Here is a 113,755-nt window from a genome sequence, read left to right as displayed (position 1 = left end):
CTTTCACCCAGCGTTCGATTTCTGCCACTTCTTCATCGTTGCCCTGCGCACTGCTTTGCAGAAACACTTCTGGCTCCTGCTGCAGAATGCCCAGCACGTTGGCAATTTCACGTAGCTTTGCCGCCAGCGCATTGGCTGCCGTCATGTCTTCGCCTTTGAGACGGTTCACTTCACGCGCCATGTCGAACAGCACGGAATAGGCTTCCGGAGTGTTAAAATCATCGTCCATCGCCTCGCGGAAACGGGCCTCGAAGGCTTCACCGCCGTCGGCAACCGCGTTGCGATCGGTATGTCGCAGCGCGGTATAAAGACGTTCCAGCGCCGCACGTGCCTGGTTCAGGTTATCTTCGCCATAGTTAAGCTGGCTACGATAGTGGCCGGACATCAGGAAATAGCGCACGGTTTCGGCATCATAATGCTGCAGTACGTCGCGCACGGTGAAAAAGTTATTCAGCGACTTCGACATCTTCTCACGATCGATCATCACCATGCCTGAATGCATCCAGTAGTTCACATAGGGACCATCATGGGCGCAGGTAGACTGGGCGATTTCGTTTTCGTGATGTGGGAACATCAGGTCAGATCCGCCGCCGTGGATGTCGAAATGCGCGCCAAGCTGTTTGCAGTTCATGGCTGAACACTCAATATGCCAGCCCGGGCGCCCCTGGCCCCACGGTGAAGGCCATGAGGGTTCGTCCGCTTTAGACATCTTCCACAGCACGAAATCCATGGGATTACGCTTCACATCCGCCACTTCAACGCGGGCGCCGGCCTGAAGCTGGTCCAGATCCTGACGCGACAGCGCACCGTAATCCACATCGCTCAGCACATCAAACATGACATCGCCGTTTTCCGCCACATAGGCATGACCGCGGGCAATCAGCTTTTCCACCAGCTCGACGATTTCCGGAATATGGCGCGTGGCGCGCGGTTCCCGATCTGGCGGCAAAATGCCCAGCGCATCAAAATCGCTGTGCATCTCGGCAATCATGCGATTGGTCAGGGTTTCGATGCTCTCGCCGTTCTCGTTGGCACGCTTGATAATTTTGTCGTCGATATCGGTAATATTGCGCACGTAATTTACGTCAAAACCGACGTAACGCAGATAGCGCGATACCACATCAAACGCCACAAACGTGCGCCCGTGCCCAATGTGACAGAGGTCATACACCGTGATGCCGCAGACATACATGCCGATTTTGCCAGCATGAATAGGGGTAAATTCCTCTTTTTGTCGACTCAGGGTGTTATAAATCTTCAGCATTGGGGTTTCCGTAGTAAGCGTGCGTAACGCACCGTTTTAAGTATCCTGATATTGTGCCGTATTTTTATCTGTCACGCGATGCAAAGCAAGCCAACTGCGCAGCCTGGCTGACGTATTATCGGAAATTATGATATAAGAACGTTCGAGAAAAAGGCGTGTGCACCCTAACCGCGCACCCTATGCTACTGACGACAACCTTTACAGGACGAAAAAAATGGTAACTTTCCAGACTAACCATGGCGATATCGTGATCAAGACCTTCGATGACAAAGCGCCCGCAACCGTAAAGAACTTCCTGGATTACTGCCGTGAAGGTTTCTACGACAACACCATTTTTCACCGTGTGATTAACGGCTTTATGATTCAGGGTGGCGGTTTTGAACCCGGCATGAAGCAGAAAGCCACCAAAGAAGAGATCCGTAACGAAGCCAACAACGGTCTGAAAAACACCAAAGGTACGCTGGCGATGGCGCGGACTTCTGCCCCGCACTCTGCGACCGCACAGTTTTTCATTAACGTGGCTGACAATGACTTCCTGAACTTTCGTGACGAAAGCCTGCAGGGCTGGGGTTACTGTGTGTTTGCAGAAGTGGTTGAAGGTATGGATGTGGTTGAGAAAATCAAAGCCGTTTCAACCGGCCGCAGCGGTATGCATCAGGACGTGCCGAAAGACGACGTTGTGATCCAGAAAGTGACCGTCAGCGAGTAATGCCGCGCACGCTGTTTATCGCAGATCTTCATCTGTGTCAGGAAGAACCGGCGATCACCGCCGGTTTTATGCATTTTTTACAGCGCGAAGCCCCACACTGCGACGCGCTCTATATTCTCGGCGATCTGTTTGAAGCCTGGATAGGCGATGACGATCCCAATCCCCTGCATCAACAGGTTGCTGATGCCCTGCGATCCGTGCCTGTTCCGGTATACTTTATTCATGGCAATCGCGATTTCTTAATCGGTCAACGTTTCGCCCGCGCCAGCGGCATGACGCTGTTGCCTGAAGCGCGCGTGCTGACGCTTTACGGCCATCGAGTGCTGATTATGCACGGCGATACGCTGTGTACCGACGATGTGGGTTACCTGCAGTTCCGCGCTAAAGTCCACAATCCCTGGATTCAACGTCTGTTCCTGGCGTTACCGCTGTTTATTCGCAAACGCATCGCAGAACGTATGCGCGCCAACAGTAAACAGGCCAATCAGCATAAGTCGCTGGAGATTATGGATGTGAATCAACAGGCCGTGATCGATGCCCTGCTTCAGCATAAGGCGCCACTGCTGATTCATGGGCACACGCACCGTCCCGCGATACACGATCTGTCGCTGAATGGCGTAAACGCTCAGCGTGCCGTATTAGGGGCCTGGCACAGTCGGGGATCCATGATTCAACTCGATGCCAGCGGCATTCAGCTGATCGATTTCGACTTCTGACAGGGCGAATCGCTTAGCTTCTCATCCAGGAAGGGATGGGGATAGTCTGCACCAAATTGTTCACGCCATGTGCGCTCAATTCGTGCTCTGTCCGTCTGGATGATCGCTTCCCGCGCCAGGTATGCCATGGCTTCATGCGCATGACGCAACGCTGCAGCCTGGTACGCATCCGGCCAGGCGACAGACAACATGCCCAGCGCCTTAAGTAACCGTAACTGCACTTCTTTTATCGCCGCGCCGTCTCGCGCGACAGGTGAGAAAAAATCATCGAATAATGCGTCTACTGACAAGGGCGCGACGTGAATGGCGGGATAGATCACCGTTGGCGCCGCACATTCGCGTGCAAAGCAGGAGAGTATTCTGACGGCTCGCCCGATCACATCGATGGCGGTGCCAGGGTCATTAGTCGCAGGCGACAGCGCACGCGAGGCGATTTCTGCCATCACACACAGGCAAAAACGTGGATCCTGGGCGAAAGTGCGAGACGCGGCTATTGTCAGGGCAGACAACATCAGTTTGCGTTGCTCCGCAGACAGGGCGTGGGTGACATACATGACCGAGCGGGCGGGATGAACAAAAAATCCGGGTTGTGCGACCAGGTAAACATGTACAGGACTGTCTGTGATCGCCTTATGTAGCCTGTCCATATCAATATGCTGAACATAGCCAATAGCGTCCGAATAAACAGCAAACGTGCCCGCAGGTTGACGATCGCTTTCCCGCCAGGGCCTGGCGCCGAAACAAGGGGATTGAGCACGCGCGCTAAAAACTTCAAGCGCCATGCGTTCCACACGTGAGGTCGTTTCATCTACGCTGCCAAGCGAGGTGAGATGGTGAATCCAGCGCAGAAGCGTCACCAGAATTAATGCAATGACCACCAGCGTGACCGCAAACAGGATCACTCGCCCCTGTTCACCATAAGCCCCCATATTCAGTGCGATGATGCCGACCAGACTAAACAGGAAAGAGCCAATAAAGGTCGCGAGAACATTTTGTGTTGTACTGTCTTCAACGACCAGTTTCGTGGCGCGCGGCGTAACATGGGTAGTTGCTGAACCAAACGCCGTTACCATCGTACTCAAGGAAAACGTGGTGACCGCCAGCATGCTGGACGCCAGAATATTCAGGATATTGTCCACTGCGTCAGCACCCACCTTTACCGAAACCGAGGGGGGAATTGCAGATTTAAAGACAATGGAGGCCAGGGCGCTGACAACCGCAGCAAGGGCAAATAAAGTTGCCCTGAACCACAGTTTTCTGCCTGCTTGTCTGAAAATCAGTTGCCAGCGTGAAATCATCCTGTTCCTCTTTCTGTCAGTTAACGTCATCCCTTACCAACCGGGTGCAGCGCGGCTCATCATGTCAGTCACCTTGCAACTCTGTTAACTAAAGTTCAGCGTTTCTTGCGCGTCAACGTCAGAGAACAGAATGTCGATAAAACCCTGCCAGCGCGACGTGTAATCCCGACGCAACCGTTTTCCTTGCGCCCTTCTCATGCTATTCTCTTTGCCCTTCAAAACCTGTCCGCCTGGTCAGGTGTGTTTTCATTCACAGGAGTTGACCGCATGTCGTCGAATGCCGCCCCGGCCCGCATCGCTGTTGTTATGGGTTCCAAAAGTGACTGGTCCACCATGCAGTTCGCTGCGGAAATCCTCTCCAGCCTGGACGTGCCCTTCCATGTGGAAGTGGTCTCAGCGCACCGTACCCCGGACAAGCTGTTTAGCTTTGCCGAAACGGCTGCAGATAACGGCTTTCAGGTCATCATTGCCGGTGCCGGTGGCGCGGCGCACCTGCCTGGCATGCTGGCGGCAAAAACCCTGCTGCCGGTGCTGGGCGTGCCTGTGCAGAGCGCAGCGCTGAGCGGCGTTGACAGCCTCTACTCTATTGTGCAAATGCCGCGCGGTATTCCGGTCGGCACGCTGGCAATCGGTAAAGCCGGTGCCGCCAATGCGGCACTGCTGGCCGCGCAGATTCTGGCGATTCACGACAGCGCGCTGTCATCTCGTCTGGCCGCCTGGCGTCAGGCACAGACCGATGAGGTGCTGGATAATCCGGATCCGCGGGAGGACGCATGAAGCCGGTTTGCGTACTGGGTAACGGTCAGCTTGGCCGCATGTTGCGCCAGGCGGGCGAGCCGATGGGCATTGCCGTTCATCCCGTGGGGCTGGATGCCGATCCCGCCGCCCTGCCTATCGCCGAAAGCGTGATTACGGCCGAAATCGAGCGTTGGCCCGAAACCGCTCTGACGCGCGAGCTGGCGAATCATCCGGCCTTTGTGAACCGCGATATTTTTCCGCGTCTGGCCGATCGCCTGACGCAAAAGCAACTGCTGGACGAGCTTAATCTGGCGACTGCGCCCTGGCAGTTGCTGGCGGATAAAAGCGAGTGGCCTGCGGTTTTCTCTCGGCTGGGTGAACTGGCGATTGTTAAACGCCGCACCGGGGGTTACGACGGTCGCGGTCAGTGGCGTTTACGGGCCAGCGAAACGGCCACGTTACCCGACGACTGCTATGGCGAGTGTATCGTCGAACAGGGCATTCACTTTTCAGGTGAAGTGTCGCTGGTCGGCGCGCGCGGCCACGACGGCAGCACCGTGTTTTATCCCCTGACACATAATCTGCACGAAGAAGGCATTCTGCGGACCAGCGTCGCTTTTCCCCAGGCAGATGTGGAACAGCAGCAGCAGGCCGAAGGAATGCTGGGCGCGATCCTTCACGCGCTTGACTACGTTGGCGTGATGGCGATGGAATGTTTTGTGACGCCTCAGGGTCTGTTGATTAATGAGCTGGCGCCGCGGGTGCATAACAGTGGACACTGGACGCAGAACGGCGCCTCGATTAGCCAGTTCGAACTGCATCTGCGCGCGATTTTGGGGCTGGCGTTGCCCCAGCCGGTCGTCATTGCGCCCTCGGTCATGATCAACCTGATTGGCACCGATGTGAATCCAGACTGGCTACAGCAGCCGCTTGTCCATCTGCACTGGTATGACAAAGCGGTTCGGCAAGGTCGCAAGGTGGGCCATCTGAACCTGAACGACAGCGATCAGCCCCGACTCAAAGCTGCACTGCATGCGCTGTTGCCCCTGCTGCCGGCTGAATATGCCAGCGGTATTCGCTGGGCCACAGACAAGCTTTAAGACGGACTGACGCCGTGCGCAGCCTTGCCGCGCACGGCGTTTTTTATGCGCCGTCGAACGTCCTGAACAGCGCTTTGCCCTTGAGCAAACGCACGCCCAGCCAGCCTCCGCACAGCGACAACAACAACGCGCCACACAACGGTAACGCCAGCCACAAGGCCCAATCGGGCTGCCACGGGAAATCGAAGATTTTACGCTGCAGCGCCCAGAGCGCCGCTTCAGCCCCCACTGCGGCCGCAACGCCGGACACCACGCCAATCAGCGCAAACTCGCACCATAAAGTCGTCCGCAGCAGTCGCTTGCCTGCACCCAACGTGCGGTACACCACCAGTTCCTGACGGCGCTGACGCATGCCCACCTGAATCTGGGCCATCAGCAGCAATATGCCACAGGCGGTCACCAACACCACCATAATCTCCAGGGCCTGGCTGACCTGGGTCAGCACCTGTCCGATCTGACGCATGATGCTGCCAATATCCAGCAGGCTCAGGGTCGGGAACTCACGGTTTAGCTGCGCCAGCAGCGTGGGGTTATTGTCCAGCCGAAAGCTGGTGAGCCAGGTCAGCGGCTGGCTGTCGAGCGCACCGGGTGGAAAGATAAAGAAGAAGTTTGGCTTCAGGCTTTCCCAGTCAACCTTGCGCAGACTGGTAATTTTGGCACTGAACTGTTGCGTATCCCCCTCAAACGTTAAGCTGTCTCCCAGCTTCACCCCCAGCCGCTCCGCCAGCTCGGCCTCCATAGACACTTCCCCCACGGCAGGCGGCCAGTTGCCCGCCACCAGCGGATTATGCGCAGGGAGGGCCGCCAGCGAAGTCAGGTTGAGCTCACGGTTAAGGGCATTATCCCGTTCAGGATCGGCGGCTTGGCCGTTCAACTCGCTCAGCCGCATCCGTGCGATGGGATAAAAGGTTTCTGGTTTAATCTGATGCGTCTGCAGGAAATCACGCACCTGCGGCACCTGATCGGCCGTCATGTTAAGCAGGAAAAAGTTCGGGCTGTCGGCGGGTAACTGCTGCTGCCAGCGATCCAGCAGATCGCCCCGCATCACCAGCAGCAGGGCCAGCAACATAAACGACAGTGAGAACGCGGCAAGCTGGCTCAGCGTCATCGCGGGCTGTCGCAGTAGCCGATTAATCGCCAGACGCAGCGCCAGATTTCGCACTGTCAGACGGCGCAGAAGCAGTAACGTGCCCCAGCCAAGCAGCGCCAGTAGCCCCGCCAGCACCACCACGCCCGCCAGCAGCGCCCACAGCATTTTACTGCCGCCCACCAGCGCCGCCAGCAGCCCCACCACCACCACGACCATCGCCGGCAGGTAGATTTTCAGCGGCCAGACGGTGGCGACGGCATCGCGCCGAAATACGCGCAAAGGCTGCGTCGCCAGCAGCAGGCGATAAGGACGCAATCCCACCAGCAGGGAAATGACAAACAGCGACCCTGTGGCCCATAGCCACGGCCACAGGCTCGCATCAGGCAGGGATGCGGGCAGAACGGGTTTAAGCATTCTCATCAACAGGGCTTCGACGCCCAGCCCGACTGCCCCGCCCGCTACGGCCGCCAGCAGCAATACCGCCAGCCACTGTCCAATAATCAGCTTTTGCAGCGCGCCGCGCGTAGCACCCAGCGTTTTCAGCACCGCCACCAGGTCGTAACGACTTCGGCAATAATGGCTCATTGCCACGGCCACGGCAGCGATCGCCAGCATCAGCGTTAACAACGCCGATAACAGCAAAAACTGCTGCGCGCGCTGCATTGAACGGCCCAGCGCATCTTCGCTGTTCTCAATACTGATCCAGCGTTGACCGGTTTTTATTTGCGGCGTTATCCAGCGGTCGTAGTTTTCCAGCTGCTGAGGGGTGCCAGCAAACTTGTAGCGCCAGGTGATGCGACTGCCGGGCTGGATCGCGCCGGTCTTATCGGCATCGGCCAGATTAATCAGTAAACGCGGTGCCATTTCGAACGGATTGAAACCGCCATCCGGCTCCTGTATCACCTCTCCGGCAATACGCAGCGTGGTATCTCCCACATCGAGTTCATCGCCCACGTGGAGGTTAAGCAGCGCCATTAAGCGCGGAGCGGCCAGTGCCGTGCCGGGCTGAGGTTTCAGGCCCGGCGGGCGGGTTTGCAGCTCGCCAAACATCGGGTAGTGGTTATCGACGGCTTTGACCGACGCCAGCTGCGGCATCTGGCCGGCAAAGGTCATGGTCATAAAGCTCAGCTGACGGCTAACCGATAATCCCGCTTGCTGCGCTTTCGCCAGCCAGTCGGGCGGTGCCGCCGTGCTGGTGCGCAGGGTACGATCGCCCGCCATAAAGTCGCGACTCTGCTGACTCAGCCCTTTTTCCATCCGGTCGCTGATTGATCCCAGCGCCAGCACGCAGGCCACCGCCAGAGTGAGTGCCAGCCAGACGATTAACAGTGAGGGCGAACGCCACTCACGCCAGAACCAGCGCCAGATCATTGCTCCTCCCACAGTTTGCCGTCACGCAGACGCAAGCGTCGGTTACAGCGCGCCGCCAGCTGCTCGTCATGGGTAACCAGAATTAACGTCGTGGCAAAATCGCGGTTGAGGGAAAACAGCAGATCGACAATACGCTCGCCCGTTTTACGATCCAGATTCCCCGTTGGCTCATCGGCAAACAGCAGGCCCGGACGACCGCTGAAGGCCCGGGCAAGCGCGACGCGTTGCTGCTCACCACCGGATAACTGCGCGGGCAGATGCAGCAAACGCTCACCCAGGCCTAACTGCGTGAGCAGCTCCCGTGCCTGGTCACGGCTCTGACGGTCGCTCTCACCGCGCAGCAGTGCAGGCAACTGGACATTTTCCAGCGCATTTAACGTTGGCACCAGCATAAAAGACTGGAACACGAATCCTACCTGCTGCGCACGTAAGGCCGCCCGCTGCTCTTCATTCATCTGATGCAAGGGCTGGCCCAGCAGATGCACCTCGCCCTGGCTGCCGTCATCCAGACCGGCCAGAATCCCCAACAGCGTAGATTTGCCCGATCCTGACTCGCCAATCAGGGCGATTGTTTCAGCTGGTTTGACAACTAACTCAACTCCGGTAAGGATGGTTAACTGATGCTCTCCCTGACCCACGGACTTAGTAAGATGATGAACTTCAAGAATGTTTTCCGCTGGCATTATCCTTTCCTGTTATTGTGCTGTCTGTTGGTGTCCCGTCTTGCTGCGGCCGATACGTTGCTGGTGCTGGGCGACAGCCTGAGTGCAGGCTATCAAATGTCGGCCAGTAAAGCCTGGCCCAGCCTGCTCGATAAAAACTGGCAGCAGCAGCCCAGAGTGATTAATGCCAGTATTAGCGGCGATACCGCCGCACAAGGACTGGCGCGCTTACCTGCCCTATTAAAACAGCACCAACCGCAGTGGGTGTTAATCGAATTGGGCGGTAACGACGGCTTACGTGGCTTTCCGCCAAAGGATATTGAGCAAACGTTAAGCACCATCATCGAGCAGGTAAAAACCGCCAGGGCTAAACCGATCCTGATGCAAGTACGTTTACCCGCCAACTACGGCCGCCGTTATACGGATGCGTTCCGCGCGATTTATCCGCAGTTGGCGAAACAGCACGATATTCCTTTACTGCCCTTTTTCATGGAGCAGGTTTATTTAAAACCCGAATGGATGCAGCAGGATGGTATTCATCCCAATCCTGACGCCCAACCCTTTATCGCTGAACTGATGGCGAAAGAACTGGCCCCATTAGTTAAGCAGTAGTTGTGCAAAAAAGGTAACACATGCAAAAAACCATTTTGATCACGGGCTGTTCGAGCGGTATTGGCCTGGTTGCAGCCAATGACCTGCTGGCTCGCGGCTATCACGTTATTGCAGCCTGCCGAAAAGCCGACGACGTGGCGCACATGCAAAGCCTCGGCTTTACGGGGCTGATGCTGGATTTGGACGACGCAGAGAGCGTTGACCGCGCTGCCGATGAGGTGTTGGCGCTGACCGGTAACCGGCTGTTTGCCCTGTTTAATAACGCCGGCTTCGGCACCTATGGTCCGTTAAACACCATCACGCGTCAGCAATTTGAACAGCAATTTTCCAGCAATGTGTTTGGCACCCACCAACTCACTATGCGGCTGCTTCCGGCGTTGAAGGCTTTTGGCAATGCCCGGATCGTGAATACCAGTTCGGTGTTAGGCCTGATTTCCACGCCGGGTCGGGGCGTTTATGCCGCCAGTAAATATGCGCTGGAAGCCTGGAGCGATGCGTTACGCATGGAGCTGCACGCAAGCGGCGTGCGCGTCAGCCTCATTGAACCGGGTCCAATCCAGACCCGATTCACCGATAATGTGACGCAGGGTGAGCAGGATAATCCGGTGCTGAATCCCGGTCTGGCCGCGCGGTTTACGCTGCCGCCTGAGGCCATTTTACCTAAGCTGCGCCATGCGCTCGAAAGCAAACATCCGCGTTTGCGTTATCCGGTGACACTGGTCGCACACGCGATGGGCCTGTTGAAACGCGCGCTGCCAGGCTGGATACTGGATCGCATAATTCGCAGTCAGTAAAGGTATTGCGCGAATACAGCTTGAAGCAGGGCCAGTCGGCCCCATATTCTTTAAACATTTTCTGCAAAGAGACTTAGTCATGTCACCACACGCTTCGATTATCGACATTAACGAATCCAACCTGCAACAGACCCTTGAGCAGTCAATGCAGATACCGGTGCTGTTCTACTTTTGGTCGGATCGCAGCCAACATTGCCAGGAACTGACGCCGTTGCTGGAGCGACTGGCTCAGGAATACGCAGGCCAGTTTATTCTTGCCAAACTGGATTGTGATAAAGAGCAAAGGGTGGCATCGCAATTTGGGTTACGCTCCATTCCCACCGTCTACCTGTTCCAGAACGGCCAGCCTGTTGACGGTTTCCAGGGGCCACAGCCGGAAGACGCCGTGCGCGCCCTGCTGGAAAAAGTGCTGCCGCGTGAGGAAGAGTTAAAAGCCCAGCAGGCGATGGCGCTGATGCAGGAAGGCAAACCGCTGGACGCTTTACCGCTGCTGAAAGAGGCATGGCAGCTCAGTAATAAAGACAGCGAAATTGGTTTTCTGCTGGCGGACGTGCTGATTACCCTGAACCGTAGCGATGAAGCAGAAACGGTACTCAACGCCGTGCCGTTGCAGGATCAGGACACCCGTTATCAAAGCCTGATCGCCCAGATCGATTTACTGAAACAGGCGGCCGATACGCCTGAAATTCAGCAGCTGCAATCACAGCTGGAAAGCGACCCGGATAACGCTGAACTGGCGACCAAACTGTCGCTGCAGCTGCATCAGGTCGGGCGTAATGAAGAAGCGCTGGAACTGCTGTTTAACGTCATTAAACGCGATTTGAACGCCGCTGACGGCCAGGCGCGTAAAATGTTGCAGGAGATCCTGGCGGCATTGGGCACGGGCGATGCGCTTGCCGCACGCTATCGCCGCCAGCTCTATTCCCTGCTTTACTGATGTAAGCAGAAAACGGGCCGAACGATTTGGCCCGTTCATCTGACAACCTGGAGGTTATATGCTCACCGTGATTCCTGTTCTCATCCTGGTCGCCCTGGTCACCGTATGGTCCGGCGTGAAAATCGTTCCGCAAGGCTATCAGTGGACGGTCGAACGCTTTGGCCGCTACACCCGCACGCTTCAGCCCGGCCTGAGTCTGGTTGTTCCCTTTATGGATCGTATCGGTCATAAGATCAATATGATGGAACGGGTGCTGGATATTCCCTCTCAGGAGATCATCTCCAAAGATAACGCCAACGTCACGATTGATGCGGTCTGTTTTGTCCAGGCCATCGATCCGGCGCGGGCCGCCTATGAAGTCAGCAATCTGGAGCTGGCGATTCTTAACCTCACTATGACCAATATGCGCACCGTGTTGGGCAGCATGGAACTGGATGAGATGCTGTCTCAGCGAGACAGCATTAATACCCGCTTACTGCATATCGTTGATGAAGCCACCAATCCCTGGGGCGTAAAAATCACCCGTATTGAAATTCGTGATGTTCGTCCGCCACAGGAGCTGATTGGCGCCATGAACGCCCAGATGAAAGCGGAGCGTACTAAACGAGCCGATATTCTGGCGGCGGAAGGTGTGCGGCAGGCGGAAATTCTGCGGGCCGAAGGGGAAAAACAGGCGCAGATTTTGAAAGCGGAAGGGGAACGAACGTCGGCTTTCCTGCAGGCTGAAGCCCGTGAACGTCAGGCGGAAGCGGAAGCCCGCGCCACGAAAATGGTATCGGAAGCGATAGCCGCCGGCGATATTCAGGCCATAAATTACTTTGTGGCGCAGAAATACACGGATGCGCTGCAAAAAATTGGTGAGTCCAGTAACAGTAAAGTGGTGATGATGCCGCTGGAAGCCAGCAGCTTGTTGGGTGCGATCGGCGGAATTGGTGAGCTGTTAAAAGAAACCCGCAGCGAGTCGAAACGCTGATGGTGAGTGAGATTGTTGCCCATCCGCACTGGTTCTGGCTGACGCTGGGCGGGCTGCTACTGGCGGCTGAGATGCTCGGCACAAATGGCTACCTGCTCTGGAGCGGGCTCGCAGCCATGCTGGTCGGTATCACAGAATGGGCTTTGCCGCTCAGTTGGACCGCCCAGGGCTGTTTGTTTGCCGCATTAACGCTGGCGAGCGTATTTATCTGGCATCGCGTAATGCGCTATCGCGAGCGCAACCAGCAGCCAAATTCCCTTAATCAGCGCGGCAACCAGATGATCGGCCTGCAGTTGACCCTGGACAGTGCGTTGCAAAACGGTATCGGTCACGTCCGCGTTGGCGACAGCAGCTGGCGCGTTCAGGCAGACCAGAATCTCCCTGCCGGTACGTTGGTTGAAGTGGTAGCAGTGGAAGGTATTACTCTGCGCATTCAGTCTCGCGTGCCGCCAACCTGACTGCAGCAGCCTGCCAGGTTATTAATGATCGGGCAGTCCGCGCTGTCATTACCCGGGCAGGCCGCCGCCAGCGCCAACAGGCGTGCGCGCATGGCGTGCAGTTCTTCAATATGCGCAGCAATTTCGTCAGCTTTCTGCAGCGTACGCGCCTTAACGTCCGCGCTGTGGCGTTCAGGGTCGTTAAACAGCCCGACCAGCTCGCGGCACTCATCAAGGGTAAAACCCACCTGCCGTGCCTGGCGTAATAAATTCAGCTCATCAAGATGGTGTGAATTGTAATGCCGGTAGCCGTTATCGCCGCGCAGTGGGGGCGTGACTACGCCCTTTTCTTCATAGAAACGAATAGCCTTACTGGTTAGCCCGGTCTTTTTCGCCACGGTACTAATATTCATAACAGTTTTCCTGATCTTCCCCTATACGGGGCGCTTCTAAAAGGCCCAGCCCGTGAGCTGCCGGGCTAAATCAGTGTTTGATTCTACGTCACTCGTGCCCGACTCTGTCGTTTTGCACCCGAGAACAGGTGGAAAACAAGGCATTTCATGCAGGAAATTATAGATCACCCTGCCTGGTAAAAGGGTTCTCGTCCCGGTATCTAAGTCAACGCGGTCGCTGCAGAGGCCTTCGGCTGACGCTTCCGGTTAACCTGAGTAATGCCAAAACGCGCCTGAGTGCAAAACAAACTGGTTAGCCGGTCAATCTATCATCAATCCTATAAAAAATAAGATGATAACGCTTGTCAACGCAGAAAATTCCGATAAAATCCCGCCAGTTTGTAACAAATCATTATCATCATTAAAGTATAGGGGATTGGATTATGGCTTTAGTCAGCTGTCCAGAATGTCATAAGGAAGTGAGTGATTCAGCATTACGTTGTCCATCATGTGCCAGGCAGCTCAGAAAGCCGCGTCGCTCTTTTTTTGGCAAAATGGTTAAGTGGACTTTCATTCTGTTTAACATTCTTATGGTGTACTGCCTGTTCGCAGGATTAGGTGGAAGTGGCGACGTTATCAATAACGCGGCTTCCGATGCGGAAAAAGCCGGTGCTGCGCTTGGAGCAGGTTTAGGTTTAATGGCGATCGGCACCCTTTGGGTTATTGGCGACATCATTATCGGGACGCTGGTCTTCTTTACCAGACCCAAAGGGTAATTGACTCATCCTGCGCGCCTGCAAAGGGTTTAGCATGCCTGGCGAAAACCGTTGCACAGCAAGGGAACAGCGAAATGTCGATCCCGTTAACGCGGATAGCAGGTAAATCAGTCCCGCTTATCTGGCGAAGCACGGAACTGTGTATATCTTGAGCGACAGGCATGATCGAACAGGATGAAGCCTCGGCAGTAAGCGCAGGGTTGGCCGTCATTTCGTCACCCCTTTTCATCAGCGGGCTTGCACGCCTTTAAGCCGAATGAAAGTCAAAAAAGCCCTGCTTATCTGGACTGCCGCAAAAGTTGGACAGTGCAGGTTACGCGGGGCTTTCTTCTTGTGGCGTCCTGAGTCATGTCAACGCCAGCAAGCCGGGTACACCACCGGTGAATAAACTTCCTTTATCTGGCCATTCAGGATTTGACCTTCCCCTTGAGGGAAGGTTTAACCTGAATGACAGTCACATCTGAACGATCAACCCCGCACATCTGATAAAGGAGTCAACCATGTCAAACACGATTGTTCTGGCGCTGGACGGATTGTCCTGCGGCCACTGCGTAAAACGCGTCAAAGATGCGCTCGAACAGCGCGACGATGTCGAGCAGGCTGAGGTTACTCAACAGGAAGCCCGCGTGTCAGGCCGTGCAGACGCTACCGCGCTGATCGCTACCGTTGAACAAGCGGGCTACCATGCAACATTAAAAGCTGCGGGTTCCAGCCCAAAGCCTGAGCCGTTGACAGCAGCAGAGCCGCCGCCGGAGGCGCTGACAACGGAGTCTTCTCCTCTTCCGGCAACTGAAAATCAGCCCGCTCACGTGCTGTTAATCGACGGGATGAGCTGCGCCAGCTGCGTCAGCCGGGTTGAGAAAGCCCTTGAGCAGGTAAGTGGTGTGCAACAGGCCCGCGTGAATCTGGCCGAACGCAGCGCGCTGGTGATGGGCAATGTGGCACCCCATCTGCTGGTCGCCGCCGTGGATGCGGCCGGCTATGGGGCGGAAGTGGTCGAAGACGAACAGCAACGCCGTGAAAAGCAGCAGCGCAGCGCCCGACGCGCCATGCGACGTTTTAGCTGGCAGGCGGGACTTGCACTGCTGTTTGGCGTGCCGTTAATGATCTGGGGCATGTTGGGCGACAACATGATGCTCACCGAGGACAATCATACCACCTGGCTGGTGTTGGGCACGGTTACGCTGTTGGTGATGGTCGCCACGGGCGGTCACTTCTACCGCAGTGCCTGGCGCAGCCTGCTCAACCGCAGCGCGACAATGGATACCTTAGTCTCGCTGGGCACCGCCGCCGCCTGGATCTACTCCTTTAGCGTGGTGATTTGGCCGGCGTTCTTCCCGCTGCAGGCGCGTCATCTCTACTTCGAAGCCAGCGTAATGATTCTCGGCCTGATCAATCTGGGCCATGCGCTTGAACAACGCGCGCGTCAGCGTTCCTCGCGAGCCCTGGAACACCTGCTCGATCTGACGCCGGAACAGGCAAGAGTCGTAACGGAACAGGGTGAAACCTCAATGCCGGTTAGCGCGGTACAGCCCGGCATGATCCTGCGGCTGGTCGCGGGCGATCGCGTGCCGGTCGATGGCGAAGTCCAGGACGGTGAAGCCTGGTGTGATGAGGCCATGCTGACCGGTGAGGCGGTGCCGCAAAGCAAAACGCAGGGCGATCGTCTGTTTGCCGGCACCCTGGTGCAGGACGGGACAGTACGCTTCATTGCCCGCGCGACCGGTGGCAATACGACGCTGGCGCGCATCATTCAGTTAGTCCGTAAAGCCCAGAGCAGTAAGCCAGATGTGGGTCGTCTGGCCGATCGTATTTCTGCCGTGTTTGTGCCGGTGGTGGTGCTTATCGCCCTGATAAGCGCCGCAGTCTGGTATACCGCCGGTCCGGCGCCTCAGATTGCCTACGCGCTGGTGGTGGCCACCACAGTGCTGATTATTGCCTGCCCCTGCGCGCTGGGCCTGGCCACGCCCATGTCGATTATCGCCGGAACCGGCCGCGCCGCCGAATACGGCGTGCTGGTACGCGATGCCGATGCACTGCAGCGCGCCAGCCGTATCGATACGCTGGTGTTTGATAAAACCGGCACGCTGACAAGGGGCACACCGCAGGTGACCGAGGTGATGAGCTGGAACGGCAGCACGCGCGATTCGGTCCTGTCTTCGGCGGCGGCGCTGGAACAGACATCGGGTCACCCACTGGCGAAAGCGATCCTGGCGGAAGCGGGTACCGCAGCAACGCCCGCGATTGCGCAATTTCGTACAATACGCGGCAAAGGCGTAAGCGGCATACTCAATGGCAGACAGCTGTTACTGGGTAATGTCAGTCTGTTACACGATTACGGCGTGGATTGCCAACCGGCGCGGGCTGAAATTGACAGGCTCACCCGGCAAGGGGCAACCCCGGTATTACTGGCACAGGATAGACAGCTTACCGGTCTGATTGGCTTGCGGGATACGCTGCGCCCTGAAGCGAAAGCAGCACTGCAGCGGCTGCATGCAGCGGGTTACCGACTGGTTATGCTGACCGGGGATCATGAAAATACGGCCCGGGCTGTTGCGCATGAAGTCGGTATTGATGAGGTGATTGCAGGCGTACTGCCCGAAGGTAAAGCCGATGCGATAAGCCAACTACAGCAGCAAGGAAGGCAGGTTGCCATGGTGGGCGATGGTATCAATGATGCTCCGGCACTGGCGCAGGCTGATGTCGGTATTGCGATGGGCGGCGGCAGCGATGTGGCGGTAGAAACCGCAGCGATTACGCTCATGCGGGCCGATCTGCATGGCGTGGTGGATGCCTTAAAGATTGCCTCCGCCACCCTGGGCAATATCCGGCAGAATCTGTTTGGCGCGTTTATTTACAACGTTATCGGTATTCCGCTGGCGGCAGGCGTGCTCTTTCCTTTTACCGGCCTGTTGCTTAGCCCGGTTTTTGCCGGTGCCGCCATGGCGCTGTCGTCAATAACCGTGGTGAGCAATGCTAACCGCCTGTTGCGCTATAAGCCACGCGTTTAGCAATAACTGCCCTGCTCTGTCTTTCGCAACGGGATCCCGCTAGCATGGTGGCTTTCAAACAGTGAAGGACAGGGAATGACAGCGCGCCTTTTGCAACGTTTACGTAACTGGATTAATCCGCTTTTTCCAGCCAGCTATCGTTGGCCCGCCGTGGATATTCAGTCGGGCGAATGCCGGTTTCATCTGGTGGGTAGCATTCATATGGGCACCCGTGACATGCAGCCCCTGCCGGTCCGGCTGCTACAGCAGTTGCAAAAAGCCGATGCGCTGGTGGTTGAAGCGGATATTACCCAGGGAGGATCGCCATTTGAAAACACGGAAGAGCGTCCGCCACTGATCGCCAGAATGGATGATGATGCGCTGGCGAAGCTTGAAACACTGTGCAACGAAACCGGTCTGTCCCTGAGCCGGTTTGATACGTTACCGGCCTGGCAGATTGCGCTGATGCTACAGGCCCAGCAGGCCCAACGGCTGGGGTTACGTCCTGATTTCGGTATTGATTATCAGCTGCTACAGGCCGCGCGGGCGATGGATAAACCCGTGATTGAACTGGAAGGTGCGCAGGCGCAAATCACCCTGCTGAAATCCTTGCCCGACGATGGCATGGCGCTGCTGGCGGATACGCTGACCCACTGGCACACCAACGCACGCATGTTGCAAACGATGGTGAGCTGGTGGCTGGAAAGCCCGCCACGCGATCCCCAGATTGCGTTGCCAGCGACATTCAGTCAGACCCTGAACGACACGCTGATTAGCCAGCGTAACAGCCAGTGGTGTGATCATTTACGTCGCCTGCCTTCGGGTCGATACGTCGTCGCGGTCGGCGCTCTGCATTTATATGGCGAGAATAACCTGCCGGGAATGATGCGCGTCAGATAACTCACGGCAAAAAAAAGAGAGCCGACAGTCATATCGGCTCTTCAAAGAGGAATGTGTTAATGATTTTAGTTGTCGCCAACAACAGGATTGCTGGCGCGTGGCAATTCTCGCCTAAAGCACATTATTTCGCCACATTTATTGTTCATTAATACGTAATAAGATTTTTCTGAATATGAGGCAACAATGACGCCCGCGGTAAAACTACTGGAAAAACAAAAGGTCAGCTTCACACTGCATCCTTATGAGCATGACAGTAACGAAACCAGTTTTGGCGACGAAGCGGTTCGTAAGCTCAACCTGGACGCCCGGCAGGTGTATAAAACCCTGCTGGTGGCGTTGAACGGCGAGGCGAAACACCTTGCCGTGGCCGTTACGCCCGTCGCCACTCAGCTCGACCTCAAGAAAGTGGCAAAAGCGTTCAATGCCAAAAAAGCCGAGATGGCCGATCCCATGCTGGCCCAGCGCATCACCGGTTATCTGGTGGGCGGTATCAGCCCGCTGGGCCAAAAAAAGCGCCTGCCTACGGTGATCGACAGCTCTGCAAATGCCTTTGCGACGCTGTTTATTTCCGGCGGTAAGCGCGGGCTGGATATCGAGTTAAGCCCACAGGATCTGTCACGGCTGCTGGAGGCACCCTTAGCGGATATTGCCCGACGCGACTAAGCCGGTTGCAGTGCGCAGAGTTCATCAATCATCCAGCGCCCGGCAGGACCGGGTGGATTGCGGCGCGACCAGACGACGTCAACCGCGATGCGCTGCGGCCATCCTGGTAAGGGCAACTCCTTTAAAACACCATGTCCAAACTGTTTCACCAGCCAACGGGGTAAAATACTCCAGCCAAAGCCCTGTTCCGCCATCTCCAGCAGCACATAATAGGTTTGAGCAGACCAGGCTCTCCCCTGGAAAGTCGGTGCACGACGATCGGTCCAGGTATTGAGGCGCAGGTGACGAAGAGGTTCGAGCTGACTTTCGCTGATCGTGGTTTCCCACGCCAGGGGATGATCACGATGCAGATAAACTCCTAATTCAGCATCAACCTGCAGGCGCGCGATCGCAATGTCAGCCGGCAGCGTTGGCTGTGCACGAATCACCCCAATATGCGCACGCCCGGTTTGCAACAGCTCAACGACATCATCATCTTCCGCCGCAATGCCTTCCAGCTCGACATCAGGATAATGCTGATCAAATTGCTTAAGCAGTCGCTGATGGTAATGCGTTTGCCAAAAATCTGAGACTGCAACGCTGAGCCGCGGCTCTGTTCCCTCGGACAAGCGCGTCGCCAGCGCATCCAGTCGCTCGCTGGCGGCGAGGATTTGCTGCACCTGAGGCAGCACGCGTCGCCCCTGCTCGGTGAGCTGTGGCTGGCGGCCGCGCCGGTCAAACAGGGCGAAACCGAGATCGGCTTCCAGATTAACCACAGCCACGCTGACGGTAGACTGGCTTTTTTTTAACGCCCGCGCGGCGGCTGAGAACGAGCCGCTGGCAACGGTCTGGACAAAGGCTTCCAGAGATTCCGGTGAGTAACGCATGAGAACCATCGCTTTTATCGATAGATGATCATTTTATCTTAGCATTTTATCGTGGGAGAATGCGCAGCCTGAATAAAGGAGATTGAAATGCAAACCCGTTCGCTCACAGAACGCATCGTCCATGCCACCCTGTTTGAAGGCCTGGCCATCGTGACGATTGCTCCGCTGGCAGCATGGTTTATGAATAAACCCCTGTTTCAGATGGGAGCGCTGGCGATCATGCTGTCTACGGTGGCGATGCTGTGGAATATGATTTACAACAGCGTGTTTGATCGGTTTTATCCGCCAGGGCAGAAACGTCGCGCCCTGCTTCGAGCGCTGCACGCATTGGGTTTTGAGGGCGGTTTTATCCTGATAGGCCTGCCGCTGGCGGCCTGGATGCTGGAGATTTCACTGTGGCAGGCATTTTTAATTGAAGTCGCGTTTTTTCTGTTCTTTCTGCCCTACACCTTCGTCTACAACCTGGTGTGGGACAAACTGCGTCCACACTGGTTCGGTCGCAAATCCTGCCGCGCCTGAAAACAAGCAGGGAGGCGTTCTCCCTGCCTGGACTTAATGCAGCGTTGCACTCTCTCCATTCCAGTGCCGGATCCACGTCAGCACCATTTTAGGATAGCGCCGCAACGGCGTCGCGTCTTTCGCTTCATCCTTTGGTGGTGCTGCCTGCTCAGCCTGATAAATAACCGCCTCACGTGGCTGGTAATCGCTGGCGTTCACCGGAGAATGGGCGCTTAGCCAGTCCCGCAGGACCTGCGCATCCACCTTGCCGCTGTTCACATAACCCGGATGCGTGTCGATGCGCGGATAGCCATCCCCGCCTGCGGCATTAAAACTGTTTGTCGCCATACGATAGGTTTTTTCATCTGCCAGCGGCTGTCCGTTGATCCTGACCTGGCTGACGCTGCTGCCGTTGGCGATCAGGCTGACGTTGGCCAACTGGGCAAAACCGCCTGAATCAGGTTTGATGTTTGCCACAACCGCCAGATAGCGTTTGATCTCTGCGCCGGTCAGCGTGACGGAAACGACCTGATTACCGAAGGGTTGTACCTGTAACAGATCGCGCCAGGCAACCGGGCCGGATGTCAGCGAGGTACGGATCCCGCCCCCGCTCATCACGGCGAAGTCAGCCTGCGTTGCGGCCATCTGCGCACGCAGTATTAACTGCCCAATGGCGCTTTGTTTAAACCGCACGGTTTCTTTTTCGCCGGGGAAATCCCCTTTAATGCTTCCCACGTTGACCCGTAGCTTCGCGTCTGCGCGCTTTTGAAAAGGCGTCAGTAGTTTCATCATTGCGGTGTTAGCCGGGATGGCTTCCTGCCAGGTCAGTGAGGATTCACTGCCATCAAGATTTTTGATTTTGTGTTTGAGGTTGACCGGTATCAGCTGGTAGGCCTCCAGCGTCACCTCTCCATTGCGGTAGGTAAAATCGCCGCGCCCTACGTATTTACCCCATTTTTCCGCCTGCATGATCCAGACGCCGTTCTGCCGATCGGGCTCACAGGGTTGGCCTGGCTGATAGTCTTTACGGCTGACATTCTCTTTTTCCATACATACCGCATCGTGAGAATGCCCCCCGACAATCATATTGAGGGTACCCTTTGGCAGACTGCGGGCCAGCGTCACGTCATCAACACCGTTACTGCCGTGTTGACCGTCGTCATAATGGCCAAGATGGGTTAACGCGACGATAACGTCGGGCTTCTCAGTAGCACGCAGCTCGGCGACGGCCTTTTCGGCCTCGGCAATGGGATCGCGGAATTCGATATCGCTTAACTGCGCAGGATTTGTCAGCCGGGCGGTATCGGGGGTAATCAATCCGAGCACGGCGATTTTTAACCCCATGCGCTGAAATACAGCCCAGGGCTTAAACAGGCGCTTACCACTGCTTTTTTGATAGACGTTGGCGGCCAGGAACGGAAATTTGGCCCATTTTTCCTGCTTACGCAGGACGGCGAGCGGTTTATCGAACTCGTGATTGCCCAGCGTCATGGCGTCGTAGCCAATCAGGTTCATGCCGCGAATGTCGGGTTCCGCGTCCAGCTCATCCGACTCAGGCACGCCGCTGTTAACATCGCCAGCAGACAAGATTAACGCCCCACCGCCTTTGGCCTGAATATCGTAACGCTGCGTATCCATTAGCGTTTTTTGCGCCGCCAGCCCGTATTCACCCTGATCATTAGTCCAAAAATGCCCATGTTGATCGTTGGTATGCAGAATGCTGAAACGGTAACTGCGGTCAGGCACTGCAGCATGAGTAAACAGCGACGATAACATCACGAGCAATGCCAGACCTGCTCCTGTCCCTCGAAATATCAACACAGCCCTTCTCCTTTGATTGTTATCCGTTTCACCCGCCGGCCATCGGCGCCCTTCTGTGTCGCACAGAAATGGCCGTAACTCAAGATGAATACGGCTCCATCTGGCCATTATGGCAGGCCAGGCGACCTGACAGGAAACGCCAACCGTCTGATTTATCCGCTCTCTTTTCTCTGACGCGCTGTTAAAAGGCTAAATGTTGACGGGATATGAAGGCATTGTTCATTAAACCTGCAACATTGTTAACCGCTGCGACATTAACTCGACAAAGTGGGTCTTTGCGCTTTTTCCGACATCACTGCTGTTTTCAGCTCAACCTGACAGCCAGACTTTTTTCATGAGTGCTGTCAGCTTTGCGCTGTAGCTTCGGCACAATAGTCTGTTTTCACGATGTTTTTACCCGACATCCAGCACAGCGATGGTACCGCTGCTTCAATCTGAAAAAACCGCTATTACGCTTGTGAGGCTGACTGGCCTTAGCAAATCTCACGCTGGTTCCGGTTGGTGACGGTTTATAGCGCATTCGCGCATCATTGGCGTCACGTCTGTGTCATTTAACGGGCGTAAACTTATTCCGTTCTGTTCCTGATGAAGCGCTAAACCAGCCGATGATAGGGATAAGTGATAAAAACAGCCTTCCGATTGCATTTTTCTCGTATTTGCATAATTTTTTCTGTTAATCCCACAAATTATTCAGCGATCCTTTCCGATATGCATTAGACTCATTTGTTACAAGCGGACACATTTATACCCATGGAGACTGGCATGCATCACACCACACCGTTGATTACGACTATCGTCGGGGCTCTGGTCCTGGCTTTTCTCCTTGGAATGCTGGCAAATCGGTTACGCATTTCGCCGCTAGTGGGTTATTTAGTCGCGGGCGTACTGGCTGGCCCTTTTACGCCGGGGTTTGTGGCTGATACCAATCTGGCACCGGAACTCGCAGAGCTGGGCGTTATCCTGCTGATGTTCGGCGTCGGTCTGCACTTCTCACTCAAGGATCTGATGTCGGTAAAGCGGATAGCCATTCCCGGCGCTATCGCACAGATCGCTGTGGCGACCTTACTGGGAATGCTGATGTCGTGGGCGATGGGCTGGTCCTGGATGACGGGCTTAGTGTTCGGTTTGTGTCTTTCTACCGCCAGTACCGTGGTGTTGCTGCGCGCATTAGAAGAGCGTCAGCTTATTGAAAGCCAGCGCGGCCAGATTGCTATTGGCTGGTTGATTGTTGAAGATTTGGTCATGGTGCTTACGCTGGTCCTGCTGCCCGCGATTGCCGGCATGATGGAACAGGGTAACGCCAGCGCCAGCCTGGTGATATGGGACCTGCTCTGGACCATCGGTAAAGTCGCCGCCTTTATGGTGTTAATGATGGTCGTCGGTCGCCGTGCCGTGCCCTGGATCCTCGCGAAAAGTGCCGCAACGGGTTCACGTGAGCTGTTTACGCTGGCCGTATTAGCCCTGGCGCTGGGCATTGCGTTTGGCGCCGTCGAGTTCTTTGACGTCTCTTTTGCCCTCGGGGCCTTCTTTGCCGGTATGGTGCTGAACGAGTCCGAGTTAAGCCAGCGCGCCGCGCGCGACACGCTGCCGCTGCGTGATGCCTTTGCGGTGCTGTTCTTTGTGTCTGTCGGGATGCTGTTCGACCCGATGATCCTGGTGAAAGAACCGCTGGCGGTGCTGGGGGCGCTGGTGATCGTCGTGATAGGAAAATCTGCCGCGGCGTGGTTTCTGGTCTCGCTGCTGGGTCATTCACGCCGCACCGCGATGACCATTTCGGTCAGCCTGGCGCAAATCGGCGAGTTTGCCTTTATTCTTGCCGGGCTGGGGATCTCCCTGGGGCTGCTGGATGAAGAGGGCCGTAATCTGGTGCTGGCTGCTGCCATTCTTTCTATCATGCTCAACCCGGTGCTGTTTACCCTGCTGGGGCGCTATCTGTCTAAGAACGAAACGATGGAGCAGCAGACGCTCGAAGAGGCGCTGGAAGAAGAAGAACAACAGATTCCGGTGGATATCTGCCATCACGCGGTAATCGTTGGCTATGGTCGCGTCGGCAACCTGCTGTGTGAGCAACTGATGGCGCTCAATATTCCGGTGGTGGTGGTCGAAAGCTCGATTCCTCGCGTCAAAGCACTACGCGATCAGGGCATTCGGGCCGTGCTGGCCAATGCTGCCCGCGCAAACACGCTGGAGTTAGCCCGTGTGGACTGTGCAGCCTGGCTGCTCATCACCATTCCCAACGGATATGAGGTGGGGGAAATCGTTACCGCCGCCCGCCAGAAAAAAGCGGACATCAACATCATTGTGCATGCCCATTATGATGATGAGGTGGAGTACATTCTGGAACGTGGCGCAAACCATGTCGTGATGGGCGAACGCGAGATTGCCGCCAGCATCATTCAGAAACTGCAGGAAAACCTTGAGCAGGAGCACACCAGGCTCGCCTGTGAAGGCAACAGCTAATGCCCTGCCCTTCAGCAGCGGCAGCGTTGCTGAGGGGCAGTTTGTCTTTCCGGCTTAACGATCCCAGTAGGACTCTTCCAGGCTGTCTTCCCGCTCGGGCAGGCCGCGCGTCAGTCGGGGAGAATGCTGGTTCAGCACCTGATAGCTTACCCGGTTCGCATATTTGCAAACCTGCGCCAGGGACGAATAGGTGAGATAAGCGCGCGCATGCTTACTGGAATTAGGCACGTTGCGGCGATGATAATTGTTTGCCGTAATATCGTGCAGCAATGCGGCCAGTGCGCCGTCCCCTGCCCCGTTGGTATTCATGATCTTTTCCGGGCCGCCCATATAAGGGGCGATGTGAGAAAAAATGCGTAGCGGCTGCTGGCAGTCCTGTTTACGCATCGCCCGGCTAAATTCGTACAGGTTGAACTCCGCAATCGCGCCAGGCAGCAGCGGATGATTCGTTTTGCGCTTGAACGCCTCTTCCGTATAACCCGCCATATACAATCCGGTCGGCCCTGCGGTACACAACACCAGGTCAACCCATTCCAGCGCCATATCCGATGCCAGCAGAGGATCGGCTTCGCCGGTCAGCGCCAGGGCTTCTTCTTCGTTCATGGCCACAATTGAAACGTGATCGCGCAGAAAATCGCGCCAGAACTGCGGGTTGTCGCCGATGACGTGTTTGGTGCCCAGCGTCAGGACCACGGGCACGTTGTGGCGTTTGGCGTATTCAATGGCCTTTAACGTTGCCTCAGGCATGGGCTCGCCCGCCTCGCAGCGGATCAGATAGGAGGTCAGCACCAGCGCAGAGGCGCCCGCAATAACGTCTTCAGGGACGTTTTCCGCCCTGAGCTGATTCATTTGCCCCGGGCTGATAGCAAAGGTGCGGTCGCCCTGGTCGCCAATCAGCGTAAAGCAGCGGCCAATCGCACCGTCAACGCCCTGCAGATAGTTCAGGTCCATTCGGCTGGAGGTATTACACAGATAGCGGTAGGCATAACCGCCAATCTGGATATTGTTGCACATCACGCCCAGCAGTACGGAACGATCGTCCGCCAGCACCGAGAAATTATGCAGCGTATTACCAATTGTGCCGCCCGCAAACTGGTGAGTCACCAGTTCGTTACGCATCAGTTCCGCATACAGCGCTTCCGCAACGGCATCGTCGATAACCAGCGAATGACCAGCGCTCAGGCCGTAGCGAACAAGAAAGGCGTCATCAACTTTGGCTTCGATATCGACCAGCGTCTGATCGATACCAACCACCCAACTGCCGTCTTCACTATCAAATTGGGAGGACTGTAACAGCGGATCGCGGGCGCTAACGGGGAAGTAATGTTTGGATTTACGTTTGCCGGGAAATTTCATGGTAACTGCCGTGAGAAAAAACAGGCAGAGAAGCATATCACATTCTGTGTCGTGACTTTACTGTCGCAAGTGAACCCACTGCATACTCATCTCAGTATGTTCTGCCATTGTATTTAGCACCAGGCGAACCTCAGCCTTCTGTCCAGCAGCATGCAGGAAGAGGAGAGAAACAGACACAGAGGGGGAGTCAACGCGTTGAGGGCAAAAGGGGCCAGCCTGGCCAGCCCCAATCCGCTTAGCCGAGAATCTTAGCCAGCTCTGCGCTCACGTCGGACACGTTGCGCGTACCGTCGATCTTGTGATACGCGGTGTGCCCCGCTTCCGCTTCTTTGCTGTAGTAAGCAATCAGCGGCGCAGTCAGCTGATGGTATTCCACCAGACGTTTGCGCACCGTTTCTTCCTGATCGTCTTTGCGCGTGGTCAGCTCTTCACCGGTCACGTCGTCCTTGCCTTCCACTTTCGGTGGATTGAATTTGACGTGGTAGACGCGGCCTGATGGCGCGTGAACACGGCGGCCTACGATACGCTCAACAATCAGCTCGTCCGGTACGGCGAACTCCAGCACGTAGTCCACTTTAATACCGGCTTCTTTCATTGCGTCAGCCTGAGGAATGGTGCGTGGGAAACCATCAAGCAGGAAACCGTTTTTGCAATCTTCCTGGGTGATGCGCTCTTTAACCAGCGCAATGACCAGCTCATCAGTAACCAACTTACCGGCATCCATAATGGCTTTCGCCTGGTTGCCAAGTTCGGTGCCAGCTTTAACCGCTGCACGCAGCATGTCGCCAGTGGAGATCTGCGGAATGCCGTATTTCTCCATGATGAATTGGGCTTGAGTCCCCTTACCTGCGCCCGGAGCTCCGAGCAGAATAATACGCATTGCGTAAATCCCCTTGCGAATCGCATTGATGAATCTGAGAAGCGGAAGAACATACCATTATGACCCGCCCACCACAAGGAAGCGGCGGGTCAGGAAAGTTTAGTGTACTGGCTTTAGCGCGTGATAGCAGTGCGTCAGGTCAGCGAAAGGGCATTTTCGGACTGGCGGCTTATGCTGAATGCATTTCATGGCGTTTGCGCAACAAAACGGCTCGCTGAAATCAGGCGATGCACTTAAGCAAAAAAAACCGGTGGACCTTGCCACCGGTTTTGATTGGCTTACGCCGTCAGTAACTGATTCATACGGCGGATAAACTGGTTAGGATCGTCCAGCGTGCCGCGCTCGGCCAGCAGCGCCTGATCCAGTAACAGCTCTATCCACTCACCGAAGCGGGTTTCATCCTGGGTATCCGCCACGCGTTTCACCAGTTGGTGATCGGGGTTGATTTCAAAGATGTATTTCACTTCCGGCACATCCTGACCTGCCGCAGCAAACAGTTTGGCCATTTGCGTGGTCATCTCGTTCGCATCCGTGGTCACAATCGCCGGCGTATCGGTCAGGCGGTGCGTCAGACGCACTTCTTTCACGCGCTCACCCAGCAGCGTTTTCACGCGCTCAACAAACGGCTCCAGCGCTTTTTCAGCTTCTTTCTGCTCTTCCGTCTCTTCGTCGGCCAGCTTATCCAGTGCGTCATCGGCTTTGCTGACAGACTGGAAGACTTTACCGTCGAACTCGGTCAGGTAGCTCATCATCCATTCGTCGATGCGATCGGACAACAGCAGCACTTCGATGCCTTTCTTACGGAACAGCTCCAGATGCGGGCTGCTGTTGGCGGCGGCATAGCTGTCGGCCGTGATGTAGTAGATCTTCTCCTGACCTTCTACCATGCGGCTGACGTACTCTTCCAGCGAAACGGTTTGCGCCGCGCCTTCGCTTTGGGTACTGGCAAAGCGCAACAGTTTAGCAATCGCTTCTTTATTCGCGTGATCTTCCGCCGGGCCTTCTTTCAGTACCAGACCGAACTCTTTCCAGAAGGTCTGGTATTTTTCGCTGTCATCTTTTGCCAGTTTATCCAGCATCTGCAGCACACGCTTGGTCAGCGCGCCACGCAGGCTCTGGGTTACCCGGCTGTCCTGCAGGATTTCACGCGATACGTTAAGCGGCAGATCGTTTGAGTCAATCAGGCCGCGCACGAAGCGCAGGTAATTCGGCATGAACTGCTCGGCATCATCCATGATAAACACGCGCTGTACGTACAGTTTCAGGCCATGTTTATGATCGCGGTTCCACATGTCGAACGGCGCACGCGCCGGGATATAAAGCAGGCTGGTGTACTCCTGTTTACCTTCCACACGGTTGTGGCTCCAGATAGCCGGATCGCTGAAATCGTGGGCGATGTGTTTGTAAAACTCGTTGTACTCTTCATCGCTGATGTCAGCTTTGTTGCGCGTCCACAGCGCCTGGGCCTTGTTGATTTTCTCCCAGGTGGTGGTGCCGGTCTCTTCGTCTTTGCTTTCGATTTCTACCGGCAGGGCAATGTGATCGGAGTACTTACTGATAATGTTGCGTACGCGCCAGCTATCAAGGAACTCATCTTCGCCCTCGCGCAGGTGCAGGGTAATTTCGGTACCGCGTTCGGCTTTGCTGATATCCGCGATGGTGTAATCCCCTTCACCCGCGGATTCCCAGAAGACAGCTTCATCTTCTGCCGCGCCCGCTGCACGGGTGCGCACAGAGACCTTGTCGGCCACGATAAACGCCGAATAGAAGCCTACGCCAAACTGACCGATCAGCTGGCTGTCTTTCGCCTGGTCTGAGCCCAGAGACGCCAGGAAAGATTTGGTGCCTGATTTAGCAATGGTGCCCAGGTTTTCAATCACTTCATCACGACGCATGCCGATACCGTTATCGCTCAGCGTAATGGTACGGTTGTCCTTATCCACAGAGAGACGCACGCGCAGGTCGCCATCGCCTTCATACAGGCTGGCATCAGACAGCGCGCGGAAGCGCAGTTTATCTGCCGCATCCGAAGCATTGGAAATCAGCTCACGCAGGAAAATCTCTTTGTTTGAATAGAGAGAATGGATCATCAGGTGCAGAAGTTGTTTTACCTCTGACTGAAAGCCACGAGTCTCTTGTCCTTTCATGGTCATTGCTACCTCAACAGAATCAGATTTAACGAACGTTGAGGAGGATGTGGGGATAAATGAGAGGTTTTCAAGCCGGTGTCTTTCACAACACCGGCAAGCGTTTAAAATTTAATCTTTTGACGACCGGCGAGGGAGTGGGACAGCGTGGTGCCATCGACCATTTCCAGTTCACCGCCCATCGGAACCCCATGCGCAATACGGCTCGCGTCGACGCCATACTGTCCGCACAATTCAGCGATGTAGTTCGCGGTAGCTTCACCTTCAACCGTGGGATTGGTCGCCAGAATCACTTCGTGAAGCGTTTCTTTTTCCAGCCGTTGTTCCAGTCGGTCAAGACCAATATCGGCTGGACCAATGCCGTCCAGCGGCGAAAGATGCCCCATCAACACGAAATAGCGGCCGGCAAATTGCCCGGTTTGCTCAATAGCATGGATGTCTGCCGGGCTCTCAACCACGCAAATTTGACCATTTTGCTGACGCCGGGGATTGGCGCAAATGGTGCAAATTTCCTGCTCGGTGAAGGTGCGGCAATCGGCACAGTGGCCGATTTCCGACATCGCCCGGGTCAGGGCCTGCGCCAGCCGCATTCCGCCACTCCGATCGCGCTGTAGCAGTTGAAACGCCATACGCTGGGCCGATTTAGGCCCAACGCCCGGCAAACAGCGCAGCGACTCCATTAAAGACTCTAGCAGGGGGCTGGTTTGCATCAGAACGGCATCTTGAAGCCTGGTGGCAGCTGCATACCTGAAGAGACAGAGGCCATTTTCTCTTTCTGCACTTCGTCAATGCGACGAGCGGCATCGTTGAATGCGGCGGCAATCAGATCTTCCAGCATGTCTTTGTCGTCCTCAAGCAGGCTCGGATCGACTTCTACCCGGCGGCAGTTGTGAGCACCGTTGATCGTGACCTTGACCATGCCAGCACCTGATTCACCCGTGACTTCCAGGGCGGCAATTTCTTCCTGAACCTGGGCCATTTTGTCTTGCATCTGCTGGGCCTGCTTCATCAGGTTGCCCAATCCGCCTTTACCAAACATAGTTTTCTCTCTCTGCTGAGGCTACAACGCGGTTTATTCAGACCGTTGCAGCGTGTTCAAACGGGTCGAATGCTTTCCTCATCCAAATCGGCATCAAAAAAGCGACGAAGGGTTTGAATGTGGGTGTCACTCAAGATTGACTGACGCGCCTGCGCCAGCTTCTCTTCGTAAATGGCCTGACGCCACTCCAGTGGCGTCAATACCGAAGAATTATCGTCTTCAATAACCGACAGTTCAACCTGATGGCCTGCTGCCTGACTTAACGCGGCGCTCAGGGCCTGCTGCGCCGACGCGGAATTCAGGTGGCGCTGACTGGAACGTAAATGCAGGCAAATGCCGTTATCCGTGGTTTCTTTCCATGCATTCAGGGCCAGTTGCTGAACCAGTTTAGGCAGCGGTAAGCCCGCGACCTCTGCCGCCCATGCATCGCGCTGCTGGGCTTCTTCCGCCAGTCGCGCGGCCAGCTCAGGATTTTTCTCATGCTCCAGCGCAGAACGCAAGGCTTTTGGCGTCGCGACCGGCTCAGCGACCTCTGTCACTGGCGTCTGTGCTTTCCAGCGGTAAGCCTCTTTTTTTACCGGTGCCGCAGGCGTGCTGTCTCGGACTCGCTGCTGGCTGCGTTCGGTAACAGAGGCCAGTCGTTCCAGCGCAGAGTTGGCCGGCCGCGCACCTGGCGCTGCCGGCTCACTCTTTTTTGCTTTGTTTGCTCCCTGGCGCAGCAACTGGGTGCGCGCCTGCAGGAGCTGGCTGGTGGAGCTGGACAGTGACGGATCGGGCGAAGCCGGCGGCACGGCCTGCTGACTGACAGCCGGTTCCGGCGCGGCCATTTGCGGCTGCGCCGCGGGCGCCTTTTCAGCGGGCTGGGCAGCGACATTCTGCACCGGTGCCGGTGCCGACTGCGCCGTCAGCGTTGGCCGCGCGATCGGTTCGGCGATGGCTGCCTTAGGATGGAACGCCAGGGCGCGCAGCAATGTCATTTCAATCCCCATGCGGCGATCGGGCGCAAGCGGTAAATCTTTACGCCCCATGAGCAGGGTTTGGTAGTACAGCTGGAGATCGGCCGGTGGCACCGCGCGCGCCAGCTCACGCAGGCGTAACGCATTGCTCTCTTCATCGTCATTGAGCGACGTGGGCAGGAGTTGCACCATGGCAATCCTGTGCAGCAGGCGCAGCATCTCAACCAGCAGGGCTTCCCACTCAACGCCGCGTGAAGCAGCCTGGGCTAGCAGCGTCATCATCTGTTCGCCATTGCCCTCAACCACGGCTTCGAGCAGACCAAGCGGCTGTTCATCATCAAGCGTTCCGAGCATCGTGCCCACGGTGGCGCTGGTCACGCTGCCCTCGCCCATTGCAATGGCCTGATCGGTAAGGCTTAACGCGTCACGCATGCTGCCATCGGCGGCTCTGGCGAGCAGTTGCAGGGCGCGTGGCTCACGCGCGATCTGCTCCTGCTCTAAAACATGATCCAACTGCTGGCGGATCTGATCGACCTCAAGCGCTTTTAGATGAAACTGCAGGCAGCGCGACAGAATCGTCACCGGCAGTTTTTGCGGATCGGTCGTGGCCAGCAAGAATTTTACATGCGAAGGCGGTTCTTCCAGCGTTTTCAGCAGGGCGTTGAAGCTGTGACGCGACAGCATGTGCACTTCATCGATCAGGTAGACTTTAAACCGGCCGCGCGCGGGCGCGTACTGCACGTTATCGAGCAGATCGCGTGTGTCTTCCACTTTGGTGCGCGAGGCCGCGTCAATCTCAATAAGATCGACAAAGCGCCCCTGCTCAATCTCACGACAGTTGTCGCACTGACCGCAGGGTGTTGCGGTAATACCGGTTTCGCAGTTAAGCCCTTTTGCCAGCAGACGGGCAATCGTAGTTTTCCCTACGCCCCGCGTGCCGGAGAAGAGATAAGCATGATGGATGCGTCCCAGAGACAATCCATTCGCCAGCGCCGTCAGAACATGTTCCTGACCGACAACATCAGCAAACGCCTGTGGACGCCATTTTCGGGCAAGTACCTGATAGCTCATGTGGTTTCGACGAATTTGGATGGAAATGTGAGCGCAGACGCACTGCAACCCCTGTATATGATTGCAGTAGTCTAACAGCTACGCTTTCACCTATCACTCGTTATCTTGAACAGGGAAAGATGTGCGGCCTGGCGGAGCTCGAGGCCGCAAGCGAGGGTTAGTGGCCGGGAAAATTGACCAGGCTGTAGCTGTCAACGCCCAGCGCCTTGAGACGCGCTTCACCTGCCAGATCGAACAGGTTGATAATAAATGCCGCATCCTTAACTTCGCCGCCTGCACGACGAATCAGTTTGATGGTCGCTTCGAGCGTGCCCCCCGTTGCCAGCAGGTCGTCGACCACCAGCACCACATCGCCTGGCTGAATAGCATCTTTGTGCAATTCCAGTCGGTCGGTACCGTATTCCAGCTCGTAAGCTTCGCTGAAGGTTTCACGTGGCAGTTTGCCCGGCTTGCGCACCGGAACAAAGCCCAGCCCCAGTCCGAGGGCGACAGGTGCCCCGAACAGGAAACCCCGCGCTTCCGTGCCCACCACTTTGGTGATGCCTTTATTGCGATAACGCTCTACCAGCAGCGAGATGGACGCGGCATAGGCTTTTGGGTCTTCCAACAGGCTGGTGACGTCACGGAAAAGAATACCCGGCTTCGGGTAATCAGGAATACTTTTGATACTGTTTTTAATCAGTTCAAGCTGCTGCGCAGTGTCGTTCATAATCTTAAGCCTGGTAAAAAAAATTCTGTTCTGTTTTGCGCAGCTTCAATAGCGCCAACACCGGGTTAAAGGCTCAGCGAAGAGGCATGAATAATGGGAAGCTACACACGAAGAGGCCCAAATCTAAGCAAATGGTCGGCTAATTGCAACTTTATCGCGGCGGTAAACGTTCATCCGCTGTTTCTGCCACCACCGGCATGCGCCCGATAAACAGCAGTAGCACAGCCAGCATAATAAGTAACATGACGCGTACCCACCACAGCGGAACCAGCCAGAGAGACACCGCAAAGGTTATTACAATCACGATCATCGCCCGGCTTTTTGCACCGGGGGGCATGCCACGATGCTGCTGCCAGTGGCGGATATAACGGCCAAAAGGCGATCTCCAGAGCAGCCAGTAGTGGAATCGGGGAGAGGAGCGGGCAAAACACCAGGCCGCCAGTAGCATAAATGGCGTGGTGGGTAATAAAGGTAATACAATACCCAGTATGCCAAGCACAATCGCCAGCCAGCCAAGGGTCAATAATACTATGCGTTGCATAACGATCGCTCAGCGCGTTTCCAGTCCCGTAACCTTAGCATACCTGAGTCTCGGGCGATGAGTTACGTCACTGCACACCAACGCCTGCTTAACTGCATGCTTGATTTACGACAGGATATTGCCAGCCATCCTGATGGATACTGCCGTTCCCCCCGCTTTGACAGCCAGCTCTTTACCACCAAAGGCACCCGGCTGGCGGATTATTTGCAGGAGATTGAACACAATTATCAGCGTTTGTGCCAGCCCAACGGTGACGTGGCCCGCAGCCAGTGGCTGGCCAGCCATCTGGTCGATCAGATTGCTGCTCTGCAACGTGAGGCCCGCACCCAACAGTTGCGTAGCCCACAGGAGCGCGCTCAGCCCTCTTCCCGGCAGCGAAAATATCAGGAATACCGCGAGTATGAACGTCGACTGCAGGCTATGATCGACCAGCGTGAACAGCGAATGGCGCTGGCGGAAACGCTGGCCGTGCAGCAGCAGTTGAAGAAAGACCTGGAGGTGCTCGAAGGTCGTATGGCACGCTGTCGACAGGCCATCCGTTCGGTGGAGTGGGCAATGTCGCTGGCAAACAGCGCCTTTAACACTTAATGCGCTATCCGTGCTGGAGGGGATTCCCGGATGGCACGCTTATCTGGCCCATGATACAACTGCTCAGGAGGAAATATGTCCCTGGAAACGGCGCCTGAAGAGGTCAAACTGGCCGTCGATCTCATTCAGCTGCTTGAAGAGAATCAGATCGCGGTAGAAACCGTGCTGTCTGCACTGGCCATCGTTCAGCGCGACTTTGAAAGAAAGCGCGACACGCAGCGTAAAGATTAGGCCTTTTTAGCCAGCGTTGGGCTGAAGCGCAGCATATCGATCAGCGCATCAACCAGCACAGGCGCATCGGTAACCAGATCAAACTTATCGGGTGTAAACAGCCAGCTTTCCATCATGCCGTTCACGTAGCCGCGCATAATCAGCGCGGCCTGACGCGTCTGGAAGGTTTCCGGGAGCTGCCCGGCATCAATGCACTGGCGCAAAACGTCTTCTATTTCATTGTAACGCTCCAGCAACAGGATTTGCTGAATGCTTTTTACCGCCGCCATTTCCCCCACAAACTCGCATTTGTGGAAGATAATTTCCATTAGCGCGCGGCGCTGAGGATCTCTGGCCGTCGCCTGAAAGATATACACCAGCATCGCTCGCAGAATGGAAAGTGGATCACCGGGGTATTTTGTCTGATACTCAAGTTTCACATCATCCAGCCCTGCATCACTGCGAAGCCATATTTCGTTTAACAAATCGGCTTTGTTTTTGAAATGCCAGTAGATTGCCCCCCGTGTTACGCTGGCTGCGGATGCGACATCCGCCAGGGAAGTGGCTGAAACCCCCTCTTTAGAAAAAAGGGCAAGTGCAGCGTCAAGAATTTGATGCCGGGTTTCAAGAGCTTGCGCTTTGGTTTTTCGTGCCATAGGGGACTTTTTTTACAATCGAGTAAGTTTACATACATTTGTGAATGTATGTACCATAGCACGACCTAAACTCTTACGCAGCAATGGGTTCCTGGCTTTGTGATCCATTGATCATTCGATATCGGACTCTAGAGGTTTATTTATGACTAAATTCAGAGGGTTAACGCCTCTGGCGGCCGTCCTGATGCTATCAGGCAGCTTCGTGTTAACAGGATGTGACGGAAATAAATCCGACCAGGCCGCCCAGCAGCAGCAGCCACCTGAGGTGGGTGTTGTTACGGTTAAAAGTGAACCCCTTAAAATTTCGACTGAATTACCCGGCCGCACTTTGGCTTTTCGTATTGCTGAAGTTCGCCCGCAGGTTTCCGGTATCATCCTGAAGCGTAACTTCATTGAAGGCGGAGAGATCAAAGCAGGGGAATCGCTGTATCAGATCGATCCGGCGACCTATCAGGCGTCCTACGACAGTGCTAAAGCCGATTTAGCGAAGGCGGAGGCTAACGCACGCATTGCGCAGCTTACCGTGAATCGCTATAAGCCGCTGCTCGGCACTAAATACATCAGTCAGCAGGATTATGATACGGCTGTGGCCACCGCCGCGCAAAACAATGCCGCGGTTCAGTCAGCCAAAGCCAATGTGGAAACCGCCCGTATTAATCTTGCCTACACCAAAGTCACCTCGCCCATCAGCGGCCGTATCGGTAAGTCTTCCGTAACGGAAGGTGCGCTGGTGCAGAGCGGGCAAACCACGGCGCTGGCAACCGTGCAGCAGCTTGATCCGATGTATGTCGATGTCACCCAGTCGAGTGAAGATTTCCTGCGTTTACGTTCAGAACTCGAATCGGGTCAGCTGAAACAGAACGATGGCAAAGCGAATGTCACCCTGCTGATGCAAAACGGCAAAGACTATGCTCAGCCGGGTACGCTGGAATTTTCCGACGTGACCGTTGACCAGACCACCGGATCCATCACCCTGCGTGCGATCTTCCCGAACCCCGACAAAGCGTTGCTGCCTGGCATGTTTGTCCGTGCTCGTCTGGAGGAAGGCACCAACCCGAATGCCCTTTTAGTGCCACAGCAGGCGGTGAGCCGTACGCCAACCGGCGATGCCTCTGTCATGGTGGTGGGCGCGGATAACAAGGTTGAAGCACGTAAGATTAAAGCGGCCCAGGCTATTGGCGACAAATGGCTGGTGACTGATGGGCTTAAAGCGGGTGAGCGCGTGATCTTTACCGGTCTGCAACGCGCAAAACCGGGTGCGCAGGTTACGCCTAAAGAAGTCACCGATGATGCCAAAGCCGCCAGCGGCGATCCGTCCAAAGCGCAGTCTGCTAAAACATCGTCATAACAGGAGCCGTTGATACATGGCTAAGTTCTTTATCGATCGCCCCATCTTTGCGTGGGTTCTTGCTATTATCGTGATGCTAGCGGGCGCGTTATCGATTCTTAAATTACCGATCGAGCAATATCCCAATGTTGCGCCGCCGGCAATTGAGATTCAGGCCAACTACCCAGGTGCTGACGCCAAAACGCTGCAAGACTCGGTGACTCAGGTCATCGAACAGAACATGAATGGTATTGATGGCCTGATGTATATGTCATCAAGCAGTGACTCATCGGGCGCACTGACGCTGACGATTTCGTTTGAGTCAGGCACCGATGCCGATATCGCCCAGGTTCAGGTGCAGAACAAACTGCAACTGGCCATGCCTTTGCTGCCTCAGGAAGTGCAACAACAGGGGATTCAGGTTAAAAAATCCTCCAGTAGCTTCCTGATGGTCGCCGGTTTTATCAGCGATGACGGCAGTATGAATCAGAACGATATTTCTGACTACGTTGCCTCAAACATCAAAGATCCGATCAGCCGTACGCCTGGCGTCGGTGATACCCAGGTATTCGGGGCGCAGTATGCCATGCGTATCTGGATGGATCCCAGCAAGCTTAATAACTATCAGTTAACCCCTGTTGACGTTATCAACGCGCTGAAAACCCAGAACGCCCAGGTCGCTGCCGGTCAGTTAGGCGGCACGCCACCGGTGCCGGGACAGCAGTTGAACGCCTCTATCATTGCACAAACCCGTCTGACCTCGACCAAAGAGTTCGGCAACATTCTGCTTAAGGTGAATGCTGACGGTTCTCAGGTTCGTCTGCGCGATGTGGCTCAGATTGAGCTGGGTGGGGAAAACTACGAAATCATCGCACGTTATAACGGTAAACCCGCTTCCGGTATTGGTATCAAACTGGCGACCGGGGCTAACGCCCTGAACACGGCGGAGGCGGTGAAGGCAGAGCTGGCTAAACTGCAGCCCACTTTCCCGGCGGGTATGAAGGTCGTTTACCCTTATGACACGACACCTTTCGTAAAAATCTCGATTTTCGAAGTAGTGAAGACACTGATGGAAGCCATTCTGTTGGTGTTCCTGGTGATGTATCTGTTCCTGCAAAACTTCCGTGCCACGCTGATTCCGACCATCGCCGTGCCTGTTGTTCTGCTGGGTACCTTTGCCATTATCAGCGCCTTTGGCTACTCGATAAACACCCTGACGATGTTTGGGATGGTGCTGGCCATCGGCTTGCTGGTCGATGACGCCATCGTAGTGGTCGAGAACGTCGAACGCGTAATGGTGGAAGAAGGGCTGCCGCCCAAAGAGGCCACCAAGCGATCGATGGAACAGATTCAGGGCGCGCTGGTCGGTATTGCCCTGGTGCTGTCGGCAGTATTCATTCCTATGGCCTTCTTCGGCGGATCTACCGGGGTCATTTACCGTCAGTTCTCGATCACCATTGTTTCAGCGATGGCGCTGTCGGTACTGGTTGCGTTAATTCTGACGCCGGCGCTCTGCGCCACCATGCTCAAGCCGGTGAAAAAAGGCGATCATGGCAAAACCACCGGTTTCTTTGGCTGGTTTAATCGCCTGTTCGACAAGAGCACGCATCACTATGTCGACAGCGTGGGCCATATCGTTCGCGGTACCGGTCGCTATCTGCTGCTTTACCTGCTGATTGTGCTGGGCATGGCGTTTCTGTTCCTGCGCCTCCCCTCTTCCTTCCTGCCGGAAGAAGATCAGGGCCTGTTACTGGCTCAGGCACAGTTGCCTGCGGGTGCAACCCAGGAACGCACGCAGAAGGTGCTGGATCAGGTTTCTGACTACTTCCTGACAAAAGAGAAGGACTCGGTTAAGTCGGTCTTTACCGTTGCCGGTTTTGGTTTTGCCGGACGGGGCCAGAACACCGGTATCGCCTTCGTCAGCCTTAAACCCTGGGATGAGCGTACCAGCAGCGATATGAAAGTCCCGGCTATACAGGGACGTGCCATGCAGGCATTGGGGCAAATCAAAGACGGTATGGTCTTTGCGTTTAACCTGCCGGCCATTATTGAATTAGGGAACGCGACAGGCTTTGACTTTGAGCTGATCGATCAGGCAAACCTGGGCCACGACAAGCTAACACAGGCGCGTAACCAGCTGTTTGGCATGATTGCCCAGCATCCGGATACGCTGGTCGGTGTTCGCCCTAATGGCCTGGAAGATACGCCGCAGTTCAAGCTGGATATCGACCAGGAGAAAGCGCAGGCGTTGGGCGTGTCACTCAGTGACATCAACACCACGCTCGCAGCCTCGTGGGGCGGCTCTTACGTCAATGACTTTATTGACCGCGGTCGTGTGAAGAAAGTGTACGTGATGGGTAAAGCCGACGCGCGTATGCTGCCGGACGACATCAATAAGTGGTTTGTCCGTAACAGCAACGGCGAGATGGTGCCCTTCTCTGCCTTCTCTTCGGCACACTGGCAGTATGGTTCGCCGCGTCTGGAACGCTATAACGGTCTGCCTGCCATGGAGATCCTGGGTCAGGCCGGACCGGGCAAGAGTTCCGGTGAAGCCATGAATCTGATGGAAGAACTGGCCTCTAAACTGCCAACCGGCATCGGTTTTGACTGGACGGGAATGTCCTATCAGGAACGTCTGTCAGGCAACCAGGCACCGGCTCTTTATGCCATTTCACTGATTGTGGTGTTCCTGTGTCTTGCTGCCCTGTATGAGAGCTGGTCCATCCCGTTCTCTGTCATGCTGGTCGTTCCGCTCGGTGTGGTCGGTGCATTACTCTTCACCACCTTACGTGGCCTGAGTAACGACGTTTACTTTGTCGTGGGGTTACTGACAACCGTTGGCCTCTCGGCGAAGAACGCCATCCTGATCGTGGAATTTGCGAAGGATCTGATGGAGAAAGAAGGTAAAGGCCTGGTGGAAGCGACGCTTGAAGCCTGTCGTATGCGTCTGCGTCCGATCCTGATGACCTCGCTGGCCTTTATTCTTGGCGTACTGCCTCTGGCCATCAGCACCGGCGCAGGCTCAGGTGCCCAGAATGCGGTCGGTACGGGCGTAATGGGCGGTATGGTGACCGCCACCGCGCTGGCAATCTTCTTTGTACCGGTATTCTTTGTGGTGGTGCGCCGTCGCTTCGGTAAGAAAGCGGACATCGAAAAGGATCATCCTGTCGATAACCACTCGCATTAATCCGTAAACATAAAGGCCGCGTCAGCGGCCTTTTTTTTTGTCCTCATCGTGCCTTCTCATACCTGACTGCTCACATTCTCTGTCTGCCACGCCGATGGGCCCGATGCCCGCTCAACTCTGACTGCACCTCGCCCTCTCCGCTATGGATTTCTTTTCCGCCTGTCTCACGCGCATCGCCACCGGGCAGTATTGTTACTGCCCCTGTTTTTCCCTGCTTTTTGGAGGGTTGCAATCGAATCGGCTGCGGCGCATAATATTGTTATAGTATAACATTACATTAGTGAGAATCATGAAAGCGAATATTCATCCTACCTATCGTGCAGTGGTGTTCCACGACACTTCTGCTGACGTGTATTTCAAAATCGGTTCCACCATCAAGACCGATCGTACCGTTGAGTTTGAAGGCGAAACCCTGCCTTACGTTACGCTCGACGTCTCGTCGGCATCTCATGTGTTTTATACCGGTAAGCAGAAAGACTTTGCTAAAGAAGGCAGCACTGCCCGCTTCAACCAGCGCTTTGGCCGCTTTCTGGGTCGCCGATAAGAGAGGACATGATGCAGGTATTAAGTTCGCTGCGCTCGGCGAAGAATCGCCATCGGGATTGCAAGGTTGTGCGCCGTAAAGGCCGCATCTATATCATCTGTAAAACGAATCCGCGCTTTAAAGCCGTACAGGGAAGAAAGAAAAAACGTTGATGTGTGTCGTGAACCTTAGCCGGAATGTCGCTCACCCGCCATTCCGGCTTTTTTTATGCTCAGCGCATGCTGTTCAGCATCGCCTCTACGTTATGTTTAAAAGCGGCCTCGTAGGTGGGTGCAGGGCCGGAAGCCGTTGACAGCGCTTCAGGATAAAGCTCTCCCCCCGGCTTCGCGCCCGTGGCGCTGGCAATCTGCTTCACCAGACGAGGATCGGTCTGGTTTTCCATAAAGTACGTTTTAATATGCTGCTGCTTAAGCTGCGTGATCAGGCTGGCGACATCGTTGGCGCTGGCTTCCGCTTCCGTTGAGAAACCGACAGGTGCCAGGAACGAGACGCCATAACGTTGCCCAAAATAGCCAAAGGCATCGTGGCTGGTCAGCACTTTGCGTTTTTGCTGCGGGATAGCCGCAAAAGACGTTTTGGCCCAGCTGTCCAGCTTCTGGAGCTGCTGAATATACTTTTCGCCGCGCTTACGGATATCATCGGCATCCTGCGGATCGGCCTTGATTAGCGCATCCATCACGTTTTTGGCATAAATCGTGCCGTTATACATGCTGTTCCAGGCATGAGGATCGGTGATGGTTTTGCCATCTTCTTCCATCGTCCGCGTTTCGATGCCCGTTGACGCCACTACGGGTTGACCTTTATAGCCCGAGGCACTCACCAGACGATTCATCCAGCCTTCCAGCCCCAGCCCGCTGACGAAGACCACATCCGCTTTCGCCAGCGCTTCGCTGTCTTGTGGTGTCGGTTCAAAGGTGTGCGGATCGCCATTTGGCCCGACAAGACTCTTCACGTGGACGTGATCGCCACCAATTTGCTTCACAATATCGGCCAGGACGGTAAAACTCGCTACCGCATCGACCGTTTTTGCCATAGAGAATGGACTGATGACTAACGCACCGACTGCCAGACTAATGGGGAATATCTTCATAGCTACCTCTGATTAATGGCGGCGCAAAATCCCACCGCACGGCCCTGTTAAGATGGAGAGAAAGAACAGCATTGCGGCACTCAACACCACCGCCGGTCCTGCCGGCAGTGAAAAGTGCCAGGAAAGCACCAGCCCGGCAAACGCCGACAGCACGGCCATCAGCATGGCCGAGCCCAGCATGATGACGAGGTGACGACTCCAGAAACGGGCGCTGGCGGCGGGCAACATCATCAGCCCCACCGACATCAAGGTTCCCAGTACCTGAAAACCTGCGACCAGGTTGAGCACCACCAGCGTCAGAAAAATACCGTGCACCAGCGGCGCGCTCCATTTGCCCTGTGCGCGCAGAAAGTCGGAATCGAATGCATCAATGACCAGAGGACGGTAAATGACGGCCAGCATCAGCAGCGTAAACGCGGCGATACCACCGACCACCGCCAGCGCAGGGTTATCCACCGCCAGCAGGGAGCCAAACAGAACGTGCAGCAGATCAACGCTGGATCCGCGAAGTGAGACGAGCGTGACGCCCAGCGCCAGCGAGCCCAGGTAAAAGCCAGCAAAACTGGCATCTTCTTTGAGCGGCGTGTAACGACTCACGGCACCCGACAGCAGTGCCACCGCCAGGCCGGCAATCAGCCCGCCCACGCCCATCGCAACCAGGGACAAGCCGGAGAGTAAATAGCCGATAGCGGCACCGGGCAGTACGGCATGGGATAAGGCATCCCCAATCAGACTCATGCGGCGCAAAGAGAGAAAAACGCCTAGCGGGGTGGCGCTAAATGCAAGCGCGACACAGGCCACCAGCGCCCGTCGCATAAAGCTGAACTCAATAAACGGTTGAATAATTGTCACGGCGCCACGCTCCGTAAGGGCGCGGCATCGATCACACTGCGGCGGTGAGCACCATCATCCATAGACAAGACATCGCTAAAATAACGCTCAACCAGCGGGCGATCGTGGAGCACCACCATGAGCGTGGTGCCAGCCTGCTGCTGCTGCTGCAAGATGGACATCAGTAGCGTTACCGTCTTGCTGTCAATGCCGTTAAAAGGCTCATCAAGCAACCACAGGCGACTACGTTGCAGCATCAGCCGGGCAAACAGCACACGCTGCAGCTGTCCGCCGGATAAGGTGGCAGGTTGAGCATCGGCATAGTCGCTCATCTGCACCGCCTCCAGGGCCTCGCTAATTTCTTTACGCAAGCGCCGGTTGATTCCGCCAAACCAGCCACAGCGCGGCCAGCAACCTATTGAAACCAGCTCGTACACGGTTAAAGGAAAACGTGTTTCCAGCTCGCTTCGCTGAGGCAGCCAGCCAACTTCCCGGCGCGGAAGATGCAGTTCACACTGCCCCTGCACTGGCGGCAATAAGCCAGCGATGGTTTTAATCAGTGTGGATTTTCCGCTTCCGTTCGCACCAATCAGCGCGGTCATGCTGCCCTGGGGCAACTGGGTGGTCAGAACGGGTGAGACAGATTGCCCTTGATAACCCACCTGTAGATTTCTCAACGCTATCACGGCTGCATTCCCCACCACATCGCTGTTGCCAGAACAGCGATTAACAGGAGAGCCACCACTAACCGTCCTCCGAGTGACATTAACAGTCCACTTTGATTCATCACCGCACCAAAAAAAATGTTATAACATAACAACTATGATATCCGATGTTGTCGCGTTATCACCACGGCAATGTGTTTCAAAAAATAAACCAGCGCACGATTTGCCATAAAAAGGGCTATAGAGAAGCAGCAACGAATCAACCACTTGCTTAAATTTGCCCTCAACGAGGCCTTATTATGTGTGGCGGACTACTTGCAAACCGCCAGAAGAACATCAATGATGGGTTTATAAGTTGTTATTCATGAGCAGACTATGTCAGTAAGAATTGAATGCGATGTCGCGCAGGATGAAACGGATTGCGCAAAATTAGCCACAATTATAGAGCGGAATATTCTCAAAATAACAGATTCACTTGTTGGCGATTTACAATGGTATTCAGCCAATGCCATCTTAGTGCCAGGCAGTTTACGCGTTATTGCTGTTGAGATGACAGAGACGAATAGATTTAAGTTACTTTACGATTTTCAGTGGAATTTATTTAATCCGTGTCTGGATTTAAATGAAATCGTTACGCAAGATGAACAAGTCAGCTTCCGTATCTGCCCTGCCGCGCTTGTATTTGAGCCGATTGAGAATCAGCGCCCCTCACCTGGCGATGAATTGTAATATTTAGTAATGGAGGTGAGCAGAACTAATGATTCTACACTATTCTTAACTCAGTCCGTTATTTACAAACCCGATAACCACTTCCTGGCCGCTTCACCTAATCGCGCCGCTTTGCGGTAACTTTGCTCGCTACGGAGGGGAAAAAGATGGACGAATACTCACCGAAACGGCATGATATTGCCCAGCTTAAATACTTGTGTGAGAATCTGTTTGACGACAGCATGGCGACATTAACTGACAGTCATCACGGCTGGGTTAATGACCCCACTGCCGAAAGCAATTTACAGCTAAACGATTTGATTGAGCACATCGCCTCTTTCACCATGAATTACAAAATTAAGCACGTTGAAGACGAAGCACTGATTACCCAAATCGATGAATATCTTGATGATACCTTTATGCTGTTTAGCAACTACAGTGTAAATACTCAGGATCTTCAGCGCTGGCAACGCTCAGCGAAACGTTTATTTAATGTGTTTACTGAAGAGTGCGCTTTTCTTCAACAGCCAAGCCATTCATTATAGTACTGACGTGAGAACGGTTTATTTATGAACAAAACCCTAACTAAAACTGATTATTTGATGCGACTGAGGCGCTGTCGTTCTATTGACACGCTGGAACGCGTGATTGAAAAAAATAAGTACGAATTACCCGATGAAGAATTAGCAGTATTTTACTCAGCAGCCGATCACCGCCTGGCTGAACTGACGATGAACAAGCTCTATGACAAAGTCCCGGTGTCAGTCTGGAAATTTGTACGCTAACCTATTTTGTATTACGTTTGATCTGATTTCACCAGCCCGTTTTTGCACAACTCGCCTGCCGGCAATGGAACGGCCCAGGCGAGATTCGCCTGTTTATCATCTGGGAAGAGGGATGTTTACGAGATGAAATGGTGGAGGCCCCGCCAGCTACATCCCGGCACACACGTCACCTGCTGCGGCTGCTTCCTTCCGGACCTGACCGAGTTCACAAGCTAGCATTGCGGGAGAACCAACAGGGCCCCCATTGACTAGCCCTCATTTCGAGAGCGCAGGCATTATCGGGGATGCCCCCGGCAATTGCAAGCCTGGTCGGGATGACCGTTGGTTTCTTGTACGATCGCCGATAATTAACCCTCAATGTGATAAAATTATCGCCTTTTCTCGGGCAGGTAAGTTTATGGACAGCTCTGACAGCTTCAAACAGCGAATCTGGCAAATCGTTGCCGCAATTCCTCCCGGCCGCGTCACGACCTATGGTGACGTCGCCCTGCTGGCGGGCTCGCCAAGAGCAGCGCGCCAGGTCGGTGGCGTCTTGAGTCGCTTACCTGAGGGCAGTACGCTTCCCTGGCACCGGGTGATTAATCGCCACGGTACTATTTCGCTGCAGGGCGATCGGTTATTTCGTCAGCGAGATGCGCTGGAGGCGGAAGGCGTTGAGGTGAGTGACGCCGGTGAGATTGATTTAGACCAATATCGCTGGCGATTTTAAGGCGTCAGGGCGGCGGCAATGCCGCCCTGGTAAGGTTGCCCTGAGACCTTACATGGTCGTCGGTGCCGGGACAGCGGCTGACGGTGTAACCTGCGTCGGTGACGTTGCCGGTACGCTCGTGGCTGCGCCAGGCTGCGTTGGCATCGCCATAGAGGGGACCGGTACTAACACCAGATCGGTTTTTGTTCCGCCCTGATTGATCACCGGTTTAACCTCTTCGGTAATGAAGGCCATCTTGCCATCAACCGTAATGGCAGCGCTTAACAGGATGCGCGCATTGGGCTGAATGTCGGCCGGGTTGAAAGGCAGCACAAAATGGAATGGCGCCTGCTTCCCTTCCGTGCGCACGACGCGCTGGGACAGCACTTTCGACGGAGCATCCGCAACCGATGCATCTGACAGCGTCACGGTCAGTGCAGCATTCGGCGGCAGCGCAATGCGCTGACGAATATAGACGGATCCACTGACGTTAGGCTGAGCAATCGTTGCTGTTTGTCCTGCAACCGCTGACCCTAAAGTCGGGGTTGGAACCGGTTTGCCTTTGTGTGCACAACCCGCGAGAGCCATCGCCATCGCTACGCCACTTAACACATGCCAGAATTTCATTGATGTCGTCTCCTTTTGATCAAAATGATTTTTAGCAGTGAATCTTCATTACAGCGTTTCACTCGCCGTATGTCTTTAATGTTGGCACAAAATCAAAAGTTTGCCTGGTCGGATGAAAGACCGAAAGTCTGATTGACGGAAACTGGTCGGATCTTTCACACTTAGGCAAATACTTATTATCAGGAAAGCGTCATGAGTCAGGCACTCGAAAATCTGCTTAATTTAATCCATCTGGAAAAAATCGAAGAAGGCCTGTTTCGCGGCCAGAGCGAAGATCTTGGCCTTCGTCAGGTCTTTGGCGGTCAGGTAGTGGGACAGGCACTTTTTGCGGCCAAACAGACCGTGCCGGAAGATCGCGTCATTCACTCATTCCACAGCTATTTTCTCCGGCCCGGCGACAGCCAGAAACCGATTATTTACGACGTGGAAAGCCTGCGTGACGGTAAAAGTTTTAGCGCCCGCCGGGTCAGCGCCATTCAAAATGGTCAGCCTATTTTTTATATGACGGCCTCTTTCCAGTCGCCGGAAAGCGGTTTTGAACATCAGAAACCCATGCCGCAGGTGAAAGGGCCTGATAATCTCCCCAACGAGCAGCAGATGGCGCAAAAAATGGCCCATATGCTGCCAGAAAAGCTGCGCGAGAAATTTATCGCCGAGCGTCCGCTGGAAATCCGCCCGGTACAGATCCACAACCCGTTACGAGGCCACGTTGATAAACCGCAGCGTCAGGTGTGGATACGGGCTAACGGCACGCTGCCCGACGATTTACGCATCCATCAGTATCTACTGGGCTACGCTTCCGACCTTAACTTTTTGCCCGTGGCGCTGCAGCCCCATGGCAAAGGCTTTCTGGAATCCGATATGCAGGTGGCAACGATTGACCACTCTATGTGGTTTCACCGTGAGCTGAATTTTAACGACTGGCTGCTCTACAGCGTGGAGAGCACCTCTGCATCGGGCGCGCGGGGCTTTGTACGCGGTGAGTTTTACAACCGGCAAGGGGAACTTGTGGCGTCAACGGTTCAGGAAGGTGTGATGCGCCAGCGCAGCGAATAGTAAAAAGGGGCGAAATCGCCCCTTTTCTCTTATCGTTACAGATGAATTAATGGTTGTATGCGTTCTCGCCATGGCTGTTGACGTCCAGGCCTTCGCGCTCCTGCTCTTCCGGCACGCGCAGCCCTACAATCATATCCGCCAGTTTAAAGCCAATGAAGGCCACCACGGCAGACCAGACGATAGTCACCCCTACGCTGAACAGCTGAACGGCAACCTGATGCCCCATAGTGACGCCTGGTGCATAGCCCACGCCGCCCAGAGAAGAGGACGCGAACACGCCCGTCAGGATACAGCCGATGATGCCACAGACGCCGTGAACGCCGAATACGTCACAAGGATCGTCAACCCGCAGCCATCTTTTCAGCGTTGTTACGCCCCAGATGCCCGCCAGACCACCGGCTAAACCGATAATTAACGCGCCACCGACGCCGACATAACCACAGGCTGGCGTAATGGCAACCAGACCCGCAATAAAACCAGAACAGGCACCTAACAGAGAAGGTTTACCACGCAGCGCCCACTCGCCGAAGGTCCATGCCAGCACAGCAGCGGCAGTCGCCACAACGGTATTCAGGAAAGCCAGTGCGGCAATTTCGTTAGCTGCCGACGCCGAGCCTGCGTTGAAGCCAAACCAGCCGACATACAGAATGGCGGTACCGGTAAAGACCATTGGCAGGTTGTGAGGTTTAAATGCCTCTTTGCCGAAGCCTGCACGTTTGCCCACCAGGTAAGCACCGACCAGTCCGGCAACCGCCGCGTTAATGTGCACAACCGTGCCGCCAGCAAAGTCCAGCGCGCCATCCTGAGCCAGTAAGCCGCCTGCCCAGACCATATGCGCGATAGGCAGATAAGCCAGCGTCAGCCATACCGCCACGAAAATCAGCACGGCTGAGAAACGAATACGTTCCGCAATGGCACCGACGATCAGCCCCACGGTAATACAGGCAAAGGACGCCTGGAAAGCCACATGGATGTATTGATAAAAGCTACCCATAACCGCTGTCAGCGCAATGTTTTTCAGCATCACCCAGTTGAAGCTGCCAAAGAATGCATTGCCTTCGCTAAAGGCCAGTGAGTAGCCATAAATCACCCACAGCACACATACCAGCGAAAAGGTGACCGCCACCTGAGTGAGCATAGAGAGCACGTTTTTACCGCGGATCAAGCCGCCGTAAAACAGCGCAATCCCGGGAATTGACATAAACAGCACCAGCGCAGTGCAAATCATCATAAAGGCGTTATCGGCTTTGTCTGCAACGGCAGGCGCAGCAGCCATTGCCAGCGACGGTAACAGTGCCAGGCTGGTGAGGCCCAACTTGGTCAGCATTTTATTCATTTTTTTCCATCCCATCACATTACTGAGTCTTGTTTACAGTGCGGCTTCGTCGGTTTCGCCGGTACGTATGCGAATCACGCGCTGCAGTTCAGCAACGAAAATCTTGCCGTCGCCAATTTTTCCGGTGTAAGCCGATTTACTGATTACGTCCACCACTTCGTCCAGTTGGTCGTCTGCAATGGCGATATCAATTTTGACCTTGGGCAGAAAGTTCACGCTGTATTCCGCACCACGGTACAGTTCGGCGTGCCCTTTCTGACGTCCAAAACCTTTCACTTCGGAGACGGTCAGTCCCTGAATACCAATGGAGGATAATGCCTCTCGCACATCTTCCAGCTTGAACGGCTTAATTACGACGGTAACCAGCTTCATAGCCTCTCCTTAAGGAATTGAAATAAGTAAGTCTCATGGACACGCAGAGACTTAAGCAAAGGCTGTGCCAGATGTAAGTATTGTGCGAAATCCGTTATCAGGCCGCGACGGAATAAGGCTCAGGAAATGCTGAATATCGGTCTGGGAAAAACTGAGGGATTAATAAACGAAGCGGATGCACTCCTTTGGTGCTGTTACGCTCAAAGGCGTGCATCCTGACGGAACAATGGAGAAAAAGATGCGCAAAAAAGGTGCAATCACCCTGCGCTGACTAACGGTGCTGCCGATTCCAGTTCATCGCCAACCTGTTGCAACTGATACATTTGCCAGTAGCGCCCTTCCTCTGCCAGCAGCTGCTGGTGCGTGCCCTGCTCGACAACATGACCACGGTGCAGCACCAGTATGTTGTCTGCTTCGGTAATGGTGGAAAGACGGTGGGCGATAACCACCAGCGTCGTATGCTGACGCAGGGCGCGCAGCGTGTGCTGGATGGCCTGCTCTGTACCGGAATCGATATTTGCGGTGGCTTCATCAAGGATGAGAATCTGCGGCAGTTGTACCAGTACGCGTGCCAGCGCCAGTAATTGCTTTTGCCCCACCGACAGGTTATTCCCCTGTTCGCCCAGTCGGGTATGAATACCTGCAGGCAATGCCCGGGCCAGCGGCGCCAGCTGTACCTGCTCCAGCGCCGTCCACACGGCTTCTTCACTGATATCCCGACCCAGCCGCACGTTGGCCAGCAGCGTGTCGGCCAGTACGACCGGATCCTGCTGTACCATCGCGATGCTGCGTCGTAGCGCCTGGTGGGAATATTGCCCCAACGGACGATCGTCCAGACGGACTTCACCGCGCGTCACCGGATAGTAGCCCATTAACAGGTTTGCCAGCGTGCTCTTGCCGCTGCCGGTATGACCGACCAGAGCGACAAAGCCGCGTGAAGGCACATCCAGCGAGATGTTGCTTAGCACGTCACGATCATCGCGATAGGCAAAGCTCAGGTTATCCAGCGTAATGCGTCCGGACGCCATGGGTCGATTGCTGTCACCATAGTGCTGCTGGGGCGCATCCATCAGTTCAAAAATACGCTCGCCCGCGACAACTGCCTGCTGCAACATCGACTGCTGCGTAGTGAGTTCGATTAAGGGCTCGTTAAGCCGGCCCAGATAGGTGATAAACGCGTACAGCACCCCGACTTCGAAAACGCCGGGCATTGAGAAACTGAATAACAGCAGCAGCCCGCACAGCACCAGCGCCGAAAACAGGCTTAAAAGCGGCCGTAACAGGAAGCCATCGAGCCGCAGGGTTTCCATGCGCGCCAGATAGTGAGAGCGGCTGGCTTCCCCCATGCGTTCGCCAAAACGTGCCTGCTGGCGGAACTGCTGAATCACGCTCATCCCGCTAATCACTTCGTTAAAACCGTTGTTGATATCGGCCAGATAGCTGCGAACGCGACGCGCTATCGGTGTACTGAAGCGCTGATAAATCAGCATGACGATGAGCACCATAGGGAAAATCAACATCGCCACCAGCGCCATGCGCCAGTCCAGGCTGAACATGGCCACCATCATTGCGCCCACCAGCGCGGCGCTGCGCAGGACCGTCGCGACAACGGTCACATACAGATCCCGGACGACTTCCGTGTCGTTGGTGACCCGGGAAATCAACTGACCCACCGGCTGGGTATCAAACGCAGCGAGCGGCTGACGCAGCGCCGCGTTCATGGCATCGGTGCGTAAACGCTGCACCACGCCAATCGCAGCCTGGTTAAACAGTAACGCCTGCCCGTAATGCAGAGCGGCGGCCAGCAGCTGCAGCAGAATAAAACTCACGACCAGTCCTGCCACGATGCCCCAGGGCATTTGATGCTTCGCCACCAGATTATCGATGAAATAACTCACCAGAACCGGGCCGGTGACTTCGGCGGCGGCGGCAATCCAGAGCATCAACACGGCCAGCGACAGCGATTTGCGCCACGGTTTACCGTAGCTCAGCAGGCGTTTAAGTGTTGGCCACATACGTTGTGACTTAGCCATGCGGCACTCCTTTTTCCGTTTCATCATCATCCAGCGCGGCTTCCAGTTGCTGATAGCGATACATATCCCGATACCAGCCCGCCGCGTTGGTCAGGGCAGCGTGGTCGCCTCGCTGCGCCACGGTGCCCTGATGCAGCACCAGAATCTCGCTGGCTTCCGTGAGTGCCGACAGGCGGTGGGCGCTGATGATCAACGTGCGCCCTTTGCCCCACAGGCGCAGATTATGCAAAATTTCGTGTTCTGTGCGTCCGTCCACGGCCGACAGCGCATCGTCCAGAACCAGGATCTCCGCATCAAGCAGCAGGGCACGGGCGATTGAAATACGCTGTTTCTGCCCGCCGGACAGCATGACTCCGCGCTCCCCGACTTCGGTTTCGTAGCCTTGCGGCAGGCGTAAGATATCGTCATGGACGCAGGCCATTTTTGCCGCCTGCTCAATATCCTCCTGACTGGCATCCGGCCTGCCCAGCGCAATGTTATTGGCCACGCTGTCGGAAAACAGAAACGGCGTCTGACTGACGACGGCGAGACGGCTGCGCCAGCTGTCCAGCCGCAGCTGTGGCAGCGGGATGGAATGGTAGCGGATATCCCCTTGCTGAATATCGAAGTGACGCTGAATCAAACTCAGCAAGGTCGTTTTACCACTGCCGGTCGGGCCGCACAGGCCCAGCATATCGCCCGGCTTGAGTTGAAATTCAACCTGGCTCAGTATCGCACCTGAACTGGCGGGATAGCTGAATTCGCGAATCGAGACCTGTAACGTTCCGGCCCTGTCAGGCAAGGTTTTATCACCGTCCTCAACGACCGGTGCCTCAGAAAGCAGCGCGCGAATTCGGCTCCAGGCAGCACTGCCACGCTCAACAATGTTAAACATCCATGCCAGCGCCAGCATCGGCCAGATCATCAATCCCAGGTACATGACAAAGCTGGTGAGCTGCCCCAGCGTCATTTGATCATGCCACACCAGCCAGCTTCCGCCGCCAATCGCCAGCAGGTTGGCAAAGCCAATCGCGATATAAATGGTGGGATCAAAACGCGCATCCACTCGCGCAACGCGCAGGTTTTTCTCTCCGGTATCACGTGCAATATCGGCGAACTGCGCCGACTGATGTTGCTCCAGCCCAAATGCCTTAATCATTCGGATGCTGGTAAGGCTCTCTTGCGTCTGATCGTTCAGGCTGGAAAAGGCCGCCTGCGCCAGTTTGAAACGGTTATGCAGCTGCTCGCCATAGCGGTGAATGACCAACGCCATGAATGGCATCGGTATTAGCGATATCAGCGTCAGCTGCCAGCTGATTTGTGTACTCATGGCAATTAACACAACGCATCCCATGACCAGAGAATCCACCAGCGTCAGCACGCCTTCACCGGCAGCAAAAACCACCCGATCGACGTCGTTGGTGGCGCGGGCAATGAGATCGCCGGTTCGGTGACGCAGGTAAAACGCCGGCTGCTGACGACTGAGCTGACGATAAAAATCCTCTCGCAGCTCAACGGCCAGTTGGTAGGATGCGCCAAACAGCAGCACGCGCCAGACATAGCGCAGCAGATAAACCACCACGGCGGTCAGCAGCATAATGCCAATCCACATCAGGATGCGCCGGGCATCCATGTTTTGGTGGGTCACGCCGTCCACAATCACCCCGACAATCCACGGCGGCAGCAACTGCAGAACGGCAATAACGATCAGTAAGGTGACGGCGCCCAGATAACGCCGCCACTCACGGATAAAATACCAACTTAACTGGCTGAATAATCGCACAAGGCTGCTCTCAATCTCAGATACTCAGGGGCCAACAGGCAGGGCTGTCGTGTATTTAATCTCTTCCATCGCGAAGCTGGAGGTCACATCGATCAGGCCTGTTACACCATTAACTAAACGCTTATAAAAGGCATCATAACTTTTCATGTCGGCAACCTGAATACGCAGTAAATAATCGTACTCACCGGCCATACGGTAAAAGCCCATCACTTCCGGCATGCTCTGCACCACCGAGACGAACTCCTGATACCAGGCTTTGCTGTGCTGGGTGGTTTTGACAAACATAAAGGCCGTGAGAGAGAGGCCAAGCTTTTCATTATCCAGCAGAGCGACCCGTCCGCGAATAATGCCGTCTTCTTCCAGCTTTTTAAGGCGCTTCCAACAGGGCGTCGTGGTGAGATTAACCGCATCTGCCAGTACCTGGAGTGAAGTGGTGCAGTCCTGCTGCAGCATAGCCAACAGTTTAAGGTCAATTTTATCTGGCATACGGCCCTCCGGTAGAAATATTTTCTCCATTACCGCCATTTTAACGCAAAACCAGCAAGCTCTTTTTCCTACACGTGCCTTAAAATAATGACTTTCATCCGACCGGAAATGAACGCCATGTCAACATGCTGGGTACGCCACGCGATTAACGAAATTAACGCTGATTTTCAACGCTCAGCGGACACACACTTAATTCGCTTCAGTTTGCCGGATTTTCCGGGCATCAGGTTCTATCTCAAAGATGAAAGCACGCATCCCAGCGGAAGTCTGAAACATCGTCTGGCGCGCTCTCTGTTTCTGTACGCGTTGGCCAACGGTTGGATTAAACAAGATACGCCGGTTATTGAGGCATCTTCGGGCAGTACGGCCGTGTCTGAAGCCTATTTTGCCCGCCTGCTGGGCTTGCCTTTTATTGCCGTCATGCCCGCCAGCACCGCGAAGCGTAAAATTGAGCAGATCACCTTTTACGGCGGTCAGTGTCACTTTGTCAGCGATCCCTGTCAGCTCTATGCAGAATCCGAGCGCCTCGCTCGGGAACTGAACGGCCATTTTATGGATCAGTTTACCTACGCGGAACGGGCCACCGACTGGCGCGGCAACAACAACATTGCTGAAAGCATCTTCCGTCAGATGGCAAACGAACCCTTTCCCGTTCCTCACACCCTGATTATGAGTGCCGGCACTGGCGGTACCTCGGCCACGCTGGGACGCTATATTCGCTATCAGGGATGCGATACGCGATTACTGGTCGTTGATCCGCAGCATTCCGTTTTTTATGACTACTGGCACAACCGTGACGCCACCCTGACCAGCAATCGTGGCAGCATGATTGAAGGCATTGGTCGTCCACGCGTCGAGCCTTCCTTTATGCCCGATGTGATTGACGAAATGCTTCGCGTACCGGATGGCGCATCAATTGCCGCCATGCTGAAGCTGGAAACGCTGCTGGGACGCAAACCGGGCCCGTCTACCGGCACCAACTTCTGGGGCATGATGCAGGTGGCAAAACGCTTACGCGATAACCACGAGCAGGGCTCGCTGGTGACACTGCTGTGCGACAGCGGAGAACGTTATCCTGATACTTACTATCAACCTGAGTGGGTTGCCGAGCACATTGGCGATATTACGCCCTGGCAGCGCGAACTGGGCTAGTGCGCTATCAGACCTTGACTAACGGGGTTAAGAAGCGCCAGATCGGGCCAGTTATTGCCCCTGCAGCTGTTCAGCCGCGCGTTCAGGTATTACCATAAGCACCAATTTTTATTATTGGGACGTGCCATGAAACGCGCCGTTGTCGTATTTAGCGGTGGACAAGACTCCACCACCTGCCTGGTTCAGGCCCTACAGCATTACGATGAAGTGCACTGTGTGACCTTCGACTATGGTCAACGTCATCGTGAAGAGATTGACGTGGCCCGGGACCTTTCCTTAAAACTAGGCGCCCGAGCGCACAAGGTACTCGATGTGACCATGCTGAATGAACTGGCCGTCAGCAGCCTGACGCGAGACAGCATTCCGGTTCCCGCTTATGATCCCAAGGCTAGCGGCCTGCCGAGCACTTTTGTACCGGGCCGCAATATTCTGTTTCTGACCCTGGCCTCGGTTTACGCGTATCAGGTTGAAGCGGAAGCCGTCATCACCGGCGTTTGCGAAACCGACTTCTCCGGTTATCCCGACTGTCGCGACGAGTTCGTCAAAGCGCTTAACCACGCGATCGGCCTTGGCATGGCGCGCGATGTTCGTTTTGAAACCCCGTTGATGTGGCTTAATAAAGCCGAAACCTGGGCGCTGGCCGATTACTGGCAGCAGCTTACGTTGATCCGCGAAGAGACGCTCACCTGTTATAACGGCATCAAAGGTGACGGCTGTGGCGAATGTGCCGCCTGTCATCTGCGCTCAAACGGCCTGAATGCTTATCTGCAGGATCGCCCCGGTATTATGGCAGCCATGAAGGCAAAAACCGGTTTGCCGTAACCTCGGGCGCGGCGGCGACAGATAGCCGCCGCCTTGATGACATGAGTTAAGACATCAGTTAAGACATCAGTTAAGACATCAGTCTTTCCAGTCGCTGCCGCAGTTCGCCTTCCAGCGGGACGGCTTTCTGGGAACGCAGGTCGATGCACACGAAGGTCAGTGCCGCATCTGCAACAACGGTCTCACCACCCGCTAAAAGAACCCGCTGAGAAATGATGCCGCTTTTTCCATTAAGCTGCGTGATGTCGCTGCTGATCTCCAGTACATCGCCCAGCACCGCCGGGCGACGATAATTGATGTTGATGTTTACCACCACAAAGGCCAGTTTCTGCTCAAGCAACCAATTAAAGGCGTCCGCTTCTTCCAGCCATTGCCAGCGCGCTTCTTCTAAAAACTCCAGATAACGAGCATTGTTAACATGCTGATAGACATCCAGATGATAGCCGCGCACTTTTATCGTGGTCTGCATTCCTGTTCTCCTGCTGCTATAGATTAACTGGTTGGACCTGTTCACTTTAGCAGAGTCCGCCCGTAACAGCAGGTTAAGCATCAGAGTTGCGCATCACTTCACAATTTCAGACGCGACAGGTTTCTTTCAACCAGGGCATTACCAAAGCCGGGCACCTCTTTCAGCTGATCGATAGCCGTAAACGGCCCGTACTCTTCACGATAGCTGACGATAGACTGCGCCTTCTTGAGGCCCACCCCGTTCATCGCCTTTGATAGCTGCTCTGCCGTCGCGTCGTTGATGCTGACCAGCTCCTGCTGCGGCATGGAAACCTGCGCGGCCTGGGTTTCACTTGGGGTTTCTGCCGCTGAAAGAGGCATTTGATACAGCGCGCCACACAGGGCGAGGGAAAGATAAAAGGCGTGTAAGTTGGGTTTAGCCATGCTGTGTTTCTCCTTGTGTTAAACAGCAGGCTCAGGTTGTCATGACAATAACCTGCCCTCAAACGGCAAAGGTTAAAAATGGAAAAGGCCGCATAAGCGGCCTTGGGTTGTTTCAGTCATTATCTGAAATTTGCGAGGATCACTGCATCTGCTGGGCAGCGGCACCGTATTTGATTTTGGCCTCTTTACGCAGATTTTGCAGCAATGCTTCAAAGGCAAGCTGCGCGTTGTTCTGCGTGACGCCTTTGACCATTTCATTAATCTGCGCCTGTGGCATCGTACCGGTGCTGACCTTATCCACCGCCACCAGAACCACATTGCCCTGCATATCTTCGCTGACGCCCCAGGAGGGTTTGTTATCCTCAGGCTGTGGCAGGTTAAAGGCAGCCTGTGCCACCGGATCCTGCGTATTTCGATCAACCGTTTTACTGGCGCTCAGGGTCAGGCCTGCCGCTTTAAGCACATCTTGTTTTCCGGCTTTGAGGTCGGCTAACAGTTTATCGGCTTGGGCTTTAGCCTGCTGCGTCGCTTTGTCGTGTTTCAACGTGTCGATAATCTGTGCTTTAACCTTCTCCAGCGGTTCAACCGCTTCAGGTTTGTGCTCACTGATACGCAACACGAAGGCACGATCGCCATCCACACTGATGATGTCAGAGTTATTGCCTGGCGCGCCATTTTGTCCAACAAGCCCGCCGTTGAAAATTGCCTGCTTCACCGCGTCAAAATCGAGATCTTTCGGTACGTCGTCACGGCTAAACCAGCCCGTTTCTGTGGCTTTCATGCCCGACGCCTGCTCCGCGCCCGCAAGAGACTCATTATCATTGCTGGCCGCTTCACTCACCTTCTGCTGCAGCTTATAGAAGGCATCCACTGCTTTTTCCTGCTTGACCTCATCCGCCACCTCACTGCGCACGTCGGCCAGCGGCTTGACCTGCTCAGGGATGATATCGTCGAGGCGCGCGATCAGGAAGCCAACGGAAGACTTGATCACGCCTGACAGCTGGCCTTTCTCTTTCAGTCCGGCATTTTTCAGCTCATCCGGCGTGGTAGAAGGTTCCAGCCAGCCCATATCGCCGCCTTTGCGGGCAGAAATCGGGTCAATGGATTTGGTTTTCGCCAGTTCGGCAAAATCAGCACCGCTTTTCAGCTGAGCCAGAATGGCGTTGGCATCGGCTTCCGTTTTGGTCTGAATGACGCTGTAGCGATCGCGCTGTGGCTGGGTGTAATCCGCTTTATGCTGATCGTACCAGGCCTGAATATCCGCATCGCTGGCGTTTTCCTGCATGCCTGCCGCATCCAGTTTGATATAGCTGACCCGGAACTGTTCAGGCGCCATAAAGCTGTTTTTATGCTGCTGATAATACTGGTTGATCTCGTCATCGTTGACGGTCTGCTTCGCCGCAAGTGCATTCACGTCCAGGGTTGCGGTCTGAATATCGCGCTTCTGCGCCACCAAATCCACCAGCTTGCTGGTTTCATTTTTCAGCATAAAGTCGGTGTTGGCGATGGCGTTGATGAGCTGCTGTGTCGCCAGCTGCTTGCGCAGCGCTTCCGCATACTGGTCGGCAGTAAAGCCCATGTTGCCGATCATCGCGTTATATTTGGCGTTATCAAACTTACCGTTCGTCTGGAAAGCAGCCTGATTGAAAATCGCCTGCTTAACCTGATCGTCACTGATGGCAATGTGCAGATCTTTGATGTAGCTGTCCAGTAAGGCCTGATCGATCAGCTGCGACAGCGCCTGCTGGCGCATCTGCTGCATGTATCCATCGTTACCTGCAAGCTGCGAGAACTGGTCGCCCAGCATCTGCTGCTGGCGGTTACGTTCGCTGTTAAATGCCTGATCTAACTGCGCCCGGCTGATCTCCTGACCGTTCACTTTGGCCGCATAATCATTGTTGCCGCCAATCAGATAGTTGCCAACGCCGGTCAGCACAAAGGAGAGAATGATCAACCCCAAAATAATCTTGAGCACGACATGGTTCGACGCCGCGCGTAAATTGTCCATCATGGTATGACAACACTCCGCTGTAGTGTGAATGTAAAGCCCTGTCGCAATAACGCCCTCTTCCCGGCGCATTACTCAGCTGCAAATCTTGCTGGCAGCAATAATCCTGTTGAGACAAGCCTTGCGACCTTTACTGCCTCTCTGGATATAAAAAAAGGCACATCTTATCGATGTGCCCGTATGTTACATGAGAACGCGTTAACCGTCCTCTAATCCACTCAAGAAAATGTGTTAATGAGTGGTGGCGTTGTCATTAGTTGACAGCGTCTTTCAGTGCTTTACCTGCACGGAAACCCGGTACTTTACCTGCCGGGATAGTGATCTCTTTACCGGTTTGTGGGTTACGGCCTGTGCGCGCTGCGCGCTCACGTACTGAGAAAGTGCCGAATCCCACCAGCGCCACTTCATCTCCGCCTTTCAGCGCATCAGAAACAGAGCCCATAAATGCATCTAACACACGTCCTGCTGCTGCTTTAGAAATGTCGGCATCGGCAGCAATTTTATCGATCAGTTGTGACTTATTCACTCTATTCATCCCCTCTTTATTATTTCACATCGTACCCACGCTTCCTGTCGGGTACGAACGCGCAGCAAGTTATATCAAGCCTTATAAGCTGAAACAACGGTAATCCTCTTATAACGATGGTTCAGCAGCCACCTAAATTAGCGGCACAAAAAAAAGCTGGCAAGCACCAATTGGTGTTGCCAGCTCTGCTTTTTAACGGTTTATGCCATTAATCACTATTTTGCGGTAGCAACCTGCATGCCGTAAGGCGCGTTTTCCAGTGCAAGGTTCAATACTTCTTCGATGCGCTTAACCGGATGGATTTCCAGATCGGCAATCACGTTCTGTGGAATTTCTTCCAGATCGCGCTTGTTCTCGTCCGGAATCAGAACCACTTTAATGCCACCACGGTGCGCTGCCAGCAGCTTCTCTTTCAGTCCACCAATCGGCAGCACCTGACCACGCAGCGTGATCTCGCCGGTCATCGCCACATTTGACCGCACCGGGTTACCCGTCAGACAGGACACCAGCGCCGTACACATCGCAATACCGGCACTCGGGCCATCCTTCGGTGTTGCCCCTTCTGGTACGTGCACGTGGATATCACGTTTTTCGTAAAAGTCACCGTTGATACCCAGTTTCTCTGCACGTGCGCGCACGACGGTCAGGGCGGCCTGAATCGACTCCTGCATCACTTCACCCAGTGAACCGGTATAGGTCAGTTTCCCTTTACCCGGTACACAGGCGGTTTCGATTGTCAGCAAATCCCCGCCCACTTCTGTCCAGGCAAGACCGGTCACCTGGCCTACACGGTTTTCGCTGTCCGCACGACCATAGTCAAAACGCTGAACGCCAAGGAAATCCTTGAGGTTCTCACCATTGATGGTGATGTGCTTTTTGGTTTTATCCATCAGCAGCGTCTTCACGGCTTTACGGCACAGTTTGGACAGTTCACGTTCCAGGCTACGTACGCCGGCTTCACGCGTGTAATAACGAATGATGCCCACAATCGCGCTGTCTTCAACGCTGATCTCAGAGGCTTTCAAGGCATTGCGCTCAATCTGCTTCGGCAGCAAATGCTGTTTCGCGATGTTGAGCTTTTCGTCTTCGGTATACCCCGACAGGCGAATCACCTCCATACGATCCAGCAGCGGTGCCGGAATATTCATGGAGTTTGACGTTGCCACGAACATCACATCGGAGAGATCGTAATCCACTTCCAGATAGTGATCGTTAAACGCGATATTCTGTTCCGGATCCAGCACTTCCAGCAGTGCGGATGCCGGATCGCCGCGCATATCCGAGGACATTTTGTCGATTTCATCCAACAGGAACAGCGGGTTTTTTACCCCCACTTTCGCCATTTTTTGGATCAACTTGCCCGGCATTGAGCCAATATAGGTGCGGCGGTGACCACGGATTTCCGCTTCATCGCGCACGCCGCCCAACGCCATACGAACGTATTTACGGCCAGTCGCTTTTGCGATGGACTGTCCCAGCGAGGTTTTACCCACGCCCGGCGGTCCGACCAGGCAAAGAATCGGCCCTTTGATTTTGCTGACGCGACTTTGCACCGCAAGGTACTCAAGGATACGGTCTTTCACGCGTTCCAGACCATAGTGGTCCGTGTCCAGCGTTTCCTGGGCTTTGCGCAGGTCTTTCTTCACTTTGCTGCGCGCGTTCCACGGAACCTGCACCATCCAGTCGATGTAGCCGCGCACCACTGTTGCCTCTGCAGACATAGGCGACATCATTTTCAGCTTCTGCAGTTCGGCTTCGGCTTTTTCACGCGCTTCCTGCGGCATTTTAGCCGCATCGATTTTGCGTTTTAACGCTTCGTACTCGTCAGGCGTATCATCCATCTCGCCTAACTCTTTCTGAATGGCCTTCATCTGCTCATTCAGGTAGTACTCACGCTGGCTCTTTTCCATCTGCTTTTTCACGCGGTTGCGTATGCGTTTTTCAACCTGCAGCAGATCGATCTCAGACTCCATCATCGCCATCAGATATTCCAGACGCTCGTTAACGTCTGACATCTCCAGCACGGACTGTTTGTCCGCGAGTTTCAATGGCATATGCGCCGCAACCGTATCCGCCAGGCGCGCCGCATCATCAATATTGTTCAGGGAGGTTAAGACCTCAGGCGGGATCTTTTTATTCAGCTTGATGTAACCTTCAAACTGATTGATCGCCGTGCGCACCAGCACTTCCTGCTCACGCTCTTCGATCTCTGGTGAAACCAGATATTCAGCCTGGGCTACAAAGTGATCGCCGTTGTCGGCAAGCGTCGTGATGTTGGCACGCTGCAAGCCTTCAACCAGCACTTTCACCGTACCGTCTGGCAGTTTTAGCATCTGCAAAACGGAGGCGATGGTACCCACTGAAAAAAGATCGTTTATGCCAGGTTCATCCGTTGAAGCCTCTTTCTGTGCGACCAGCATGATCTTTTTATCATGATCCATTGCGGCTTCGAGGCACCGAATTGATTTTTCCCGGCCAACAAACAACGGAATTACCATGTGCGGATAAACTACCACGTCGCGCAAAGGCAAGACGGGGATTTCAATGCGTTCAGAACGCTCAGGATTCATAGAGCTCTCTCTTAGTTTCGTGTCCGCCAGGTGATGGGTACCGCACAGGCAGGTATGCGGTTAAACCCACAGGTGTCTGAGTATATGGGGATGATTGTCAGACATTCAATGTCACAACGGTGAGAAATGCAAAAGGGGAAAGATTTTCCCCTTTATAGATGGCACAATGTGGACGATTTGTTTACTTATTCGCCAGAAGCCTGAGCTTCATGCTTGCCATAAATCAGCATGGGTTCGGACTGCCCCTCAATGACTGACTCATCAATCACGACTTTCTCGACGTCGTCCATAGAAGGCAGATCGTACATCGTTTCCAGCAGTGCACCTTCCACGATAGAACGCAGACCGCGCGCGCCGGTTTTACGTGACATCGCCTTTTTCGCAATCGCCGTCAGGGCTTCATCACGGAATTCCAGATCAACGCCTTCCAGGTTAAACAACGCCTGGTACTGCTTGGTAAGCGCATTTTTTGGCTCGCGCAGAATCTGAATCAGCGCCTCTTCACTCAGCTCATTAAGCGTCGCGACGACAGGAAGACGGCCAATGAATTCCGGGATCAGACCAAACTTGATCAAATCTTCCGGCTCACACTGTGACAGCAGCTCGCCTTCCGTTGCTTTCTGCGATTTGCCTTTCACGGTGGCGCCAAAGCCAATGCCTGACCCGGTTTCAACGCGTTGTGAGATAACCTTATCCAGCCCGGCAAACGCACCGCCACAGATAAACAGAATTTTCGAGGTATCAACCTGCAAAAATTCCTGCTGCGGGTGCTTACGGCCGCCCTGCGGAGGAACCGCAGCCACCGTACCTTCAATCAGTTTCAACAACGCCTGCTGCACACCCTCACCTGAGACGTCACGGGTGATTGATGGGTTGTCTGACTTACGTGAAATTTTGTCAATTTCATCGATGTAGACAATACCACGCTGCGCTTTTTGCACATCGTAGTCACATTTTTGCAGCAGTTTCTGAATGATGTTTTCAACGTCTTCCCCCACATAACCGGCTTCGGTCAGGGTGGTGGCGTCCGCCATGGTGAAAGGCACATCCAGTAAACGGGCAAGGGTTTCTGCCAGCAGCGTTTTACCGCTCCCGGTAGGACCAATGAGCAGGATATTACTTTTACCCAGCTCGATACCGTTGCTGGTATCACCGTTGCGTAAACGTTTGTAGTGGTTGTACACCGCCACGGCCAGCACTTTCTTGGCCCTTTCCTGACCAATAACGTAATCGTCGAGGTGATGGCGGATCTCATGCGGCGTAGGCAGGGCGCTACGTTCGCGATGCGGGGCAACCTCTTTTATCTCTTCGCGAATAATGTCGTTACACAGATCAACGCACTCATCGCAGATATACACTGACGGCCCGGCAATCAGCTTACGCACTTCATGCTGGCTTTTGCCGCAAAAAGAGCAGTACAGCAACTTTCCTGAACCGTCTTTGCGCTTATCTGTCATCAGTTAACCTCTTCTTATTCTCAGGCCGTACCAGAAGTACAGCACTGGCCGTGGGTACACGGCCGATGTTCATTCAACCCATTATCACCTTGTCCTGTTAACTATAGACCAGAGACAAGGCGAAGTTAGGGCTTATTGGCGATGCGTCAGGATGGAATCGACCAATCCATACTCTACCGCTTCGCTGGCGGAGAGGAAACGGTCACGCTCGGTGTCACGCTCAATTTCTTCCAGTGACTTGCCGGTGTGCTCCGCCATCAGTTCGTTCATGCGCTGCTTCACCTTCAGGATTTCGCGCGCGTGGATCTCAATGTCAGTTGCCTGTCCCTGATAGCCACCCAGCGGTTGGTGAATCATCACGCGTGAGTTTGGCAGGCAGAAACGCTTGCCCTTCGTCCCGGCAGTCAACAGGAAAGCCCCCATTGAACAGGCCTGGCCCATACAAATGGTACTGACGTCCGGCTTGATAAACTTCATGGTGTCATAAATTGACATCCCGGCAGTAATCACGCCACCCGGTGAGTTGATATAAAGGTAAATATCTTTTTCCGGATTCTCTGCTTCCAGAAACAGCATCTGGGCCACAATCAGGTTAGCCATGTGATCTTCCACCTGACCGGTAAGGAAGATTACGCGTTCTTTAAGCAGACGGGAATAGATGTCGTATGAACGCTCGCCGCGCGAGGTTTGCTCGACCACCATTGGCACCAACGCATTGTGCGGTGCAGTAAACTCACGATCGCCACTGTATGACATTACCGTCTCCTGGATAAATTTCGTTGGCAACATTCTGTACCGATTTTACGTAAGACGAGCGACAAAAACTATGCTCTGCCTCTTACCGACAACTTCAGGACGGTTAATCAGTCAGCCGAACTGTTTTTGCATACTCCCTGTATCTTGGGATGCTGCTCAGTTGTTTCAAGCATAACAACCTTTTCATCAATCGCTAACCAGGAAAAAGCGATGCGTGAACAATTTGCCTAAAAATTAGCCAAATAGCGACAAACCGACTGGCAGCAAGCGTAATACAGAAAAAAGCCCGCGACTTTTCAGGCGCGGGCTTTAGCACAACCGGTTAAAAAGATGATTAGGCCTGAGCGGTCTGATTCATCAGTTCCTGGAAGTTAGTTTCTTTCTCAGAAACCTTCGCTTTCGCCAGCACGGCTTCAACAGCCTGCTCTTCCAGCGCAACGTTGCGCATATTGTTCATCAGCTCGTTATTCTTGCTGTAGAACTCGATCACTTCCTGCGGATCTTCGTAGGCAGAAGCCATCTCTTCGATCAGCACTTTCACGCGGTCTTCGTCAGCTTTCAGCTCATGGGTGCGGATCACTTCGCCCAGCAGCAGACCGACAACAACGCGACGTTTTGCCTGCTCTTCGAACAGCTCACGTGGCAGTTCCAGCGCCTGCTTCTCGTCACCACCAAAGCGCTGTGCAGCCTGACGACGCAGAACGTCGATTTCGCTGTCGATCAGCGCAGCTGGCACGTCAATTGGGTTTGCGTCAACCAGACCGTCGATAGCCTGGGTTTTCACGCGGTTACGAATAGCGCCTTTCAGCTCACGTTCCATGTTCTTACGCACTTCGGCACGCAGACCGTCAACTGAACCCTCTTCCACGCCGAAACGTTTAATGAATTCTTCAGTCAGTTCTGGCAGTTCACGCGTTTCAACTTTCTTCAACACGATCTCGAACTTCGCGTCTTTCCCTTTCAGGTTTTCCGCATGGTAGTCATCAGGGAATTTCACGTCGATAGTGAAGGTTTCGCCTGCTTTATGACCGATAACGCCCTCTTCAAAACCTGGGATCATGCGGCCCTGGCCCATCGCCAGAACGAAATCAGAGGCTTTGCCGCCTTCGAATTCTTCACCGTCAACAGAACCGGTGAAATCGATAGTCGCGCGGTCTTCTGCGCCGGCTGCTGCATCGGTTTCAATCCAGTTAGCCTGCTGCTTACGCAGGGTTTCCAGCATGGTATCCACATCCGCGTCAGTCACCTGAACCTGTGGCTTCTCGACTTCGATGTTTTCCAGGCCTTTCAGCTCAACTTCTGGATACACTTCGAATTCTACCGCATAGGTAAAGTCCTGACCTTCGGTGTATTCGCCTGGCACGTAGTTCGGTGCGCCAGCCGGATTAATTTTCTCTTTAATGATGGCGTCAACAAAGTTACGCGTCATCAGATCGCCCAGCACGTCCTGGCGCACAGAAGCACCATAGCGCTGTGCCACGATGTTCATTGGCACTTTGCCTTTACGGAAACCATCGATACGGACTTTCTTCGCCACATCCACCAGTTCTTTTTTAACGGCGCTCTCGATGCTGTCAGAAGCGACAGTAATCGTAATGCGACGGCCCAGGCCCTGAGTGGTTTCTACAGAAACTTGCATCTTGTTACCTCAAAAAATCACGTGCTCGGTCAACTTCAGACACCACACATTGGTTAATGCGCCGTATCCAACAACCGGGACGGCTTCCGTGAAGAGAACCTGATCCCTGTTACCAGAAGCGTCCCGAAGACATTCCGGAAAAATAGACGCAGCATTATAGCGGCATCACTGAGATGAGTCGAGGATGCTAAGTCACCACTTTTCAGGGAGTTTGCTGTTTTTTTGAGCCACAGATCGCGTTTAGCCACCCTTAAACGCAAAAAACGGCCCGAAGGCCGTTTAAAACGCGGGCAATCAGGCTAGCGTTCCGGCGCCCCGACAGTGAGGTGAGGCCAGTACCGTATCCTGCAATCCTTCCCACTCTTTCAAGGTATAAGTGTGCAACGCAAGGGCATGAACGCTTCCTGCCAGCTCCGCGCTGAGTTCGCTGTAAATTGCGCGATGGCGCGCCAGGAAACGCTGGCCGGTAAAACGGTCACTGACGATCACGACTTTAAAGTGACTTTCCGAACCGGCAGGCACGTTGTGTCGGTAGCTTTCATCGTGGACCTCCAGATGAGCCGGCTCAAAAGCCAGGCGCAGCTTCTCTTCTATCTGTTCTCGAATCATGGTTTTACCCTCAATGGCGAGCGCTGTGCCCCATCTGTTTAAATATTAGTTGGTTTTCAGCCACTCTACGCGGTGACGGGCGGAATATTATCATTCCGCTGGGCGTATCGCGCGCCTTATCAGCCTGCTGTTTATGCCAGAAAGCGGGGGCGAAAAGCCGCAGCGCTCACTTTACCTCTTGCAGGGGGCTTTAATCACTGCACCGCTTTGCTATGATGGCCGCAGTTTTTGCACACCAACCCATGACACTAACGAGAAAGCGTATGTTGAAAAAACTGTTATTCCCACTGCTGGCTGCCTTTATTCTGGCCGGCTGTGTTTCCAGCAACAACACACTGACAATCCAACCCAAGATTCAGCTGCCGCAGCGCGATCCCAGCCTGATGGGCATCACCGTCAGCATTAACGGCGCAGACCAGCGCCGCGATCAGGCGCTGGCAAAAGTGAACCGTGATGGCCAACTGGTCAGTCTGACCCCTTCACGCGACCTGCGTTTCTTACTGCAGGAAGTGCTGGAAAAACAGATGACCGCACGCGGCTATATGGTAGGGCCTAATGGCGCAGTGGATCTGCAAATCATTGTTAATAATCTGTATGCCGACGTCACCCAGGGCGACGTGCGTTACAGCATTACGACCAAGGCGGACATTTCTATTATTGCTACCGCGAAAAACGGCAATAAGCAGATCAAAAACTACCGTCAGACCTACAGCGTAGAAGGTGCATTCAGCGCAAGTAACCAGAAAATCACCAATGCGGTTAACTCAACGCTGAGTGACGTGATTGCGGATATGGCGCAGGACACCAGCGTCAACGAATTTATCAAGCAGAACGCCCGCTAATTTTGTCCCCTGCCCGGCATGACGCCGGGCCCTTCTCAAGGTCAGTATGAATCACTACTTCCGCGTCTTCCGTCAAAAAAATGCCGCTGTTTTACTCCTGCTGGGATTTGCATCCGGATTGCCACTGGCATTAACGGGTGGAACGTTACAGGCGTGGATGACCGTGGATAATATCGATCTGAAAACCATTGGTTTCTTTTCGCTGGTTGGCCAGGCCTACGTATTTAAGTTTCTCTGGTCACCCATGATGGATCGCTACACGCCACCTTTTCTTGGTCGCCGCAAAGGATGGTTGCTGATCACCCAACTGGCGCTAGTGGCCAGCATCATCACGATGGGGTTCATGCAGCCCAGCCGGGATTTGACCCTGATGGCGGCGCTGGCGGTGTTAATCGCGTTCTGTTCTGCGTCACAGGATATTGTATTTGATGCGTGGAAGACGGACGTGTTGCCGCCGGAAGAGCGCGGAAGCGGCGCGGCCATTACGGTTCTCGGTTATCGGCTGGCCATGCTGATATCGGGAGGTCTGGCGTTATGGCTGGCCGATCGCTACCTCGGCTGGCGAGCCACTTACTGGCTGATGGCGCTGTTACTGGTGCCCTGCATCGTAGCAACGTTTATGGCTGACGAGCCGGATGACCGCCAGTCCGCGCCCCGCTCATTACGTCAGGCGGTGGTTGATCCGCTGCGGGACTTTTTTAACCGCAACAACGCCTGGCTGCTGATTACCCTGATCATTCTTTACAAGCTGGGCGATGCGTTTGCCGCCTCGCTCACCACCACGTTTTTAATCCGTGGCGTGGGCTTCAATCCGGGCGATGTTGGCCTGGTGAATAAGACGCTTGGCCTGCTGGCCACCATTATCGGGGCGCTCTATGGTGGCGTGCTGATGCAGCGCCTGAGCCTGTTTCGCGCCCTGATGATTTTTGGCCTGTTACAGGCGGTGTCCAATTTTGGCTACTGGCTGCTGGCCGTCACCGACAAACATCTGTGGAGCATGGCGAGCGCGGTGTTTATCGAAAACCTGTGTGGCGGGATGGGCACGGCGGCTTTCGTCGCGCTACTGATGACGCTGTGTAATAAATCCTTTTCCGCCACGCAGTTCGCGCTGCTGTCCGCGTTGTCAGCGGTCGGCCGCGTTTACGTCGGCCCTGTGGCGGGTTTTTTAGTGGAATGGTGGGGCTGGCCAACCTTTTATGCCTTTACCATACTGGCTGGCCTACCCGGCCTGGCGCTGTTAGCATTTTGTCGCAGCACGCTGGATTTCACACAAAAAACCGGGCAGTTTTTGCCGCGTACCCGCTTTGCATCGGGCTACCGCTGGACAAACCGCCTGTTTGCCGGCGGCTGTGGATTGCTGGCTTTATGGCTGCTGGCGCTGGCGCTGGACGCCGCGGGCCTGACTCGCCTGTCGGCCGTGCTGATTCCCTTGTTTGAGGCTGGTATGACGCTGGCGCTTTGTGGTGTACTATTCGGTGTGGTGCTGGATTATCGTGCGCTGCAGAAAGCAGAGGACTCCGCCGTTATCCGATAACGGCTCGTGATTTCGCCGCAATTTCGTACAGTCGATTAAGCGCGCCTAATTTGTCTTTGCGTGTCAATTTACAAAAAATTATTTCACTCACCGGGGGGATTACCCCCTGATATTTAAAACCGGTGCGCAATTAATTTGGTTAAAAATAATCGAATAAATGATGCAACATTGTTAAATAATTGGGTGATTAAAGTCAGGGTTATTCCTTTACCACTTTTGTTTAACCCTATATCCATCTCTTTTTGTTATATTGCCGCCAACTGCTTGTCCACGTTAATAATTTGTCACCGAGAACAACATCTGTGACACCCTTAGCAAAAGGTGTCAACATGGTTCTGACACATCCTTAAGCTGGTTTACACTGCATAAACCTTCCCGTAAAATGCGCGCACACTTAAACGACAATAGAGCCCTTTGTCATTGAGGTCGTTAAATGAGACTCAGTAAATACAATAAAAGTTTGGGGATTTTGTCATTAATCGCAGGCACTTTATTAATGAGTGGCTGCGATAATGCATTGTTAAATCCCAAAGGACAGATTGCGCTGGAGCAACGTTCGCTGATCCTGACCGCTTTTGGTCTGATGATGATCGTCGTGATACCTGCAGTCTTGATGGCCATCGTGTTTGCCTGGAAATATCGGGCTTCAAACACGAATGCCAAATACAGCCCTAACTGGTCACACTCTAACAAAGTGGAAGCCGTGGTCTGGACCATTCCGATCCTGATCATTGTTTTCCTTGGTGTGCTGACCTGGAAATCAACCCACGCCCTGGAGCCGAGCAAACCGCTGGTGTCAGACGTGAAACCGGTTGAAATTGATGTGATTGCCCTGGACTGGAAATGGCTGTTCATTTATCCAGAACAAGGTATTGCGACCGTTAACCAGATCGCTTTCCCGGCGAATACACCGGTTAACTTCAAAATCACCTCTAATTCCGTTATGAACTCCTTCTTTATTCCTACGCTCGGTAGCCAGATCTACGCGATGGCAGGCATGCAGACTAAACTGCATCTGATTGCCAACGAGCCAGGAACTTTCGACGGTATTTCCGCCAACTTCAGTGGTCGCGGTTTCTCTGGTATGAAGTTTAAAGCCATTGCCACCAAAGACGACGCGGAGTTCCAGCAGTGGGTTGCCAAAGTTAAAGCGGCACCTAACACGCTGACAACGATGGATGATTTCGAAAAAGTAGCGGTACCAAGCGAAAATCACCCGGTGGAATATTTCTCTTCTGCTAATCCTGAACTGTTCTTGCAGGTCATCAACAAGTTCATGCATAGCCACGGGAAGATGGACATGCCTGAGCATAAAGGCATGGACATGAGTCACACCGCTACCGCGGGAGCCGAGGAATAATACGATGTTCGGAAAATTAACACTGGATGCTATACCGTTCCATGAGCCGATTGTCATGGTCACGGTCGCCGGTATCATCATCGCAGGTCTGGCGCTTGTCGCCGCCATCACTTATTTCGGTAAGTGGAAATATCTGTGGTCAGAATGGTTCACCTCCATCGACCACAAAAAACTGGGTATCATGTATATCATCATGGCCTTCGTCATGCTGCTGCGCGGCTTTGCCGATGCGGTAATGATGCGTACCCAGCAGGTTCTGGCTTCGGCCGGGGAAGCAGGCATACTGCCGCCGCATCACTACGACCAGATCTTCACCGCGCACGGCGTGATCATGATCTTCTTCGTGGCGATGCCGTTCGTTGTGGGCCTGATGAACATCGCAGTACCTTTGCAAATTGGTGCACGTGACGTTGCCTTCCCGTTCCTGAACAACCTGAGCTTCTGGTTTACCGCGATTGGTGTAATCCTGGTTAACCTGTCTCTGGGTGTCGGTGAATTCGCACAAACAGGCTGGCTGGCCTATCCACCGCTGTCGGGGGCAGAGTACAGTCCTGGCGTGGGGGTTGATTACTGGATCTGGAGTCTCCAGCTTTCCGGTATTGGTACCACGCTGACCGGTATTAACTTCTTCGTTACCATTCTGAAGATGCGTGCACCGGGCATGGACCTGTTCAAAATGCCAGTATTTACCTGGGCATCACTGTGCACCAACGTCCTGATCATCGCTGCGTTCCCGGTTCTGACCGTTACGCTGGCACTGTTGACACTTGATCGTTACCTCGGCTTCCATTTCTTTACCAATGATATGGGCGGTAACATGATGATGTACGTCAACCTGATCTGGGTTTGGGGTCATCCAGAGGTGTACATTCTTGTTCTGCCGGTCTTTGGTGTCTTCTCTGAAGTCACTGCGACCTTCTCGAAAAAGCGTCTGTTCGGTTACACCTCGCTGGTATGGGCAACCATCGCCATCACCGTGTTGTCGTTCATCGTTTGGCTGCACCACTTCTTCACCATGGGTGCGGGCGCGAACGTCAACGCCTTCTTCGGTATCATGACGATGATTATCGCCATTCCTACCGGGGTTAAAATCTTTAACTGGCTGTTCACCATGTACCAGGGCCGCATTCAAATGCACTCTGCTATGCTGTGGACCGTAGGCTTCCTGGTCACCTTCTCTGTCGGTGGTATGACCGGTGTTCTGCTGGCGGTGCCAGGTGCGGACTTCGTCCTGCACAACAGTTTGTTCCTGATTGCTCACTTCCATAACGTGATTATCGGTGGTGTGGTGTTCGGTTGTATGGCCGGTGTGACTTACTGGTTCCCGAAAGCGTTCGGCTTTACGCTGAACGAAACCTGGGGCAAGCGCGCCTTCTGGTTCTGGATTATCGGTTTCTTCGTTGCCTTTATGCCGCTGTACGTACTGGGCTTTATGGGCATGACCCGTCGTCTGAGCCAGGACATCGACCCGCAGTTCCACTCGCTGTTAGTGGTAGCGGCAGGCGGTGCGGCACTGATTGCCTGCGGTATCCTTTGCCAGATCATTATGTTCTACGTTTCTGTGCGTGACCGCGACCAGAACCGCGATCTGACCGGTGACCCATGGGGCGCGCGTACGCTGGAGTGGGCAACCTCTTCACCACCGCCGTTCTATAACTTTGCTGTTATCCCGCATGTGCATGAGCGTGACGCTTTCTGGGAAATGAAAGAGAAAGGCGAAGCGTACAAGCAACCGGCTAAATATGAAGAAATTCATATGCCGAAAAACAGCGGTGCTGCGATTGTTATTGCCGCGTTTGCGACCATCTTCGGTTTTGCGATGATCTGGCATATCTGGTGGCTGGCTGGTCTTTCTTTCCTCGGCATGATCGTAAGCTGGATCGTGAAGAGCTTCGACGAAGACGTGGATTACTACGTTCCGGTTGCCGAAGTAGAGAAGATTGAAAAGCAGCACTTTGACGAAATCAGCAAAGCAGGTCTGAAATAATGTCAACTGAAACCGTAAAACACCACCACGACGCCCATGCGGAGCATGGGCATCACGATGCAGGAGCCAATAAAGTCTTTGGCTTCTGGATCTACCTGATGAGTGACTGCATTATCTTCGCAACCCTGTTTGCGACCTATGCAGTTATGGTTAACAGCACCGCCGGTGGTCCGGCAGGCAAAGATATCTTTGAACTGCCGTTCGTGCTGGTTGAAACCGCGCTGCTGTTATTGAGCTCTATCACCTACGGCATGGCCGTTATCGCCATGAACAAGGAAAACAAAGGCGCCGTTATCGGCTGGCTGGCGTTGACCTTCCTGTTTGGTGCTGGATTCATCGGGATGGAAATCTATGAATTCCATCATCTGATTGTTGAGGGCTTCGGTCCTGACCGCAGCGGCTTCCTGTCTGGCTTCTTCACGCTGGTCGGTACTCACGGTCTGCACGTTACCTCTGGTTTAATCTGGATGGCCGTGCTGATGTTCCAGATCGCTAAACGCGGTCTGAACGCCACCAACCGTACGCGTATCATGTGTCTGAGCCTGTTCTGGCACTTCCTGGACGTGGTCTGGATTTGCGTGTTCACCGTAGTTTATCTGATGGGAGCCATGTAATGAGTCATTCTGTTAACGAACATGGTGCATCACACGGTAGCGTGAAGTCTTACATGATCGGCTTCATCCTTTCTATCATCCTGACGGGAATCCCGTTCTGGATGGTAATGGATGGTAGCGCTTCTCATGGAACCATCCTCGGCGTTGTGCTGGTCTGTGCAGTGGTTCAGGTGCTGGTTCACCTGGTTTACTTCCTGCACCTGGACAGCAAGTCTGAAGGTGGCTGGAACATGGTGGCCATTGTCTTCTCAGCAATCATTATCCTGATTGTTGTCGTTGGCTCACTGTGGATCATGTGGAACCTCAACTACAACATGATGCCCCACTAAAGAGTCTGTGTAATGTTTAAGCAATACCTGCAAGTTACAAAGCCAGGAATTATTTTCGGGAATTTAATTTCTGTGATTGGCGGATTTTTGCTGGCCTCTAAGGGCAGCATTGATTACGCCCTGTTTCTCACCTCGCTGGTTGGTGTGTCACTGGTGGTTGCCTCAGGTTGTGTTTTCAACAACGTGATCGACCGCGACATCGATATCAAGATGGAGAGAACCAGGAATCGGGTGCTGGTTAAAGGCCTTATCTCCGCGAAAGTTAGCCTGGTTTACGCCACTGTGCTGGGTATTGCTGGCTTTGCACTGCTGTATTTTGGTGCTAATCCGCTGGCCATGTGGCTGGCGGTGATGGGCTTCGTGGTATACGTTGGCGTTTACAGCCTGTATATGAAGCGTCACTCTGTCTACGGTACGCTGATTGGCAGCCTGTCCGGTGCTGCGCCGCCGGTCATTGGCTACTGCGCCGTGACCAACGAGTTTGATGCCGGTGCCTTAATCCTGCTGGCTATCTTTAGCCTGTGGCAGATGCCGCACTCCTATGCGATTGCCATCTTCCGCTTTAAAGATTACCAGGCAGCCAACATCCCGGTGTTACCGGTGGTGAAAGGTATCTCGGTGGCGAAGAATCATATTACGCTCTATATCCTGGCGTTTATGATTGCCACGCTGATGCTGACGCTGGGTGGCTACGCAGGCTACAAATATCTGGTCGTTGCGTCTGCCGTTAGCGTGTGGTGGCTGGGAATGGCGCTGTCAGGCTACAAAACCTCAAACGATCGGGTTTGGGCGCGTAAGCTGTTCGTTTTCTCGATTGTGGCTATCACGGCCCTGAGCGTCATGATGTCGGTTGACTTTATGACGCCAGCATCGAAAGACCTGCTGACCTACGTGCGCTGATGTGTACTGCAACAGCATGAAACGGGCGCGATTTTCGCGCCCTTTCTTTTTGTTACGACTGCTTAAGAACTATTGTTTTACCCGCCCGCTCTCCCTACCTAAAATAAATGCAGCACATCAACAGAGGTTGGAATGAACGATAACAAAATGACTCCGGTGGAGCTGCGCGCCACATGGGGCCTTGGCACGGTCTTTTCCCTGCGCATGCTGGGAATGTTTATGGTCCTGCCGGTGTTGACCACCTATGGCATGGCACTTCAGGGAGCGAGTGAAACCTTAATCGGCGTGGCAATCGGCATCTACGGTCTGGCTCAGGCTATTTTCCAGATCCCCTTTGGCCTGCTGTCCGATCGCATCGGACGCAAGCCGCTGATCGTCGGCGGCCTGCTGGTCTTCGTCCTTGGCAGCGTCATTGCGGCCAGCACCGATTCAATCTGGGGCATTATTCTGGGGCGTGCGCTGCAGGGCTCCGGTGCAATTGCTGCCGCGGTCATGGCGCTGCTGTCCGATTTAACCCGTGAACAAAACCGCACTAAAGCGATGGCGTTTATCGGTATCAGCTTTGGCGTGACCTTTGCTATCGCAATGGTCTTAGGTCCGATTATCACCCACAAGCTGGGCCTGAACGCGCTGTTCTGGATGATCGCGATGCTTGCGTCACTGGGCATAGCGATTACGTTATGGGTTGTCCCCTCCTCTTCTCATCACGTGCTAAATCGTGAATCAGGGATGGTACGCGGCAGCTTCAGTAAAGTGCTGGCCAATCCCCGATTGATCAAACTGAACCTGGGCATCTTCTTTTTACATATCTTGCTGATGTCGAGCTTTATCGCCCTGCCCGACCAGTTTGAACAGGCTGGCCTGCCGCCGTCAGAACACTGGAAGGTCTATCTGATCACCATGCTGATTGCGTTTGCCGGCGTGGTGCCCTTTATCATCTACGCCGAAGTAAAGCGAAAGATGAAGCGGGTCTTTGTCGGCTGCGTAGGCATGATGGTCATCGCCGAAATCGTCTTATGGGGCGCCCAGGGGCATTTCTGGACGCTGGTTGTCGGCGTTCAGCTGTTCTTCCTGGCCTTTAACCTGATGGAAGCGATTCTGCCATCGCTGGTGAGTAAGGAGTCACCCGCTGGCTATAAAGGCACCGCTATGGGACTTTATTCCACCAGTCAGTTTCTGGGCGTCGCCATTGGGGGGAGCCTGGGCGGCTGGCTGTTTGGTCATTTCGATGCACAAACCGTGTTTATGGTCGGGGCGATTGTGGCCGCAGCCTGGCTGTTTGTCAGCATGACTATGCAGGAACCGCCTTATGTAAGCAGCCTGCGTCTGGTGCTGAGCGATGCCGCGCTGGCCGTGCCCACTTTGGAAAAACGTCTGAAAGCACAACCCGGCGTCTCATCCGTGCTGATTGTGCCGGAAGAGAAAAGCGCCTACATCAAGATAGACAGTAAGGTCACCAGCCGGCCTGAGCTGGAAGCGCTGATCGGCAGCTGCTAGTCGCGAGCGGCGCTTAACTGCGCGCGATCGTGGCGAAAGATTAAGTCAGTTCGTGTCAGACATGTCGCCACAAACCACGTGAAAAAGGTGCCCTGCTTCAGGCACCTTTTTTTCATCCGGCGATTGAGGGTGGTTTACAACGACATATCCACCACAATACGGCCTTCAATCTTGCCTGCATGCATCCGGGCAAAGATATCGTTAATATTGCTGAGCGGTTCAATCGCCACGCTGGCTTTCACTTTATGACGGCTGGCAAAATCCAGCGCCTCCTGTAAATCCTTACGCGTTCCGACGATAGAACCCCGCACCGTAATGCCGTCCAGCACCATATCGAAAATAGACAGATCGAATTTGCCAGGCGGCAAGCCGTTTAGCACCATGGTGCCCCCACGACGTAACGTGCCGATCGCCTGCTCAAAGGCTTTAGGCGACACCGCCGTGACCAGCACGCCGTGCGCGCCGCCAAAGTGCTCATGAAACACCCTGGCCGGATCGACGTTTCTGGCATTCGCCACCACGCTGGCGCCCAGGCGCTGGGCAAAGGCCAGCTTATCGTCATCGATATCGACAGCCGCCACGTTCAGCCCCATCGCGACGGCATACTGTATAGCCATGTGCCCTAACCCACCTATGCCGGAAATCACCACCCAGTCACCGGGTTTAGTGTCGGTCATTTTTAACCCTTTGTAGACCGTCACGCCCGCACAGAGCACCGGTGCCACCTCGTTGAATGCGAGGTTTTCGGGGATGATGCCGACATAGTTGGCGTCCGCCACGCAGTATTCGGCAAAACTGCCGTTAACCGAATAGCCGGTATTTTGCTGGCTGTGGCACAGCGTTTCCCAGTTATCAAGACAGTGCTCGCAGTGACCGCAGGCGGAGTAGAGCCAGGGCACGCCGACCCGATCGCCCACCTTCAGGTGATGTACGTTATCCCCCACCGCGACCACCTGCCCGACGCCCTCATGTCCCGGGATAAAAGGCGGAACCGGCTTCACCGGCCAGTCGCCCTCTGCCGCATGCAGATCGGTGTGACACACGCCGGTTGCCGCGATTTTTACCAGAATCTGCCCCGACCCAGGCTGGGGTACGGGCACCTGCTCAATCACCAAGGGTTCGCCGAACGCTTTAACAACTGCTGCCTTCATCATCGTGTTGATTTTCATCGTCATGATTTACGCTCCAGGGATAGGTTACGGACTCAAAACAGCCCCAGCGGTGCCGTGTCATAGCTGACTAACAGGTTTTTGGTCTGCTGGTACTGGTTGAGTGCCATTTTGTGTGTTTCGCGACCCACGCCGGACTGTTTGTAACCCCCAAAGGCAGCATGGGCCGGATAGATGTGGTAACAGTTGGTCCAGACGCGCCCGGCTTTGATGGCCCGCCCCATGCGGTAGGCTAAATTGCTGTCCCGCGTCCAGACGCCCGCTCCCAATCCAAACTGGGTTTCATTGGCAATACGCAAGGCTTCAGCCTCATCTTTGAAGGTGGTGATGCCGATAACCGGGCCAAAGATTTCCTCCTGAAAGCAGCGCATGCTATTGCTGCCTTTAATCAGCGTGGGCTGAATATAGAAACCGTTATCCAGTTCGGACGATATCAAGGCCCGCTCACCCCCGGTCAGGATCTCGCCCCCTTCGTTGCGGGCAATCTCAATATACGACAAAATTTTATCGAACTGCTGACGCGAAGCCTGGGCGCCAATCATCGTGTCGGTATCGAGCGGATCGCCGCGACGAATGGTGGCGACTTTGGCCATCACCCGCTCCATGAAAGGCGCGTAAACGGACTCATGGATTAGCGCACGTGACGGACAGGTACACACCTCGCCCTGATTAAAGAAGCCCAGCACCAGCCCTTCCACCGCCTTGTCAATAAAGTCCGGCTCGCCATTCATGATGTCGGCGAAGTAGATGTTCGGAGATTTCCCGCCCAGTTCCACGGTACAGGGAATAATATTTTCTGCGGCACAGGCCATGATATGACGTCCCACCGGCGTAGAACCGGTAAAGGCGATTTTGGCAATGCGTTTACTGGTTGCCAACGCTTCGCCCGCCTCGCGGCCGAAACCCTGTACCACGTTTAGCACGCCTGCAGGAAACAGGTCGCCGATCATCTCCATCAGCAGCGTAATGCCCAGCGGAGTTTGCTCCGCTGGCTTAAGCACCACACAGTTACCGGCAGCCAGGGCCGGCGCCAGCTTCCATGCGGCCATCAGCAACGGAAAATTCCAGGGAATAATTTGCCCCACCACGCCCAGCGGCTCATGAAAATGATAGGCCACGGTTTTTTCATCGATCTCGCCCGTGCTGCCCTCCTGCGCGCGCAGGCATCCTGCGAAGTAACGAAAATGGTCGGCCGCCAGCGGCAGATCGGCATTGAGCGTTTCCCGAATCGGTTTGCCGTTGTCCCAGCTTTCGGCCACGGCCAGGGTTTCGAGATTGGCATCAATGCGATCAGCCACCTGGAGCAGCAGATTAGATCGGGTTTGTACGGAGGTTTTTCCCCAGGCTTCTGCAGCCCGGTGCGCGGCATCCAGCGCTAAATCAATATCGCGCGCATCGGAACGAGGAAACCGGGCAATGTCACTGCCGTTGACGGGGGAGGTATTCATGAAGTACTCACCACTCAGCGGCTCGATAAATTTGCCATCAATGTAGTTGCCGTAGGCAGATTTAAACGTCACTAACGCACCAGGTGTGCCGGGATGGGCATAACGCATCGCAAACTCCTTCTGTAGGGTAGACAGACAGCGGCATGTTGATTTTTAACGGATAGCGCGCTGTCACCTGACGTTTGCAGGGCCTGTGCCAACTTCCCTTACGCGCTGAAAATCCAGATAAAAATAATAAAAATCAATCACCTGAATAGTAATCTCACAGGCATGCGTTGAGGACTAACCGGCTTTGATCCCGCTTTGTGTTGCAAATCGCAACACCGCTAAAACCAAAACGCTACAATCCCGCTACACTTTTCCGAGCCCACGAGGTCATTCATGCAGCACAAGGTTTCCGATGCTCTATTGCCCGCTATCGATAACAACCCCCTGCTGAGTGATTCCTGGCTACGCAGCCAGCTCTACGGACTGGATCGTTCGGCCGATGATTTTCCTCGCGTACGTCAGGCCGAGTTGACAGAGCTGGTGGCCAGTAATACTGACCTCCAGCAGTTTGCTCAGCCCGTCATGCACAAGCTGGCCCAGAAGGTGACGCAGATGCAGTCGGTGGTCATTCTGTCTGACGCGGCAGGCCGGGTGCTGCACACCTTTGGCGAGATGCAGGCGATGCAAAAAGCACAGCGTTTCGCCCTTGCCCCCGGCAACATCTGGAGCGAATGTGGCCGTGGCACCAACGCCATTGGTACGGCACTGGCGATAGACGACGGTTGTGAAATCGAGGGGAATCAACACTTCCTGACCCGCAACCAGGGGCTTTACTGTGCCGCCATGCCGCTGCAAATGCCCAACGGGCAGATTGCGGGGGTACTGGATGTCTCCGGCCCTGCGCATTTTTCCCATGCCCATACGTTTGCCTGGGTCAAACAGGCGGCACGGCACATTGAGTATCTGTGGGTTAAGCAGAGCCTGCATCCCCAACAATGGCTGATGAGCCTGCACAGCGACGCACACCGGCTAGACAGCCCGGATGAGCTGCTGCTGGTGTTTTCAGACAACGTGCTGACTGCCGCAAATCGGCTGGCCCTGCGTGAGCTTGGCCTGCACGCCGAACAGCTTGGCGTCATCACATTTCAGCAGCTGTTTCCTCACGGCGATCTGCGGGCCACCGCACTGCCAACGCCGGTGATGATCGGACCCCAGCCTTATTATTTTCGTCTGCGTGCGCCCACCCGAACCCGCTTCAGCGTAGCAGCAGGCCCTGCGCGTCCGCTGCCTTTCTCACTGCAACATGAGGGAGATAAAATGGTGCGGCTGCTGAATGCCGGCGTTTCATTATGCATTCGCGGGGAAACCGGCAGCGGAAAAGAGTACGTCAGCCGCGCGTTACATCAGCAAAGCCGCTGGCGGGAAGGAAAATTTGTGGCGATTAACTGCGCCGCGATTCCGGAATCCTTGATCGAATCTGAACTCTTTGGCTACCAGCCGGGGGCATTTACCGGCGCCAGCAAAAATGGCTACATCGGTAAAATCCGTGAGGCCGATGGCGGCGTCCTGTTTCTGGATGAGATCGGCGATATGCCACTGGCGCTGCAAACCCGGCTCTTACGCGTGCTACAGGAAAAAGAGGTCGCGCCGCTGGGATCCAGTCAGAGCTGGCCGGTTAACCTGGCCGTGATCAGCGCGACACATCGGGATCTGGCGCAACGCGTCGCACAGGGCGACTTCCGCGAGGATCTCCTGTACCGGCTGCAGGAATTTTCATTCACGATCCCGCCTCTACGTGACTGGTCTTCTCTTCCGGCGTTTATCACGCAACTCTGGGACGCGCTGGGCGGCGGCGCGCGTCAGATCGGCCTGTCTTCCGAAGTGCTGGCGACATTAACGCGCTATCCCTGGCCGGGCAACGTGCGCCAGCTACGCAGCCTGATGAAAGTCTTGCTGGCGCTGGCGGAAGATGGCGATAGCGTGGAGATCACGCATTTACCTGAGGAGTACCGCAGCGGCAACGCCGCGGCATCACCCGCGCGCCAGCAGCATGACGATCGTCTGATAAAAGCGACGTTGCAGCAGTTTAACGGCAACATCAGCAAAACGGCGCAGGCGCTCGGCGTTGCGCGCAGCACGCTGTATCGCCGCGCTGCACGCGAGAAGTGAGCTTAATCGCGGAAGTTTTTAAACTGGAATGGCTGGCCCAGATTTCCCCCGCGCACCAGCGCCATCGCCCCCTGCAGATCGTCACGTGACTTACCAGTGACGCGCAGGGATTCACCCTGAATCTGGGTCTGCACTTTCAGCTTGCTGTCTTTGATCAACTTCACCAGCTTCTTCGCCACATCGGCTTCAATGCCTTTTTTCATTTTGGCATCCAGGCTCCAGCTCTTGCCGCTGTGCTCAATTTCTTCCGGCACGTCCAGGGCCGCGCCTTCAATGCCGCGCTTAAGCATTTTTTCACGCAGAATATCGACCAGTTGCTTTACCTGAAAGTCAGATTCACTGATGACTTTAATGGTTTCATTTTTTTCATTGAGTTCGTAACTGGCGGTGACGTTACGAAAATCGAAACGGGTGGACAGTTCGCGGTTAGCGTTATCTACCGCATTGCGAACTTCCTGCATGTCGACTTCTGAAACGATATCGAAAGATGGCATCTCTTCTTCTCCTGAGGCTAAACTGGCATGCATAATACGCGTCTTAGGCCACTAAATAAAATCACGCTGTGCAGCGCTATACTTAACCCATTGTCACAGCGCATAAATAATACGCCCGCGAGCGGGAGGCAGCATGAAAATAACCGTATTAGGATGCGGCGCGCTAGGCCAGGTCTGGCTTACCGCCCTTGCCCATTCTGGACATGATGTACAGGGATGGCTGCGTGTCCCCCAGCCCTACTGTTCAGCCAACGTGATTGATCCTCTGGGTCGCGTGTCGAACCGGACCTTTATTGCCAACGATCCGCTGTTTCTGGCCCAGAGTCAGCTGCTGCTGGTCACGCTGAAAGCCCCCCAGGTTTCGACAGCCGTTAAAAATCTGGAGAGCGTGATGGCGGAAAACTGTCCCGTGCTGCTGCTGCATAACGGAATGGGGACGCTGGGGGAATTAAAGGGCCTGCGACAGCCGCTGTTGCGCGGCATTACCACCCACGCCGCCATGCGGGACGGAACGGTGATAAAACATGTCGCCAGCGGCGTCACGCATATTGGCCCCGGCAACCGCAAAAGCGAAGGCTGGAGCGCGATTGCCGACGTTCTACATGATGCACTGCCCGACGTCGCCTGGCATGACAATATCCGGGCCGCCTGCTGGCGCAAACTGGCGGTTAACTGCGTAATAAACCCGCTGAGCGTGGAGCACGATTGTCAAAACGGCGCGCTCCGCCAGTACAGCCGTGAAATACAAACCCTGTGCGATGAAATCAGTTGGGTGATGGAACGAGAAGGCCAGTCCGTTGACAGCCAGAGTCTGCAGGATCAGGTATTCGATGTGATAGAAACGACGGCGGCGAATACGTCGTCAATGCTGCAGGATATTCGCGCACAGCGGCTGACGGAAATTGAATACATCACCGGTTTCCTGCTGCGCCGGGCACGTACCCACGGCTTCGTGTTGACAGAAAACACGCGCCTGTATGACATGATTAAACGCAAGGAGTCTTTTTATGGGCGCGAACGCCTCAGTACTGGTCTGTCTGGCTCATGGCAGTGAAGAAATCGAAGCGGTCACCACGCTGGATCTGCTGGTACGTGGCGGGATAAAAACGGTTACCGCCAGCGTGGAAAGCGACGGCAGCCGTGAAATCCTCTGCTCGCGCGGGGTCCGCCTGCTGGCCGATGTCCCGCTGGTCGAGGTCGCGGATAACGCCTACGATGCCATTGTACTGCCCGGAGGATTGAAAGGCGCCGAGACGTTTCGCGACAGTCCGCTGCTGGTGGAAACCGTGCGGCAGTTTCATCTGACCGGGCGTATTGTTGCCGCCATCTGCGCCGCGCCTGGCACGGTGCTGGTGCCGCATAACCTGTTTCCCGTGGGAAATATGACGGGTTTCCCCGGTTTGAAATCCACCATACCGGATGATAAATGGATGGAGCGGCGCGTGGTGTGGGATCCGCGCGTCAATCTGTTAACCAGCCAGGGGCCGGGCAGCGCGATGGATTTTGCGCTGAAGTTAATCGATCTGTTAGTCGGCAGTGATAAAGCGCGGGAGGTTGCCGCTCAACTGGTAATGGCACCCGGCATTTACGATTACCAGGCCAGTTAAGATTCGGCGTCTGAAAAGCGGTACAGGTAGCACTGTGCCCGCTTCCCGGTCGGGTGCGCGGGCACAGCGTGCGTTTTAAGGGCGGTAAACTTTGACGTTTTTAAAGCCCTGCTCATGCAGATACAGCGCCTGAAGTTTACTCATCACGCCGCGATCGCAGTACAACAGCCAGGTTTTATTCTGATCGAGGTCGCCAAACTGGGTGCTGAGTTTGTAGAAAGGCATCGACTTCACCTCTGTTCCCACCAACTCAAGCGGTTTGTCTTCCTGCTCATCCACCGAACGGATATCCAGTACGCTGTCGTTTTCGTTCAGCAAGCCGACCGTTTCAACCTCGACCACTTCGTCCTGCGTTTGCTCGGCAATTTCGCGGATATCCACGTTGGTCGCTTCGGCCACCATGCGTTCCAGAATCGAGAAGTCAAAATGGCTTTCTTCAGCGTCGATTTTGCCCTTCACCGCTTTGACGGTTGGGCTTTTGGAAATCACACCGCAATATTCCGGCATGGTACTGGCAAAATCTTCGGTGCCGATCTCACGCGCGACCTTGATGATGTGCTCTTTATCATGGGAGATCAGCGGGCGCAGAATCAGCGTATCCGATGCATTGTCGATCAAACGCAGGTTGGTCAGGGTCTGACTGGAAACCTGTCCCAGCGCTTCACCGGTCACCAGCGCCTGAACGCCATAGCGTTCAGCGACCATCGACGCGGCGCGAACCATCATGCGCTTCAGTACCACGCCCATTTGGCCATCGTCGACTTTTTCTAAAATTTCGCCCACGACCGGTTCGAAGTTTATCGCGACAAAACGGACCCGATGTGAACGACCGAAACGGTTCCAGATATAATGCGCCACCTGACGCACGCCGATTTCGTGTGCGGCACCGCCAAGATTAAAGAAGCAGTAATGCACCCGGCAGCCGCGACGCATCAGCATGTAGCTCGACACGCCAGAGTCAAAGCCGCCCGAGATTAGCGACAGCACATCTTCCTGCGTGCCAATCGGGAAACCGCCCAGCCCCTCATAGCGCGCGGTCACCAGCGTTAAGCGGTTCTCTTCCACTTCGAGATTGACCGTCACCTCTGGCTTTTTAAGCTGCACCGTGGCGCTCTCGATGTGCTGATTCAGGCCACCGCCGACGTAGCGTTCCACATCCTGCGAACTAAAGCTGTGTTTGCCCCGGCGCTTAACACGCACGCAAAACGTTTTGTTTTCAAGAGCATCGCGGTACTGCGCCAGCGTCTGCTCAAAAATATGATGAATATCGGTATATTCACGCTCTTCCACCGCAAGGACATGGTGGATACCGGGGATGCGCATGAGCTCATCAGGAATAACCGTGCGCATGGCTTCATCTTTGCAGCGCACTTCAATATGATCCCAGTAACGGACGACCGCGATCTCGTCGCTGACGGTTTTAAGCACGTTGCGAATATTGCTGGCAAGAATCTTAATAAAGCGCAGGCGCACCGACTGACTCTTGATGGTGATTTCGGGAAATAACTTGACGATAAACTTCATGGCGATACAGCTTCGTTGGGCAAATAAGTGCTAAAACAGGCTGCACTTAGCTGGTAAGATCATAAAATTGCGGGCTGCCAGGCGCATCCGCATCCGAGGCGCGGAAGTATATCACCTTTACCTGGTGACTGCTTCTGCAACAGCATGCACATTGATTATTTTGCTAATCATTCTCTCTCAGCTACCATGACCGATTGCATGATAACGTTCCAACCGTGAGTCGATCCTAACTATGCCGAAAAAAGCCGAACAGCCAGCCAGCTTTGAAACGTCATTGCAGCAGCTGGAACAGATTGTCAGTCGTCTGGAAAGTGGTGAACTGCCGTTGGAAGAGGCCCTCAATGAATTTGAGCGCGGCGTGCAGCTGGCACGCAATGGCCAACAGACGCTGCAACAGGCCGAGCAGCGCGTTCGTATTTTACTCAGCGATGATAAAGACGCCGACCTCTCCTCTTTTACGCCGGAAAACAACTAATGGATTTTCCTGAACTGCTCGACGCTTATCACAGGCAAGTGAATCGTGCGTTGACGGGCTTATTAGACGCCCTGCCTTTTCAGAGTTCTCCTCTGGTGAATGCCATGCAGTATGGGGCATTATTAGGCGGCAAACGCCTGCGCCCGTTTCTGGTCTACGCCACCGGCGAGATGCTTCACGCCGACAAAGCGAGTCTGGATGCGCCCGCTGCAGCAGTTGAGTGTATTCATGCCTATTCACTGATTCATGACGATCTTCCTGCCATGGACGATGACGCTCTGCGTCGTGGGCAACCGACCTGCCATATTAAATATGGTGAAGATACCGCCATCCTTGCAGGCGATGCGCTGCAAACGCTGGCATTTTCTATCCTTGCCGACCAGCCCATGCCGGGCGTGAGCGCGGAATATCGGCTGGCCATGTTGTCAGAACTGGCAAAAGCCAGCGGCGTCGCGGGGATGTGCGGCGGTCAGGCACTGGATCTGGCGGCGGAGGGTCAGTCGGTGGGGCTTGCTCAACTTGAACAAATTCATCGTCATAAAACCGGTGCGTTGATCCGCGCGGCCGTTCGGCTTGGCGCGTTTGCCGCTGGCGAAAAAGGCCGCGAGGCGCTTCCGTATCTTGATCGCTATGCAGACGCTATCGGTCTGGCTTTTCAGGTGCAGGATGACATCCTGGATGTGACGGGTGACACAGCTGTCATCGGAAAACGCCAGGGTGCCGATCAAGATCTTGGAAAAAGCACCTATCCTTCACTGATGGGTCTGGATGATGCCCGCACTAAGGCACTGGATTTATATCAGGAAGCCGTCGATGCTTTGCACATGCTCTCTGCCAAATCCTATAACACCACAGCCTTGAAGGCGCTGGCGAGCTTCGTAATTGAACGCGATAAATAACTTCCATGATGAGTCACTGATGAGTTTTGATATTACAAAATACCCGACACTGGCGCAGGCAGAAACGGTTCAGGCGCTGCGAGCCCTGCCAAAAGAGAAATTGCCTGCGCTCTGCAGCGAGCTGCGCCAGTATTTATTAGACAGCGTGAGCCGCTCAAGCGGCCATTTTGCGTCGGGCCTGGGCGTGGTCGAGCTGACCGTGGCGCTGCATTACGTCTATAACACGCCGTTCGATCACCTGGTGTGGGACGTCGGTCATCAGGCTTATCCGCACAAAATTTTAACGGGACGCCGCGATCGCATTGGCTCTATTCGCCAAAAGAACGGTGTGCATCCGTTTCCCTGGCGCGGCGAGAGTGAATACGATGTGCTGAGCGTGGGCCACTCTTCGACCTCCATCAGTGCCGGACTGGGCATGGCTGCGGCGGCCGAACGTGAAGGCAAAGGCCGCCGCACGGCCTGCGTTATCGGTGATGGTGCCATTACTGCGGGCATGGCGTTTGAAGCCATGAACCATGCAGGCGATATCAAATCGGATATGCTCGTGATTCTGAATGACAATGAAATGTCGATTTCAGAGAACGTCGGGGCGCTGAACAACCGGCTGGCGCAGATCCTCTCGGGCAAAACCTATGCGCGTCTGCGTGAAGGCGGCAAGCGTGTTCTGACCGGCCTGCCGCCGATTAAAGAATTAGTGAAGCGTACCGAAGAGCATCTGAAAGGCATGGTTGTGCCCGGAACTCTGTTTGAAGAGCTGGGTTTTAACTATATCGGCCCGGTGGACGGCCATGATGTGCTGACGCTGGTAAATACGCTGAGTAATATGCGCAGCCTGAAAGGGCCACAGTTCCTGCATATTATGACCAAAAAGGGCAAAGGCTACGCGCCGGCAGAACAGGATCCTATTACCTGGCATGCTGTGCCGAAATTTGACGTCGCCAGCGGTGAGCTGCCAAAAAGCGCCGAAGGTTTGCCGAGCTACTCCAAAATTTTCGGCAACTGGCTGTGTGAGATGGCCGCTCACGATACGAAGCTGATGGCAATTACGCCTGCCATGCGTGAAGGTTCAGGCATGGTCGGTTTCTCTCGCAAATACCCCAACCAGTATTTTGACGTTGCCATTGCCGAACAGCACGCGGTGACCTTCGCCGCTGGCCTGGCGATTGGGGGCTACAAACCGGTGGTGGCCATCTACTCCACCTTCCTGCAGCGCGCCTACGATCAGGTCATCCACGACGTGGCAATTCAGAAACTGCCGGTGTTGTTTGCCATCGATCGCGGCGGCATCGTCGGCGCTGACGGGCAGACGCACCAGGGCGCGTTCGATCTCGCCTATCTGCGCTGCGTGCCGGACATGGTGATTATGACGCCAAGCGACGAGAATGAATGTCGCCAGATGCTGTATACCGGTTATCACTATCAGGATGGCCCGGCCGCGGTACGTTATCCGCGCGGTACCGGTACCGGTGCTGCGCTGACACCGCTGCAAAGCCTGCCGCTGGGTAAAGGCGTGGTAAAACGTCAGGGCGAAAAACTGGCCATCCTCAACTTCGGTACGCTGTTGCCGGAAGCGAGCAAGGTGGCGGAAGCGCTGAACGCAACGCTTGTGGACATGCGCTTCGTGAAACCGCTGGATACGTCACTGATCGCCGAACTGGCGGCCAGTCATGAGTCCCTGATTACGCTGGAAGAAGGCGCGATTAAAGGCGGCGCAGGCAGCGGCGTGAATGAGTTTGTCATGGCTAAACGCCTGGGCGTGCCCGTGCTGAATATCGGCCTGCCTGATGAGTTTATTCCGCCTGGTACTCAGGAAGAAATGCGCCACGACTACCAACTGGACATTGACGGTATTCAACAGCAGATCAGCCGCTGGCTGGCGCAGTAGGTCCCCTGCCCGCGCACTGTGGAGCGCGTCATTCCTGCTATGCTTAATCCCCTGGGTTAGACATAGCAGGAGTCTTCATGAAAACCATTCAATTAGCGAACACTGACTTAACGGTTTCCCGGCTTTGCCTGGGTTGTATGACCTTTGGGGAACCCGATCGCGGCAAGCACGCCTGGACACTTCCGGAAGAGAGCAGCCGTCCGCTCATCCAGCAGGCGCTGGAAGCAGGGATCAATTTTTTTGATACCGCGAACAGCTATTCTGACGGCAGTAGCGAGGAGATTGTGGGCCGGGCGCTCAAAGATTTTGCCCGACGTGATGAGGTGGTCGTTGCCACCAAAGTTTTCTTTCCCATGAGCAATCTCTCGCAGGGCTTATCTCGCCAGAACATTCTGCAATCTATCGACGACAGCCTGCAACGGCTGGATATGGAGTATGTCGATCTTCTGCAAATTCATCGCTGGGACTATGACACCCCGCTGGAAGAGACGCTGGAAGCCCTTGACGCAGTGGTGAAGTCTGGTAAAGCGCGCTACATCGGCGCCTCCTCAATGCATAGCCACCAGTTTGCTCAGGCCTTAGCCCTGCAGGACCAACAGGGCTGGGCACGCTTTGTCAGCATGCAGGATCAGTACAACCTGATTCAACGTGAAGAAGAGCGGGAGATGCACCCTTTGTGTCTGCGGGAAAACATTGCGGTATTGCCCTGGAGCCCCCTGGCACGCGGCAAACTGACCCGCCCCTGGGGAGAAACCACCGCACGATCCGTATCGGATGACGTCATTCCCTCGCTCTATGCCACAACCGAGGAGAACGACGCGATGATAGCCGAGCGCCTGGCACAGGTTGCGGCGGACAAAGGCGTGACGCGTGCGCAGGTGGCGCTGGCATGGTTACTCAGCAAACCCGCCGTCACCGCCCCAATCATCGGTGCTTCGCGCGCCGGGCAGTTCGCCGAGCTGGCTAATGCCGTCAATGTGGAACTGACCGGGGACGAGATCGCCCATCTGGAAGAGGCCTATCAACCGCACCCGGCAACGGGTTATCAGTAAGCGGGTTGTGAAGCGTTTTGCATGCGGCGCTATGCGCTGTCCGACAGGCAAAGCGGTAGACCGTTCCCGCAGGGGAACGGCCATCATGCTGAACGACGAAATGAGGGAGAACGGGCGGGGTTTTTCGCTGTAGAGGCCCGGTGTGGCAAGCTTAAGCGGCCAAAAAGACGCCCGTCGCGTACAGCATCGCCGCCGCGATAATACCGGCGATAATATCATCTACCATGATGCCCATACCGCCATGCACGTTACGATCGAACCAGCGAATCGGCCAGGGTTTCCAGATATCGAGCACGCGGAACAGAACAAAACCACTCACCACCCATTGCCAGCTGTTGACCGGAATCGCCATCAGGGTAATCCACATCCCGATAAACTCATCCCAGACAATGCTGCCGTGGTCATGCACGCCCATATCCTTGGCGGTGCGATGGCAAAGGTAAACGCCCACACTAATGCCCAGCAAGACCACCAGCGAGTAGAGATCATGGGGGAGCAAGGTCATGAGCCACCAAAACGGAATGGCGGCCAGCGATCCTACCGTTCCGGGCATAAACGGGCTCAGGCCGCTGCCGAAGCCGGTCGCCAGCAAATGCCAGGGATTGCGCAGGCGCAGGCGGCTTTTCGCAAGGGTTTTATCTGAGGTCAAAATGGTCGAATCCTTTATGACGGAATTCCGTGGGTTTACCGTTTTCCAGCAGTGACAGCCCTTCTGACTCCGGTGCCATCTGGCCAATGCAGGTATAAGGCACGCCAAGATGCCCCAGCGCCACATCCAGCGCGCCACGATTGACTTCCGGCACGCTAAAGCACAGCTCGTAATCTTCTCCGCCGCTGAGCGCCCAGCGCAGCACCTGTTCGGCATCAAAGTTTTCACGCAGTGCAGAAGAGAGCGGCAGCGCATCCAGATTCAACCGTGCACCACAGCCGCTGGCTTTCAGTACATGGCCAAGATCGGAGATGAGTCCATCCGATAAATCAATGGCGGATGACGCCAGGGAACGCAGCGACTGTCCCTGTAAAATGCGCGGCATTGGGCGCAGGTGGCGCTTGATCAGGGCTTCGTGTATCGCCGGATCGTCAATGCGGCAGTGATGCTGTAATAACGCCAGCCCGGCAGCGCTGTCGCCCAGCGTACCGGTCACGTAGATCCAGTCACCCGGCCTGGCGCCCGAGCGTTTCAGCGCCTTGCCGTGGGGAATCAAGCCATGAATCCCCAACGTGAGGCTGAGGGGGCCACGCGTGGTATCGCCGCCCACCAGCTGCATGTCGTAGTATTCCAGCAGGTCAAACAGGCTTTCGCTAAAGCTGCTGAGCCAGGTTTCATTCACGTCAGGCAAGGTCATGGCCAGCGTCAGCCAGGCAGGATCGGCTCCCATCGCGGCCAAATCGCTCAGGTTTACCGCCAGAGATTTATACGCTAAATCCGCAGGATGGATGGAAGACAGGAAATGGACGCCGGAAACCAGCGTATCGGTGCTGACCGCCAGCGTCTGTTTTTCGGGCACGCTAAGCAACGCGCAATCGTCGCCAATGCCGAGTTCGACATCACGGCGGCTACGCGTTCTGCGATTGAAGTAGCGTGCGATGAGTTCAAATTCACCACATGACATAATTGCGTTCCGCTTAACCATTAATGAAAAAGGCCGGCAAGCCGGCCTTATTGATTATTTGCGTTGGGGTCTGATTTGTGGACCGGCTTTATCCAGTACGCCGTTGACAAATTTATGGCTGTCTTCGGCACCAAACACTTTCGCCAGCTCAATACCTTCGTTGATGGCCACTTTATAGGGCACATCAGAACGCTTGCTCAATTCATACAGCGAAATACGCAGAATGGCTTTTTCAACCTGTCCCAGCTCTTCGAGCTGACGCGACAGATACGGCTTCATCAGGCCATCCAGGTACGCGCTGTTGGTCGCCACACCGGACAGCAGTTCGCGGAAATAGGTAATGTCGACGTCTTTGACGTCTTGTTCCGCCAGAAACTGGTATTCCACATCGGCAATGTCGTTGTTGGACAACTGCCAGGAGTAAAGCGCCTGGACAGCGCACTCACGGGCGCGACGACGAGCAGCAGGTTTCACAAAATTCCCCTTACAAAAATCAGGCTTTAATGGCTTTCAATACGTTGATCATTTCAAGCGCGGTCAGGGCCGCTTCGGCACCTTTATTACCCGCTTTCGTTCCAGCACGCTCAATGGCCTGCTCGATATTTTCAGTCGTCAGTACGCCAAATGCCACCGGAATATCACTGTCCATGGCAACGCTGGCAATACCGGAGCTGGCTTCACCTGCGACATATTCGAAGTGAGCAGTGCCACCACGAATTACGGTACCCAGCGCGATCACGGCGTCGTACTTGCCGGTTTTGGTCAGCGCACGGGCTGCCAGCGGCAGTTCATAAGCGCCTGGAACCCAGACGACGGTGATATTGTCATCGCTGACCTGGCCAATGCGCTTCAGGGCATCAACCGCGCCGTCTAACAGGCTGTCATTGATAAAGTTGTTAAAACGCGCGATAACGATGGCAATGTTTGCCTCAGGCGTTGCAACGGCAGCTTCGATAACTTTCATACATATCCTTTCAGGGGTTTGTTTGGCCCCGCGCAGGGGGGCGGATTCTAACATACTCTTTGGCGGCGTGCTCTCGCTTTTCCGCCTCCGTTATTGCGGTGTCAGCGTCAGGCGCACATCATCGCCGACCTGACGGAGATCGCGAAAGGCAAAGACCGGCGCATCGGCCAACTGCGTTAACCCCGCAAGCTGGCACAGGCCACGCGCGTCATTGCCCAGTAATTTCGGCGCAACATACACAATCAGCTCATCCACCAGTCCGGCCTGAATCAGCGCGCCCGCGAGCGTCGCGCCGGCTTCCACCCAGACGCTGTTAATCTGCCGCTGGCCCAGCACCATCATCAGCGCCACTAAATCCAGCTGGCTGTCGCGCAGTGGAACAGGAATCTGCGTCACCGTTTCCGGCCAGTGCCGATCGTCGACCTGCTGGCGCATCAGCCAGGTTTCGCCTAATTGTTCAATAAGTTTGTGGTGCGGCGTTACGCGATTCTGGCTATCGACGATCACTCTTACCGGCTGACGTAGCTCGGCTTCATCCACCAGGCGCTGACTTTCGCTGTCCAGTTCTGACCAGCGCACCGTTAACGAGGGATTATCCGCCAGTACGGTTGCACTGCTGCTGAGGATGGCGGAACTCTGGGCGCGCAGCCGCTGCACGTCGCGCCGGGCCGCCGGCGAGGTGATCCACTGGCTTTCCCCACTGGCCATGGCGGTGCGGCCGTCCAGCGAGGCACCCAGTTTTAACTGTATCCAGGGAAAGCCGGTACGCATGCGTTTCAGAAAACCACGGTTCAGGGCTTCCGCTTCCTGCATCATCAGCCCGTGGCTGACCTCAATGCCCGCCTGATGCAGGCGGTGTAATCCCCGTCCGGCTACCTGCGGATTGGGATCCTGCATGGCCGCCACCACGCGGGTTACACCTGCGGCAATTAATGCATCACAACAGGGCGGCGTGCGCCCGTGGTGACTGCAGGGTTCCAGCGTCACATAGGCGGTTGCGCCACGTGCGCGGTCCCCCGCCATACGTAACGCGTGCACTTCCGCATGGGGTTCCCCGGCGCGCTGATGCCAGCCTTCCCCAACAATCTGACCGTCACGCACAATGACGCAGCCTACATTGGGATTGGGTGTGGTGGTAAAACGGCCGCGGCGCGCCAACTCCAGCGCGCGCGCCATATAGCGTTCATCGGTCATGATTTAATCCTGTAATCTGGCAATCTCTTCGCCAAAATCACGCACGTCCTCAAAGCTGCGGTAAACAGAAGCAAAGCGGATATAGGCTACCTTATCGAGCTTCTTCAGCTCGTCCATCACCAGGTTGCCAATCAGCTTGCTGGGGATTTCACGTTCTCCTGTCGCCCGCAGTTGGGTTTTAATATGGCTTACCGCACTCTCAACGGCATCCGCACTGACCGGACGCTTCTCCAGCGCTTTCATCATGCCGCTGGCCAGCTTGTCTTCATTGAAAGGCTCACGCACGTCGTTGCTTTTCACCACGCGCGGCATCACCAGTTCAGCCACTTCAAACGTAGTGAAACGCTCATGGCACACCAGACATTGACGACGGCGCCGCACTGACGAACCCTCACTAACCAGACGAGAATCAATCACTTTAGTGTCTACAGCGGAGCAGAATGGGCAATGCATGACGTTTCCTGACACGAGATAAATGGGTTATACAGTGTAGCGCGAACTGCAGGTCAACAAAATCGATTCCCGTGCTTTCCCCTGCCTGCCTCACAGCCTGAGCGGGCAACAGGCCAGCGACGTTAAACAGCACGACACTTACAGAGCCGCAGGCGGGATGTGGTGAGCACACCGCCAGCCTCCCTCACCAGAGACACCGGCACACACACAGGAACGCGTGAACGGGCCGTAACAGCTTCAGCGCATTACGGCAGCAGCCTTTGCCTGAGCGGGACAACGGGAGAAGGCTGACTCGGCTCCCCTGCCGTTCAGACAATTCCGTTAACGAACAAACCGCCGTCTGGCCGCTCAGGACAGGCTTGACGACATCGCTAACCTGGAAGATAACGTGCTGTTGGCCCTTTCAGGTTACCCAGGCGAAACCGGACAGAGCCATGCCATGAATATTAATGAAACACAGAAGCCACACCGGATAACCTTCACCCGGACAGTTTCTGGCCATTTCTTTATAACGGATAAGGATAAATAATGATCAGGATGGTTTGGGCCCCCGCCGCCCTCTCACTGATGCTGTTGAGCGGTTGCAGCACAACGGCCGGGCAGCCACAGGTTAAACAACTTCATCAGGAAGTTAGTCAGTTGAACCAGCAGATGCAGCGGCTTACCAGCCAGGCAAGCGCGGTGGAGATTCAGGGGCAGCTTAACGGACATTCGCAACAGGGTGCCTGGTTATTACCTCAGGCCAATACGCCCGTTGAATTACAAACCCAGGCCGGCACGCTTCGCTTGTCTTTATCGCGTGTTGAGGCTGAAGCCAACGGCTCACGCGCTAACCTGACCCTACAGACGCGGGATAATACGCCGCTGCCGGGGCTGGAGGCTACCGTAGTCTGGGGCCAGCTCGATCCCGCGACCGGTAAACCGCTTGAGGCCGACAGCCTGACGCAAACCATCCGGATTCCCGCCTCGCTGACGCCACGCAGTTCGGTCATTGTGCCGTTGCGCCTGGGCGGTATTACGCCGGACCAGCTTGGCTATGTGCGGATTCATCAGGTACTGGCCAAAACGGCTGTACCCACACCATAAAGACAAAAAAAAGCCGCCAGTTGTCTGAACTGGCGGCTTTTTTATCATGCAACGATTACGGCAGGATTGAAGGCTGATCTGCGCCCTCTTTCTCCACTTTCTGTACCAGCATGTGTTCGCGTTTCATGCCCAGCTTCAACGCCAGTGCTGAAGAGACGTAGATCGACGAAATCGTACCAATGGTGACACCGATCAGCATGGTCAGCGAGAAGCCTTTCAGCAGCGCACCACCAAAGATGAACAGGATCAGGATCATCGCCAGCGTCGTCAGCGAGGTGATCAAGGTACGGCTCAACGTCTGGGTCAGGGACACGTTGGTAATGTCGTAAGAAGAGCCGCGACGAATTTTGCGGAAGTTCTCACGAATACGGTCCGAAACCACGATTTTATCGTTAAGCGAGTAACCGATAACCGACATCAGCGAGGCCACGATGGTGAGGTCGACTTCAACCCGGAACAGCGACAGCAGTCCACAGGTGATGATCACGTCGTGCGCCAGCGCCAGCACCGTACCCAGCGCCAGGCGCCACTCAAAGCGAATACCGATGTAGATCAGGATCGCAATCAGTGCCGACAGCAGAGCCAACGCTCCGGCCTGCGCCAGATCGCTACCCACGCTCGGTCCAACAAACTCGATACGTTTTACCGTGGCGTTTTGCTGGGTGGTCTGGTTAATCACCGTGACCACTTTGTTGCCTAACTCTGTGCCTGCAGGCCCCGTGACAGGCGGCATACGCACCATCACGTCGCGGCTGCTACCAAAGTTCTGGATCAGCGGCTCCTGAAAGCCCGCCTTGACCAGCTCGGCACGGATCGTGTCGAGGTCAGCGGGTTTTTCCAGGTTGATCTCAATCACCGTACCGCCGGTGAAATCGAGACCCCAGTTAAAACCACGTACGCCAACAATGGCAATCGAGATGATGATTAACAGTCCCGAAATGATAAATGCCAGCGTATCCCAGCGCATAAAGTCGACGACTTTACGGCCATGGTTTAACTGCTCAATGTTATATTCCTGTGCCACAACGCACTCCTCAGATAGACAGCTTTTTGATGCGCTTGCCACCGTACATCAGGTTAATGATGGCGCGGGTACCGACAATCGATGTGAACATTGAGGTCGCAATACCAATAGCCGTTGTAATCGCAAAGCCCTTAATGGAACCCGTACCGATCGCATACAGAATCACCACTTTGATCAGGGTGGTGACGTTAGCATCGACAATACTGGAGAAGGCGCCTTTGTAGCCCTCATGAATTGCCTGCTGCACGCTACGCCCGTTACGCAGTTCTTCTTTAATACGCTCGTTGATCAGTACGTTGGCATCGACCGCCACCGCCAGCGTCAGCACGATACCGGCAATGCCAGGCATCGTCAGCGTGGCGCCCGGCAGCAGTGACATGATACCGACAATCAGTACCAGGTTTGCCAGCAGTGCGCTGGTGGCAATCAGGCCAACTTTCTTGTAGTACAGCACCATAAACAGGATAGAGGCGACCAGGCCCCACAGGCAGGCTTCCAGACCCTGAGTAATGTTCTGCTGCCCCATCGTTGGACCAATAGTCCGCTCTTCCACAATCTGGATAGGCGCAATCAGCGCACCGGCACGCAGCAGCAGCGACAGCTGACGTGCTTCGTTCGGGTTACTGATACCGGTGATGCGGAAGCTGTTACCCAGGCGAGACTGAATATTGGCGACGTTGATCACCTCTTCCTGTTTCACCAGAATGGCACGACCGTTAGCATCTTTCTTGCCGCTGTCTTTGTACTCCACAAACAGGGTCGCCATCGGCTTACCGATGTTGTCCTTGGTGAAGTTAGACATGATATTACCGCCCGCGCCGTCCAGTGAAATGTTCACCTGAGGCTGGTTGTACTCATCCATGCTGGATGTGGAATCGGTAATGTGGTCACCGGTCAGGATCACGCGTTTATAGAGCACCACAGGGCGTCCATCACGCATGTCTTTCACTTCAGAATCACCCGGTACACGGCCGCTGGCAGCGGCGGTAGGATCCACGCTGGTGTTAACCAGACGGAATTCCAGCGTCGCCGTCGCACCTAAAATTTCTTTGGCGCGCGCGGTGTCCTGAATACCTGGCAGTTCAACCACGATGCGGTCAGAACCCTGACGCTGTACCAGCGGTTCTGCAACACCCAGTTGGTTTACACGGTTACGCAGGATAGTAATGTTCTGCTGAACTGCATATTCACGTGCTTCGCTGAGGCGGGCATCGGTCATGGTGGCGCGCAGGGCATCATCGCCACTGCTGTTAATGACGAGATCCTGATGACGCGAGGATAGCCACTTAACCGCAGCATCGCGGCTGGCTGCGTCACGGAAACGAATTTCCACGCCGTAGTTAGCAATCTTGTTGACGTTGGTATAAGGGATATTCTTTTCGCGCAGGTCGCTGCGCAGGCTGTCAGCATTCTGCTCTTGCAGTTTGCTCAGGGCAGTGTCCATATCCACTTCCATCAGGAAGTGCACACCACCACGCAGATCGAGGCCAAGCTTCATGGGCTGTGCCGCCAGCAGCGTCAGCCAGCGCGGCGTGGCCGGTGCAAGGTTAAGCGCGACCACATAGTTTTCGCCCAGCGCTTTCATGATCGCTTCGCGGGCACGCAGTTGCACATCCGTATTGGCAAAACGCGCGGTAATCGCGCCATTTTCCAGCGCAACAGACTTACTTTGAATATTGTCTTGTTTTAATACGTTCTGAATTTGATCCAACGTTTGCTCACTGGCGGCGCTTCCGCGCGCGCCAGTGATCTGAACAGCCGGATCCTCACCATAAAGGTTGGGAAGTGCATACACCAGGCCAATGACAAGCACCACGACCAGCATTATGTACTTCCACAAAGGATAACGATTTAACACGGCAGTTCCCTTAGGGAAGTAAAAATTACAGCGCCTTCATAGAACCTTTCGGCAGGACGGCAGCCACGAAATCACGTTTAATAACCACTTCAGTAGTGTCGTTCAGCGCAATCGCAATGTAGCCGGTTTCTGCCACTTTGGTTACGCGACCCACCAGGCCACCATTCGTCAGGACTTCATCACCTTTGGAGATAGAATCCATCAGCTTCTTATGCTCTTTTGCACGCTTCTGCTGCGGGCGCAGGATCATGAAGTAAAAGATCAGGCCGAAGACGACCAGCATGATCACCAGAGAATACGGACTTCCCTGAGACGGTGCGCCTGCTGCAGCCACAGCGTCAGAAATGAAAAAGCTCATTAAATTTCCCTCATTGATGAATTATCAGACGTTAAAGGCGGAACCGCTTTGCCCGTCCGTTGGTAGAACTCGCTAACAAAGCGCTCTAATTTACCCTCTTCGATAGCCTGGCGTAAACCCGCCATCAGACGCTGGTAGTAGCGCAGGTTATGAATCGTGTTGAGACGCGCGCCCAGTATTTCGTTACAGCGATCAAGATGATGCAAGTACGCGCGGCTGTAATTGCGACAGGTGTAACAATCGCACTCTGCATCCAGCGGCGAAACATCATCTTTATGCTTGGCATTGCGAATTTTTACCACGCCATCGGTCACAAATAAGTGGCCATTGCGCGCATTGCGCGTTGGCATGACGCAGTCAAACATATCCACGCCGCGACGTACGCCCTCAACCAGATCCTCAGGTTTACCCACGCCCATCAGGTAACGCGGTTTATCCGCTGGGATCTGCGGGCAAACATGCTCAAGGATACGGTGCATATCCTCTTTCGGTTCACCGACCGCCAGGCCGCCCACAGCGTACCCATCAAAGCCGATCTCTACCAGACCTTTCACAGAGACATCACGTAAATCTTCGTAAACCGAACCCTGAATAATGCCAAACAGCGCATTTTTGTTACCCAGGCTGTCAAAACGGTCGCGACTGCGTTGTGCCCAGCGCAGAGACATCTCCATGGAGCGCTTGGCATAATCCCAGTCCGCCGGGTACGGCGTGCACTCATCAAAGATCATCACGATGTCCGATCCCAGGTCGTACTGGATCTCCATCGATTTTTCCGGATCGAGGAAGATAGAATCGCCGTTGATCGGGTTGCGGAAATGGACGCCGGCTTCGGTGATCTTACGAATATCGCCCAGGCTGAAGACCTGGAAGCCGCCGGAATCGGTCAGAATAGGGCCTTTCCACTGCATAAAATCATGCAAATCGCCGTGCAGCTTCATGATTTCCTGGCCGGGACGCAGCCAGAGGTGGAAGGTGTTGCCCAAAATAATTTGCGCGCCGGTTTCCTGCACTTCTTCCGGCGTCATGCCCTTCACGGTGCCATAGGTGCCCACGGGCATAAAGGCCGGGGTTTCCACCACGCCACGATCGAAAATCAGACGACCGCGACGCGCGCGACCGTCTGTGGTATCAAGCTCAAATTTCACAAGACCTCCATCGGAGAAACAGTCCGATGTTCAAAGTAAACAGATCAGGCGCCCACTTTTTCCAGCGGCGCCTGGGGGTTTTTGCTGATAAACATCGCGTCGCCGTAGCTGAAGAAACGGTATTCTTCCGCCACCGCCGCACGATAAGCAGCCATCGTGTGCTGATAACCGGCAAAGGCCGAGACCAGCATGATCAACGTCGATTCGGGCAAGTGGAAATTGGTGATCAGCGCATCAATTACCTGATACTCATAGCCCGGATAAATAAAGATTTGGGTGTCATCAAAGAATGGCGCAATCAGCGCATCCTGACTGGCTTTGGCTGCGCTTTCCAGCGAACGTACCGAGGTGGTGCCTACCGCCACCACCTTGTTGCCGCGCGCTTTGCAGGCCAGCACCGCATCCACCACCTCCTGCGGCACTTCCGCATATTCGGCGTGCATATGGTGCTCTTCAATCGTCTCTACGCGTACCGGCTGGAACGTCCCTGCCCCAACGTGCAAGGTGACAAAAGCCATCTCAACGCCTTTGTCTTTTAGCGCCTGAATTAAGGGTTCGTCAAAGTGCAGGCCGGCGGTCGGTGCCGCCACGGCGCCAGGGCGCGCGCTGTAGACCGTCTGGTAAAGCTCGCGATCCGCTTCTTCATCCGGGCGGTCAATGTACGGCGGCAGCGGCATATGGCCTACGCTGTTGAGAATGTCCAGCACGGCACGATCGTCTTCGAATGCAATCTCGAACAGCGCATCGTGACGCGCGACCATCGTGGCTTTCACGCTCTCATCGTCGCCCAGCAGTAATTCTGCGCCAGGCTTCGGCGCTTTGGACGCCCGAACGTGTGCCAGCACGCGCTTGTCATCAAGCATGCGCTCGACCAGCATTTCAATTTTGCCGCCGCTTGCTTTACGCCCGAACACCCGGGCCGGGATCACGCGCGTGTTGTTAAACACCAGCAGATCGCCAGGCTGAAGCTTGTCCAGTACATCGGTAAAAACGCCATGGGCCAGCGCCCCGCTCGGGCCGTCCAGCGACAGCAAGCGACAACCGCTACGCTGCGCCTGAGGGTAATGGGCGATAAGGGATTCGGGCAATTCAAAAGCAAAATCGGCGACACGCATGAAAGACTTCTTACTCAGAAAAACAGGCGGCACAGTTTAGCGGAAAATCGCACAATTCTGAACAACTGGCTGCGCAAAGCGAGTTGCGCTTATAATAGCGCATGAATTTTCTTGCTCATCTTCACTTAGCCCATCTTGCAGACAGCTCACTCCTCGGCAATCTGATGGCGGATTTTGTTCGCGGTGCGCCGCATCAACACTGGCCCAAACCGGTGGCCGACGGCATTCTGATGCATCGCCGGCTTGATGTCATGACCGATGCCCTGCCGGAAGTGCGTGAGGCACGCCAGCTTTTTCGGGCAGAAACCTACCGCGTTGCGCCCATTACGCTGGATGTCGTTTGGGACCATTTTCTGGCGCGTCACTGGGATCGCTTCCATCAGGCGCACTCGCTACAACAATTTTCGGCCAACGCCGAAAGCGAAATTGTTCCGCAGCTGGCTGCCACACCCGACGAATTTAAAGCGCTCAATGCCGTAATGTGGCGTGAACGCTGGTTCGAACATTACGCCGACCCGGAACGTCTCGAACGGGTACTGAATGGCATGGCGAGCCGTCGCCCCAGGCTGGCCGCCCTGCGCGACTCTTATCACGATTTTACGGCGCATTACTCCGCGTTTGAGGCCTGCTTTTTTCAGTTTTATCCGCGTCTGATGCAGCTGGCAGCCGATCAACAGTTGTAACCTTCCCCTGACGGCGTCAGGTTTGTGAGCGCATTTCATCGCACCACAAACCTGTAACGCTGAAAAAGCGCGCAGTCAGTAGCACGGCCGTATTGCCATTGGTTCCGGTCTGCGGCTTAATAAGTCTTGCTTAACTATGATTCACGATGCTCTCACTGTCAGACCGCCTGTTCAGGCGCTTCCTTTATCCGATATGTTTTAAAAATCATAAGAGGGAAACATGTCATCCGCTTCGCATTCTGAGATTGACGCGCGCTATCATTACGCCTGCGAAATCGCCCGTGCGGCCGCAAGCCGCGCCTGGTCATGGTATCAACAGCGTCAAAAACTGGTGGTGGAACATAAGAGGGACCTTCAGGATGTGGTCAGTGACGCTGACCGCAACGTTGAAGAATTAATTAAGTCACTGATTTCGGAGCGCTATCCTGATGATGCCGTTCTGGGAGAAGAGAGCGGCGGTGACACTCAGGGTGCCCGTATTGTATGGGTGATCGATCCCATCGATGGCACCGCCTGTTTTGTGAACGGGTTGCATAACTGGTGCGTATCGCTGGCAATTGTTTGCGACGGTGAGCCCGTCGTGGGCGTGATTTGCGATCCCAATCATCACGAACTGTTTCATGCCCGCAAAGGCAGTGGTGCCTGGCTCAACGATACCCGACTTGAGGTGCATAAAGCCCAACAGCTTAATGAGGGCCTGCTGGGAATCAGTAATTCCAGTCGGATTCCCGGAGAGCACGTGACGCAGCTCATCGATGCCCTGCTCAGGCAAGGCGGGATGTTTATTCGCATCGGCTCCGGCGCGTTAACCAGTGCCTGGGCCGCTGCAGGTCGCTTGATTGGCTATTATGAAGCGCATATGCATCCGTGGGACGGCCTGCCGGGCATCGTATTGATGCGCGAGGCCGGTGGGGTGACTAACGATTATTTGCGCAACGACGGCCTGAAAAAGGGCAATCCTGTTTTGCTGGCGAATGCGGTAATCTATCCGCAAATTAAAGCGCTGCTCGCCACGCACGAAATTGAGGATTGATGATGTCTGCCTACCTGCCCCGACATTGGTTTATGCTCTGCACTTTTTGGCTCCTGGCGGGGCCGCTGTACGCCGCCCCCGAGTACCAACTTGAGAAAGTCGTGGAGCTGAGCCGACACGGGGTACGTCCGCCGACGCCGGGTAACCGCACAGAGATTGAAGCGGCAAGCCAGCAGCCGTGGTACGTCTGGAGCACGGCGGACGGCGAACTGACGGGCCATGGCTACAGCGCGGTCGTCAATAAGGCCCGCTGGGAAGGCGACCACTATCGCCAGTTGGGTTTACTTAACGCAGGTTGCCCTGACGCGAAGGCGATCTATGTCCGTGCCAGCCCGCTGCAGCGCACGCGGGCGACTGCCGAGGCGTTGGTGGATGGCGCGTTTCCCGGCTGTGGCGTGGCGATTCATACCGTCGCCGGCGACATCGATCCTCTCTTTCAAACCGAGAAACTGCCCTTTGCCCATACAGATCCTCAACGTGAATGGGAGGCAAAACGTCACGCGGCCGGGGATTTAGCGCAGCGTCAGCAGCAGCTTCAGCCCGCGATCACGCTGCTTAAACAGTCGGTATGCCGGCCCGGCAGCGATTGCCCCTTTTTCGATCGTCCGTGGGCGTTGAAACAGACGAAAAGCGGAAGCTTCTATGTTGAGGGCCTTAGCGCCATGGCCGCCATGGTCGAGACGTTGCGTTTGGGCTACAGCGAGAACCTCCCTTTCGCGAAACTGGCATGGGGACACATCACCTCTGCCCGGCAGATCACCGCTCTGCTTCCTCTGCTCACCACTAATTATGATCTCAGCAATGACGTGCTCTATATGGCACAACGTCACGGTTCCCTGCTGCTGTCCCAGATGCTTGAGGCCATTAAAGGTAACGACCCTGACGTGCGCTGGCTGCTTCTGGTGGCACATGACACCAACATTGCGATGGTGCGCCGCTTAATGGGATTTGAATGGCAACTGCCTGGTTATACGCGGGGCAATATCCCCCCCGGCAGCAGTCTGGTACTGGAACGTTGGCGCGACAGTAAGACGCATCAGCGCTTCCTGCGCCTCTATTTTCAGGCACAAAGTCTGGACGGCCTGCGTCAGTTACAACCCGTGAACGACAGCCATCCGCTTTTACGTCAGGAGTGGCGGCAGCCCGGATGTCAAATCACCGCAGTCGGGACGCTGTGCCCGTTGCAGGCTGCCCTGACGCAGTTGGGTAAACACCTGGATAACGACGCGATGGCTCCGGTCAGCATGATCTTGCCGCCTTCGGGCTAATGAACCCAGACAGGCCGGGCGTTTACGCTGATGTGCGCGCTGGCATTTGTCTTATTTTACGGCAACTTATTTAACGGGGATGCATTTTGCATTAGCATGATTTTGTCAATCATCCCTCTGTTTGTTTCACTTGCCCTGTCCCGTTTCGGCGAGTCATTTCGCCGATTTTATTTTGTGTTGCCGGTCATTATTGGCTGTCCCAACCCCGCACATATCGGGACCGGGACAGCAAGCCTGGGTTATTTGCGCACCAGCTTATAGCCCAGCAACAGCACCACGATCCATACCATCCCGACATACAGCGAAACGCGGGTATCCGGGAAATAGCCGATCAGTCCAATGATGAAACATAAAAACGCCACGCCTGCGCCTGCCGTCCAGCTTCCACCGGGCAAGGCAAAGGTTAACGTCCGGGCGGCCGCTTTGCCGATCTTGCGTCGAAACGCCATCTGCGACAGCAGAATCATGATCCAGACCCAAACGGTGGCAAAGGTCGCCAGCGAGGCGATGACCAGAAAGACTTTTTCTGGCATCAGGTAGTTGAGATATACCGCAATCAACATGGCGAACATCATCACCACCACCGTCACCCAGGGAATACCGCGTTTAGAGACCTTCATAAACATTTTGGGTGCATGGCCCTGCTGAGCCATGCCGTGCAGCATACGCCCCACGCCGAAGACATCGCTGTTAATCGCCGACAGCGAGGCGGTCAGCACAACAAAATTCAGGATAGACGCGGCGGCGGCAATGCCCAGATGCTGGAACGTCAGAACAAACGGGCTGCCGTTAGTGCCGACCTGATTCCACGGGTAAATGGACATGATGACAAACAGCGTGCCCACGTAAAACACCAGGATACGCATCGGAACCGAGTTGATAGCGCGTGGGATAGAGGTTGCCGGATCTTTGGCCTCACCCGCCGTAATACCGATGATTTCAATGCCGCCGTAGGCAAACATCACCATCTGCAGCGACAGCAACATCCCAACGATACCGTGGGCAAAAAAGCCGCCATTGGTCCACAGGTTATGGATACCGGTCGGTTGGCCGCCGTTGCCAATCCCCCAGACGATCATGCCAAACCCGGCCAGAATCATCACAATAATGGTCGCGACCTTAAAGAAAGAGAACCAGAACTCCACCTCACCAAACACCTTCACGCTCATCAGATTGACCGCGCCGATGATCAGCACCACGCTCAGCACCCAGATCCAGTGCGGCACCTCCGGAAACCAGACGCCCATATAGATCCCGAACGCGGTGACATCGGCGATGGCCACGATCAGAATTTCAAAGCAGTAGGTCCAGCCGGTGATGTAACCCGCCATTGGCCCGAGATAATCCTGCGCATAGCGGGAAAAAGAGCTGGCCTGAGGGTTATTGACCGACATCTCCCCCAGCGCGCGCATGATGATGTACGCCACCGCACCGCCAATAATATAGGCCAGCAGCACGCTGGGGCCCGCCATTTTGATGGCGTCCGCCGAGCCGTAGAACAGCCCGGTGCCGATCGCCGATCCCAGCGCCATAAAACGGATGTGGCGCGTGCTCAGTCCGCGTTTGAGCTTGTTGGTTTCTTGCATAACAACCTGTACCTGTGAAATGAAAAAACCACGGGCAAGCCCGTGGTTAAAGAAGAATCAATCTTAGCCGTTACGAGTGAACCGACACCTGTTCAGCCCCTTTTAACCGATCGACCAGCGCCACAATCAACAACATCACCAGTGATGGCGGCAACCAGGCAAGGCCCTGGTCGGCTAACGGCAGATGCTGACTCAATGCGGGTAACGCTGCTGTAAACCCGGTGCTTTTGATGGCGTCAAGGATACCAAAGAGCAGGCTGACCAGCATAGTCGGCGCGATAATACGGCTGCTTTTATTCCACCAGTTCAGCGTAAAACTCAGCACGACCAGCACGATACAAGGCGGATAAATAGCCGTCAGCACCGGAATCGAAATCTGAATCAGATGGCTCAGCCCCAGGTTCGATACCACCATCGAGAACAGGCCCAGTACAAAGACCAGCGTTTTGTAAGACAAGGGCAAATACTGTGCGAAAAACTCTGCGCAGGCACAGGTCAGGCCTACCGCGGTCACCATACAGGCAATAAAAATCAGGGCGGCAAGGAAGAAGCTGCCCATGTCACCAAAGGTCTGCTGAACGTAAGCATGGAGAATTGCCGCACCGTTGGCATTCTGATCCACTAATGCACCACTGCCTGCGCCCAGTTTAAACAGACTAAGGTAAACCAGGGTCAAACCAATGCCGGCGATAACCCCGGCTAAAACCGTGTAACGGGTTAACAGCGCCGCATTATCAATCCCTCGCGAACGTGCTGCGTTGACGATGACAATGCCGAAGACCATTGCGCCCAGCGTATCCATGGTGAGATAGCCGTTAACAAAACCACTGGAAAATGCGGCGCGCTGATAGTCCGCCGTCGCAGGAATCGTTCCTCCCGCCGGCCACAGCAGAGCCGCGACGCCCAGCAGCGTCAGGGCTGCAATTTTTAGCGGTGCCAGAAAATGGCCGACCGTATCCAGCAATTTCCCAGGATAGAGGGAAATCACCATCACCAGCACAAAGTAAATCAGGCTGTAGATAAACAGCGGCAGCTCGCCATCGCCGGTAAGTGGAGCAATGCCCACCTCAAATGAGACCGTGGCGGTACGCGGCGTGGCAAAAAGCGGCCCTACCGCCAGATAGCAGACCGTGGCCAGAACCACACCCGCAACTTTGCCGATGGGCGTGCTCAGGGCATCAATCCCGCCGCCGACGCGCGCAAGCGCGATCACGGTGATAACGGGCAGACCGACTGCGGTAAGCAGAAAACCAATAGCGGCCACCCAGACATGTTCGCCTGACTGAATACCCACCATGGGAGGAAAGATGATGTTACCCGCACCAACAAACAGGGCAAACGTCATGAAGCCCAGCGCGAGAATGTCTTTAACGGTTAAACGATGTGTCATACGGCCTGTCACTGATGTTGCGATGAAAGATAAGTTTGCGTTGCCCCCTCGCTGCGTTAATACAACGACCGACCAGATGATGAGAGCGCATTATGCGCAGCGTCTGGTCTAGCGCAGGTGATTTAAGCTGCTTTTTTTCTGTTCACAGAGGGATAAATCGACAACGGCGGTAAGTAAAACGTTTATAGCGAAGAAAGGCAATACGGGATCGGAAAACCAGAGGGTTATTTCGCAATTTGAATCAATATTAGAGGATCACATCAATATTCTCTGCAACGGCATCAGATGATGTGCTTTAAAAATAAACAAGCGATGGTAAATATCAGCATAAAGTCGGGTTTGTATGCACAAGTGGCGCATTTATTGCGCCACGCTGCACATATTCTGCTATCACCAGACCTGATTCGCGACGTTCACGACCAGTCGAATCTTCTGCCACTGCTCTGCTTCGCTCAGGCTGTTGCCCTCTTCCGTCGAGGCAAAACCACACTGCGGACTGAGGCAAATCTGATCGAGGCTGATGTACTGGGTCGCTTCCTGCAGGCGCGCTTTCACCTGTTCGGCATCTTCCAGTTCACCCACCTTCGTGGTAATTAAGCCAAGCACTGCCTGCTGATGGCCGGGCTTGATGAACCGCAGTGGTTCGAATCCGCCAGAGCGATGATTGTCGTATTCAAGGAAAAACGCATCCACATTCACGGAGCCGAACAGGATCTCGGCCACCGGCTCGTAGCCACCTTCAGAAATCCAGGTGGAGCGGAAATTGCCACGGCACACATGCAGGCCCACGGTCAGGTCGGCCGGTTTCCCTTCTAACGCCTTATTCAGCACGCGCGCGTAGGTGCGGGCCAGCTGGTCTGGATCGTCGCCACGTTCGCGGATCTCACGCTTTTGATCGTCTGAACAAAGGTAGGCCCAGACGGTATCGTCCAGCTGTAAGTAGCGACAACCCGCGTCGTAAAAGGCTTTGATCGCCTCTTTGTAGGTCTGTGCCAGATCGTCAAAGTACACATCGAGATCGGGGTAAACGTCAGCGTCGATGACTTTTCGGCCGCCGCGAAAATGCAGCACGCTCGGGCTGGGAATCGTCATTTTGGCTACCGCATCGCCTGCTACGCTCTGCAGGAAACGAAAATGATCCAGCATCGGATGCCCGTCAAAACCCAGTTTGCCGGTGATTTTTACGCCGTGCGCTTTCGTCTGCACGCCGTTGAACTGAATGCCCTGCTCGGCTTCAAAATGCTCAACACCTTTCAGACCGTAGAAAAAGTCAAAATGCCACCAGCCGCGGCGAAATTCGCCATCGGTCACGACCTTAAGGCCATTTTCACGCTGCTTCGCGACCACGTCCCGAATCGCGTCGTTTTCAATATCGCGCAGTTCATCAGCGCCGATCTCACCCGCATGAAATTTTTCGCGGGCATGCTTAATAGCGGCGGGACGAAGAAAGCTGCCAACGGTGTCGGCGCGAAACGGGGCGGTTTGTCTTTGCATGATCACTCCTGGTCACCGGCCAGATAATTTCGGGCGGGAATAGTTACACAATGTTATTTTAGCCTTCCAGATGGCTAAACGTCTGGATGTAGATTCCCACGCGATGTGCTCACGTGCAAACGAATAATATTCACTTGAGATGAAATAATTTCATGTTGCGAGGCCGGATTCTGACTGTGCTCCCCTTGAGGTTTGCACCGAGGCAATCGGCGGGGATTTATGCCCCTGATGCGGCACAGGTCCCTGCCAGACGTGCGGCAGGAACGGGAAAACATGGGCGAAGGCGGTAACCCCTTTGCCTGTGGGCGAGCGGTGAAACTTACCGGAGGGAGGCGCGCGCCAGGTTCATTTGCGTTTCAGACAGCGGCAGATAGCCGGCCTCGATGACGCGCTGCTGCCCTGCACTAGACAGAACCTGTTCCAGAAAGGCGGCTAACAATGGCGGTAAGGGCTTACCTGGCACTTTATTAACGTACAGATAGAGCGGACGTGCCCAGGGATAGCGACCGCTGCGGATAGATTCAGGATCGGGCGCAACGGCTTCCCCCCTTTTTGTGATAACCGGCAGCAGTTTTACCCCGCTCAGGTGAAAACCGAAGCTGGCATAACCGATGCTGCGCGGATCACCGGCGACCGCCTGTACCACCGCCGCCGAGCCGGGAAACTCCGCCACGTCGTTGCGGAAATCGCCCTGACACAGCGCCTGCTGCTTGAAGAATCCCCATGTGCCGGAGGCCGAGTTGCGGCCATAGCGCTGGATAGATCGCTGCTGCCACTCAGCCTGATGCAGACCCAAATCGCCCCAGCGTTCGGGCACCTGGCGTGCGCCACACAGACGCGTGACGGAGAACAACGCATCAAGCTGGTGGGGATCGATGGACGTCAGCGGATTGCGCTGGTTGACCACCACCACCAACGCGTCCATCGCCACCGGCACGGCCAACGGAGGATAACCGTATCGCGCCTCAAACGCCTGGCGCTCATCCGCCTGCATGGGACGGCTCATTGCCCCTAACTGGACGGATCCGGCTGTCAGCGCGGTTGGCGCCGTTGAGGAGCCCGATGCCTGAACCTGCACATTTACCCCGGGTGACTGACGGCTAAAGTCATCGCCCCACAGGGTCATCAGATAGCCGAGCGTGTCCGAGCCTGCGCTGCTGAGATTGCCTGAAAGCATCACCGGCTGCGCCTGCACCAAGGCAGGCAAGAGAGAAAAGAACAACAAAAACAGAAGGCGCATCGTTCCGGTCCGTCAGCAGTTAATGAACCGCATTCTCCTGCATCCCGTTAGTCACAATCAACCGTGGTGCCAGGGTAAAGGTAAAACAGGTTTCCTGGTGCGGGATGCTGGTGATCTCCAGCCGCGCATTGTGATGGCTGAGCGCATGCTTCACGATGGCCAGCCCAAGACCGCTGCCGCCGGTCGCACGTGAACGCGCTTTATCCACCCGATAAAACCGCTCTGTCAGGCGCGGGATGTGCTCAGGTGGAATGCCGGGGCCGTTATCACAGACTGTAAATACCGCGCCCTGCTTGCTGCGCAGCCAGCTGATATCAATGCGCGTCCCCTCGGGCGTGTGGTTCACCGCGTTGTAGACCAGGTTGGAGATAGCACTGCGTAATTGTTCATCATTGCCAAACACTTTCAGGTGAGGATCGGTATGAAAATGGATGGCGTGACGTCCGCCGCTCAGGGTTTCAGCTTCATGCTGCAGGAGTTTGAGCATAACCGGTACATCAACCTTTTCTTTCAGGTTAATGGCCGGAGCCGCCTCAATGCGCGACAGCGTCAGGAGCTGTTTGACAAGGCTATCCATTCGCCGGGTTTGCTCCGACATCGTGTGCAACGCTTTGTCCCGTGAGCGCTGATTCATGACGGAGTCATTCATCATTTCCAGATAGCCCTGAAGCACCGTTAAAGGCGTGCGCAGTTCATGGCTGACGTTGGCAAAGAAGTTTCGCCGTGCCCCTTCAAGCTGATGCATCTGGGTCACGTCGCGAGCCACCATCAGCCACTGGCCTTCGCTGTAGGGCATCACACGGAATTCCATGTGGTGCTGGTTATTCAGCACCAGCGTAAGCGGCTTATCGAAATCACGTTGCCGCAGATAGCGAGAAAATTCAGGATAACGCAGCAGATTAAGGATATTTTGCCCGTTATCTTCTGGCCAGCGCAGCCCCAGGTGCTGCTGGGCCAGGCCGTTGCACCAGAAAATAGTGCCCTCTTCGGTGGTGAGTATCACGGCGTCCGGCAGCGACTCCGCGCCGCTGCGAAACCGCTTAATCAGATTACCTAATTCGCGCCGCCGCCGCCGGTTGCGCAGTTGCATTTGATACAACCCGTAAAACAGCGGTTCCCAACTGGCCTGTCCGGACGGTGGCGTCATCGTGCGATCCAGCCACAGCCAGTGAGACAGGCGCATCAGGTTGTAAAAATGCCACAGTAAAATACCGACTACGCTCAGTAACAGCAGCCACGGCAAATAGCCGAACAGCAGGCCGAGCACCAGCGCAGGCAGACACGCCAGCACCAGTTCGGACAGTAATCTCTTCCAGGAGAGGCGTTCCAGCACGGTTAAAGCTCCGTTTAAAAGCGGGCAGAGAAACGATAACCTGTTCCGCGTACGGTTTGTACCATGCGATCGTGGCCGGTCAGTTCCAGCGCCTTACGTAAACGACGAATATGAACGTCAACCGTACGATCTTCAACATAGACGTTAGTGCCCCAGACATGATTGAGTAACTGCTCACGGCTGTAAACACGTTCAGGATGGGTCATAAAGAAATGCAGCAGCTTGTATTCTGTCGGCCCCATTTCCAGCGGTGTGGTTTCTGACATCACGCGATGCGAAGAGGGATCCAGGCTCAGGCCCTGCATTTCGATCACATCTTCTACCGCCATCGGCGAAATACGACGCATAACGGCTTTAATTCGCGCCATCAGCTCTTTCGGGGAAAACGGTTTGGTGATGTAGTCATCGGCACCGACTTCCAGTCCGCGTACCCGATCTTCTTCCTCGCCGCGCGCGGTGAGCATCATGACCGGTATATCACGCGTCATGGCTTCACGCTTAAGATGTTTAATAAATTGTATGCCGCTGCCGCCGGGTAACATCCAGTCCAGCAGGATCAGGTCAGGCCAGGGTTCAATCAGCTTGCTGACGGCGCTGTCATAATCTTCTGCCTCAATCGGCTGATAATCGTTTTGTTCCAGTACGAAACATAACATTTCACGGATTGGAGCTTCATCTTCCACAACTAAAATGCGCTTAGCCATTATTACTCCTGCAGGTAGGACGGCTTTCACTGATATTTGCGGCGCCATTATGCGTCAGTTTTGTGACACTTTTATGAAAAAGTTAGCCATAAAAACCGGCCTGCAACAACCATTTATGACAACATGACGACATGTTTTGTGGCTTTAGTGACTGAGCCAGTATAATTGCCGGGCAAATCGATTTGGCAGGGAGTTTTATGCGCATTATCCACACCGCGGACTGGCACCTGGGGCAGTTCTTCTATAACAAGAGCCGCGCCGCCGAGCACCAGGCCTTTCTTGACTGGCTGTTAATACAGATCGAACAGCATCAGGTCGATGCGCTGATTGTAGCGGGCGACCTGTTTGATACCGGTACGCCGCCCAGCTATGCGCGTGAAATGTTTAACCGCTTCGTGGTGGCGTTACAGCCCAGCGGCTGTCAACTGGTGGTGCTGGCGGGCAATCATGACTCGGTGGCAACGCTGAATGAATCGCGCGAACTGCTGGCCTGTCTGAACACCCGGGTCGTTGCCACGCCGCAGGAGAGTGACGACGTCATGATCCTGACAACCCGTCAGGGTGAACCCGGCGCGCTGCTGTGCGCGATTCCCTATCTGCGCCCGCGCGACATTATGCGCAGCCAGGCCGGTCAGTCTGGACGGGATAAACAGCTCAGCCTGCTGGAGGCCATCAGCGCCCATTATCAGCGCAGCTTCGCGGCGGCACAGGCGCTGAACATGTCCCTGCCGATCGTGGCGACCGGCCACCTTACCGCCCTTGGCGTCAGCAAAAGTGACTCCGTGCGCGATATCTACATCGGCACGCTGGATGCGTTTCCTGCCTCGGCGTTTCCGCCGGCCGATTACATCGCCCTTGGACATATTCATCGCGCTCAGCGCGTCGCGAACAGCGACCATATTCGCTACAGCGGCTCCCCTATTCCGCTGAGCTTTGACGAGCTGGGCAGCGAAAAAAGTGTCTGTCTGCTGACTTTCAGCCCGCGCGGCCTGGAAACCCTGACCCTGCCGGTTCCCACCTTCCAGCCGATGCAGATGCTTAAAGGCTCCCTGGCGCAAATCAGTGAGCAGCTCGCCCACCTTTCCCCTCCCAGCGGAGAGAAGCCGGTCTGGCTCGATATTGAAGTCACCACCCAGGAGTACTTAAGCGATCTGCAGCGCCAGGTTGAAGCGCTGACGGCAGATTTACCGGTGGAAGTGCTGCTATTACGCCGCAGTCGTGAACAGCGCCAGCACAGCCTGGCGCAAACGGATAACGAAACCCTGAGCGAACTTAAGGTCGAAGAGGTTTTTGCCCGACGCCTGGCGCTTAATGAGGAGCTTGATGACAAGCAGATCGCCCAGGTCACGACCCTGTTTAAGCAGACGCTGGCCGACCTGGAGGCGAACCCATGAAGATCCTCACGCTGCGATTCAAAAACCTGAATGCGCTGAAAGGAGAATGGTTTATCGATTTTCGCACCGAACCTTTCGCCAGTAATGGTCTGTTTGCCATTACCGGCGCGACAGGTGCCGGTAAAACCACCTTACTGGACGCTATCTGCCTGGCGCTGTATCACCAGACGCCGCGTCTGGGGGCGATTTCTCAGGGCCACAACCCGCTGATGACGCGCGACTGCGCCGAGTGCCTGGCCGAAGTCGAGTTTGAAATCAAAGGCGAGGCCTGGCGGGCATTCTGGAGCCAGAACCGCGCACGAGGCACGGCCGACGGCAAACTGCAGGCTCCCCGCGTCGAGCTGGCTCGCTGCGCAGATAATCAGATCGTTGCAGACAAAGTGGGCGACAAGCTCAAGCTTACCGAAACGCTTAGCGGCCTGGATTTTGAACGTTTTACCCGTTCAATGATGCTGTCACAGGGCCAGTTCGCCGCATTTCTTAACGCCAAAGCGAATGAGCGCGCAGAGCTGCTGGAAGAGCTGACCGGAACGGAAATTTACGGGCTGGTTTCCATGGCCGCGTTTGAGCGCCATAAAGAAGCCAAAAATGCGCTGGAACTGATGCGCAGTCGGGCAGGCGGCATGGCACTGCTTGATGAGGCGACCCGCGCCGGGCTGCAGCAACAGCAGTCAGCCCTGACTGAGGCCGAGCAGCAACTCAGCCGTCAGTTTGACACCGCTCAGCGGCAGCAGCAGTGGCTGCAGCTGGCACAGCAGCTGAGCGCGGATGCTGAACAGGTGAACGCCGCCCGTCAGGCCGCCGACGCGGCGAGTCAGGCGGCAGAGGCCGATCGCCAGCGTCTGGCACGAAGTGAACCAGCAGAAAAACTGCGCGGTGCGCTGCAACAGCGCGACAACCTGCAGACTGAACGCGCGGAGCTGCAACAGCGTCAGCAGCAGTTAAACCAGCAGATGCAGGCGACCGCCCACGAGCAGCAGCAGTTGCAGCAGCGTTATCAGGAAACCGAAGCGGCGCGCGAACAGGTGCGTTTGCAACAGCACCAGCAGGAAACGCTACTGAGCGGACAGGTTATTCCACTCGATCAGGCGCTCTCGGCCCTGCAGCAGCAAATTCAACAGCTGCAGCATGAAACCGCACAGCAGCAGGCGAGCTGTACGCAGCGTGAACAGGCGATGCAAACCGAGCAACATAAGGTCAGCGATCTCCAGCAGGCGCTGGCACAGCAGCAGGCGCGTCGGCAACAGCTGGCGGATATGCCGGTTTGGGGCGAAAATCTTCCGCTGTGGCAGGACCGCTTTGCTCAACTGGCCCGCCATGAAACCGATCAGGCGGCGTCGGCGCAGCAAATTCAGCAACAGGCGTTGCAGCTTCATCAGCGCCAGCAGCAGGTCGAACAGCTGCAACAACAGCTTGCGCCATTGAACCAGGCCGGGCAACTCACGCAGCAGACCTTGTCTGACGCTGAGCAAGCACTAACATCGCTCCATAAGGCGCATCCTCCCGAAGCCTTGCGTCAGGCCTTAAAGCAGTTAACTCAACAGCGTGACGCACGTCAGACGCTGACGTTACTTGCAGCCCAGTGGCAGCCGTTACATCAGCAGCGCGGTCAGTATGAAAAACGGTTACAGGATCTGGAAAAAGCCTGCCAGCAGGCTGAGGCTGAATTACTGACGCTGCGGGAAACATGGAAGCGGGAGAAACAGCAACTCACCGACGTTGAGAAGATTTGCCAGCTTGAAAGCCATATTGCCGATCTGGAGGAACACCGGGCGCGGCTGGAGGCCGGGCAACCCTGCCCTTTGTGCGGTTCCTGCGAACATCCCGCGGTTGAAACCTACCGCACGCTCGAAGTCAGCGCCAACCAACAGCGCAAAGCCGTGCTGCAAAAACAGGTGGAAGCGCTGAGCGAAACCGGTACGGCCAAAAATGAGCAGATAAAACACCTGAAGGGCCAGCAGCAGTCTCTGCGCGACGAGCTCGCCAGTGTAGTGCAGCAGTTGGATGCATTGACCCAGCGCTGGCAGGCACTGAGCGGTGAGCTTGCGCTTACCTTCACTCTGAACGACACCGACGCGCTGGGCCACTGGCTGCAGGCGCAAAGCCGTCAGGAACAGGCATTAACTACGCAGACAGAGACGCTGGAACACGCCGAGCGAACGTATCAGGCGGCAAAAGAACAGCATCTGCAACAGCAGCAGACACAGCAGCAACACCAGCAAACGCTGCAGTTGACGCAACAGCAGCTGGAGAACGAACACCAGGCGTTACTGACTTTACAGCGCCATCACCAACAGGCTCAGGCGAATGCTCAGCCGCTCCAGGAGGGGCTGGCGCAACAATTCGCAGGCTTCGGCCTGACGCTGCCTGACAGCGCACAGCGCGACAGCTGGCTGGCTGAACAGCAACAGCGCTGGCAGCAGTGGCAGGAAAGTGAGCGGTTGCTTGCTAACTTGCAGCCTCAGTTGGCGCGCGCGGAAAGCCAGGCTGACGCCCTGCGCCAACAGCTGCAGCTTGAGCAGCAGCGCCTGAATCAGCAGCAACAGCAGCTCGCCGCACTGGACCAGCAATACCGCGAAAAACGTCAGCAGCGTGAGGCGTTGTTTGGCGATCGGGATGTCATTCAGGCCCGTCGGCAGATGCAGGAGAGCGTCGAGCATCATGAGGCGCAGCTGACGCAGCAGCGTGAAAGGCTGCAGCAGTCTCAGGCTGAAGCCAGCCGCCTCCACGGCCAACTGACGTTGCTGGAGAGCCAGCTACACAGGTTGGGCACTCGCCTGACGGACGCTGAGCAGCACTTCAACGCCGCGCTGACTGCGGCGGAATTCCCGGACGAGGCGAGCCTGCGCGCCGCGTTGCTTGACGAGCATGAAGCGCAACAGCTTCGCCAGCGACTGCAGCAGATCGATCAGCATCTGCTCCATCAACAATCCCGCCTGGCAGAGCTGCAGCAACGGCTGGCAACCCATGAGCAGGCTAAACCCGATAAGATGCCTGAGTCCGCCGATGCACTGACCACACAGCTGGAAGCGTTGCGGCATTCTCTGAGGGAGAACGCCAGTCAGCAGGGACAACTGCAGCAGCAGTTGCAAAGCGACGCCAGCCTGCGGACCCAGCAGCAAACGTTGCTGGCTCAGATTGCGCAGGAGGAAACCACGCTGGCGCAGTGGGCGTTGCTTAACGATCTGATCGGCTCGGCGACCGGGGATAAATTCCGGCGCTTTGCCCAGGGACTCACGCTCGATCACCTTGTGGCGCTGGCTAACCGCCAGCTGGATCGTCTGCATGGTCGCTACCTTTTACAGCGCCGCGCCATCGATGCGCTGGAACTGGACGTGGTGGATACCTGGCAGGCGGACAGCGCACGCGATACCCGCACGCTGTCAGGTGGAGAAAGCTTTCTGGTGAGCCTTGCGCTGGCGCTGGCGCTATCCGATCTGGTCAGCCATAAAACCCGCATCGAGTCGTTATTTCTTGATGAGGGTTTCGGCACGCTGGACGCAGAGACGCTGGATACCGCCCTGGATGCGCTGGATGCGCTCAATGCCAGTGGAAAAACCATTGGCGTGATCAGTCACGTCGAGGCGATGAAAGAGCGCATTCCGGTGCAAATTAAGGTCCGCAAAATGAATGGCCTGGGTTACAGCAAACTTGAATTGCCGGGTACGTAAGAGGTTAATTATGTTGAGATGTACAGGAATCATGGCGGCCACGATGCTGCTGCTGGCAGGATGCAGTCATCATCCTGAGGCTTCCGAAGCGCAATGCGCGTCAGGCCTGCCCCAGGCGCAGTGTCAGGACGTGAACCGCTATATTCGCGAGGTCAATGCGTCCGTCATGCGCAATTTTCACAATGCGAAAAACTATGTGGGCCAGCGTTGCCTGGTGACGGCACAGCGTCGCCCGGATGGGCGCTATAACGTGATGCGAACAGAAGGAAATGAGTCGCTGTGCCTCAAGGCCTGGCAGAGCGTCAGCAGCGCGCGGGATATGCCTTTGCCTCCACCGTACGCCCCACAGCAGCTCGTCTTTGCCTTCGCGCCGGTTCGCTGAGCCAGCCCTGTGCATCCTTCAGTATGTTGCACAGGGCCGCAGGCCACGGCGGCGTTTATTCCGGCCACAGCCAGGCCGCGCCGCGCACACCGCTTGAATCCCCGTGCATCGCTTTCAGCACCGGCGTTTCACACTCGCCGCCAAAAACCCATTTCTTCATCAGCGTGGGCACCGTCTGGTACAGACGGTCCACGTTGCTCATGCCGCCGCCCAGCACAATCACGTCGGGATCGATCAGGTTGACAACCTGAGCCAGGGATTTTGCCAGACGGATTTCATAGCGGCTCATTGCCAGGGCAGCCACGGGATCCTGCTGCTCCAGCAGTTTGACAATCTCAGCGCCTTTGCGCGCCACACCGCTTAACCGCTGATAGTCGATAGCAAAGCCGGTACCGGAAACAAAGGTTTCAATGCAGCCCTGCTGGCCACAATAACAGGGGACTTCCACGCGGTAACGCAACTCGTCTTCATCCATCCACGGCAAAGGATTATGACCCCATTCGCCCGCATTGCCGTTGCCGCCAATGCGTGACGCGCCGTTTATCGCTACGCCTGCGCCCGAACCGGTGCCGATGATTACCCCAAACACCAGTGCCTGCCCCGCGCCTGCGCCATCGACCGCTTCGGACACGGCCAGACAATTCGCGTCATTGGCTATGCGGATGTCACGATTCAGCGCCTGCGCCAAATCTTTATCCAGCGGCTGACCGTTTAGCCAGGTGGAGTTCGCGTTTTTCACCCGCTGCGTATAGGGCGAAATCGTGCCCGGAATACCTAAGCCTACCGTCCCGGTTTGGCCGGTTTTTTCTTCGGCGAGGCGGACTAAATCAACGATGGCCTGCAC

At 55.1% G+C, this 113,755-nt stretch carries 106 protein-coding genes, 1 other RNA gene and 1 other annotated feature (2 of these 108 only partly in view); of the genes, 50 read left to right on the top strand and 57 right to left on the bottom strand.

Annotated features, from left to right (window positions below; translation table 11 throughout):
- Positions 1-1,264: the 5' portion of a cysteine--tRNA ligase gene (gene cysS, locus QLG08_RS11455; protein WP_014606408.1), read on the bottom strand. 122 nt of this gene lie to the left of the window's left edge; only the first 1,264 of its 1,386 coding nucleotides appear in the window; its start codon is at positions 1,262-1,264; its stop codon lies off the left edge, out of view.
- A 214-nt stretch (positions 1,265-1,478) separates the two neighbouring features.
- Here cysS and ppiB point away from each other — a divergent pair, with 214 nt between their 5' ends.
- The gene (ppiB, locus tag QLG08_RS11450; protein ID WP_014593110.1) at positions 1,479-1,973 is read left to right on the top strand and encodes a peptidylprolyl isomerase B; all 495 of its coding nucleotides are present in this window, start codon (positions 1,479-1,481) and stop codon (positions 1,971-1,973) included.
- Entirely contained in the window at positions 1,973-2,689 is a 717-nt protein-coding gene (lpxH, locus tag QLG08_RS11445) for a UDP-2,3-diacylglucosamine diphosphatase (RefSeq protein WP_282472918.1), read from the top strand. The genes ppiB and lpxH overlap by 1 nt, the downstream gene beginning before the upstream one ends.
- On the opposite strand, the gene QLG08_RS11440 is transcribed toward lpxH, so the two are convergent.
- Positions 2,665-3,987 carry a DUF2254 domain-containing protein gene (locus QLG08_RS11440; protein ID WP_029569724.1) on the bottom strand — a complete coding sequence of 441 codons (1,323 nt, stop codon included), beginning with the start codon at positions 3,985-3,987 and terminating at the stop codon, positions 2,665-2,667. The genes lpxH and QLG08_RS11440 overlap by 25 nt on opposite strands.
- Positions 3,988-4,254: 267 nt before the next feature.
- Between QLG08_RS11440 and purE the strand changes: the two genes are divergently transcribed.
- Both purE and purK read left to right on the top strand, forming a co-directional pair.
- Positions 4,255-4,764, top strand: a complete 510-nt coding sequence (purE, locus tag QLG08_RS11435) for a 5-(carboxyamino)imidazole ribonucleotide mutase (protein WP_014593107.1) — start codon at positions 4,255-4,257, stop codon at positions 4,762-4,764.
- Positions 4,761-5,825, top strand: a complete 1,065-nt coding sequence (gene purK, locus QLG08_RS11430; RefSeq protein ID WP_282472917.1) for a 5-(carboxyamino)imidazole ribonucleotide synthase — start codon at positions 4,761-4,763, stop codon at positions 5,823-5,825. Before purE ends, purK begins: the two co-directional genes overlap by 4 nt.
- 43 nt (positions 5,826-5,868) lie before the next feature.
- On the opposite strand, the gene ybbP is transcribed toward purK, so the two are convergent.
- Positions 5,869-8,286: a putative ABC transporter permease subunit YbbP gene (ybbP, locus tag QLG08_RS11425; RefSeq protein ID WP_282472916.1), complete on the bottom strand. Its 2,418-nt coding sequence runs from the start codon at positions 8,284-8,286 to the stop codon at positions 5,869-5,871.
- Positions 8,283-8,969 carry a putative ABC transporter ATP-binding protein YbbA gene (gene ybbA / locus QLG08_RS11420; RefSeq protein WP_013024940.1) on the bottom strand — a complete coding sequence of 229 codons (687 nt, stop codon included), beginning with the start codon at positions 8,967-8,969 and terminating at the stop codon, positions 8,283-8,285. The genes ybbP and ybbA overlap by 4 nt, the downstream gene beginning before the upstream one ends.
- Between ybbA and tesA the strand changes: the two genes are divergently transcribed.
- From tesA to QLG08_RS11395, 5 genes are all read left to right on the top strand, one after another.
- The gene (gene tesA / locus QLG08_RS11415) at positions 8,937-9,560 is read left to right on the top strand and encodes a multifunctional acyl-CoA thioesterase I/protease I/lysophospholipase L1 (RefSeq protein ID WP_022622644.1); all 624 of its coding nucleotides are present in this window, start codon (positions 8,937-8,939) and stop codon (positions 9,558-9,560) included. The genes ybbA and tesA overlap by 33 nt on opposite strands.
- 20 nt (positions 9,561-9,580) lie before the next feature.
- A complete protein-coding gene (locus QLG08_RS11410; protein WP_014606414.1) occupies positions 9,581-10,354 on the top strand; it encodes an SDR family oxidoreductase in 774 nt (257 codons plus the stop codon).
- 79 nt (positions 10,355-10,433) lie between these two features.
- Positions 10,434-11,291, top strand: coding sequence for a co-chaperone YbbN (locus QLG08_RS11405; protein WP_014593103.1), 858 nt, complete (start codon positions 10,434-10,436; stop codon positions 11,289-11,291).
- Positions 11,292-11,349: 58 nt separating this feature from the next.
- Entirely contained in the window at positions 11,350-12,264 is a 915-nt protein-coding gene (locus QLG08_RS11400; RefSeq protein ID WP_014606415.1) for an SPFH domain-containing protein, read from the top strand.
- A complete protein-coding gene (locus tag QLG08_RS11395; protein ID WP_015700810.1) occupies positions 12,264-12,722 on the top strand; it encodes an NfeD family protein in 459 nt (152 codons plus the stop codon). Before QLG08_RS11400 ends, QLG08_RS11395 begins: the two co-directional genes overlap by 1 nt.
- Here QLG08_RS11395 and cueR read toward each other — a convergent pair.
- Complete coding sequence (cueR, locus tag QLG08_RS11390) at positions 12,698-13,114, bottom strand: Cu(I)-responsive transcriptional regulator (RefSeq protein WP_015700811.1); 417 nt, start codon at positions 13,112-13,114, stop codon at positions 12,698-12,700. The genes QLG08_RS11395 and cueR overlap by 25 nt on opposite strands.
- 422 nt (positions 13,115-13,536) lie before the next feature.
- Here cueR and QLG08_RS11385 point away from each other — a divergent pair, with 422 nt between their 5' ends.
- The 4 genes from QLG08_RS11385 to ybaK all read left to right on the top strand — a co-directional run bounded on the left by QLG08_RS11385 (position 13,537) and on the right by ybaK (position 18,422).
- Positions 13,537-13,869 (top strand): hypothetical protein, encoded by a 333-nt coding sequence (locus tag QLG08_RS11385; RefSeq protein WP_013024933.1) that lies wholly within the window; start codon positions 13,537-13,539, stop codon positions 13,867-13,869.
- A 500-nt stretch (positions 13,870-14,369) separates the two neighbouring features.
- Positions 14,370-16,880 carry a copper-exporting P-type ATPase CopA gene (copA, locus tag QLG08_RS11380; protein WP_282472915.1) on the top strand — a complete coding sequence of 837 codons (2,511 nt, stop codon included), beginning with the start codon at positions 14,370-14,372 and terminating at the stop codon, positions 16,878-16,880.
- A gap of 75 nt (positions 16,881-16,955) precedes the next feature.
- The gene (locus QLG08_RS11375) at positions 16,956-17,759 is read left to right on the top strand and encodes a TraB/GumN family protein (RefSeq protein WP_013024931.1); all 804 of its coding nucleotides are present in this window, start codon (positions 16,956-16,958) and stop codon (positions 17,757-17,759) included.
- A 183-nt stretch (positions 17,760-17,942) separates the two neighbouring features.
- Positions 17,943-18,422 (top strand): Cys-tRNA(Pro)/Cys-tRNA(Cys) deacylase YbaK, encoded by a 480-nt coding sequence (gene ybaK / locus QLG08_RS11370; protein WP_013024930.1) that lies wholly within the window; start codon positions 17,943-17,945, stop codon positions 18,420-18,422.
- On the opposite strand, the gene QLG08_RS11365 is transcribed toward ybaK, so the two are convergent.
- A complete protein-coding gene (locus tag QLG08_RS11365) occupies positions 18,419-19,288 on the bottom strand; it encodes a LysR family transcriptional regulator (protein WP_029569720.1) in 870 nt (289 codons plus the stop codon). The genes ybaK and QLG08_RS11365 overlap by 4 nt on opposite strands.
- Positions 19,289-19,375: 87 nt before the next feature.
- On the opposite strand from QLG08_RS11365, the gene QLG08_RS11360 reads away from it, so the two are divergent.
- On the top strand, positions 19,376-19,807 hold the full coding sequence (locus tag QLG08_RS11360; RefSeq protein ID WP_029568499.1) for a multidrug/biocide efflux PACE transporter: 432 nt from the start codon (positions 19,376-19,378) through the stop codon (positions 19,805-19,807).
- A 33-nt stretch (positions 19,808-19,840) separates the two neighbouring features.
- Here QLG08_RS11360 and ushA read toward each other — a convergent pair whose 3' ends face one another.
- Complete coding sequence (gene ushA / locus QLG08_RS11355) at positions 19,841-21,607, bottom strand: bifunctional UDP-sugar hydrolase/5'-nucleotidase UshA (RefSeq protein ID WP_210531390.1); 1,767 nt, start codon at positions 21,605-21,607, stop codon at positions 19,841-19,843.
- 762 nt (positions 21,608-22,369) lie between these two features.
- Here ushA and ybaL point away from each other — a divergent pair.
- A complete protein-coding gene (gene ybaL, locus QLG08_RS11350) occupies positions 22,370-24,067 on the top strand; it encodes a YbaL family putative K(+) efflux transporter (protein WP_022622652.1) in 1,698 nt (565 codons plus the stop codon).
- Positions 24,068-24,121: 54 nt separating this feature from the next.
- Here ybaL and QLG08_RS11345 read toward each other — a convergent pair whose 3' ends face one another.
- From QLG08_RS11345 to QLG08_RS11310, 8 genes are all read right to left on the bottom strand, one after another.
- Positions 24,122-25,423, bottom strand: a complete 1,302-nt coding sequence (locus tag QLG08_RS11345; RefSeq protein WP_029569719.1) for an inosine/guanosine kinase — start codon at positions 25,421-25,423, stop codon at positions 24,122-24,124.
- 235 nt (positions 25,424-25,658) lie between these two features.
- The gene (gene adk / locus QLG08_RS11340; protein WP_014606422.1) at positions 25,659-26,303 is read right to left on the bottom strand and encodes an adenylate kinase; all 645 of its coding nucleotides are present in this window, start codon (positions 26,301-26,303) and stop codon (positions 25,659-25,661) included.
- Between the two features lie 278 nt (positions 26,304-26,581).
- Positions 26,582-28,450: a molecular chaperone HtpG gene (htpG, locus tag QLG08_RS11335; RefSeq protein WP_176697699.1), complete on the bottom strand. Its 1,869-nt coding sequence runs from the start codon at positions 28,448-28,450 to the stop codon at positions 26,582-26,584.
- Between the two features lie 104 nt (positions 28,451-28,554).
- A complete protein-coding gene (gene recR, locus QLG08_RS11330) occupies positions 28,555-29,160 on the bottom strand; it encodes a recombination mediator RecR (RefSeq protein ID WP_014606423.1) in 606 nt (201 codons plus the stop codon).
- Positions 29,160-29,489, bottom strand: a complete 330-nt coding sequence (locus tag QLG08_RS11325) for a YbaB/EbfC family nucleoid-associated protein (RefSeq protein ID WP_013024920.1) — start codon at positions 29,487-29,489, stop codon at positions 29,160-29,162. The genes recR and QLG08_RS11325 overlap by 1 nt, the downstream gene beginning before the upstream one ends.
- A 56-nt stretch (positions 29,490-29,545) precedes the next feature.
- The gene (gene dnaX, locus QLG08_RS11320) at positions 29,546-31,516 is read right to left on the bottom strand and encodes a DNA polymerase III subunit gamma/tau (protein ID WP_022622653.1); all 1,971 of its coding nucleotides are present in this window, start codon (positions 31,514-31,516) and stop codon (positions 29,546-29,548) included.
- Positions 30,143-30,204, bottom strand: a sequence feature (DnaX frameshifting element). Its footprint overlaps the gene before it by 62 nt.
- A 157-nt stretch (positions 31,517-31,673) precedes the next feature.
- Complete coding sequence (gene apt / locus QLG08_RS11315) at positions 31,674-32,225, bottom strand: adenine phosphoribosyltransferase (RefSeq protein WP_282472914.1); 552 nt, start codon at positions 32,223-32,225, stop codon at positions 31,674-31,676.
- A gap of 151 nt (positions 32,226-32,376) precedes the next feature.
- The gene (locus QLG08_RS11310; protein WP_013024916.1) at positions 32,377-32,766 is read right to left on the bottom strand and encodes a DUF454 family protein; all 390 of its coding nucleotides are present in this window, start codon (positions 32,764-32,766) and stop codon (positions 32,377-32,379) included.
- A gap of 57 nt (positions 32,767-32,823) precedes the next feature.
- Here QLG08_RS11310 and QLG08_RS11305 point away from each other — a divergent pair, with 57 nt between their 5' ends.
- Both QLG08_RS11305 and rsmS read left to right on the top strand, forming a co-directional pair.
- Positions 32,824-33,354, top strand: coding sequence for a primosomal replication protein (locus QLG08_RS11305; protein ID WP_014593092.1), 531 nt, complete (start codon positions 32,824-32,826; stop codon positions 33,352-33,354).
- Between the two features lie 75 nt (positions 33,355-33,429).
- Complete coding sequence (gene rsmS, locus QLG08_RS11300; protein ID WP_013024914.1) at positions 33,430-33,585, top strand: pleiotropic regulatory protein RsmS; 156 nt, start codon at positions 33,430-33,432, stop codon at positions 33,583-33,585.
- Here the strand turns inward: rsmS and acrR are convergent.
- Positions 33,582-34,220 carry a multidrug efflux transporter transcriptional repressor AcrR gene (acrR, locus tag QLG08_RS11295; RefSeq protein ID WP_013024913.1) on the bottom strand — a complete coding sequence of 213 codons (639 nt, stop codon included), beginning with the start codon at positions 34,218-34,220 and terminating at the stop codon, positions 33,582-33,584. The two genes, rsmS and acrR, sit on opposite strands and share 4 nt — an antisense overlap.
- 142 nt (positions 34,221-34,362) lie before the next feature.
- On the opposite strand from acrR, the gene QLG08_RS11290 reads away from it, so the two are divergent.
- The 4 genes from QLG08_RS11290 (at position 34,363) to ykgO (ending at position 39,430) form a co-directional block, all read left to right on the top strand.
- Complete coding sequence (locus tag QLG08_RS11290) at positions 34,363-35,568, top strand: efflux RND transporter periplasmic adaptor subunit (RefSeq protein ID WP_013024912.1); 1,206 nt, start codon at positions 34,363-34,365, stop codon at positions 35,566-35,568.
- A gap of 16 nt (positions 35,569-35,584) precedes the next feature.
- On the top strand, positions 35,585-38,734 hold the full coding sequence (locus tag QLG08_RS11285; protein WP_014593090.1) for a multidrug efflux RND transporter permease subunit AcrB: 3,150 nt from the start codon (positions 35,585-35,587) through the stop codon (positions 38,732-38,734).
- 289 nt (positions 38,735-39,023) lie between these two features.
- Positions 39,024-39,278: a type B 50S ribosomal protein L31 gene (locus QLG08_RS11280; protein WP_014606427.1), complete on the top strand. Its 255-nt coding sequence runs from the start codon at positions 39,024-39,026 to the stop codon at positions 39,276-39,278.
- A gap of 11 nt (positions 39,279-39,289) precedes the next feature.
- Positions 39,290-39,430 (top strand): type B 50S ribosomal protein L36, encoded by a 141-nt coding sequence (gene ykgO / locus QLG08_RS11275; RefSeq protein ID WP_014606428.1) that lies wholly within the window; start codon positions 39,290-39,292, stop codon positions 39,428-39,430.
- Between the two features lie 59 nt (positions 39,431-39,489).
- Here ykgO and QLG08_RS11270 read toward each other — a convergent pair whose 3' ends face one another.
- From QLG08_RS11270 to QLG08_RS11260, 3 genes are read right to left on the bottom strand one after another with little or no spacing between them, the layout of a single operon-like run.
- The gene (locus tag QLG08_RS11270) at positions 39,490-40,368 is read right to left on the bottom strand and encodes a metal ABC transporter substrate-binding protein (RefSeq protein ID WP_019106635.1); all 879 of its coding nucleotides are present in this window, start codon (positions 40,366-40,368) and stop codon (positions 39,490-39,492) included.
- A gap of 12 nt (positions 40,369-40,380) precedes the next feature.
- A complete protein-coding gene (locus QLG08_RS11265) occupies positions 40,381-41,220 on the bottom strand; it encodes a metal ABC transporter permease (protein WP_013024907.1) in 840 nt (279 codons plus the stop codon).
- Positions 41,217-41,885 carry an ABC transporter ATP-binding protein gene (locus QLG08_RS11260; RefSeq protein WP_014606429.1) on the bottom strand — a complete coding sequence of 223 codons (669 nt, stop codon included), beginning with the start codon at positions 41,883-41,885 and terminating at the stop codon, positions 41,217-41,219. Before QLG08_RS11260 ends, QLG08_RS11265 begins: the two co-directional genes overlap by 4 nt.
- A gap of 354 nt (positions 41,886-42,239) precedes the next feature.
- Here QLG08_RS11260 and QLG08_RS11255 point away from each other — a divergent pair, with 354 nt between their 5' ends.
- The 3 genes from QLG08_RS11255 to QLG08_RS11245 all read left to right on the top strand — a co-directional run bounded on the left by QLG08_RS11255 (position 42,240) and on the right by QLG08_RS11245 (position 43,357).
- Complete coding sequence (locus QLG08_RS11255; RefSeq protein ID WP_013024905.1) at positions 42,240-42,593, top strand: hypothetical protein; 354 nt, start codon at positions 42,240-42,242, stop codon at positions 42,591-42,593.
- Between the two features lie 146 nt (positions 42,594-42,739).
- Positions 42,740-43,117 carry an Hha toxicity modulator TomB gene (gene tomB, locus QLG08_RS11250; RefSeq protein ID WP_015700827.1) on the top strand — a complete coding sequence of 126 codons (378 nt, stop codon included), beginning with the start codon at positions 42,740-42,742 and terminating at the stop codon, positions 43,115-43,117.
- Positions 43,118-43,141: 24 nt separating this feature from the next.
- A complete protein-coding gene (locus QLG08_RS11245) occupies positions 43,142-43,357 on the top strand; it encodes an HHA domain-containing protein (protein ID WP_013024903.1) in 216 nt (71 codons plus the stop codon).
- A 138-nt stretch (positions 43,358-43,495) separates the two neighbouring features.
- Here QLG08_RS11245 and ffs read toward each other — a convergent pair.
- Positions 43,496-43,592, bottom strand: an RNA gene (gene ffs, locus QLG08_RS11240) — signal recognition particle sRNA small type.
- A 162-nt stretch (positions 43,593-43,754) separates the two neighbouring features.
- On the opposite strand from ffs, the gene QLG08_RS11235 reads away from it, so the two are divergent.
- Positions 43,755-44,066 (top strand): MGMT family protein, encoded by a 312-nt coding sequence (locus tag QLG08_RS11235; protein ID WP_014606432.1) that lies wholly within the window; start codon positions 43,755-43,757, stop codon positions 44,064-44,066.
- Positions 44,067-44,114: 48 nt separating this feature from the next.
- On the opposite strand, the gene QLG08_RS11230 is transcribed toward QLG08_RS11235, so the two are convergent.
- A complete protein-coding gene (locus tag QLG08_RS11230; protein ID WP_019106636.1) occupies positions 44,115-44,672 on the bottom strand; it encodes a YbaY family lipoprotein in 558 nt (185 codons plus the stop codon).
- A gap of 192 nt (positions 44,673-44,864) precedes the next feature.
- Between QLG08_RS11230 and tesB the strand changes: the two genes are divergently transcribed.
- Entirely contained in the window at positions 44,865-45,728 is an 864-nt protein-coding gene (gene tesB, locus QLG08_RS11225) for an acyl-CoA thioesterase II (protein WP_013024900.1), read from the top strand.
- A gap of 46 nt (positions 45,729-45,774) precedes the next feature.
- On the opposite strand, the gene amtB is transcribed toward tesB, so the two are convergent.
- From amtB to QLG08_RS11200, 5 genes are all read right to left on the bottom strand, one after another.
- Positions 45,775-47,064, bottom strand: a complete 1,290-nt coding sequence (gene amtB / locus QLG08_RS11220; protein WP_014606435.1) for an ammonium transporter AmtB — start codon at positions 47,062-47,064, stop codon at positions 45,775-45,777.
- 33 nt (positions 47,065-47,097) lie between these two features.
- Positions 47,098-47,436 (bottom strand): P-II family nitrogen regulator, encoded by a 339-nt coding sequence (glnK, locus tag QLG08_RS11215; RefSeq protein ID WP_013024898.1) that lies wholly within the window; start codon positions 47,434-47,436, stop codon positions 47,098-47,100.
- A 257-nt stretch (positions 47,437-47,693) separates the two neighbouring features.
- The gene (locus tag QLG08_RS11210) at positions 47,694-49,469 is read right to left on the bottom strand and encodes a SmdB family multidrug efflux ABC transporter permease/ATP-binding protein (RefSeq protein ID WP_282472913.1); all 1,776 of its coding nucleotides are present in this window, start codon (positions 49,467-49,469) and stop codon (positions 47,694-47,696) included.
- Positions 49,462-51,231: a SmdA family multidrug ABC transporter permease/ATP-binding protein gene (locus QLG08_RS11205; RefSeq protein WP_013024896.1), complete on the bottom strand. Its 1,770-nt coding sequence runs from the start codon at positions 51,229-51,231 to the stop codon at positions 49,462-49,464. Before QLG08_RS11205 ends, QLG08_RS11210 begins: the two co-directional genes overlap by 8 nt.
- 24 nt (positions 51,232-51,255) lie before the next feature.
- On the bottom strand, positions 51,256-51,717 hold the full coding sequence (locus QLG08_RS11200; protein ID WP_015700832.1) for an Lrp/AsnC family transcriptional regulator: 462 nt from the start codon (positions 51,715-51,717) through the stop codon (positions 51,256-51,258).
- Positions 51,718-51,834: 117 nt separating this feature from the next.
- On the opposite strand from QLG08_RS11200, the gene QLG08_RS11195 reads away from it, so the two are divergent.
- A complete protein-coding gene (locus QLG08_RS11195) occupies positions 51,835-52,869 on the top strand; it encodes a PLP-dependent cysteine synthase family protein (protein WP_024471201.1) in 1,035 nt (344 codons plus the stop codon).
- A gap of 126 nt (positions 52,870-52,995) precedes the next feature.
- Positions 52,996-53,691 (top strand): 7-cyano-7-deazaguanine synthase QueC, encoded by a 696-nt coding sequence (gene queC / locus QLG08_RS11190; protein ID WP_015700834.1) that lies wholly within the window; start codon positions 52,996-52,998, stop codon positions 53,689-53,691.
- 70 nt (positions 53,692-53,761) lie between these two features.
- Here the strand turns inward: queC and QLG08_RS11185 are convergent, their stop codons facing one another.
- The 9 genes from QLG08_RS11185 to bolA all read right to left on the bottom strand — a co-directional run bounded on the left by QLG08_RS11185 (position 53,762) and on the right by bolA (position 64,147).
- Complete coding sequence (locus tag QLG08_RS11185) at positions 53,762-54,160, bottom strand: YbgC/FadM family acyl-CoA thioesterase (RefSeq protein ID WP_014606439.1); 399 nt, start codon at positions 54,158-54,160, stop codon at positions 53,762-53,764.
- A 98-nt stretch (positions 54,161-54,258) separates the two neighbouring features.
- A complete protein-coding gene (locus tag QLG08_RS11180) occupies positions 54,259-54,582 on the bottom strand; it encodes a helix-hairpin-helix domain-containing protein (RefSeq protein ID WP_013024891.1) in 324 nt (107 codons plus the stop codon).
- Between the two features lie 139 nt (positions 54,583-54,721).
- On the bottom strand, positions 54,722-56,593 hold the full coding sequence (gene ppiD / locus QLG08_RS11175; RefSeq protein WP_015700835.1) for a peptidylprolyl isomerase: 1,872 nt from the start codon (positions 56,591-56,593) through the stop codon (positions 54,722-54,724).
- Between the two features lie 250 nt (positions 56,594-56,843).
- Positions 56,844-57,116, bottom strand: coding sequence for a nucleoid-associated protein HU-beta (hupB, locus tag QLG08_RS11170; protein WP_014606441.1), 273 nt, complete (start codon positions 57,114-57,116; stop codon positions 56,844-56,846).
- A 215-nt stretch (positions 57,117-57,331) separates the two neighbouring features.
- On the bottom strand, positions 57,332-59,686 hold the full coding sequence (gene lon / locus QLG08_RS11165) for an endopeptidase La (RefSeq protein WP_064373321.1): 2,355 nt from the start codon (positions 59,684-59,686) through the stop codon (positions 57,332-57,334).
- A gap of 185 nt (positions 59,687-59,871) precedes the next feature.
- Entirely contained in the window at positions 59,872-61,143 is a 1,272-nt protein-coding gene (gene clpX / locus QLG08_RS11160) for an ATP-dependent protease ATP-binding subunit ClpX (protein WP_013024887.1), read from the bottom strand.
- Between the two features lie 132 nt (positions 61,144-61,275).
- Complete coding sequence (clpP, locus tag QLG08_RS11155; protein WP_006117959.1) at positions 61,276-61,899, bottom strand: ATP-dependent Clp endopeptidase proteolytic subunit ClpP; 624 nt, start codon at positions 61,897-61,899, stop codon at positions 61,276-61,278.
- A 334-nt stretch (positions 61,900-62,233) separates the two neighbouring features.
- A complete protein-coding gene (tig, locus tag QLG08_RS11150; protein WP_022622659.1) occupies positions 62,234-63,538 on the bottom strand; it encodes a trigger factor in 1,305 nt (434 codons plus the stop codon).
- 294 nt (positions 63,539-63,832) lie between these two features.
- Positions 63,833-64,147 (bottom strand): transcriptional regulator BolA, encoded by a 315-nt coding sequence (bolA, locus tag QLG08_RS11145; RefSeq protein ID WP_013024884.1) that lies wholly within the window; start codon positions 64,145-64,147, stop codon positions 63,833-63,835.
- Positions 64,148-64,410: 263 nt separating this feature from the next.
- Here bolA and QLG08_RS11140 point away from each other — a divergent pair, with 263 nt between their 5' ends.
- The 8 genes from QLG08_RS11140 to QLG08_RS11105 all read left to right on the top strand — a co-directional run bounded on the left by QLG08_RS11140 (position 64,411) and on the right by QLG08_RS11105 (position 73,210).
- Positions 64,411-64,989: a lipoprotein gene (locus tag QLG08_RS11140; protein WP_282472912.1), complete on the top strand. Its 579-nt coding sequence runs from the start codon at positions 64,411-64,413 to the stop codon at positions 64,987-64,989.
- 46 nt (positions 64,990-65,035) lie between these two features.
- The gene (ampG, locus tag QLG08_RS11135) at positions 65,036-66,523 is read left to right on the top strand and encodes a muropeptide MFS transporter AmpG (RefSeq protein WP_014606443.1); all 1,488 of its coding nucleotides are present in this window, start codon (positions 65,036-65,038) and stop codon (positions 66,521-66,523) included.
- Between the two features lie 433 nt (positions 66,524-66,956).
- Positions 66,957-67,883: a cytochrome o ubiquinol oxidase subunit II gene (gene cyoA, locus QLG08_RS11130; protein ID WP_014606444.1), complete on the top strand. Its 927-nt coding sequence runs from the start codon at positions 66,957-66,959 to the stop codon at positions 67,881-67,883.
- 4 nt (positions 67,884-67,887) lie between these two features.
- Positions 67,888-69,870, top strand: coding sequence for a cytochrome o ubiquinol oxidase subunit I (gene cyoB / locus QLG08_RS11125; protein ID WP_013024880.1), 1,983 nt, complete (start codon positions 67,888-67,890; stop codon positions 69,868-69,870).
- Positions 69,870-70,484, top strand: coding sequence for a cytochrome o ubiquinol oxidase subunit III (locus QLG08_RS11120; RefSeq protein ID WP_013024879.1), 615 nt, complete (start codon positions 69,870-69,872; stop codon positions 70,482-70,484). Before cyoB ends, QLG08_RS11120 begins: the two co-directional genes overlap by 1 nt.
- Positions 70,484-70,813 carry a cytochrome o ubiquinol oxidase subunit IV gene (locus tag QLG08_RS11115; RefSeq protein ID WP_013024878.1) on the top strand — a complete coding sequence of 110 codons (330 nt, stop codon included), beginning with the start codon at positions 70,484-70,486 and terminating at the stop codon, positions 70,811-70,813. The genes QLG08_RS11120 and QLG08_RS11115 overlap by 1 nt, the downstream gene beginning before the upstream one ends.
- 12 nt (positions 70,814-70,825) lie before the next feature.
- On the top strand, positions 70,826-71,713 hold the full coding sequence (gene cyoE, locus QLG08_RS11110; RefSeq protein ID WP_013024877.1) for a heme o synthase: 888 nt from the start codon (positions 70,826-70,828) through the stop codon (positions 71,711-71,713).
- Positions 71,714-71,845: 132 nt separating this feature from the next.
- The gene (locus tag QLG08_RS11105) at positions 71,846-73,210 is read left to right on the top strand and encodes an MFS transporter (RefSeq protein WP_015700837.1); all 1,365 of its coding nucleotides are present in this window, start codon (positions 71,846-71,848) and stop codon (positions 73,208-73,210) included.
- 134 nt (positions 73,211-73,344) lie between these two features.
- On the opposite strand, the gene adhP is transcribed toward QLG08_RS11105, so the two are convergent.
- A complete protein-coding gene (gene adhP / locus QLG08_RS11100) occupies positions 73,345-74,385 on the bottom strand; it encodes an alcohol dehydrogenase AdhP (RefSeq protein ID WP_019106641.1) in 1,041 nt (346 codons plus the stop codon).
- Positions 74,386-74,414: 29 nt separating this feature from the next.
- Positions 74,415-75,935, bottom strand: coding sequence for an aldehyde dehydrogenase family protein (locus tag QLG08_RS11095; protein WP_013024874.1), 1,521 nt, complete (start codon positions 75,933-75,935; stop codon positions 74,415-74,417).
- Positions 75,936-76,208: 273 nt separating this feature from the next.
- Between QLG08_RS11095 and QLG08_RS11090 the strand changes: the two genes are divergently transcribed.
- On the top strand, positions 76,209-77,984 hold the full coding sequence (locus QLG08_RS11090) for a sigma-54-dependent Fis family transcriptional regulator (protein WP_029568490.1): 1,776 nt from the start codon (positions 76,209-76,211) through the stop codon (positions 77,982-77,984).
- 2 nt (positions 77,985-77,986) lie between these two features.
- On the opposite strand, the gene QLG08_RS11085 is transcribed toward QLG08_RS11090, so the two are convergent.
- Positions 77,987-78,478, bottom strand: coding sequence for a YajQ family cyclic di-GMP-binding protein (locus QLG08_RS11085; RefSeq protein WP_014606447.1), 492 nt, complete (start codon positions 78,476-78,478; stop codon positions 77,987-77,989).
- A 133-nt stretch (positions 78,479-78,611) separates the two neighbouring features.
- Between QLG08_RS11085 and panE the strand changes: the two genes are divergently transcribed.
- Both panE and yajL read left to right on the top strand, forming a co-directional pair.
- On the top strand, positions 78,612-79,532 hold the full coding sequence (gene panE / locus QLG08_RS11080) for a 2-dehydropantoate 2-reductase (RefSeq protein ID WP_013024871.1): 921 nt from the start codon (positions 78,612-78,614) through the stop codon (positions 79,530-79,532).
- A complete protein-coding gene (gene yajL, locus QLG08_RS11075; protein ID WP_207806373.1) occupies positions 79,486-80,085 on the top strand; it encodes a protein deglycase YajL in 600 nt (199 codons plus the stop codon). The genes panE and yajL overlap by 47 nt, the downstream gene beginning before the upstream one ends.
- Before the next feature lie 75 nt (positions 80,086-80,160).
- Here yajL and thiI read toward each other — a convergent pair whose 3' ends face one another.
- Positions 80,161-81,609 carry a tRNA uracil 4-sulfurtransferase ThiI gene (gene thiI / locus QLG08_RS11070; RefSeq protein WP_013024869.1) on the bottom strand — a complete coding sequence of 483 codons (1,449 nt, stop codon included), beginning with the start codon at positions 81,607-81,609 and terminating at the stop codon, positions 80,161-80,163.
- Positions 81,610-81,841: 232 nt separating this feature from the next.
- On the opposite strand from thiI, the gene xseB reads away from it, so the two are divergent.
- The 4 genes from xseB to QLG08_RS11050 all read left to right on the top strand — a co-directional run bounded on the left by xseB (position 81,842) and on the right by QLG08_RS11050 (position 85,920).
- Positions 81,842-82,084, top strand: a complete 243-nt coding sequence (xseB, locus tag QLG08_RS11065) for an exodeoxyribonuclease VII small subunit (protein WP_013024868.1) — start codon at positions 81,842-81,844, stop codon at positions 82,082-82,084.
- Positions 82,084-82,983 (top strand): (2E,6E)-farnesyl diphosphate synthase, encoded by a 900-nt coding sequence (gene ispA / locus QLG08_RS11060; RefSeq protein WP_014593071.1) that lies wholly within the window; start codon positions 82,084-82,086, stop codon positions 82,981-82,983. Before xseB ends, ispA begins: the two co-directional genes overlap by 1 nt.
- 19 nt (positions 82,984-83,002) lie before the next feature.
- Positions 83,003-84,868, top strand: a complete 1,866-nt coding sequence (gene dxs, locus QLG08_RS11055) for a 1-deoxy-D-xylulose-5-phosphate synthase (RefSeq protein WP_014593070.1) — start codon at positions 83,003-83,005, stop codon at positions 84,866-84,868.
- A 77-nt stretch (positions 84,869-84,945) separates the two neighbouring features.
- Positions 84,946-85,920, top strand: a complete 975-nt coding sequence (locus tag QLG08_RS11050) for an aldo/keto reductase (protein ID WP_028714886.1) — start codon at positions 84,946-84,948, stop codon at positions 85,918-85,920.
- Positions 85,921-86,071: 151 nt separating this feature from the next.
- Here the strand turns inward: QLG08_RS11050 and pgpA are convergent, their stop codons facing one another.
- The 6 genes from pgpA to nrdR form a co-directional block, all read right to left on the bottom strand.
- Positions 86,072-86,569, bottom strand: coding sequence for a phosphatidylglycerophosphatase A (gene pgpA, locus QLG08_RS11045; protein WP_013024863.1), 498 nt, complete (start codon positions 86,567-86,569; stop codon positions 86,072-86,074).
- Entirely contained in the window at positions 86,556-87,533 is a 978-nt protein-coding gene (gene thiL / locus QLG08_RS11040; protein ID WP_014606449.1) for a thiamine-phosphate kinase, read from the bottom strand. The genes pgpA and thiL overlap by 14 nt, the downstream gene beginning before the upstream one ends.
- Before the next feature lie 54 nt (positions 87,534-87,587).
- Positions 87,588-88,007 (bottom strand): transcription antitermination factor NusB, encoded by a 420-nt coding sequence (nusB, locus tag QLG08_RS11035; protein WP_014593065.1) that lies wholly within the window; start codon positions 88,005-88,007, stop codon positions 87,588-87,590.
- Positions 88,008-88,026: 19 nt separating this feature from the next.
- The gene (gene ribE, locus QLG08_RS11030) at positions 88,027-88,497 is read right to left on the bottom strand and encodes a 6,7-dimethyl-8-ribityllumazine synthase (RefSeq protein WP_014593064.1); all 471 of its coding nucleotides are present in this window, start codon (positions 88,495-88,497) and stop codon (positions 88,027-88,029) included.
- A 90-nt stretch (positions 88,498-88,587) separates the two neighbouring features.
- Entirely contained in the window at positions 88,588-89,691 is a 1,104-nt protein-coding gene (ribD, locus tag QLG08_RS11025; RefSeq protein ID WP_019106645.1) for a bifunctional diaminohydroxyphosphoribosylaminopyrimidine deaminase/5-amino-6-(5-phosphoribosylamino)uracil reductase RibD, read from the bottom strand.
- Positions 89,692-89,694: 3 nt separating this feature from the next.
- A complete protein-coding gene (gene nrdR, locus QLG08_RS11020) occupies positions 89,695-90,144 on the bottom strand; it encodes a transcriptional regulator NrdR (protein WP_006117986.1) in 450 nt (149 codons plus the stop codon).
- 528 nt (positions 90,145-90,672) lie between these two features.
- On the opposite strand from nrdR, the gene QLG08_RS11015 reads away from it, so the two are divergent.
- Complete coding sequence (locus tag QLG08_RS11015) at positions 90,673-91,230, top strand: DUF3251 domain-containing protein (protein WP_013024857.1); 558 nt, start codon at positions 90,673-90,675, stop codon at positions 91,228-91,230.
- Between the two features lie 55 nt (positions 91,231-91,285).
- Here QLG08_RS11015 and secF read toward each other — a convergent pair whose 3' ends face one another.
- The 5 genes from secF to queA are packed head-to-tail and all read right to left on the bottom strand — an operon-like array spanning position 91,286 to position 96,733.
- On the bottom strand, positions 91,286-92,254 hold the full coding sequence (secF, locus tag QLG08_RS11010) for a protein translocase subunit SecF (RefSeq protein WP_014606451.1): 969 nt from the start codon (positions 92,252-92,254) through the stop codon (positions 91,286-91,288).
- Between the two features lie 10 nt (positions 92,255-92,264).
- Positions 92,265-94,112 (bottom strand): protein translocase subunit SecD, encoded by a 1,848-nt coding sequence (gene secD, locus QLG08_RS11005; RefSeq protein WP_013024855.1) that lies wholly within the window; start codon positions 94,110-94,112, stop codon positions 92,265-92,267.
- 25 nt (positions 94,113-94,137) lie between these two features.
- A complete protein-coding gene (gene yajC / locus QLG08_RS11000; RefSeq protein ID WP_006117993.1) occupies positions 94,138-94,470 on the bottom strand; it encodes a preprotein translocase subunit YajC in 333 nt (110 codons plus the stop codon).
- Positions 94,470-95,618, bottom strand: coding sequence for a tRNA guanosine(34) transglycosylase Tgt (gene tgt / locus QLG08_RS10995; RefSeq protein ID WP_013024854.1), 1,149 nt, complete (start codon positions 95,616-95,618; stop codon positions 94,470-94,472). Before tgt ends, yajC begins: the two co-directional genes overlap by 1 nt.
- 44 nt (positions 95,619-95,662) lie before the next feature.
- Entirely contained in the window at positions 95,663-96,733 is a 1,071-nt protein-coding gene (queA, locus tag QLG08_RS10990) for a tRNA preQ1(34) S-adenosylmethionine ribosyltransferase-isomerase QueA (RefSeq protein WP_014593059.1), read from the bottom strand.
- Between the two features lie 101 nt (positions 96,734-96,834).
- On the opposite strand from queA, the gene QLG08_RS10985 reads away from it, so the two are divergent.
- The 3 genes from QLG08_RS10985 to QLG08_RS10975 all read left to right on the top strand — a co-directional run bounded on the left by QLG08_RS10985 (position 96,835) and on the right by QLG08_RS10975 (position 99,717).
- Positions 96,835-97,416 (top strand): ACP phosphodiesterase, encoded by a 582-nt coding sequence (locus tag QLG08_RS10985; protein WP_015700847.1) that lies wholly within the window; start codon positions 96,835-96,837, stop codon positions 97,414-97,416.
- Between the two features lie 220 nt (positions 97,417-97,636).
- Positions 97,637-98,449, top strand: coding sequence for an inositol monophosphatase (locus QLG08_RS10980; protein WP_015700848.1), 813 nt, complete (start codon positions 97,637-97,639; stop codon positions 98,447-98,449).
- Positions 98,449-99,717 carry a histidine-type phosphatase gene (locus QLG08_RS10975; protein WP_282472911.1) on the top strand — a complete coding sequence of 423 codons (1,269 nt, stop codon included), beginning with the start codon at positions 98,449-98,451 and terminating at the stop codon, positions 99,715-99,717. Before QLG08_RS10980 ends, QLG08_RS10975 begins: the two co-directional genes overlap by 1 nt.
- 239 nt (positions 99,718-99,956) lie before the next feature.
- On the opposite strand, the gene proY is transcribed toward QLG08_RS10975, so the two are convergent.
- From proY to phoB, 6 genes are all read right to left on the bottom strand, one after another.
- On the bottom strand, positions 99,957-101,303 hold the full coding sequence (gene proY, locus QLG08_RS10970; RefSeq protein WP_013024849.1) for a proline-specific permease ProY: 1,347 nt from the start codon (positions 101,301-101,303) through the stop codon (positions 99,957-99,959).
- Positions 101,304-101,373: 70 nt separating this feature from the next.
- On the bottom strand, positions 101,374-102,693 hold the full coding sequence (brnQ, locus tag QLG08_RS10965; protein WP_282472910.1) for a branched-chain amino acid transport system II carrier protein: 1,320 nt from the start codon (positions 102,691-102,693) through the stop codon (positions 101,374-101,376).
- A 390-nt stretch (positions 102,694-103,083) separates the two neighbouring features.
- Positions 103,084-104,187 (bottom strand): cobalamin-independent methionine synthase II family protein, encoded by a 1,104-nt coding sequence (locus tag QLG08_RS10960; protein WP_013024847.1) that lies wholly within the window; start codon positions 104,185-104,187, stop codon positions 103,084-103,086.
- A 319-nt stretch (positions 104,188-104,506) separates the two neighbouring features.
- The gene (locus QLG08_RS10955) at positions 104,507-105,427 is read right to left on the bottom strand and encodes a PstS family phosphate ABC transporter substrate-binding protein (protein ID WP_282472909.1); all 921 of its coding nucleotides are present in this window, start codon (positions 105,425-105,427) and stop codon (positions 104,507-104,509) included.
- 19 nt (positions 105,428-105,446) lie between these two features.
- Entirely contained in the window at positions 105,447-106,760 is a 1,314-nt protein-coding gene (phoR, locus tag QLG08_RS10950) for a phosphate regulon sensor histidine kinase PhoR (protein ID WP_013024845.1), read from the bottom strand.
- Positions 106,761-106,774: 14 nt separating this feature from the next.
- Complete coding sequence (phoB, locus tag QLG08_RS10945) at positions 106,775-107,464, bottom strand: phosphate response regulator transcription factor PhoB (protein ID WP_014606457.1); 690 nt, start codon at positions 107,462-107,464, stop codon at positions 106,775-106,777.
- Between the two features lie 197 nt (positions 107,465-107,661).
- On the opposite strand from phoB, the gene sbcD reads away from it, so the two are divergent.
- The 3 genes from sbcD to QLG08_RS10930 are packed head-to-tail and all read left to right on the top strand — an operon-like array spanning position 107,662 to position 112,911.
- A complete protein-coding gene (sbcD, locus tag QLG08_RS10940; RefSeq protein WP_022622671.1) occupies positions 107,662-108,858 on the top strand; it encodes an exonuclease subunit SbcD in 1,197 nt (398 codons plus the stop codon).
- Entirely contained in the window at positions 108,855-112,529 is a 3,675-nt protein-coding gene (locus QLG08_RS10935; protein WP_210494629.1) for an AAA family ATPase, read from the top strand. Before sbcD ends, QLG08_RS10935 begins: the two co-directional genes overlap by 4 nt.
- Positions 112,530-112,539: 10 nt before the next feature.
- Positions 112,540-112,911 (top strand): cell envelope integrity TolA C-terminal domain-containing protein, encoded by a 372-nt coding sequence (locus QLG08_RS10930; RefSeq protein ID WP_015700855.1) that lies wholly within the window; start codon positions 112,540-112,542, stop codon positions 112,909-112,911.
- A gap of 55 nt (positions 112,912-112,966) precedes the next feature.
- On the opposite strand, the gene mak is transcribed toward QLG08_RS10930, so the two are convergent.
- A protein-coding gene (mak, locus tag QLG08_RS10925) for a fructokinase (protein WP_024472066.1) crosses the window boundary here: on the bottom strand, positions 112,967-113,755 show its 3' portion. Its footprint extends 117 nt past the window's final position; 789 of the gene's 906 nt are visible here — the last part of the coding sequence; the start codon falls outside the window, past its right edge; its stop codon occupies positions 112,967-112,969.

The sequence above is a fragment of the Pantoea sp. V106_11 genome (genome assembly GCF_029967885.1).
In the GTDB taxonomy this organism is placed as follows: domain Bacteria; phylum Pseudomonadota; class Gammaproteobacteria; order Enterobacterales; family Enterobacteriaceae; genus Pantoea; species Pantoea ananatis.
The sequence above is the reverse complement of the archived record's forward strand: the minus strand, read 5'-3'. Positions and strand labels throughout refer to the sequence as shown.

What these genes read in the sequence shown, in the direction of transcription:
- QLG08_RS11270 (WP_019106635.1), bottom strand. Translation starts at nt 40,368, where the DNA reads ATGAAGATATTCCCCATTAGTCTGGCAGTCGGTGCGTTAGTCATCAGT.
- QLG08_RS10980 (WP_015700848.1), top strand. Translation starts at nt 97,637, where the DNA reads ATGTCATCCGCTTCGCATTCTGAGATTGACGCGCGCTATCATTACGCC.
- recR (WP_014606423.1), bottom strand. Translation starts at nt 29,160, where the DNA reads ATGCAAACCAGCCCCCTGCTAGAGTCTTTAATGGAGTCGCTGCGCTGT.
- ampG (WP_014606443.1), top strand. Translation starts at nt 65,036, where the DNA reads ATGAATCACTACTTCCGCGTCTTCCGTCAAAAAAATGCCGCTGTTTTA.
- QLG08_RS11105 (WP_015700837.1), top strand. Translation starts at nt 71,846, where the DNA reads ATGAACGATAACAAAATGACTCCGGTGGAGCTGCGCGCCACATGGGGC.
- cueR (WP_015700811.1), bottom strand. Translation starts at nt 13,114, where the DNA reads ATGAATATTAGTACCGTGGCGAAAAAGACCGGGCTAACCAGTAAGGCT.
- QLG08_RS11230 (WP_019106636.1), bottom strand. Translation starts at nt 44,672, where the DNA reads ATGAAATTCTGGCATGTGTTAAGTGGCGTAGCGATGGCGATGGCTCTC.
- QLG08_RS11015 (WP_013024857.1), top strand. Translation starts at nt 90,673, where the DNA reads ATGATCAGGATGGTTTGGGCCCCCGCCGCCCTCTCACTGATGCTGTTG.
- QLG08_RS11200 (WP_015700832.1), bottom strand. Translation starts at nt 51,717, where the DNA reads ATGCCAGATAAAATTGACCTTAAACTGTTGGCTATGCTGCAGCAGGAC.
- QLG08_RS11405 (WP_014593103.1), top strand. Translation starts at nt 10,434, where the DNA reads ATGTCACCACACGCTTCGATTATCGACATTAACGAATCCAACCTGCAA.
- lon (WP_064373321.1), bottom strand. Translation starts at nt 59,686, where the DNA reads ATGAATCCTGAGCGTTCTGAACGCATTGAAATCCCCGTCTTGCCTTTG.
- copA (WP_282472915.1), top strand. Translation starts at nt 14,370, where the DNA reads ATGTCAAACACGATTGTTCTGGCGCTGGACGGATTGTCCTGCGGCCAC.
- thiL (WP_014606449.1), bottom strand. Translation starts at nt 87,533, where the DNA reads ATGTCATGTGGTGAATTTGAACTCATCGCACGCTACTTCAATCGCAGA.
- QLG08_RS11245 (WP_013024903.1), top strand. Translation starts at nt 43,142, where the DNA reads ATGAACAAAACCCTAACTAAAACTGATTATTTGATGCGACTGAGGCGC.
- QLG08_RS10955 (WP_282472909.1), bottom strand. Translation starts at nt 105,427, where the DNA reads ATGCGCCTTCTGTTTTTGTTGTTCTTTTCTCTCTTGCCTGCCTTGGTG.
- sbcD (WP_022622671.1), top strand. Translation starts at nt 107,662, where the DNA reads ATGCGCATTATCCACACCGCGGACTGGCACCTGGGGCAGTTCTTCTAT.
- QLG08_RS10930 (WP_015700855.1), top strand. Translation starts at nt 112,540, where the DNA reads ATGTTGAGATGTACAGGAATCATGGCGGCCACGATGCTGCTGCTGGCA.
- QLG08_RS11325 (WP_013024920.1), bottom strand. Translation starts at nt 29,489, where the DNA reads ATGTTTGGTAAAGGCGGATTGGGCAACCTGATGAAGCAGGCCCAGCAG.
- QLG08_RS10985 (WP_015700847.1), top strand. Translation starts at nt 96,835, where the DNA reads ATGAATTTTCTTGCTCATCTTCACTTAGCCCATCTTGCAGACAGCTCA.
- panE (WP_013024871.1), top strand. Translation starts at nt 78,612, where the DNA reads ATGAAAATAACCGTATTAGGATGCGGCGCGCTAGGCCAGGTCTGGCTT.
- QLG08_RS11400 (WP_014606415.1), top strand. Translation starts at nt 11,350, where the DNA reads ATGCTCACCGTGATTCCTGTTCTCATCCTGGTCGCCCTGGTCACCGTA.
- amtB (WP_014606435.1), bottom strand. Translation starts at nt 47,064, where the DNA reads ATGAATAAAATGCTGACCAAGTTGGGCCTCACCAGCCTGGCACTGTTA.
- dxs (WP_014593070.1), top strand. Translation starts at nt 83,003, where the DNA reads ATGAGTTTTGATATTACAAAATACCCGACACTGGCGCAGGCAGAAACG.
- lpxH (WP_282472918.1), top strand. Translation starts at nt 1,973, where the DNA reads ATGCCGCGCACGCTGTTTATCGCAGATCTTCATCTGTGTCAGGAAGAA.
- QLG08_RS11235 (WP_014606432.1), top strand. Translation starts at nt 43,755, where the DNA reads ATGGACAGCTCTGACAGCTTCAAACAGCGAATCTGGCAAATCGTTGCC.
- yajL (WP_207806373.1), top strand. Translation starts at nt 79,486, where the DNA reads ATGGGCGCGAACGCCTCAGTACTGGTCTGTCTGGCTCATGGCAGTGAA.
- QLG08_RS11375 (WP_013024931.1), top strand. Translation starts at nt 16,956, where the DNA reads ATGACAGCGCGCCTTTTGCAACGTTTACGTAACTGGATTAATCCGCTT.
- phoB (WP_014606457.1), bottom strand. Translation starts at nt 107,464, where the DNA reads ATGGCTAAGCGCATTTTAGTTGTGGAAGATGAAGCTCCAATCCGTGAA.
- apt (WP_282472914.1), bottom strand. Translation starts at nt 32,225, where the DNA reads ATGAACGACACTGCGCAGCAGCTTGAACTGATTAAAAACAGTATCAAA.
- QLG08_RS11255 (WP_013024905.1), top strand. Translation starts at nt 42,240, where the DNA reads ATGTCAGTAAGAATTGAATGCGATGTCGCGCAGGATGAAACGGATTGC.
- adhP (WP_019106641.1), bottom strand. Translation starts at nt 74,385, where the DNA reads ATGACGATGAAAATCAACACGATGATGAAGGCAGCAGTTGTTAAAGCG.
- QLG08_RS11185 (WP_014606439.1), bottom strand. Translation starts at nt 54,160, where the DNA reads ATGCAGACCACGATAAAAGTGCGCGGCTATCATCTGGATGTCTATCAG.
- yajC (WP_006117993.1), bottom strand. Translation starts at nt 94,470, where the DNA reads ATGAGCTTTTTCATTTCTGACGCTGTGGCTGCAGCAGGCGCACCGTCT.
- QLG08_RS10975 (WP_282472911.1), top strand. Translation starts at nt 98,449, where the DNA reads ATGATGTCTGCCTACCTGCCCCGACATTGGTTTATGCTCTGCACTTTT.
- nrdR (WP_006117986.1), bottom strand. Translation starts at nt 90,144, where the DNA reads ATGCATTGCCCATTCTGCTCCGCTGTAGACACTAAAGTGATTGATTCT.
- QLG08_RS11090 (WP_029568490.1), top strand. Translation starts at nt 76,209, where the DNA reads ATGCAGCACAAGGTTTCCGATGCTCTATTGCCCGCTATCGATAACAAC.
- QLG08_RS11210 (WP_282472913.1), bottom strand. Translation starts at nt 49,469, where the DNA reads ATGGCTAAGTCACAACGTATGTGGCCAACACTTAAACGCCTGCTGAGC.
- cyoB (WP_013024880.1), top strand. Translation starts at nt 67,888, where the DNA reads ATGTTCGGAAAATTAACACTGGATGCTATACCGTTCCATGAGCCGATT.
- queA (WP_014593059.1), bottom strand. Translation starts at nt 96,733, where the DNA reads ATGCGTGTCGCCGATTTTGCTTTTGAATTGCCCGAATCCCTTATCGCC.
- QLG08_RS11085 (WP_014606447.1), bottom strand. Translation starts at nt 78,478, where the DNA reads ATGCCATCTTTCGATATCGTTTCAGAAGTCGACATGCAGGAAGTTCGC.
- QLG08_RS11410 (WP_014606414.1), top strand. Translation starts at nt 9,581, where the DNA reads ATGCAAAAAACCATTTTGATCACGGGCTGTTCGAGCGGTATTGGCCTG.
- glnK (WP_013024898.1), bottom strand. Translation starts at nt 47,436, where the DNA reads ATGAAGCTGGTTACCGTCGTAATTAAGCCGTTCAAGCTGGAAGATGTG.
- QLG08_RS11395 (WP_015700810.1), top strand. Translation starts at nt 12,264, where the DNA reads ATGGTGAGTGAGATTGTTGCCCATCCGCACTGGTTCTGGCTGACGCTG.
- xseB (WP_013024868.1), top strand. Translation starts at nt 81,842, where the DNA reads ATGCCGAAAAAAGCCGAACAGCCAGCCAGCTTTGAAACGTCATTGCAG.
- ribD (WP_019106645.1), bottom strand. Translation starts at nt 89,691, where the DNA reads ATGACCGATGAACGCTATATGGCGCGCGCGCTGGAGTTGGCGCGCCGC.
- tesB (WP_013024900.1), top strand. Translation starts at nt 44,865, where the DNA reads ATGAGTCAGGCACTCGAAAATCTGCTTAATTTAATCCATCTGGAAAAA.
- ybbP (WP_282472916.1), bottom strand. Translation starts at nt 8,286, where the DNA reads ATGATCTGGCGCTGGTTCTGGCGTGAGTGGCGTTCGCCCTCACTGTTA.
- QLG08_RS11305 (WP_014593092.1), top strand. Translation starts at nt 32,824, where the DNA reads ATGAGTTACGTCACTGCACACCAACGCCTGCTTAACTGCATGCTTGAT.
- QLG08_RS10960 (WP_013024847.1), bottom strand. Translation starts at nt 104,187, where the DNA reads ATGCAAAGACAAACCGCCCCGTTTCGCGCCGACACCGTTGGCAGCTTT.
- clpX (WP_013024887.1), bottom strand. Translation starts at nt 61,143, where the DNA reads ATGACAGATAAGCGCAAAGACGGTTCAGGAAAGTTGCTGTACTGCTCT.
- tig (WP_022622659.1), bottom strand. Translation starts at nt 63,538, where the DNA reads ATGCAAGTTTCTGTAGAAACCACTCAGGGCCTGGGCCGTCGCATTACG.
- QLG08_RS11360 (WP_029568499.1), top strand. Translation starts at nt 19,376, where the DNA reads ATGCAAACCCGTTCGCTCACAGAACGCATCGTCCATGCCACCCTGTTT.
- proY (WP_013024849.1), bottom strand. Translation starts at nt 101,303, where the DNA reads ATGCAAGAAACCAACAAGCTCAAACGCGGACTGAGCACGCGCCACATC.
- clpP (WP_006117959.1), bottom strand. Translation starts at nt 61,899, where the DNA reads ATGTCATACAGTGGCGATCGTGAGTTTACTGCACCGCACAATGCGTTG.
- tomB (WP_015700827.1), top strand. Translation starts at nt 42,740, where the DNA reads ATGGACGAATACTCACCGAAACGGCATGATATTGCCCAGCTTAAATAC.
- QLG08_RS11195 (WP_024471201.1), top strand. Translation starts at nt 51,835, where the DNA reads ATGTCAACATGCTGGGTACGCCACGCGATTAACGAAATTAACGCTGAT.
- QLG08_RS11365 (WP_029569720.1), bottom strand. Translation starts at nt 19,288, where the DNA reads ATGCGTTACTCACCGGAATCTCTGGAAGCCTTTGTCCAGACCGTTGCC.
- dnaX (WP_022622653.1), bottom strand. Translation starts at nt 31,516, where the DNA reads ATGAGCTATCAGGTACTTGCCCGAAAATGGCGTCCACAGGCGTTTGCT.
- purK (WP_282472917.1), top strand. Translation starts at nt 4,761, where the DNA reads ATGAAGCCGGTTTGCGTACTGGGTAACGGTCAGCTTGGCCGCATGTTG.
- ykgO (WP_014606428.1), top strand. Translation starts at nt 39,290, where the DNA reads ATGCAGGTATTAAGTTCGCTGCGCTCGGCGAAGAATCGCCATCGGGAT.
- QLG08_RS11385 (WP_013024933.1), top strand. Translation starts at nt 13,537, where the DNA reads ATGGCTTTAGTCAGCTGTCCAGAATGTCATAAGGAAGTGAGTGATTCA.
- ppiD (WP_015700835.1), bottom strand. Translation starts at nt 56,593, where the DNA reads ATGATGGACAATTTACGCGCGGCGTCGAACCATGTCGTGCTCAAGATT.
- QLG08_RS10935 (WP_210494629.1), top strand. Translation starts at nt 108,855, where the DNA reads ATGAAGATCCTCACGCTGCGATTCAAAAACCTGAATGCGCTGAAAGGA.
- brnQ (WP_282472910.1), bottom strand. Translation starts at nt 102,693, where the DNA reads ATGACACATCGTTTAACCGTTAAAGACATTCTCGCGCTGGGCTTCATG.
- QLG08_RS11095 (WP_013024874.1), bottom strand. Translation starts at nt 75,935, where the DNA reads ATGCGTTATGCCCATCCCGGCACACCTGGTGCGTTAGTGACGTTTAAA.
- rsmS (WP_013024914.1), top strand. Translation starts at nt 33,430, where the DNA reads ATGTCCCTGGAAACGGCGCCTGAAGAGGTCAAACTGGCCGTCGATCTC.
- QLG08_RS11440 (WP_029569724.1), bottom strand. Translation starts at nt 3,987, where the DNA reads ATGATTTCACGCTGGCAACTGATTTTCAGACAAGCAGGCAGAAAACTG.
- thiI (WP_013024869.1), bottom strand. Translation starts at nt 81,609, where the DNA reads ATGAAGTTTATCGTCAAGTTATTTCCCGAAATCACCATCAAGAGTCAG.
- QLG08_RS11140 (WP_282472912.1), top strand. Translation starts at nt 64,411, where the DNA reads ATGTTGAAAAAACTGTTATTCCCACTGCTGGCTGCCTTTATTCTGGCC.
- ribE (WP_014593064.1), bottom strand. Translation starts at nt 88,497, where the DNA reads ATGAAAGTTATCGAAGCTGCCGTTGCAACGCCTGAGGCAAACATTGCC.
- ybaK (WP_013024930.1), top strand. Translation starts at nt 17,943, where the DNA reads ATGACGCCCGCGGTAAAACTACTGGAAAAACAAAAGGTCAGCTTCACA.
- QLG08_RS11290 (WP_013024912.1), top strand. Translation starts at nt 34,363, where the DNA reads ATGACTAAATTCAGAGGGTTAACGCCTCTGGCGGCCGTCCTGATGCTA.
- QLG08_RS11310 (WP_013024916.1), bottom strand. Translation starts at nt 32,766, where the DNA reads ATGCAACGCATAGTATTATTGACCCTTGGCTGGCTGGCGATTGTGCTT.
- QLG08_RS11180 (WP_013024891.1), bottom strand. Translation starts at nt 54,582, where the DNA reads ATGGCTAAACCCAACTTACACGCCTTTTATCTTTCCCTCGCCCTGTGT.
- ybbA (WP_013024940.1), bottom strand. Translation starts at nt 8,969, where the DNA reads ATGCCAGCGGAAAACATTCTTGAAGTTCATCATCTTACTAAGTCCGTG.
- tesA (WP_022622644.1), top strand. Translation starts at nt 8,937, where the DNA reads ATGATGAACTTCAAGAATGTTTTCCGCTGGCATTATCCTTTCCTGTTA.
- purE (WP_014593107.1), top strand. Translation starts at nt 4,255, where the DNA reads ATGTCGTCGAATGCCGCCCCGGCCCGCATCGCTGTTGTTATGGGTTCC.
- cyoE (WP_013024877.1), top strand. Translation starts at nt 70,826, where the DNA reads ATGTTTAAGCAATACCTGCAAGTTACAAAGCCAGGAATTATTTTCGGG.
- QLG08_RS11115 (WP_013024878.1), top strand. Translation starts at nt 70,484, where the DNA reads ATGAGTCATTCTGTTAACGAACATGGTGCATCACACGGTAGCGTGAAG.
- QLG08_RS11050 (WP_028714886.1), top strand. Translation starts at nt 84,946, where the DNA reads ATGAAAACCATTCAATTAGCGAACACTGACTTAACGGTTTCCCGGCTT.
- cyoA (WP_014606444.1), top strand. Translation starts at nt 66,957, where the DNA reads ATGAGACTCAGTAAATACAATAAAAGTTTGGGGATTTTGTCATTAATC.
- queC (WP_015700834.1), top strand. Translation starts at nt 52,996, where the DNA reads ATGAAACGCGCCGTTGTCGTATTTAGCGGTGGACAAGACTCCACCACC.
- ispA (WP_014593071.1), top strand. Translation starts at nt 82,084, where the DNA reads ATGGATTTTCCTGAACTGCTCGACGCTTATCACAGGCAAGTGAATCGT.
- QLG08_RS11285 (WP_014593090.1), top strand. Translation starts at nt 35,585, where the DNA reads ATGGCTAAGTTCTTTATCGATCGCCCCATCTTTGCGTGGGTTCTTGCT.
- QLG08_RS11280 (WP_014606427.1), top strand. Translation starts at nt 39,024, where the DNA reads ATGAAAGCGAATATTCATCCTACCTATCGTGCAGTGGTGTTCCACGAC.
- QLG08_RS11345 (WP_029569719.1), bottom strand. Translation starts at nt 25,423, where the DNA reads ATGAAATTTCCCGGCAAACGTAAATCCAAACATTACTTCCCCGTTAGC.
- ppiB (WP_014593110.1), top strand. Translation starts at nt 1,479, where the DNA reads ATGGTAACTTTCCAGACTAACCATGGCGATATCGTGATCAAGACCTTC.
- QLG08_RS11120 (WP_013024879.1), top strand. Translation starts at nt 69,870, where the DNA reads ATGTCAACTGAAACCGTAAAACACCACCACGACGCCCATGCGGAGCAT.
- htpG (WP_176697699.1), bottom strand. Translation starts at nt 28,450, where the DNA reads ATGAAAGGACAAGAGACTCGTGGCTTTCAGTCAGAGGTAAAACAACTT.
- adk (WP_014606422.1), bottom strand. Translation starts at nt 26,303, where the DNA reads ATGCGTATTATTCTGCTCGGAGCTCCGGGCGCAGGTAAGGGGACTCAA.
- bolA (WP_013024884.1), bottom strand. Translation starts at nt 64,147, where the DNA reads ATGATTCGAGAACAGATAGAAGAGAAGCTGCGCCTGGCTTTTGAGCCG.
- ybaL (WP_022622652.1), top strand. Translation starts at nt 22,370, where the DNA reads ATGCATCACACCACACCGTTGATTACGACTATCGTCGGGGCTCTGGTC.
- acrR (WP_013024913.1), bottom strand. Translation starts at nt 34,220, where the DNA reads ATGGCACGAAAAACCAAAGCGCAAGCTCTTGAAACCCGGCATCAAATT.